Source organism: Peribacillus sp. S4 (genome assembly GCF_046715815.1).
GTDB classification, from domain to species: domain Bacteria; phylum Bacillota; class Bacilli; order Bacillales; family DSM-1321; genus Peribacillus; species Peribacillus frigoritolerans.
Window position 1 is genome coordinate 415344 of record NZ_CP175708.1, and the last position, 115343, is coordinate 530686.

The window sequence follows — 115343 nt, forward strand, 5'->3', positions numbered from 1 at the left end:
TGGAATATTTGAAGAACGTGAGCGAAGTTATCTTGCGGCATTGGAATTGAAACCGATGAAGCAACTGGAATTCCCACCGGTCATATTTGTCATAGATAGCATTTCAAGGATCCAGCAAACGATAGACGGCAGGATTCAGGATAGGATCAGCAGTTTGATGAAACAATACAGCCATCTCGGGTTTAGTCTGATTGTCGCTGGAAATGCCAACGACTTCACGAAGGGGTATGATTCGTTGACAACCGAACTGAAACAAGTCAGACAGGCTGTTTTGCTTCTTAAAAAATCGGACCAAAGCTTGTACACCCTCTCCTATTCCAGAAAAGAAGAAGAAATACAGCCGGGTTACGGATACTTTGTGCTGAATGGCCAGGAAAGCAAAATCCAAATTCCGCTAAGTGAAGAAAGAAGGAGAGTGCAAGAAAGTGTCTGAAAAAATAAAACCGATGCTGTTAATCGGTAAAATACTGGTGATCTTAGCGCTGCCAATCTTGTTTTTTTCTTATATTGGCCAAAATCCAATGAAAAAGACAGAAACGGCTTCTCGTGAAATCGCCATTGTAAATGAAGATAATGGGACAGAATTTAACAATAACCCCATTTACATGGGCTCAGAGCTTGTTACTACACTGGACAAGGATTCTGAATATGAGTGGTTTGTGGTAAATAGAAGTACGGCGGAAAGTGGACTTGCAAATGAAAAGTACGATGCAGTCATATATTTCCCATCCGATTTTTCAGAGAATATTTATACGTTCGATGATGAACAGCCTGTCAAGGCGGGGATAAAGTACAAGGTACAACCTAGTTTGAATGCAGAAAACATGGAAAAGGTACAAAAGGAATTAGAGAAAACAAAGAGCAAAATGAATAAGCATATTTCAACACAGTATTGGAGCTATGTTTCCCAATCGGTCGAGGACATCCGTAAGAAGTTCGATAATGTCCTTGCTAAAGAAATCGCTTTTCAAAACACGATGTATGAGTTCTATACTCCAAGCTCGGAAAGTCTTGCAGGCGAAATCAAGCAGCATAAGGACATGCTTGAAGGAGTTTTTGCCGAGACGAAAGATGCTGGCAAAACAAGTACTGAAACAATGGATGAAATAGGGAACACGAAGACTCAAATGGCTTCATTTGTGAAAGATGTTGTTTCTTTTGAGGAATATCAAAAAGCTCAAAGTATCCTTTTTGAGAAGGCCTCTGCGCAAAATCAGCAGCTTGTCATGGAGAGTGTGCAGTCATACGACAAGGTGCTGAATGAGGGGAATCAATCTATACCAGAGATTCAGCAAGGGATGAATACGAAATTCAGCCTAAATGATCAAGGCATTAGAGAAAATGTTGGAATCATGCAGCAGAAACTTGATTCCAGCAGTAATGAATTGGAACAATTTTCAACAAGCATGAAAGACAAACAAGTAGAACAAATTACGAAAATCACCCAAGATCAACAAAGCTCGATTGAACAATTGAAACAATCGGAAGAGGCGGGTCTTGATAACCTTCAATCAACCTTGCTTATGCAAAGAGGAAATCTTGCAAGCAGCTCTGGTAATGGGGAGGATATAGGTGAAGGAACGACGCCTATAGAGGATATTGAAACGGAAACGGGAAAAGGTGAATCAGCTGCTGCACCTGACAAGAAGGACCCGATTGATGAACTGTCTCTCCAGGTACTGCTGGATCAAATCAATGGGATCAACACGGCACTTGAAAGTTTGGTGCCGGCAGAAGGAAGTGAAGGAGCTGCTGAACAAGTCAACATCCTTACAGCGGAACTCCAAACGGAAATCAATAATCTCAGCGGAACGGTAAGCGGCAGAACGGGGAATTATAACCAAGTGATAACGGAGTTTAATACACTGGTAGATTCCTATAATGACCTGCTGGCGCAGTTTACGGAATTACAAGCTGATTATAATGAACTCGGCACGAATTATAAGGATTTAGGTGACCAATGGAAAAAGTCACAGGAAGATATTCAAAAATTACAGGACATCCAGAGTATGACAATCGAAGAGGCTATCGCAGAAATCAAGACTCTCGAACAGTCACTTCTGGAAAAAGTGGGGGGTGAAAGGCGAGCGGTGCTTGTGAAGGCCTTCGAGAATCCTATCACCAATCGGGATTCAACTACCCTCCTTGCCTATTACGGTTCACTCTCATCTTATGGTGAATTGGCTGAAAGAGTCACCGAAGCAAATGTAGATAAGATATTTGCAGCCAATATAAAAGAATTGGAAAACTTGAAAAATGGGGTTTCCGGAAATGTAGATGAAGAAGCGAAACTCGTTAAAGCCAGTTTAGCAGGAGTCAATGAGAACTTCGGGATGTTCTCGGATTCCATTATGGGGTATATGAAAGAATATGATGCTAACGTCGAAACGGGGCAGAAAGCCACTTTAGCTGAATTGGCGGCAATTACCGGCAAGGCTCAAGAAGTGTCTGCCAATTTGTCGGATGATATGGAAGTTCCTGAGATGGAGGCAGAACCGCCCGTTAACCTTGATGGAGAAATGTTTGTATCACTTCAAGACAATACGGCAACAACGGTCGGCTTCATTTCCGAGCTTGTCAATTCTGTAGCGGAAAGACAGGAAACGGTCACGAAGGATACAGCAGACCTGCAAGCGAAAGTGGGGTCCGTACAGGAAAGGGCCGATCAGCTTAATGATAATTGGTCCCAAAATGTAGATTCAACCGAAAAAATCAAGACGGACGTATATAGCGTCTTGAACAACACTTTAGTCGATGATCAGGAGAACGGGTATGTGTACGAATATTTAGCGAATCCCGTACAAATCAGCGGGGAAGTCCTTCATCAGGAAAAGGTTAATATCCCACCGATCGTCATGTTGGTGATCATACTCATTTCTGGGATATTGATCGGTTTCTTCCTGCATCATTATGAAGGCATTCCAATGATGGTCCATGCGGCCTTGTTTACCTTATTGAATCTGATCGTAGGTTTAATCATCAGCATGTATGGCTTGAAGATCTATCCACTGGGAGATATGCAGGAGATTAAATGGACCGTCTTCACCGTCCTGCTTTTATTCTTCTGTTCAGCGTTCACCAGACTTGCCTTCTCGATTGGGCCGTTTGTCGGTGCTATCCTGGTGATTGGTTTGATCAGTTTCTTTACCATTCCATTATTGGATTTAATCATGCCTAATTTCAATGTAGACCACCCTGTTGCGGACGTATACATGTCCATTCAATTCGGTAATCAGTCGGCATTCATTCCGGCTAGTATCATCTTGATTGTACTGACGCTTATCGCAACGGTCATTCCATATATAGTGAAGCGTCTTGCAGAAAGAAGAGCAATGGCCCATGAAGTGGAATAAATACGTAATGCCTGTCTTGCTCATCCTGTTTTTTAGCCATGCACCTCATGGCGGGGCGGAAGAGGAACCGATGGTGGAGCCCAATGAATATCAAGAAAACGATATTGATATTCAAACGGAGTATTTCCATGAAGAAGGATTGTTGGAACAGAAGCGGAAACTGCCTGAAGAACAAAAGGACCTCACTTTTGAAAGAGGGAAATATGATGCCATTGACTCGGTGAAGGACTCACTGTTTCAGTCTCCTGTAATGGAGAATCAAAATAATACCATCGCTTCAAAATCAGAACAGCTTGGATTATTCTCGGAGGTCCGCATTCCAACGAGAAACGAAGAAGAAACAGAGCCTTCGCTTAATTTTGACCTGACGATATTGCTCGGCATCGTTTTGGCACTTTTGGTCGTTTGTTTGTTTTTTATCCTTATCCCGAAAATGGGGAAGCTGAATGGAGAGGTTAAACGAAAATGAAAACAGCCCGATTCCCCTCAGGAATCGGGCTGTTTTCACTACATATCCATAACGGTTTTAATAAGCCCTAAAAGAAGGGCGGCTGCGAAGATCAAAATGAAGAATTTTTTATACATGATCAGTACCTCTAATATCTTAGGAGTGGATTGCATTCATTTTAGCATAAACAAGACAGAAAAGAAGTTTACTAAGAATATACAGATCGGAAGGGCGTGGCTTCATTGCCCTGATGACAGGAGCGTGAAATTATGAAAAGGTGGACGATTTGTTGGAATTCGCCTGCCGTTTATTTATGGCTTGTACAATTAGGACGTTGATCTCAGGTCCAGGCACTCGCTTTCCACGGGCGGTCCGCCCTCGGCTTGCGCCTGCGGGGTCTTCCTAAACGCGCTTTTCCCGGCCCAATTCTCTTAACTGCCAAAATTGGAATTTCAAAAGGGTTTCGGAGTTTTTTAATTCCGAAACCCTTTTGTCTACAAACTGCGATGTGCCGATTTATTGACGCTTCCTATCAGTTATTTGAACAAGTCAGGATGAACAGTCTGCGAGTTCAACAGCTTCACCAATCCTTGGTCCATGGCGTGACAGGACATTTTCATTAAACAAATGGACGTCATCATTGGTATATTCACTTAGTAAACAGTTAACCCTGCCTTTTTCAGTAAGCCACTATAATATTTTTAGAACAAATTCGTTTATGGTTTTCCGGTTATCTAGTAAACTTACAATGTAAGGTTCAATTGGGTCTTAATGTAAAATGCGAGATATAGAGAAGTCATGAAATAATAGTGATAATGTGAATCCCGGGAGGTAGAGAATGATTTATAAGCAGGTCAATCAAAAACTGGAAATGGTTCTAGGGAATATCGAAAAGGTGATTATCGGAAAACGGGATATAGCAGAACTAAGCATCGTAGCACTCCTTTCCGGAGGACATGTCTTATTGGAGGATGTTCCGGGTGTGGGAAAGACAGTCATGGTAAGGGCATTGGCAAAATCAATAGGTGCAAGCTTCAAGCGAATTCAATTCACGCCAGATTTACTTCCTTCGGATGTTACTGGCGTTTCGATCTTCAATCCTAAGGAACAAGAATTCATCTTTAGGCCAGGTCCGATAATGGGCCATATTATTTTAGCCGATGAAATAAACCGGACCTCGCCGAAGACCCAGTCTGCATTGCTTGAAGCGATGGAAGAGGCAAGTGTGACGATTGATGGTGTCACAAGAGGATTGGAGAAGCCCTTTTTCGTAATGGCTACACAAAATCCAATCGAGTACGAGGGAACATATCCGCTGCCGGAGGCTCAATTGGATAGATTCCTATTAAAAATGAAAATGGGCTATCCAGGTATGGAAGAAGAGATAGAGGTTCTTCATAGGGCTCAATACACGGCACCGCTAGAGGAGTTGGAATCCGTCATCACCTTGGATGAATTGATAGAATTACAGGCTGAGGTAAAAGCGGTGATAGTGGATGACACAATAAAACGATACATTGTTGAATTGGCGAATCAAACACGTTCACATGAAGGGGTCTACTTAGGGGTGAGCCCTCGTGGATCGATAGCATTGATGAAGGCAGCCCAGGCTTACGCGCTGATCCAGGGCAGGGACTATGTCCTGCCTGACGATGTTCAATATTTAGTGCCATTCGTATTTTCCCATCGGCTTATTTTGAAGCCGGAAGCGAATTATGAGGGCTTCGATGCTGGAATGGTGATACATGAAATTGTCGCGACAACAAAAGTGCCTGTGAAGCGGGCTGTAACCTAATGCGAAGATTCATCAACATTCTAAGGGGAAATATGAGTGTGATCGGACTTGTATTACTCATGACCGTTTCCTTTTGCTATGCAATGTTTCAAGGCGGTTTTGTCAGTTGGTTCATTTTTTATTCATTTTTGCCGTTTTCTGTGTACGCTTTGATCCTGCTGTTTTATCCGCTGCATGATTTTACCGTTGAGAGAAAGGTCAATAAAAGGGAATGCCAGGCTGGTGAATCCGTTGAGATAGCATTGACGTTTACGCGTAAAAACCGGCTCCCCCTATTATTTATGGTGGTAGAGGAGGAATTGCCTCAGGAGATGGAAGATAGGGGACTACAAAGGAAAATAATTATCTTTCCGGGATTCAAGCGTACCTTCAGCATGTCATATACCTTGGAAAACTTGCAGCGGGGAGAGCATTCGTTTCAATCGATCCGCTTTTGGATTGGGGACTTTATCGGGCTGGTCGAAAAAGAAGCGATATATAGTTCACCTTTGAAAATAACCGTTTTTCCTCGTTATCACGAGCTTGCCTACAGTGATCTTGATCGAGTGTTCAATCAGGGGGCAGTGGTCTCAACAAAGAAAACACAACGGGAACATTCAGTGGTCTCCGGTGTAAGGGAATATCAGCCAGGCGATCAATTGTCTTGGATTAACTGGAAGGCGACTGCCAGGACGAGTGAAATCATGACGAAGGAATTCGAGGTGCAGAAAAACCGGGATGTATTCATCATGCTTGATGAAAAGCCGTCGGATTTATTCGAAGAATCCATTGAAATGGCGGCTTCCCTTGCCCATGCCATGTTAAAGAAGGGCATGGAAGTTGGGTATGTGAGTAGGGGCTCGAGGTTAATCATACCGGCAACAGCAGGCAATAAACAGAAACGAAAGATTTTTTACCGGCTTGCTAAAGAAAAGCCGGGTGTTGTAAACACATTGAACGAAAATTTCAGAAAGGGAATTCTTCCGGCAAACGCTGCTGTGATATTCATCGTTTCAGACTTAACCTTAGAAAAGGTGGACATATTGAGTGCTTTCCGGCCTAATCAGGGATTGATGTTATGCGTGAAGAAACAGGCAGATCTTACTGATGAAGAAAGGCTGTCAAGCTCTGCTGCTGTTTCGAGGGGGATAAAGGTTAGCTTTTTTGAACATCATCAACTAAAGTTTGGCAGATCGGAGGTGATGGCGAAATGAATGTCACTACCGAAAAATTGGAAAAGTTCATGCACGTCCTCATGTATGTATTTGGTCTGTTGTTGATTACTGAATGGTTGAGGCCTGTCGATAGACTCACCGATACAGGTAATCTCATCATTTTTATTTTATTTTTGCTCTACTCCCTGCTGCTGCATTATTTCCGCATGCATTGGTCAATCCGATTTATTCTCATTAGTGGATATATAATGATTTCATTACAGTTCCTCCATTCAAAAGAGGCTTTATACCAATTGTCATGGCTGAAAGGGTTTCTAGCTGATTTTAAGGGCAATCTTGGTTTTATATATGATGGGAATTGGGAGTTGATCACAAATCCATTTCGAACGTTTCTATTTTTTATCCTTCTTTGGCTTGTGACATATTTGATCCATTACTGGGTGATGGTGAGGCAAAGCATCTTTTTCTTTTTTATGTTAACGGTGATTTTTATATCTGTACTCGACACATTCACTCCTTATGCGGGGGATAGTGCAATGATAAGAATCATCATCATCGGGTTTTTGATGCTCGGCTTGCTTTCCCTGCTGCGGCTAACGATACAGGAGAGGATTAATTTTCCGATGGCTTCCATCAATAAGTGGATCTTGATGCTGACCGGCATGATATTGGTAAGTGTCCTTGTCGGTTTCGCCGCCCCAAAGCTTTCCCCGCAGTGGCCGGACCCGGTGCCTTATATTACTTCCTATTCTGATAAAGCTGTGAAAGAAGACGGTGATTCGAAGCGTAAAAGTGTCGGATATGATGAAGACGATTCGGATCTTGGCGGTTCGATAGAGCCGGATAGTTCCATCGTTTTTTATAATAATGCTCCTGCAGGACATTACTGGAAAGTCGAGAACAAGAATATTTATACCGGTAAAGGGTGGGTTTCCATACCGGAAACGGAATTTCACACTTTTTCCAACGGGCAGGATATGGCAACGTTAGATATTTACGACGTTCCTGAATTGGTGAGGACTGAAGAAATGACCGCAAAAGTATCCATGACGGAATCATATTCACATATCCTTCATCCGCAGTCCGGGTATGTAAAAAAGATCGAGGGCAAAAACGGGCAGGATTTCAAATATCATCAGGAGATGGACAAATTTATTTCCGAACAGGGTAATGGCGAACGACTTTCCATGAATGAGTATGAACTGGTTTATGATATGCCAAGTTTTGATATAGCTGAGTTAAGGAAGGTGACGGAACCCGACGATTCCATGGATTTATTAATGGAAAAAAACACTCAGCTTCCAGAGGGATTGCCAAACCGGATATTTGAATTGGCCTCCCGGCTTACAAGCAATGAAACGAATTGGTACGATAAAGCAAAAGCCATTGAGGATTATTTTGACGGAGCTGAATTCATTTATTCCAAGGACGATATTCCGTATCCAGAGAGCAATCAAGATTATGTCGATCAATTTTTATTCGAGACACAGATAGGGTATTGCGATAATTTTTCAACTGCCATGGTCGTATTACTAAGGGCCGCCAATATACCTGCAAGATGGGTAAAGGGCTATACCGAAGGGGAAAAATCAATCCTTGATGGCGAATCCGTTTATAAGGTGACCAATAATAATGCACATTCCTGGGTCGAGGTTTATTTTTCAGGGATAGGCTGGATTCCCTTCGAGCCGACAAAGGGTTTCAATGGGGAAGTTGAATTTTACGATTCGGAATTGAAACAGGAAGCAATCAAGAAACCTGAAGAAACCCCGACTAATGAAGAGCAAACAAAGAAAGAGGCCAGGGAACGCCAGGATACACCAGATAGGGAAACTCAATCCTCCGTGAAAACGGGTTTTGGGAACATGGTAGGGTTCTTAAAATGGTCTGCAATCACATTATCAGGTGGATTGATTTTTGCTTCTATCGGTTATTTCCTCAGAAGGAAGTGGATTCCTCTTCTGCAGATTCTTCGTTATAGAAAGAAAACCGATGCTCATTTCTCGACAGCTTATTTAATATTATTGAAACAATTAAAACGGGCTGGTATAGTTCGGCCGGAGGGGCAAACCTTAAGGGAGTACGCCGCCTATGTGGATGCAGTTTACGCTACAGATGAGATGAGTGAATTGACGGCTGGATACGAGTTAATGATATATCGTGGAGACGCGGAAGATGGGGAATGGAAACACTTTCAAAAGGGTTGGGAAAGCTTAATGAGAAAAACTAGCTCTTGACCAGGTTTTTATTATATTGATACAATAACAAAAACTAACTTAAACTAATATATCCTTCATATATCCTCGATAATATGGATCGAAAGTTTCTACCGAATCACCGTAAATGATTTGACTATGAAGGCGGATTTTAACAGGAAAGCTGAAAATCTGCCTTCGTCTGTACTTTTTCTGTATTTTTGAGGGTGGGTTTTTAGTTTTTCTTTTTTTATGATAATATTTTTTATAAGAATTATCACTCGATTTTATGAGTGAATTACATTGATAGAGGTGACGTTTGTGCCGGGGAAAACAGAATTGCAAAAAAACCAGGAAATGATCGTAGTACTTGATTTCGGAAGCCAATATAATCAATTGATCACTCGTCGTATCCGTGAATTTGGTGTGTACAGTGAGCTTCATCCTCATACAATTACTGTAGAAGAAATTGAGAAAATGAACCCGACGGGAATCATCTTCTCAGGGGGCCCGAACAGTGTTTATGATGCAAATGCATTTGGTTGTGATGAACGCATATTCGAAATGGGTCTTCCGATTTTCGGTATTTGTTATGGCATGCAGCTTATGACCAAACATTTTGGCGGTAAGGTGGAACCAGCGAAGAACCGTGAATACGGAAAAGCGACACTTGCCATCCAAAACGAGTCGAAGTTATTCAGCGACCTGCCAAAAGAACAAATCGTCTGGATGAGCCATGGTGATTTAGTGGTGGAAACGCCTGAAGGTTTCCAAATTGACGGGACGAACCCGTCTTGCCCAATTTCGGCTATGAGTGACGAGTCACGTAAATTGTATGCCGTGCAATTCCATCCAGAAGTCCGTCATTCCGTATACGGTAATGACATTCTGAAAAATTTCGTATTCGGCGTTTGTGGCTGTAAAGGTGACTGGTCAATGGAGAACTTCATTGAAATCGAGATGGAGAAAATCCGCCAAACGGTCGGAGATAAAAAAGTGTTATGCGCATTGAGCGGCGGGGTGGATTCATCCGTTGTTGCTGTATTGATCCATAAAGCGATTGGCGATCAGCTGACATGTATTTTCGTTGATCATGGATTACTTCGTAAAGGCGAAGCCGAAGGTGTAATGGAAACATTCAGGGAAGGTTTCAATATGAACGTAATCAAGGTCGATGCAAAAGAACGTTTCCTATCGAAGCTTGCTGGCGTTTCAGATCCGGAACAAAAACGGAAAATCATCGGTAACGAGTTCATCTACGTATTCGATGACGAAGCAACGAAGCTCGAAGGAATTGATTTCCTTGCACAGGGTACACTTTACACAGACATTATTGAAAGTGGTACGGCCACTGCACAAACAATTAAATCGCATCATAATGTTGGCGGTCTGCCGGAAGATATGCAATTTAAATTGATTGAGCCTTTGAACACTCTATTCAAGGATGAAGTGCGTGCACTTGGAAGTGAAATGGGCATTCCGGACGAAATCGTTTGGCGTCAACCATTCCCTGGTCCAGGTTTAGGTATTCGTGTATTAGGCGAAATTTCAGATGAAAAACTTGAGATCGTCCGTGAGTCTGACCATATTTTACGTGAAGAAATTAGAAAAAATGGTTTGGAACGCGAAATTTGGCAGTACTTTACGGTGCTTCCTAACATTCGTAGCGTAGGGGTAATGGGCGATGCACGTACGTATGACTATACAATTGGAATCCGTGCGGTTACGTCCATTGACGGAATGACATCCGATTGGGCAAGAATCCCATGGGATGTACTTGAAATCATCTCAACGAGAATCGTTAATGAAGTAAACCATGTAAACCGCGTCGTTTATGACATTACGTCTAAGCCGCCTGCAACGATCGAGTGGGAATAGTAGATTGAAACCATCCAATCAGTGAAGGAATTAACCTTCACTGATTTTTTTGTTGAAATAGTATTTGATTATGTAGATTACTTACATTTTACGTATGTTGGCGAAGATATAGCCATGATAATTAAGGAATAAATAGCGAAACGCGAACATTGCCTAAAATTACATAAAAAATATTCGTTTGGTATATTGACGATTATTTTAGTGACTGATACACTATACCTATAATAATAAAAAAACATAATTGTCGTATAATATTGGGGATATGGCCCAAAAGTTTCTACCAAGCTGCCGTGAACGGCTTGACTACGATGTGGAAGGATTGGCGTGTTTAAATAAACCGCCACTTCTTTACATGACCGCAGTCAAGCCCCGTTCATAAACGAATGGGGCATTTTCTGTTGGCACGATTTTATGATGGGGGAGACTCATAATGAAAAATTATTTTCGGTTTAACGAGCTGGGAACTAATTATCGCCGTGAAATACTTGGTGGACTAACTACTTTCCTTTCAATGGCATATATCCTGGTTGTAAACCCTGTAATGCTGACTTTACAAAGCATCGAGGACTATCCGGATGAATTAAGAATGGACTACGGAGCGGTTTTTGCCGCAACCGCATTGTCAGCCGCAATCGGCTCGATATTAATGGGACTCATAGCCAGATATCCAATCTCGCTCGCGCCGGGTATGGGATTGAATGCTTTCTTCGCTTTTACCGTTGTGCTTGGCTTTGGAATTCCTTGGCAGACGGCTTTAACAGGAGTATTGATTTCAGGTATTATCTTCGTTTTACTTTCCTTATCGGGAATACGTGAAAAAATCATTAATGCAATTCCAGTCGAATTGAAATACGCAGTTGGAGCCGGTATCGGTTTATTCATTACTTTTGTAGGGTTTCAGAATGCTGGTATCATCACGAATGATGACAGCGTTCTTGTCGGACTGGGCGATTTGACATCAGGAAATACTTTATTGGCTGTGTTTGGTATTGTCGTAACCGTCATTTTGATGACGAGAGGCGTCAAAAGCGGCGTGTTCATAGGAATGGTCATTACAGCCATTGCAGGAATGCTCTTTGGACAAGTTCCGGTGCCGGACAAAATAATCGGTGCCGTTCCTAGCATAGCGCCTACATTCGGGGTTGCGTTCGATGCCTTTGGAAATCCCGGTGATCTCTTCACTGGTCAAATGTTAATCGTGATACTGACCTTCTTGTTCGTAGCATTCTTTGATACTGCCGGTACGCTGGTGGCTGTCGCACAACAAGCTGGATTGATGAAGGATAATGTTCTTCCTAGAGTGGGTAAAGGGTTGCTTGCTGATTCATTATCCATCGTTTCAGGTGCAATTCTTGGTACATCCACCACGACATCTTATGTAGAGTCCACATCGGGTGTTGCTGCTGGTGCCCGAAGCGGATTTGCGGCTGTAGTGACAGGGTTGCTGTTTGTCCTATCCCTTTTCTTCTTCCCACTTCTATCAGTGGTGACATCTGCTGTGACTGCGCCGGCATTGGTTATAGTCGGAGTATTAATGGCATCATCACTTAAAAATATTGACTGGCAAAAGTTCGAAATTGCGGTTCCGGCCTTCTTTACGGTCATCATGATGCCTATGACATATTCAATTGCGACAGGTATCGCTTGCGGATTCATCTTCTATCCAATCACTATGTCGATGAAAGGAAGAGCAAAAGAGGTTCATCCGATCATGTGGGGGCTTGGAGTCGTCTTCCTGCTATATTTCATTTTCTTGAAGTAATAATGCAAGTAAGTAAGGAGAGTCCTGATTTCGGGGCTCTTCTTTCATGTTGTAAGAGAAAGCTCATATCGTGTATAGTAAAAGTACTAAGTATTAAGTACTTTATCCTGTATGGGGCATAGGGATGACTTTGAGAAAAAAAGAGGGAGAAAAATGAATGGTTTTATCGTTGAAAAGGTTTTGAACAATAATGTGGTGATTGCCACGCATCCGTCGTATGGAGAAGTCGTTACTATTGGAAAGGGCTTAGGCTTCAACCGAAAGAAAGGCGAAGAGTTGAGTCCGGAACTAGCGGAGAAAACGTTTGTCCTGAAAAATGTTAAGGAACAGGAAAGTTACAAAAAACTCTTGCCGCAAATCGATCAAAATCTTCAAGCAGCCATTATAGAATCCATTCATCTCATTAATGACCGGGTTACTGGAAAGTTAAATGAACATATACATGTCGGTTTAACAGATCATTTATTGTTCGCCCTTCAGCGTGTTTCACAAGGAATGACTATCAAAAACCCATTCTTGAAAGAAACGATAACCCTTTATCCTTTTGAACATGATATTGCTGTCGATGTAGTAGAATTAATTCAAGATAAGACAGGCATAGGCCTGCCCCAAGGGGAAATCGGTTTTATTACGCTTCATATTCATAGCGCAATATCAAATAAAGACTTATCGGAAGTCAATCAGCATTCGCAGTTAATCTATCACCTTATCCAAGTTGTTGAAGAACAGCTCAATGTGAAAATTAATAAGGATAGCATAGACTATTCACGTTTGGTCCGTCATTTAAGATTCATGATAGACAGGGTGCTTGCTGGGGAAAAAGTAGAGGAACCTGAAAAAATAGCAATGCTATTGAAAGAAGAATATCCTTTGTGTTACAATATCTCTTGGAAGCTAATAAAAATTATGCAGCAGAAATTAGGCAAACCGGTTTGTGATGCGGAAGCTGTCTATCTAACGATGCATATCCAACGATTACAAAAGAAAATTAAATAAACATACATTAACTTACGTGTTACTGATTCGATCAGGCATAAGTGAGGAGAATGATTGTTATGAAAGAGGGTATTATATACCTGAATTTTCATTTCAATCCTATCTTTGCTTATGCCTTTTTTGTATTTGAATTCTGATGCGTGGGAAGATGAATACCATCGTAAATGTAACCGTTTTATTAGCATGGAAAAACAGTAAAGAGGAGGAAAACCTATGTTTAAGAAGTTGTTTGGCGTTTTGCAAAAAATCGGTAAAGCTTTGATGCTTCCTGTAGCCATTTTACCAGCGGCCGGAATTTTGCTTGCGTTTGGTAATGCATTGCAAAACGAAACTTTATTGGATATCGCCCCGTTTCTTGCGAGTGGCGGAGTGGAAATGGTCGCATCGGTAATGGAGAATGCCGGAAATATTATTTTTGGGAATCTTCCCTTGTTGTTTGCTGTGGGGGTCGCAATTGGGTTAGCTGGTGGAGATGGTGTTGCCGGCCTTGCGGCGATTATCGGTTTCTTGATTATGAATGTAACGATGGGAACTGTTCTTGGCATTGACGCTGCCGACATTGAGAACAATAGTGCGGTGTATACCAATGTTCTGGGAATCCCGACGTTGGGAACAGGTGTGTTCGGCGGTATTATCGTCGGTGTCATGGCTGCTGTTATGTATAATAAGTTTTATGAAATTGAACTGCCTTCTTATTTAGGATTCTTTGCAGGTAAACGTTTTGTACCCATTGTAACAGCTGCAAGCGCAGTTATTCTTGGGTTGTTAATGATTTTGATTTGGCCGACGATTCAATCGGGGTTAAATTCATTTTCCGAAAATATGTTGGGTGCTAACCTGACACTTGGAGCTTTCGTGTTTGGGGTTGTAGAACGTGCGCTAATTCCTTTTGGATTGCACCATATCTTCTATTCTCCATTCTGGTTCGAATTTGGCAGCTATATCCCTCAAGGAGGGGGAACGCCAGTCAGAGGAGACCAGGCCATCTTCATGGCACAAATTAAAGATGGCGTACAGAATTTAACGGCCGGTACCTTCATGACTGGTAAATATCCATTCATGATGTTCGGGTTACCAGCTGCAGCTTTGGCCATTTATCATGAAGCAAGACCGGAAAGAAAGAAAATAGTCGGGGGATTGATGGCTTCTGCAGCACTTACATCATTCTTGACTGGGATTACTGAGCCACTTGAATTTGCATTCTTATTTGTTGCACCGATACTATTCGGGATTCACTGTCTGTTTGCCGGTCTATCATTCATGACCATGCATTTACTGGACGTGAAAATCGGGATGACGTTCTCGGGTGGTTTGATCGATTACGTACTGTTTGGTTTAATCAATCCGCAAACCAATGCATGGATTGTTATTCCGGTTGGTTTAGTCCTTGCGGTTATCTATTACTTTGGATTCCGATTTGCGATAAGGAAGTTTAACCTTAAAACTCCTGGTCGTGAAGTGGAAGAGGATGAGGAAGCCGAAGGATCTGCAAGTACAGCTGGAAGTCTTCCTGGGGATATTTTGGATGCCATGGGCGGAAAAGAAAATATTTCTCACTTGGATGCTTGCATTACCCGTCTTCGTGTATCGGTCAATGACATCGGTAACGTTGATAAAAATAGGCTGAAGAAACTTGGTGCCGCTGGAGTTCTGGAAGTGGGCAATAACATCCAGGCTATCTTCGGACCTCGTTCAGAAACGATCAAGGGGCAAATGAAAGATATCATTGATGGAAAACGGCCTCGTAAAGTAGAAACGTCTCCTGAAGTAGGTGTGGAAAAGCAAATCGAGGATGTCGTCCCGAAACCTTTACGGACGGATGAAGTTTCCGAGCGCTTTGTTTCTCCTATTAAAGGGGAATTAAAACCGATCACGGAAGTGCCTGATGCAGTTTTTGCTGAAAAAATGATGGGCGATGGATTTGCAATTGTACCTGAGGAAGGGTTGGTTGTTTCTCCTGTGGACGGTACGATCGTTAATTTATTCCCGACTAAACATGCAATAGGTATCGTTTCCGAAGCTGGACGTGAAATCTTGATTCATGTCGGGATCGATACAGTTAAGTTGGAAGGCAAAGGTTTCGAAGCGCTTGTCGCTCAAGGAGATAAAGTGACAAGCGGGCAGCCATTGCTTAAAGTTGATATAGAGTATGTCAAAAACAATGCTAGCTCTATCATTACGCCAATCGTCTTTACTAACCTTTCCGAAGGTGAAAGCGTCAAGATTGAAAAGGCCGGAAATGTAGATAGGGAAGAAGAGGACGTAATCTCCATCAATAAATAATCATTAATAAATAACGGGAGGGTGGCTATAATCAGCTGCCCTCCTGTTTTTTTTGATGATTTTTTGGCATGGACCGACTTCTATAGAAAGAAAGTGGTTCAGTGAAAAAAAGAAGTTAATTTTAAAAGATTAAATTGACTTATCTATATGCAAGTGCTAATATATTAAATACACCGCTTGAGACAAACAAGACAAACAAGTGAATGATAACTTGTTGTTGACTTTGTGTTTGGAGGGTGTTATACTAATAAAGTCGCTAAACGAAGCGATGGAAAATATTGCTCTTTGAAAACTGAACAAAACAAAGCGCCAACGTTAAATTTTAAGTGAGCACACACTATCAAAAAAGCAAATGAGCAAGTCAAACATTTCTTCGGAGAGTTTGATCCTGGCTCAGGACGAACGCTGGCGGCGTGCCTAATACATGCAAGTCGAGCGAATCGACGGGAGCTTGCTCCCTGAGATTAGCGGCGGACGGGTGAGTAACACGTGGGCAACCTGCCTATAAGACTGGGATAACTTCGGGAAACCGGAGCTAATACCGGATACGTTCTTTTCTCGCATGAGAGAAGATGGAAAGACGGTTTACGCTGTCACTTATAGATGGGCCCGCGGCGCATTAGCTAGTTGGTGAGGTAATGGCTCACCAAGGCGACGATGCGTAGCCGACCTGAGAGGGTGATCGGCCACACTGGGACTGAGACACGGCCCAGACTCCTACGGGAGGCAGCAGTAGGGAATCTTCCGCAATGGACGAAAGTCTGACGGAGCAACGCCGCGTGAACGAAGAAGGCCTTCGGGTCGTAAAGTTCTGTTGTTAGGGAAGAACAAGTACCAGAGTAACTGCTGGTACCTTGACGGTACCTAACCAGAAAGCCACGGCTAACTACGTGCCAGCAGCCGCGGTAATACGTAGGTGGCAAGCGTTGTCCGGAATTATTGGGCGTAAAGCGCGCGCAGGTGGTTCCTTAAGTCTGATGTGAAAGCCCACGGCTCAACCGTGGAGGGTCATTGGAAACTGGGGAACTTGAGTGCAGAAGAGGAAAGTGGAATTCCAAGTGTAGCGGTGAAATGCGTAGAGATTTGGAGGAACACCAGTGGCGAAGGCGACTTTCTGGTCTGTAACTGACACTGAGGCGCGAAAGCGTGGGGAGCAAACAGGATTAGATACCCTGGTAGTCCACGCCGTAAACGATGAGTGCTAAGTGTTAGAGGGTTTCCGCCCTTTAGTGCTGCAGCTAACGCATTAAGCACTCCGCCTGGGGAGTACGGCCGCAAGGCTGAAACTCAAAGGAATTGACGGGGGCCCGCACAAGCGGTGGAGCATGTGGTTTAATTCGAAGCAACGCGAAGAACCTTACCAGGTCTTGACATCCTCTGACAACCCTAGAGATAGGGCTTTCCCCTTCGGGGGACAGAGTGACAGGTGGTGCATGGTTGTCGTCAGCTCGTGTCGTGAGATGTTGGGTTAAGTCCCGCAACGAGCGCAACCCTTGATCTTAGTTGCCAGCATTCAGTTGGGCACTCTAAGGTGACTGCCGGTGACAAACCGGAGGAAGGTGGGGATGACGTCAAATCATCATGCCCCTTATGACCTGGGCTACACACGTGCTACAATGGATGGTACAAAGGGCTGCAAACCTGCGAAGGTAAGCGAATCCCATAAAGCCATTCTCAGTTCGGATTGCAGGCTGCAACTCGCCTGCATGAAGCCGGAATCGCTAGTAATCGCGGATCAGCATGCCGCGGTGAATACGTTCCCGGGCCTTGTACACACCGCCCGTCACACCACGAGAGTTTGTAACACCCGAAGTCGGTGAGGTAACCTTCATGGAGCCAGCCGCCTAAGGTGGGACAGATGATTGGGGTGAAGTCGTAACAAGGTAGCCGTATCGGAAGGTGCGGCTGGATCACCTCCTTTCTAAGGATAATTACGAGAGCGCTTTTGTTTTGTTCAGTTTTGAATGAGTAATTCATTCAAATAGGAAAGACAAACATCACGATGTGATGGATTCTTTCTGCTTTGTTCCTTGAAAACTAGATAATAGATAGAAGGCAATTAATTTTTTTCAAAGCATCTGTAAGATCTTTTTTAACGGTTAAGTTAGAAAGGGCGCACGGTGGATGCCTTGGCACTAGGAGCCGATGAAGGACGGGACTAACACCGATATGCTTCGGGGAGCTGTAAGTAAGCTTTGATCCGGAGATTTCCGAATGGGGAAACCCACTGTTCGTAATGGAACAGTATCTTTACCTGAATACATAGGGTACTGAAGGCAGACCCGGGGAACTGAAACATCTAAGTACCCGGAGGAAGAGAAAGCAAACGCGATTTCCTGAGTAGCGGCGAGCGAAACGGAATTAGCCCAAACCAAGAGGCTTGCCTCTTGGGGTTGTAGGACACTCAACATGGAGTTACAAAGGAACGGGGTAAATGAAGCGACCTGGAAAGGTCCGTCGAAGAAGGTAAAAACCCTGTAGTTGAAACTTCGTTCCCTCCTGAGTGGATCCTGAGTACGGCGGGACACGAGAAATCCCGTCGGAAGCAGGGAGGACCATCTCCCAAGGCTAAATACTCCCTAGTGACCGATAGTGAACCAGTACCGTGAGGGAAAGGTGAAAAGCACCCCGGAAGGGGAGTGAAATAGATCCTGAAACCGTGTGCCTACAAGTAGTCAAAGCCCGTTAATGGGTAATGGCGTGCCTTTTGTAGAATGAACCGGCGAGTTACGATTTCATGCGAGGTTAAGTTGATGAGACGGAGCCGCAGCGAAAGCGAGTCTGAATAGGGCGAATGAGTATGAGGTCGTAGACCCGAAACCAGGTGATCTACCCATGTCCAGGGTGAAGTTCAGGTAACACTGAATGGAGGCCCGAACCCACGCACGTTGAAAAGTGCGGGGATGAGGTGTGGGTAGCGGAGAAATTCCAATCGAACCTGGAGATAGCTGGTTCTCTCCGAAATAGCTTTAGGGCTAGCCTCAAGATGAGAGTATTGGAGGTAGAGCACTGATTGGACTAGGGGCCCCCAACGGGTTACCGAATTCAGTCAAACTCCGAATGCCAAATACTTATTCTTGGGAGTCAGACTGCGAGTGATAAGATCCGTAGTCGAAAGGGAAACAGCCCAGACCACCAGCTAAGGTCCCAAAGTATACGTTAAGTGGAAAAGGATGTGGAGTTGCTTAGACAACCAGGATGTTGGCTTAGAAGCAGCCACCATTTAAAGAGTGCGTAATAGCTCACTGGTCGAGTGACTCCGCGCCGAAAATGTACCGGGGCTAAACGTATCACCGAAGCTGTGGATTGACACCGTATGGTGTCGATGGTAGGAGAGCGTTCTAAGGGCGTTGAAGTCAGACCGGAAGGACTGGTGGAGCGCTTAGAAGTGAGAATGCCGGTATGAGTAGCGAAAGAAGGGTGAGAATCCCTTCCACCGAATGCCTAAGGTTTCCTGAGGAAGGCTCGTCCGCTCAGGGTTAGTCGGGACCTAAGCCGAGGCCGAAAGGCGTAGGCGATGGACAACAGGTTGATATTCCTGTACCACCTATACATCGTTTGAACGATGGGGGGACGCAGAAGGATAGGGTAAGCGCGCTGTTGGATATGCGCGTCCAAGCAGTTAGGCCGGAAACGAGGCAAATCCCGTTTCCATTAAGGCGGAGCTGTGATGGCGAGGGAAATATAGTACCGAAGTTCCTGATTCCACGCTGCCAAGAAAAGCCTCTAGTGAGATGTAAGGTGCCCGTACCGCAAACCGACACAGGTAGGCGAGGAGAGAATCCTAAGGTGTGCGAGAGAACTCTCGTTAAGGAACTCGGCAAAATGACCCCGTAACTTCGGGAGAAGGGGTGCTTTTTAGGGTGAATAGCCCAGAAAAGCCGCAGTGAATAGGCCCAGGCGACTGTTTAGCAAAAACACAGGTCTCTGCGAAGCCGCAAGGCGAAGTATAGGGGCTGACACCTGCCCGGTGCTGGAAGGTTAAGGGGAGAGGTTAGCGCAAGCGAAGCTTTGAACCGAAGCCCCAGTAAACGGCGGCCGTAACTATAACGGTCCTAAGGTAGCGAAATTCCTTGTCGGGTAAGTTCCGACCCGCACGAAAGGTGTAACGATCTGGGCACTGTCTCAACGAGAGACTCGGTGAAATTATAGTACCTGTGAAGATGCAGGTTACCCGCGACAGGACGGAAAGACCCCGTGGAGCTTTACTGCAGCCTGATATTGAATTTTGGTACAGCTTGTACAGGATAGGTAGGAGCCTGAGAAGCCGGAGCGCCAGCTTCGGTGGAGGCGTTGGTGGGATACTACCCTGGCTGTATTGAAATTCTAACCCGCGCCCCTTATCGGGGTGGGAGACAGTGTCAGGTGGGCAGTTTGACTGGGGCGGTCGCCTCCTAAAGAGTAACGGAGGCGCCCAAAGGTTCCCTCAGAATGGTTGGAAATCATTCGTAGAGTGTAAAGGCACAAGGGAGCTTGACTGCGAGACCTACAAGTCGAGCAGGGACGAAAGTCGGGCTTAGTGATCCGGTGGTTCCGCATGGAAGGGCCATCGCTCAACGGATAAAAGCTACCCCGGGGATAACAGGCTTATCTCCCCCAAGAGTCCACATCGACGGGGAGGTTTGGCACCTCGATGTCGGCTCATCGCATCCTGGGGCTGTAGTCGGTCCCAAGGGTTGGGCTGTTCGCCCATTAAAGCGGTACGCGAGCTGGGTTCAGAACGTCGTGAGACAGTTCGGTCCCTATCCGTCGCGGGCGCAGGAAATTTGAGAGGAGCTGTCCTTAGTACGAGAGGACCGGGATGGACGCACCGCTGGTGTACCAGTTGTCTTGCCAAAGGCATAGCTGGGTAGCTACGTGCGGACGGGATAAGTGCTGAAAGCATCTAAGCATGAAGCCCCCCTCAAGATGAGATTTCCCATGGCGCAAGCTAGTAAGATCCCTGAAAGATGATCAGGTTGATAGGTCAGAGGTGGAAGCATGGTGACATGTGGAGCTGACTGATACTAATAGATCGAGGACTTAACCAACGCTTTTTAAAAAATGAAATACCTTCTTATTATCTAGTTTTGAAGGAACAACGTTCCTTTTATGTTTGGTGGCGATAGCGAAGAGGTCACACCCGTTCCCATTCCGAACACGGCAGTTAAGCTCTTCAGCGCCAATGGTAGTTGGGGGTTTCCCCCTGTGAGAGTAGGACGCCGCCAAGCCATTTAAAAAGATCAGCCATCGGCTGGTCTTTTTTTGTGTTCATAAGGTCATGGAAACAGCCATCTTTTTTCGCATACAGTGTCGCTTTCTTGCACACATAATTAAAGGCTGTTTAAATGGTCTTGTCGTTATTTGATTTCTCTTCATATTGTATATGATGATTTGTAGTATCCTGTAACGGTTTTATATGTCATCTTTATTTTCCTTTGTGATGTCATCATAAGGTGTGTATCTATTTGAAGGTGCTGATTTCTTTTTAATCAGCCGATAACAAACAAAGCATATTACAGTAATAACAAATGGACTATAAGCATATGCCATTTAATCACTCCTTAAAAAGATTGCTTACTATTTCATCTCACTATATCCCTACTATCCCTTTGTTCAAAACAACGCGAAAACAGCGCAAAAAAATACAGGGGTAGCTTCAGATCTGTCCAACTAGTAAAAAGGATCTTGAAGCATTCTTCACCTAACTTTAAGAAAAAGAATTATTTATTGTGAAATGTGTTGACTTAATGGTGGGAAAGGATTAATATAAATAAGCACCAACTAAGACAAACGCAAAAACATCATCGCTTTTGGCTGATTGCTGAAAGAAATAATAACTATTGACTTCTTACTGTGAAAATGATAAGATGAAATGGTCGCTGAAAAACACAGCGATTTAAAATAAGTTAAAAACTTCGTAGAAGTTGACAACTAATCAATAAGATGTTATGATGAATAAACAGCCGTTCGAAAGAACGATTGTGGAAATTGCTCTTTGAAAACTGAACAAAACAAAGCGCCAACGTTAAATTTTAAGTGAGCACACACTATCAAAAAAGCAAATGAGCAAGTCAAACATTTCTTCGGAGAGTTTGATCCTGGCTCAGGACGAACGCTGGCGGCGTGCCTAATACATGCAAGTCGAGCGAATCGACGGGAGCTTGCTCCCTGAGATTAGCGGCGGACGGGTGAGTAACACGTGGGCAACCTGCCTATAAGACTGGGATAACTTCGGGAAACCGGAGCTAATACCGGATACGTTCTTTTCTCGCATGAGAGAAGATGGAAAGACGGTTTACGCTGTCACTTATAGATGGGCCCGCGGCGCATTAGCTAGTTGGTGAGGTAATGGCTCACCAAGGCGACGATGCGTAGCCGACCTGAGAGGGTGATCGGCCACACTGGGACTGAGACACGGCCCAGACTCCTACGGGAGGCAGCAGTAGGGAATCTTCCGCAATGGACGAAAGTCTGACGGAGCAACGCCGCGTGAACGAAGAAGGCCTTCGGGTCGTAAAGTTCTGTTGTTAGGGAAGAACAAGTACCAGAGTAACTGCTGGTACCTTGACGGTACCTAACCAGAAAGCCACGGCTAACTACGTGCCAGCAGCCGCGGTAATACGTAGGTGGCAAGCGTTGTCCGGAATTATTGGGCGTAAAGCGCGCGCAGGTGGTTCCTTAAGTCTGATGTGAAAGCCCACGGCTCAACCGTGGAGGGTCATTGGAAACTGGGGAACTTGAGTGCAGAAGAGGAAAGTGGAATTCCAAGTGTAGCGGTGAAATGCGTAGAGATTTGGAGGAACACCAGTGGCGAAGGCGACTTTCTGGTCTGTAACTGACACTGAGGCGCGAAAGCGTGGGGAGCAAACAGGATTAGATACCCTGGTAGTCCACGCCGTAAACGATGAGTGCTAAGTGTTAGAGGGTTTCCGCCCTTTAGTGCTGCAGCTAACGCATTAAGCACTCCGCCTGGGGAGTACGGCCGCAAGGCTGAAACTCAAAGGAATTGACGGGGGCCCGCACAAGCGGTGGAGCATGTGGTTTAATTCGAAGCAACGCGAAGAACCTTACCAGGTCTTGACATCCTCTGACAACCCTAGAGATAGGGCTTTCCCCTTCGGGGGACAGAGTGACAGGTGGTGCATGGTTGTCGTCAGCTCGTGTCGTGAGATGTTGGGTTAAGTCCCGCAACGAGCGCAACCCTTGATCTTAGTTGCCAGCATTCAGTTGGGCACTCTAAGGTGACTGCCGGTGACAAACCGGAGGAAGGTGGGGATGACGTCAAATCATCATGCCCCTTATGACCTGGGCTACACACGTGCTACAATGGATGGTACAAAGGGCTGCAAACCTGCGAAGGTAAGCGAATCCCATAAAGCCATTCTCAGTTCGGATTGCAGGCTGCAACTCGCCTGCATGAAGCCGGAATCGCTAGTAATCGCGGATCAGCATGCCGCGGTGAATACGTTCCCGGGCCTTGTACACACCGCCCGTCACACCACGAGAGTTTGTAACACCCGAAGTCGGTGAGGTAACCTTCATGGAGCCAGCCGCCTAAGGTGGGACAGATGATTGGGGTGAAGTCGTAACAAGGTAGCCGTATCGGAAGGTGCGGCTGGATCACCTCCTTTCTAAGGATAATTACGAGAGCGCTTTTGTTTTGTTCAGTTTTGAATGAGTAATTCATTCAAATAGGAAAGACGAACATCACGATGTGATGGATTCTTTCTGCTTTGTTCCTTGAAAACTAGATAATAGATAGAAGGCAATTAATTTTTTTCAAAGCATCTGTAAGATCTTTTTTAACGGTTAAGTTAGAAAGGGCGCACGGTGGATGCCTTGGCACTAGGAGCCGATGAAGGACGGGACTAACACCGATATGCTTCGGGGAGCTGTAAGTAAGCTTTGATCCGGAGATTTCCGAATGGGGAAACCCACTGTTCGTAATGGAACAGTATCTTTACCTGAATACATAGGGTACTGAAGGCAGACCCGGGGAACTGAAACATCTAAGTACCCGGAGGAAGAGAAAGCAAACGCGATTTCCTGAGTAGCGGCGAGCGAAACGGAATTAGCCCAAACCAAGAGGCTTGCCTCTTGGGGTTGTAGGACACTCAACATGGAGTTACAAAGGAACGGGGTAAATGAAGCGACCTGGAAAGGTCCGTCGAAGAAGGTAAAAACCCTGTAGTTGAAACTTCGTTCCCTCCTGAGTGGATCCTGAGTACGGCGGGACACGAGAAATCCCGTCGGAAGCAGGGAGGACCATCTCCCAAGGCTAAATACTCCCTAGTGACCGATAGTGAACCAGTACCGTGAGGGAAAGGTGAAAAGCACCCCGGAAGGGGAGTGAAATAGATCCTGAAACCGTGTGCCTACAAGTAGTCAAAGCCCGTTAATGGGTAATGGCGTGCCTTTTGTAGAATGAACCGGCGAGTTACGATTTCATGCGAGGTTAAGTTGATGAGACGGAGCCGCAGCGAAAGCGAGTCTGAATAGGGCGAATGAGTATGAGGTCGTAGACCCGAAACCAGGTGATCTACCCATGTCCAGGGTGAAGTTCAGGTAACACTGAATGGAGGCCCGAACCCACGCACGTTGAAAAGTGCGGGGATGAGGTGTGGGTAGCGGAGAAATTCCAATCGAACCTGGAGATAGCTGGTTCTCTCCGAAATAGCTTTAGGGCTAGCCTCAAGATGAGAGTATTGGAGGTAGAGCACTGATTGGACTAGGGGCCCCCAACGGGTTACCGAATTCAGTCAAACTCCGAATGCCAAATACTTATTCTTGGGAGTCAGACTGCGAGTGATAAGATCCGTAGTCGAAAGGGAAACAGCCCAGACCACCAGCTAAGGTCCCAAAGTATACGTTAAGTGGAAAAGGATGTGGAGTTGCTTAGACAACCAGGATGTTGGCTTAGAAGCAGCCACCATTTAAAGAGTGCGTAATAGCTCACTGGTCGAGTGACTCCGCGCCGAAAATGTACCGGGGCTAAACGTATCACCGAAGCTGTGGATTGACACCGTATGGTGTCGATGGTAGGAGAGCGTTCTAAGGGCGTTGAAGTCAGACCGGAAGGACTGGTGGAGCGCTTAGAAGTGAGAATGCCGGTATGAGTAGCGAAAGAAGGGTGAGAATCCCTTCCACCGAATGCCTAAGGTTTCCTGAGGAAGGCTCGTCCGCTCAGGGTTAGTCGGGACCTAAGCCGAGGCCGAAAGGCGTAGGCGATGGACAACAGGTTGATATTCCTGTACCACCTATACATCGTTTGAACGATGGGGGGACGCAGAAGGATAGGGTAAGCGCGCTGTTGGATATGCGCGTCCAAGCAGTTAGGCCGGAAACGAGGCAAATCCCGTTTCCATTAAGGCGGAGCTGTGATGGCGAGGGAAATATAGTACCGAAGTTCCTGATTCCACGCTGCCAAGAAAAGCCTCTAGTGAGATGTAAGGTGCCCGTACCGCAAACCGACACAGGTAGGCGAGGAGAGAATCCTAAGGTGTGCGAGAGAACTCTCGTTAAGGAACTCGGCAAAATGACCCCGTAACTTCGGGAGAAGGGGTGCTTTTTAGGGTGAATAGCCCAGAAAAGCCGCAGTGAATAGGCCCAGGCGACTGTTTAGCAAAAACACAGGTCTCTGCGAAGCCGCAAGGCGAAGTATAGGGGCTGACACCTGCCCGGTGCTGGAAGGTTAAGGGGAGAGGTTAGCGCAAGCGAAGCTTTGAACCGAAGCCCCAGTAAACGGCGGCCGTAACTATAACGGTCCTAAGGTAGCGAAATTCCTTGTCGGGTAAGTTCCGACCCGCACGAAAGGTGTAACGATCTGGGCACTGTCTCAACGAGAGACTCGGTGAAATTATAGTACCTGTGAAGATGCAGGTTACCCGCGACAGGACGGAAAGACCCCGTGGAGCTTTACTGCAGCCTGATATTGAATTTTGGTACAGCTTGTACAGGATAGGTAGGAGCCTGAGAAGCCGGAGCGCCAGCTTCGGTGGAGGCGTTGGTGGGATACTACCCTGGCTGTATTGAAATTCTAACCCGCGCCCCTTATCGGGGTGGGAGACAGTGTCAGGTGGGCAGTTTGACTGGGGCGGTCGCCTCCTAAAGAGTAACGGAGGCGCCCAAAGGTTCCCTCAGAATGGTTGGAAATCATTCGTAGAGTGTAAAGGCACAAGGGAGCTTGACTGCGAGACCTACAAGTCGAGCAGGGACGAAAGTCGGGCTTAGTGATCCGGTGGTTCCGCATGGAAGGGCCATCGCTCAACGGATAAAAGCTACCCCGGGGATAACAGGCTTATCTCCCCCAAGAGTCCACATCGACGGGGAGGTTTGGCACCTCGATGTCGGCTCATCGCATCCTGGGGCTGTAGTCGGTCCCAAGGGTTGGGCTGTTCGCCCATTAAAGCGGTACGCGAGCTGGGTTCAGAACGTCGTGAGACAGTTCGGTCCCTATCCGTCGCGGGCGCAGGAAATTTGAGAGGAGCTGTCCTTAGTACGAGAGGACCGGGATGGACGCACCGCTGGTGTACCAGTTGTCTTGCCAAAGGCATAGCTGGGTAGCTACGTGCGGACGGGATAAGTGCTGAAAGCATCTAAGCATGAAGCCCCCCTCAAGATGAGATTTCCCATGGCGCAAGCTAGTAAGATCCCTGAAAGATGATCAGGTTGATAGGTCAGAGGTGGAAGCATGGTGACATGTGGAGCTGACTGATACTAATAGATCGAGGACTTAACCAACGCTTTTTAAAAAATGAAATACCTTCTTATTATCTAGTTTTGAAGGAACAACGTTCCTTTTATGTTTGGTGGCGATAGCGAAGAGGTCACACCCGTTCCCATTCCGAACACGGCAGTTAAGCTCTTCAGCGCCAATGGTAGTTGGGGGTTTCCCCCTGTGAGAGTAGGACGCCGCCAAGCCATTTGAAAAGATCAGCCCATCGGGCCGGTCTTTTTTTGCGTTAAGAACAAATTATGGAGCCCTGTTATATATATAGAAGCTGTTACATCACCATTGAAAGGGGCTGAAATCGAAAATTGTTCATCCTTTTAAATTTAAACCGTTTCGACTATCGTAACTTAGGATATAAGCGAGATATTAGTACTGCCTGCTTAAACAATGGGTTATTAAAATGAATTGCAAATAACTGGATAATTGATATAAATAAGCAGCAGTACATATATTTTAGCTAAAAAGAAATTAATTCAGAAACTGGTAACTAAAAATGTGGGGAATATCAAAATAGAAGGAAGCCCTCATAAAGGATAAAATAATTGGTGCCTCTGCAAATAAAAGGTATTCTACCAACTTGTATGAACACTAACGAATACAAGGCAGGGCTGAACTTTAAGGTAAATGAGATCCAAAATGAGACCCTTCGGAATTTAAAAATAATGAGTATGGGGAATTGCTCTATGGTCATTAAGGACTGCTTCATGAGTTTGACACAATTAAATTAGCGCAGTATAATAATCCAGTAGAACGATATACTAAATAAATTTAACTAATTTACGGTAGCATAAATGTTTTTTCAATACTTTTCTAATCGCTTGCATTTAGTAGAACGATATACTAACAACAAGCACGATTAGTAGAACGATATACTAGTAATGCAAAGTTAGTAGAACGATGTACTAACTAGCCGGTTAGTCTATGATGTTTATTGTTTTATTTAGTACGTAATTATTTTTCTTGAATTTATGGTATGGGGCAAGGGGGCAACATCTGAAAGACTTAAGAATCAAATTGCATTTCGATAACTTTTTAAATAGGGGTGTGTTTCATGAAAAATCCATTTATAAAAATGGCCACAGGTTTATATATTAGCTATTTTATTTTAGGCATGATCAATATTATCATTGGATCAAATATGGAAAATTTGTCAAATCAATTAAATACAAGTGCCTCAGGGATAAGTTACTTGGTCTCTGCCATAGGAATCGGTAAGTTAGTTTCTTTATTTTTCGCCGGTAGACTGTCGGATAAATTAGGAAGGAAACCATTTGTTGTTTCAGCATCTTTTATCTACCTGATCTTCCTTATAGGCATACCTTTGGCTCCAAACTATACATTGGCATTTATATTTGCTGTATGTGCTGGTATTGCCAATTCATTTTTGGATGCAGGTACGTATCCAGCACTTATTGAGGCTTTTCAAAAGAAAGCTGGTTCCGCTACCGTATTAGTAAAAGCGTTCGTTTCAATCGGTGCCGCACTTCTTCCATTTATCATGGCATTCTTTATAGCTAGAGATATGTTTTACGGGTATACATTCTTTTTAATGGCTGCTGTATATCTTGTTAATGGGTTTTTCCTGCTTAAGGTTTCATTCCCGGATCATAAAGCCCAAAGCCAAACTCGGAATGATGAACAAGCTGTGCCGGTTCAACAGCAATTCCTCTCAAAACCGAAGTTTGCTCAGGAAGGTTTGGCCGTCATCCTATTAGGCTTCACATCAACCGCTTTATTCATGTTGGTTCAAGTCTGGCTTCCGAACTTCGGACAAGATGTATTGGGGCTAACCCAAGCTAAGGCTGTTCAATTGCTTAGTTACTATAGTATTGGCTCCCTTATTTCTGTCATTTTACTAGCTGTTCTATTGAATAAAGTAATTAAGCCCATTACCGTCATGATTATCTATCCGGTCATTGCAGCATTATCTTTATTGTCACTCATCTACATCCAGCAACCATTTATAACCGTTTTGAGCGCTTTCTTCATAGGGCTTTCAACTGCAGGGGTATTCCAATTAGCCATGACAATAATCACAGAATTCTTTCCTGCCAATAAAGGTACAATCACTTCATATGTAAACATTGCAGGTAGTTCAGCCTTCATCATCATACCTTTCATTACAGGTATCATTTCCAAGAATGCTGGGTTAACTGCGGTCTTCTTGTTTGATGTGGCAATTGCGGCAATTAGTATTTTGTTGGCAGTTTTCGTTGCCTATCGATACAAGAGGGTAATTAAAGTTTCCAATTAAACGGTCTAACCGAACATCAGTGGGGCATGAACCCTAATGATGATATTGATAAAAGGGGGAAACATCATGCAAACAATCACGATCAAAGACGTAACGATCGGAGAAGGGGTTCCAAAAATCATCGTTCCACTAATGGGGACAACGGAAGAAGAACTGCTTAAAGAGGTTGAAACGGTAAATGCGCTACGGCCGGATATCATTGAATGGCGAGTAGATGTCTTTGAACAAGTCGAAAGCTTAGAAGCCGTTTCGGATATGATTTCAAAACTTAGAAGTGCTGTTCCTAGTACTTTGCTGCTTTTCACTTTTAGAAGCCATAAAGAAGGCGGAAACAAGCAAATCAGCGATGATTATTATTTCGAACTTCTTCATACAGCAATTAAAACGAAGAATATTGATCTTGTCGATGTGGAGTTGTTTTTTGAGGAATCACCAGTGAAGGAGACTGTGAAGGTAGCTGAGGAAAATGGCGTATACGTAGTGATGTGTAACCATGATTTCGATAAGACACCAGCAAAAGAAGAAATCATTTACCGATTGCGTAAGATGCAGGAATTTGGCGCCCATATTCCCAAAATCGCTGTAATGCCCCAAACAATTGGTGACTTACTCGTATTATTAGATGCAACTTACACAATGAAAACAGAGTATGCCGATCGCCCATTCATTACGATGTCAATGTCGGGTACAGGCCTGGTCAGTCGATTATCAGGTGCGGTGTTTGGATCTGCTTGTACATTCGGTGCCGGAAAAGAAGCATCTGCACCAGGGCAAATTCCTGTTGCTCAATTAAGAAATGTATTGGAAATCATTGATCAAAATATTTAACTCATAAATCCTTCCAAGAAGGAATTTATATAAAGTTTAAAAAATCAGGGGGAATAGAACATGGAAAATCTAGGACGAATTAATGGGAAAACAGAATTAGTAGGATTGCTTGCAACACCTATCGGACATTCATTATCACCTGCCATGCATAATTTAGCTTTCGATAAATTAGGCTTGAATTGCGCCTATTTAGCATTTGAGGTTGGAAATGAAGAGCTTGAAGATGCAGTCAAAGGGATGCGTGCATTAAATGTAAAAGGATTTAACGTATCCATGCCTAATAAAATGAAGATCCTTCCATATCTTGATGAATTGGCGGACAGTGCTAAATTTTCAGGAGCCGTTAATACTGTTGTCAATGTCGATGGAAAGTTCGTAGGGCACAGCACTGATGGAATGGGATATACCCGGAACCTAAAAGAAAATGGTATTGATATTAAAGGCAAGAAAATGACTCTTATCGGTTCTGGTGGGGCTGCTACTCCAATTGCCATTCAATCTGCGCTGGAAGGTGTGGCGGAAATCAGCATTTTTGCTCGTGATGATGCATTCTTCCCGCAAGCAGAAGAGAATGCACGAATCATCAATGAGGATATGAAGCATTTAAATGTGAAAGCCAATGTATACCCTCTTGAAAATGTTGAACAATTAAAGGCTGAAATCGCAACTAGTGATATTTTGGCAAATGGAACCGGCGTTGGCATGAAACCACTTGAAGGCTTAAGTGTCATTCAAGACGAATCAATGCTGCGTCCAGATTTAATCGTAACCGATGTTGTTTACATCCCACGAAAATCTAAACTAATGGAACAAGCTGAAGCTGTAGGTGCTACAGCTATTAATGGTCTTGGGATGATGCTTTGGCAAGGTGCACTAGCCTTTGAATTATGGACAGGCCAACAAATGCCTGTTGATTTCATCAAAGAGCAATTGTTTGCAGAATAAAATGATTCCACTCTGGAGATTGCTCTCCAAATAGAGGTTTTTTCATACTCGATGTGCATCTTGTTAAATGATTAAAAAAACCTCGGAGCTAAGAAATGCAGGGCGTGAGATCCCTTGTTTTTCTTAGCGTTTTTTTTTGAAAAGTGGTTTTCATGTAAATGGATAACATAAAGGGGAGACTTCAATGTAATTACATTATGCATGAAGGCGTTATATGGGAGAAACACAACGTGATTTATTATAGGGGTGTAATAATGAAAAATCAGTATTTTAAAGCGGCATCTGGCATGTATATTAACTATTTTCTGCTGGGGATGGTTAATATAATTCTCGCCTCCAACATGCCCTCTTTAACAGAACAATGGGATACGGACTCTACTGGCATTAGTTATCTTATTGCAGCAATAGGAATAGGCAGATTACTCACGTATGGTCTCTCGGGAGTATTATCAGATAAATTTGGAAGAAAACCATTAATCATGGTCTCTTCGGTTATAATGGGCGTTTTTTTAATTGGGATTCCATTTTCTCCCTCATATGAAATGGCCTTTGTATTTGCCTTACTTGCGGGAATTTCCAACTCAGCCATGGATGCTGGTACATATCCGGCGCTAACTGAAATGTTTCCTGAATCTGCTGGTTCCGCGAGTGTTATGGTTAAGGCTTTTGGTTCGCTTGGTGCTACAATCCTGCCATTCATCATCTTGTTTCTTACTACGAACCAATTATTTTACGGGTTTGCATTTTTCGTACCGGCTGTCATCTATTTCATGAATATGTTTTTGGTGATGTCCGCTTCATTTCCAAGCAAATCCGAAGCTTTCAGTAAAGAAGAGGATTTGCATAGTAACAGGTTCATAACGGAACCTAAATTTTGGAGCGAAGGAGTCGCACTAATCATAATTGGGTTTACATCAACTGCGTTATTTACAGTTTCGCAAATCTGGTTACCGAGTTTCGGGCAGGAAGTCGCAGGGATGCAATCTTCAAGTGCAATTAAATTATTGAGCTATTATAGTGTGGGGTCACTTATTTCCGTCCTGCTATTATCCATCTTATTAAACAAATGGATTAAGCCCGTGACGGTGATATTGCTTTATCCAATGATTACTTTACTTACGGTAATCATTATATTAACGATTCATTCACCTATTGTCTTAAGTATTAGCTCCTTTTTCCTTGGAGCATCGACAGCTGGGATCTTTCAATTAACCATTGCAATAATGACTGAACTTTTCTGGAGAAAAAAAGGAACTGTAACAGGGATCGTTGCGACGGCATCCAGTTTGGCGAGCGTCATTTTACCAATTGCAACGGGCTTGATCGCTAAGAGTGGGGATATATCGCATATATTTCTTTTTGATTGCTTTATTGCTACTATAGGAATCCTGGCTGCAGCTTTTGTATATTACCGGTATAAGAAATTGACACAGCAGCAGACCATATTTAACCATGGCTAAAAATATTGAAGGATTTACTTAAAACTCCATCTTCCGGAACTAGGATGGCGTTTTTTTTTGGACTAATGAATAGTGGATATAGATGTTTTGGCGTGATTAATGATCGTTGAGATTCCCATGTTCCAAAAGCAAGGGTGTAATAATGACAGTAACTATATTATTATTATAGTAAGAACATGATAATAATAAGTACATCAAAAATACATTCAAGATGGTGATTGAACTATGAAACAATCCAAAAAAGGGCGGGTCACGCTGCAACAGGTAGCAAAACATGCTGGGGTATCAACATCCACTGCTTCCCTTATCGTTCGCAATAACCCTCGAATATCGGAAGCGACGCGAAAAAAGGTGCTAAAATCCATGCATGAATTGGGTTATGTTTACGATAGAATTGCAGCAAACCTAAGGTCGCAGAGTTCTGATACTGTAGGAATCATTATTACCGACATATCAAATACCTTTTTTTCTGAATTCCTAATAGGTGTTCACGATGCATTGGATGAGGTCGGGTATACAGTGTTGCTGGGGACTACATTTGACTCGGTTGCCAAGCAAGATCATCTCCTTTCAACCATGATGGAACACAGGGTGGGTGGCCTGATTCTTTGTCCTGTCTCTGAAAGCTCACAAGATACAATTGAACGGTTAAATGAAATTGACACGCCGATGGTGCTTGCTGTCAGGGAACTGCCTGGAGTGAATAGCGACTATGTAGGCATAGACTATCCAGAAGGAGCCAGGATCGCCGTTGATCATCTCCTTGGAAAGGGGCATAAAAGAATTGCGCTTCTTGGTGGCATTAAGGAGTCGTCTACTTGGATCGAGAGAATGGAGGGATACCGTGAAGCCCTTACAAGAGCGGGATTGGAAGTGGATGAATCGTTGGTGATAGATAGTGCCCCTACACGGGAGGGAGGGCTTGAGGCTGTTTTGAAAGTACTTGAGAATCCTAATCCGCCTACCGCAATTTTTTGCTTTAGCGACTTAATTGCCTTTGGTGTTATGCAAGGGTTAATGATGAAAGGAATTACTCCTGGAAAAGATATAGATATCGTTGGGTTCGATAACGTTCCAGTCGCAGAAATCTATCATCCTCCGCTAACGACCATTTCCTCATTCCCTAGACGTATTGGGAAAGAGGCAGCGAATCTCTTGTATCAGCAAATGGAAAAAATAGAACGGGAACAACAGCGAATCATATTGAATCCAGAACTGATTATTAGAGAGTCTTCCTAAAAAAGAAAAATAAAAAGGTGATTAGTTTACAGAGGTTAGGTACCGCTGTGCCCTTTTCATCTTTTCTATTATTCTTTTATTGGGAACATTGATTTACATATCAAAAAGGTTTGCCTTACTTAAGCGGTTCATAAATATCCCAGGCCACTTTCAATGAATCGACTATAAAGTCTGCCACTTCATCAACATCTAGATCATTGGTATTCACTTTTGAATGATGATAGGAGTATATTTCCTGTCTCGTGTAAAAGAGTTCTTCGATTTCTTCAAGGGATCGACTTTGTAAAACAGGTCTACTATCAATAAGCAAGCCTATTCTCTCTTTCCAGTATTCCCAAGATAAGTCCAGGTAAAAGACAATGCAATTGGTTAAACAGATATTCCGTATATCCTCTTGTAAAAAGGCCCCGCCTCCAACTGAAATGATTTTCAATTGTTGTTGACTTAGGCTTTCAATCACACTTTTTTCTTTTTCGCGAAAAGCTTTTTCCCCAAACTTCTTGAAGATTTCCGTAGTGGGCATATTGAATTCCTTTTCAATTTCTTGATCTATATCAATAAAGTCCCTATATAATTTCCTGGCTACCTTCTGTCCGATCGTCGTCTTCCCTACCCCCATAAAGCCAATAAAAACGATACTTTGCATCCTCAAAGATGTGTTTTTATTAATCATTTATAAATCCCTCTCCCAACTATTTTTTATAATGATTAAAAGTCTTTCCTGAAATTTTTAAAATATATTTATTATAGTATAAGTAAGTAAAATTGTAAAAAAGTTTTTTAATATTTGGACAATGGAACCCTGTGTTTTAGCGGTTTAATGTTTAATAACTTTACCCGGAAGGAGCAATCCGTTTTCAGTATTCGATTGTTGCAACTAATTATTCGTTTCCTCATATATTTAAGTTGTTATTGCCATAACCTATCACTTGCATGGTTTATGGATTTTGCCAAAGGCATTACTTAGTTGAAGGGGAAGCGGTAGTTCAAATGGTTGGGATAAATGATTTTCCTGGATTATATGTTTTAAGAGGAAGACAAGGTGTGACAGGCACATTTATTCCTTATATAAGTGATTAATTCATTTGAAAAGAAAATGTATGAAATGGGTTGACTTAATGGTGGGAAAGGATTAATATAAATAAGCACCAACTAAGACAAACGCAAAACTTCATCGCTTTTGGCAGGTTGCTGAAAGAAATAATAACTATTGACTTCTTACTGTGAAAATGATAAGATGAAATGGTCGCTGAAAAACACAGCGATTTAAAATGAGTTAAAAACTTCGTAGAAGTTGACAACTAATCAATAAGATGTTATGATGAATAAACAGCCGTTCGAAAGAACGATTGTGGAGATTGCTCTTTGAAAACTGAACAAAACAAAGCGCCAACGTTAAATTTTAAGTGAGCACACACTATCGAAAAAGCAAATGAGCAAGTCAAACATTTCTTCGGAGAGTTTGATCCTGGCTCAGGACGAACGCTGGCGGCGTGCCTAATACATGCAAGTCGAGCGAATCGACGGGAGCTTGCTCCCTGAGATTAGCGGCGGACGGGTGAGTAACACGTGGGCAACCTGCCTATAAGACTGGGATAACTTCGGGAAACCGGAGCTAATACCGGATACGTTCTTTTCTCGCATGAGAGAAGATGGAAAGACGGTTTACGCTGTCACTTATAGATGGGCCCGCGGCGCATTAGCTAGTTGGTGAGGTAATGGCTCACCAAGGCGACGATGCGTAGCCGACCTGAGAGGGTGATCGGCCACACTGGGACTGAGACACGGCCCAGACTCCTACGGGAGGCAGCAGTAGGGAATCTTCCGCAATGGACGAAAGTCTGACGGAGCAACGCCGCGTGAACGAAGAAGGCCTTCGGGTCGTAAAGTTCTGTTGTTAGGGAAGAACAAGTACCAGAGTAACTGCTGGTACCTTGACGGTACCTAACCAGAAAGCCACGGCTAACTACGTGCCAGCAGCCGCGGTAATACGTAGGTGGCAAGCGTTGTCCGGAATTATTGGGCGTAAAGCGCGCGCAGGTGGTTCCTTAAGTCTGATGTGAAAGCCCACGGCTCAACCGTGGAGGGTCATTGGAAACTGGGGAACTTGAGTGCAGAAGAGGAAAGTGGAATTCCAAGTGTAGCGGTGAAATGCGTAGAGATTTGGAGGAACACCAGTGGCGAAGGCGACTTTCTGGTCTGTAACTGACACTGAGGCGCGAAAGCGTGGGGAGCAAACAGGATTAGATACCCTGGTAGTCCACGCCGTAAACGATGAGTGCTAAGTGTTAGAGGGTTTCCGCCCTTTAGTGCTGCAGCTAACGCATTAAGCACTCCGCCTGGGGAGTACGGCCGCAAGGCTGAAACTCAAAGGAATTGACGGGGGCCCGCACAAGCGGTGGAGCATGTGGTTTAATTCGAAGCAACGCGAAGAACCTTACCAGGTCTTGACATCCTCTGACAACCCTAGAGATAGGGCTTTCCCCTTCGGGGGACAGAGTGACAGGTGGTGCATGGTTGTCGTCAGCTCGTGTCGTGAGATGTTGGGTTAAGTCCCGCAACGAGCGCAACCCTTGATCTTAGTTGCCAGCATTCAGTTGGGCACTCTAAGGTGACTGCCGGTGACAAACCGGAGGAAGGTGGGGATGACGTCAAATCATCATGCCCCTTATGACCTGGGCTACACACGTGCTACAATGGATGGTACAAAGGGCTGCAAACCTGCGAAGGTAAGCGAATCCCATAAAGCCATTCTCAGTTCGGATTGCAGGCTGCAACTCGCCTGCATGAAGCCGGAATCGCTAGTAATCGCGGATCAGCATGCCGCGGTGAATACGTTCCCGGGCCTTGTACACACCGCCCGTCACACCACGAGAGTTTGTAACACCCGAAGTCGGTGAGGTAACCTTCATGGAGCCAGCCGCCTAAGGTGGGACAGATGATTGGGGTGAAGTCGTAACAAGGTAGCCGTATCGGAAGGTGCGGCTGGATCACCTCCTTTCTAAGGATAATTACGAGAGCGCTTTTGTTTTGTTCAGTTTTGAATGAGTAATTCATTCAAATAGGAAAGACAAACATCACGATGTGATGGATTCTTTCTGCTTTGTTCCTTGAAAACTAGATAATAGATAGAAGGCAATTAATTTTTTTCAAAGCATCTGTAAGATCTTTTTTAACGGTTAAGTTAGAAAGGGCGCACGGTGGATGCCTTGGCACTAGGAGCCGATGAAGGACGGGACTAACACCGATATGCTTCGGGGAGCTGTAAGTAAGCTTTGATCCGGAGATTTCCGAATGGGGAAACCCACTGTTCGTAATGGAACAGTATCTTTACCTGAATACATAGGGTACTGAAGGCAGACCCGGGGAACTGAAACATCTAAGTACCCGGAGGAAGAGAAAGCAAACGCGATTTCCTGAGTAGCGGCGAGCGAAACGGAATTAGCCCAAACCAAGAGGCTTGCCTCTTGGGGTTGTAGGACACTCAACATGGAGTTACAAAGGAACGGGGTAAATGAAGCGACCTGGAAAGGTCCGTCGAAGAAGGTAAAAACCCTGTAGTTGAAACTTCGTTCCCTCCTGAGTGGATCCTGAGTACGGCGGGACACGAGAAATCCCGTCGGAAGCAGGGAGGACCATCTCCCAAGGCTAAATACTCCCTAGTGACCGATAGTGAACCAGTACCGTGAGGGAAAGGTGAAAAGCACCCCGGAAGGGGAGTGAAATAGATCCTGAAACCGTGTGCCTACAAGTAGTCAAAGCCCGTTAATGGGTAATGGCGTGCCTTTTGTAGAATGAACCGGCGAGTTACGATTTCATGCGAGGTTAAGTTGATGAGACGGAGCCGCAGCGAAAGCGAGTCTGAATAGGGCGAATGAGTATGAGGTCGTAGACCCGAAACCAGGTGATCTACCCATGTCCAGGGTGAAGTTCAGGTAACACTGAATGGAGGCCCGAACCCACGCACGTTGAAAAGTGCGGGGATGAGGTGTGGGTAGCGGAGAAATTCCAATCGAACCTGGAGATAGCTGGTTCTCTCCGAAATAGCTTTAGGGCTAGCCTCAAGATGAGAGTATTGGAGGTAGAGCACTGATTGGACTAGGGGCCCCCAACGGGTTACCGAATTCAGTCAAACTCCGAATGCCAAATACTTATTCTTGGGAGTCAGACTGCGAGTGATAAGATCCGTAGTCGAAAGGGAAACAGCCCAGACCACCAGCTAAGGTCCCAAAGTATACGTTAAGTGGAAAAGGATGTGGAGTTGCTTAGACAACCAGGATGTTGGCTTAGAAGCAGCCACCATTTAAAGAGTGCGTAATAGCTCACTGGTCGAGTGACTCCGCGCCGAAAATGTACCGGGGCTAAACGTATCACCGAAGCTGTGGATTGACACCGTATGGTGTCGATGGTAGGAGAGCGTTCTAAGGGCGTTGAAGTCAGACCGGAAGGACTGGTGGAGCGCTTAGAAGTGAGAATGCCGGTATGAGTAGCGAAAGAAGGGTGAGAATCCCTTCCACCGAATGCCTAAGGTTTCCTGAGGAAGGCTCGTCCGCTCAGGGTTAGTCGGGACCTAAGCCGAGGCCGAAAGGCGTAGGCGATGGACAACAGGTTGATATTCCTGTACCACCTATACATCGTTTGAACGATGGGGGGACGCAGAAGGATAGGGTAAGCGCGCTGTTGGATATGCGCGTCCAAGCAGTTAGGCCGGAAACGAGGCAAATCCCGTTTCCATTAAGGCGGAGCTGTGATGGCGAGGGAAATATAGTACCGAAGTTCCTGATTCCACGCTGCCAAGAAAAGCCTCTAGTGAGATGTAAGGTGCCCGTACCGCAAACCGACACAGGTAGGCGAGGAGAGAATCCTAAGGTGTGCGAGAGAACTCTCGTTAAGGAACTCGGCAAAATGACCCCGTAACTTCGGGAGAAGGGGTGCTTTTTAGGGTGAATAGCCCAGAAAAGCCGCAGTGAATAGGCCCAGGCGACTGTTTAGCAAAAACACAGGTCTCTGCGAAGCCGCAAGGCGAAGTATAGGGGCTGACACCTGCCCGGTGCTGGAAGGTTAAGGGGAGAGGTTAGCGCAAGCGAAGCTTTGAACCGAAGCCCCAGTAAACGGCGGCCGTAACTATAACGGTCCTAAGGTAGCGAAATTCCTTGTCGGGTAAGTTCCGACCCGCACGAAAGGTGTAACGATCTGGGCACTGTCTCAACGAGAGACTCGGTGAAATTATAGTACCTGTGAAGATGCAGGTTACCCGCGACAGGACGGAAAGACCCCGTGGAGCTTTACTGCAGCCTGATATTGAATTTTGGTACAGCTTGTACAGGATAGGTAGGAGCCTGAGAAGCCGGAGCGCCAGCTTCGGTGGAGGCGTTGGTGGGATACTACCCTGGCTGTATTGAAATTCTAACCCGCGCCCCTTATCGGGGTGGGAGACAGTGTCAGGTGGGCAGTTTGACTGGGGCGGTCGCCTCCTAAAGAGTAACGGAGGCGCCCAAAGGTTCCCTCAGAATGGTTGGAAATCATTCGTAGAGTGTAAAGGCACAAGGGAGCTTGACTGCGAGACCTACAAGTCGAGCAGGGACGAAAGTCGGGCTTAGTGATCCGGTGGTTCCGCATGGAAGGGCCATCGCTCAACGGATAAAAGCTACCCCGGGGATAACAGGCTTATCTCCCCCAAGAGTCCACATCGACGGGGAGGTTTGGCACCTCGATGTCGGCTCATCGCATCCTGGGGCTGTAGTCGGTCCCAAGGGTTGGGCTGTTCGCCCATTAAAGCGGTACGCGAGCTGGGTTCAGAACGTCGTGAGACAGTTCGGTCCCTATCCGTCGCGGGCGCAGGAAATTTGAGAGGAGCTGTCCTTAGTACGAGAGGACCGGGATGGACGCACCGCTGGTGTACCAGTTGTCTTGCCAAAGGCATAGCTGGGTAGCTACGTGCGGACGGGATAAGTGCTGAAAGCATCTAAGCATGAAGCCCCCCTCAAGATGAGATTTCCCATGGCGCAAGCTAGTAAGATCCCTGAAAGATGATCAGGTTGATAGGTCAGAGGTGGAAGCATGGTGACATGTGGAGCTGACTGATACTAATAGATCGAGGACTTAACCAACGCTTTTTAAAAAATGAAATACCTTCTTATTATCTAGTTTTGAAGGAACAACGTTCCTTTTATGTTTGGTGGCGATAGCGAAGAGGTCACACCCGTTCCCATTCCGAACACGGCAGTTAAGCTCTTCAGCGCCGATGGTAGTTGGGGGTCTCCCCCTGTGAGAGTAGGACGCCGCCAAGCCATTTAAAAAGATCAGCCATCCGGCTGGTCTTTTTTGTATTGTGATATTTTTCAGTTTCAGGGAGGAGTGACGTGAATTAACAGATAAATCAACCTGCAGGCTAATTAATTCCAACAGCTGGCTTATTTATTCGTCCTAAACTTGAATTGAAATAATTCATGGGAGCAGAGAGAATTTCATGAATCAAGCGATTGTAATTCAGGGGGGAGAAGGGCAGGATATTGAAGGAGATGTACAGTATATGAGTGTTGATGTTTTTACGGAAGACAGGGGCATCATATTCTGAGGTATTATGGAATTACCATTATAAAGTAATCGATTTTATTTACATGCATTCTTGTCTTTACTTATTCTTTTCATTATACTAGGAAGAATTTAATTGATAATATGCAAGTTGGATGGGCAAGGAAGAAGGCTGACAAATATAGAACCATGAAGGGATCGGTATTGTGAGTAAGAAGAGTAAGGAAAAGTTTGAAGTTATCGAGGGCGAGACGATCGATGCATGTTTAGATCGAATTAAAGCGGCAGGTTACTTTCCCGTAAGGCGAACGGAAGAGCCTATCTTTGCCGAGAGAATTGAGAATGGCAAAGTCCATTATGTGCCAGTTAATCGAAAAATTGTATTCGAAGCAAAGCTAATTGAGTAAAACACGAACGATTAATTAATATCATGTAAAAATATTCGATTTTAACTTGACATTAAAATGGCCGGAAGGTAAGATGAAGTTACATTAATACATCTCATATAATCATGGGGATATGGCCCAAAAGTTTCTACCTGATGACCGTAAATCATCGGACTATGAGAAAAGCATCTGACTATTTCGGAAACTAGCCAAGTCTTTTTGTATTTCCAAAAGGGCTTTCTTTTCCGGACAGGTTGCTTTCTCTATGAGGAAGCAACCTGTCCGGTTTTTTAATTTACAATGAATTATAGATAAATGATAAGCGTCTGTCTGCATACTCGGGACGCCATAATATGAGTGTTGGAGGGAAAGATGATATGAAACCGCAAGTTGGGGTTATTATGGGTAGTGTCTCGGATTGGGAAACGATGAAGTACGCTTGTGAATCATTGGAACAGCTTGAGATCCCCTATGAAAAAAGAGTCGTTTCCGCCCACCGGACGCCGGATTTATTATTTGAATATGCAGAGAGTGCAAAAGATAGAGATATTAAAGTGATTATTGCCGGAGCAGGCGGGGCTGCACATCTACCAGGTATGACCGCCGCTAAAACGATTGTCCCTGTGATTGGCGTGCCAATACAGTCGAAGGCATTAAATGGGATGGATTCGTTATTATCGATTGTTCAAATGCCTGGTGGTGTACCGGTTGCAACGGTTGCAATCGGAAAAGCCGGCGCAGTCAATGCCGGTTTGTTAGCGGCTCAAATGTTAGCGGCTTTTAATTCTGACATTGCTGATAGGCTAGAGGCTTTACGAGACGAAACCAGAGAAAAGGTGTTACAGAGCAGTGAACAACTTAAATAATACAATCATATTACCGGGACAGACCATTGGAATTATCGGCGGTGGGCAATTGGGCAGGATGATGGCCTTGTCAGCTAAGGCATCGGGCTTTAAGATAGCGGTCCTTGAGCCGACTGCAGAAGGCCCATGTGCTCAAGTGGCGGATATTGAAATCATTGGTGCTTATGATGATATCGAAGCATTGAAAAGGTTAGCTGAAGTCAGTGATGTCATAACATACGAGTTTGAAAATATCAGTTCGGAAGCCTTGGATTGGTTAAAGCAACATGCATTTCTTCCACAGGGCTCAGAATTATTAAAGTTGACACAGGATAGATTGACAGAAAAAAAAGCCATATCCGATGCAGGAGCTTCCGTTGCTCCATATCACGAAATACAGGATATTTCAGAAATTTACCTTCATATAGAGAAATTAGGGTACCCTAGTGTGTTAAAAACGACGCGGGGCGGTTATGATGGAAAAGGGCAGTTGGTCATTAAGGAAGAAGCCGATATCAAAAAGGCTGAATCCCTGCTCAAAACAGGTATATGTGTGCTGGAAGCCTGGATTCCTTTCGTGAAAGAAATATCCATCATCGTGACGCGTAAGGCTGATGGCGAGACAAGTCATTTTCCGATTGCGGAAAACATTCATATTGAAAACATTCTTCATAAAAGCATTGTTCCGGCCCGTATCAGTATCCAAGCTGAACGGAAAGCTATTGATGAAGCTTTGCAGCTTGCAGAGAAACTTGATTTGGTGGGGACATTGGCAGTCGAGATGTTTTTAACCGCTCAGGATGATATCATCATTAATGAATTAGCGCCAAGACCACATAACTCAGGCCATTATACAATGGAGGCATGTGAGACTTCACAGTTTGAACAGCATATAAGGGCTGTCTGCAATTGGCCTCTCGGAAATACGGCGTTATTGAAGCCCGTGGTAATGATAAACATCCTTGGTGAGCATATCGAACCCTTGTTGGATGAAATTCCGACGCTTTCAGATTGGAAGGTTCACCTTTACGGTAAGAAAGAAGCCAAGCTTAAGCGGAAAATGGGTCATGTGAATATTTTACGTCCAACGATTGAGGAAGCTCTTTTGGAAAGTGATCGAAGCAAAATATGGAATCAACAGGTTGAAACGGAGGAAGTAAAATGATTGAACGTTATACCCGCCCAGAGATGGGAAACATTTGGACAGAAAAGAACCGCTTTAATGCGTGGTTGGAAGTTGAAATCTTAGCTTGTGAAGCATGGTCAGAGCTAGGTGTCATTCCAAAAGAAGATGTGAAGCTTCTTCGCGAAAATGCTACATTCGATGTCGACCGTATCAATGAAATCGAAAAAGATACACGCCATGATGTTGTTGCTTTTACACGTGCGGTTTCCGAAACGTTGGGTGAAGAACGGAAATGGGTCCATTACGGACTGACTTCCACTGATGTGGTGGATACAGCTCTTTCATATGTGATAAAGCAGGCGAATGAGATCCTTGCCAAGGATTTAAATAACTTCGTGGAGATCCTGAAAAACAAAGCGAAAGAACATAAATACACGGTTCAAATGGGACGTACACATGGAGTTCATGCGGAACCGACCACATTTGGGTTGAAACTGGCACTTTGGTATCAAGAAATGAAACGCAATGTCGAACGTTTTGAAGAAGCAAGAAAGAACATAGAGGTTGGGAAAATCTCTGGGGCTGTCGGAACTTACGCAAACATCGACCCGTTCGTTGAAAAATTCGTTTGTGAAAAGCTTGGCCTTGAAGCAGCGCCAATCTCAACACAAACATTGCAACGCGATCGCCATGCACATTATATGAGTACATTGGCTTTAATTGCGACATCTATTGAAAAGTTTGCAGTGGAAATTCGCGGCTTGCAAAAAAGTGAAACACGCGAAGTGGAAGAATTCTTTGCAAAAGGACAAAAAGGATCTTCTGCAATGCCTCATAAACGGAATCCAATCGGTTCTGAAAATATGACGGGTATGGCTCGTGTAATCCGCGGTTACATGATGACAGCATATGAGAATGTGCCATTATGGCATGAGCGCGACATTTCGCATTCTTCTGCTGAGCGCATCATCTTGCCGGATGCAACGATCGCATTAAACTATATGCTGAACCGTTTCAGCAACATAGTGAAGAACTTGACCGTTTATCCAGAAAATATGAAACGCAATATGGACCGTACGCTGGGATTGATTTTCTCACAACGTGTGCTGCTATCCCTTATCGATAAAGGACTTGTCCGTGAAGAAGCTTATGATACGGTTCAGCCGAAAGCGATGGAAGCATGGGAGCTTCAGGTTCCATTCAGAAGCCTGATCGAAAAGGATGATAAAATCACAAGCTTGCTTACGAAAGAAGAACTTGATGATTGTTTCGATCCTACACATCACCTGAAAAATGTTGATGTAATCTTTGATCGTTTAGGTTTATAAAAGTGAAGGCGGCAAACATGGCACCTTTAATGGTGATATGTTTGCCAAGCCTGATCAATGGCAGGAAGATTCATAATATTCACAATGTGGGGGTCTGGACAGATGGAAAAACGAGAATTGTTGTATGAAGGAAAAGCGAAACAGATTTTTGCAACGGACAACAGTGAAATAGTATGGGTGGAATACAAGGATTCGGCAACGGCATTCAATGGTGAGAAGAAGTCAGAGATTGCCGGAAAAGGCAAGTTGAATAATCAAATTACTAGCTTACTATTTTCAAAGCTTGCCCAAGAGAATATCCCGTCTCATTTTATTGAAATGCTTTCCGAACGGGAGCAGCTAGTCAAAAGGGTATCCATCATTCCGCTAGAAGTCGTTGTCAGAAATACGGCTGCCGGCAGTTTTTCTAAAAGGACTGGCATTGAAGAAGGCCAGCCGCTCAAGAAAACGCTGATTGAGTTTTACTATAAAGACGACGAGCTCGGCGATCCTCTGTTAACGGAAGACCATATTGAAGAATTGGAACTTGCAAGCAAGGAAGATGTAGCGATTTTAAAAGAAAAGGCACAAGAAATCAGTATCGTCTTAACGTCTTTCTTTAAAGAGTTGGACATTAAATTGATTGATTTTAAATTAGAGTTCGGCAAAACCCCGAATGGAGACATTCTGCTGGCAGATGAAATTTCACCTGATACCTGCCGATTATGGGATATTAACACGAACGAAAAATTAGACAAAGATGTATTCCGCCGTGATTTAGGAAGTTTAACAGATGCTTACGAAAAAATACTAGCAAAGTTGGAGGGCACTCAACATGTATAAGGTTAAGGTATATATCACACTACGCGAAAGTGTATTAGATCCACAGGGAGCAGCAGTGCAACAATCACTTCATAGCTTGACATATAACGAAGTTAGTGATGTTCGAGTGGGGAAATACATTGAACTTACAATTAAGGATACGGATCGTGATTTAGATCAACTTGTGAAGGAAATGTGTGAAAAACTATTGGCCAATACGGTAATTGAAGCTTACCGTTATGATGTTGAGGAGGTTATCACCCAATGAAATTTGCTGTCATAGTTTTCCCTGGCTCCAATTGTGATGTCGATATGTACCATGCGATAAAGGATGCACTGGGGGAAGAAGTGGAGTATGTTTGGCACTCTACAGACAATCTAGATCAGTATGATGGGATTCTCCTTCCTGGAGGTTTCTCTTATGGAGACTATTTACGCTCTGGAGCAATTGCACGCTTTTCGAATGTAATGGCTGAAGTCGTAAAAGCGGCACAAGCAGGAAAGCCTGTCTTGGGTGTCTGCAATGGTTTTCAGATTTTACTTGAAGCAGGACTTTTACCTGGAGCGATGCGCCGTAATGAAGGCTTGAAATTCATTTGCCGCAATGTAGGACTGAAGGTTGAAAATAACCAATCGATGTTCACGACAGGATATGAATTAAATGAAACGATTACGATCCCTGTGGCACATGGTGAAGGGAATTACTACTGCGATGATGAAACATTGGCTGAATTAAAACAAAATAACCGCATCTTGTTCACGTATGATGGTGAAAATCCAAACGGAAGCTTGGAGCAAATAGCGGGAATTACAAATGAACAAGGAAATGTCCTCGGAATGATGCCTCATCCCGAACGTGCTGTTGATTCGCTGCTTGGCAGTAAAGACGGCTTAAAGATTTTTCAATCCATCGTAAAAAACTGGAGGGAATCACATGTTATTACAGCTTGAACCAAGTCCGGAAAAAATTAAATCGGATCGATTGTACGCAACAATGGGACTATCCGATGATGAATTTGCAATGGTGGAGAAAATCTTAGGCAGACTGCCGAATTATACGGAAACTGGTTTGTTTTCGGTTATGTGGTCAGAGCATTGTTCCTACAAAAATTCAAAACCCATCTTAAGGAAATTCCCGATTACAGGGGAGAAAGTGCTGCAAGGTCCTGGTGAAGGAGCAGGTATCGTTGATATCGGTGACGATCAGGCTGTCGTTTTTAAAATTGAAAGTCATAACCACCCTTCGGCAATAGAGCCTTATCAAGGTGCTGCTACCGGTGTCGGCGGAATTATCCGTGATGTTTTCTCCATGGGAGCCCGTCCGATCGCGATGTTGAACTCACTTCGCTTCGGTGAGCTAGACAATGATCGCGTGAAATATTTATTTAAAGAAGTGGTTGCAGGGATTGCAGGATACGGGAATTGTATCGGAATTCCAACTGTCGGCGGAGAAATTCAATTTGATCCATCGTATGAAGGAAATCCTCTTGTCAATGCAATGTGTGTCGGTTTGATCGATCATAAGGACATAAAAAAAGGCCAAGCGCATGGAGTGGGCAACACAGTGATGTATGTGGGTGCCAAAACTGGACGTGATGGCATTCATGGAGCAACATTTGCATCTGAAGAGCTATCAGAGTCTTCGGAAGAGAAACGGCCTGCCGTACAAGTAGGCGATCCATTCATGGAGAAACTGCTTTTGGAAGCATGCCTTGAATTGATTCAAAATGATGCCCTTGTTGGCATTCAGGATATGGGAGCAGCAGGTCTTACAAGCTCATCTGCCGAGATGGCGAGTAAAGCTGGCTCAGGAATAAAAATGAACCTGGATTTGGTACCGCAGCGTGAAACGGGAATGACAGCATATGAAATGATGCTTTCTGAATCACAAGAGCGGATGCTGATCGTTGTCACTAAAGGACGCGAACAGGAAATCGTCGACTTGTTTACGAAATATGACCTAGAAGCGGTTGCTGTTGGTGAAGTAACGGATGATAAAAATCTAACACTTTCCCATCAAGGTGAAATCGTTGCCGAGGTTCCGGTTGATGCATTGGCTGAAGAAGCTCCTATTTATCACAAGCCATCTGCAGAGCCGCAATATTTCCGTGACTTCCAAAGCATGACGGCAGAAGTGCCAGTCATTGAAGATTATAAAGAAACATTGGTATCCCTATTGAAGCAACCGACAATTTCGAGTAAGGAATGGGTCTACGACCAGTATGATTACATGGTCCGCACGAATACAGTCGTCTCACCTGGATCGGATGCAGCGGTAGTGCGTGTACGTGGTACGAATAAAGCCCTTGCCATGACGACGGATTGTAACTCCCGCTTTATTTATTTAGATCCTGAAACAGGCGGCAAAATCGCTGTGGCTGAAGCAGCCCGTAACATCATTTGCTCGGGTGCGGAACCTTTAGCGATTACGGATTGCTTGAATTTTGGGAATCCAGAAAAACCAGAAATATTCTGGCAACTGGAAAAAGCGGCAGACGGTATGAGTGAAGCTTGCAGAAGCTTAAGTACTCCTGTAATCGGCGGAAATGTTTCCCTTTATAATGAAACGAATGGTGAAGCGATTTATCCGACGCCTGTAGTTGGAATGGTTGGTCTAGTCAATGACCTTAAGCACATAACAACACAAACATTTAAAAATGAATCCGATTTGATTTACGTGGTTGGCGAAGCGAAAGTGGAATTCGGAGGCAGTGAATTACAGAAAATGCTCGAGGGTAAAATCTTTGGACGCGCTCCAGAACTTGATTTGGACCTTGAACAAAAACGTCAGCAGCAAATTCTGACAGCAATCCAAAAAGGACTTGTTGCATCAGCCCATGACCTTTCGGAAGGCGGTTTGGCAGTGGCTTTAGCTGAATCTTTATTCGGGGCAAGCAAACTAGGGGCAAAAGTGAATATATCCGGGGAACCTGTATCTGAATTATTCAGTGAAACGCAATCACGATTCTTACTGTCCATCAATCCTGAAAATCAAGCGTCATTTGAAGCTCTTGTTGAAGATGCGATTTGCATAGGCTCAGTAACGGCTGATAATAAATTAGTCGTGGCAACAAGTGATAGCAAAGTATTGGAAGCGGACGTTGAAGATTTACAAACAGCTTGGAAGGGAGCCATACCATGCTTGCTGAAATAAGAAGCCTAAACGAAGAGTGTGGTGTTGTTGGAGTCTGGGGACATCCCGATGCAGCGCAGCTTGCTTACTACGGTTTGCATAGCTTGCAACATCGTGGTCAAGAGGGAGCGGGCATCGTCGTGACGGATGGTGAGCAGATGTCCATCTCTAAGGGCGAAGGACTTGTCACAGAGATATTCACTGCGGAAAAAATGCAGGCACTTTCCGGTAGCGGTAAAGCGGCAATAGGCCATGTCCGTTATACAACGGCAGGCGGCGGCGGGTATCAAAATGTTCAGCCTTTCCTGTTCAATTCTCATACAGGAGGGCTGGCCCTTGCTCATAATGGGAATATCGTCAATGCCCATCAATTAAAAGCACAGCTTGAAGGACAAGGAAGCATTTTTCAAACGACCTCTGATACGGAAGTTCTGGCCCATCTGATTAAACGCTCCGGCTACTCGGATGTAAGAGATTCTGTGAAGAACAGTTTAAGTATGCTGAAGGGAGCCTATGCCTTTGTCATCATGACCGAAACCCAAATGATCATGGCAAGAGATCCGCATGGCTTCCGTCCACTTTCCTTGGGGAAAATAGGCGATGCATATTTCGCTGCATCTGAAACATGTGCACTTGATATTGTAGGTGCAGAATTCATCCGGGATATTGAGCCGGGTGAACTCGTTGTCATAAATGATGAGGGAATCACATCCGAATACTTTTCGCTTTCCAGCCAACAGGCAATGTGCACGATGGAGTACGTGTATTTTTCCCGTCCGGATAGCAACATTGATGGTATCAATGTTCATACGGCACGGAAAAACCTTGGTAAGCAAATGGCACTCGAAACCAAAATTGAAGCAGACGTAGTTACAGGTGTACCTGATTCCAGCATCTCGGCAGCGATTGGCTATGCTGAAGCTGCGGGCATTCCTTATGAAATGGGCTTAATAAAGAATCGTTATGTTGGACGGACTTTCATTCAGCCATCACAAAGTCTGCGTGAACAAGGCGTAAAGATGAAACTATCACCTGTAAGAGGGGTAGTGGAAGGCAAGCGGGTCATAATGGTTGATGATTCAATCGTCCGCGGGACAACGAGCAGAAGGATTGTCCGCATGTTAAAAGATGCCGGAGCGAAAGAAGTGCATGTAGTAATCAGCTCACCACCGATCAAGAATCCATGTTTTTATGGCATAGACACGTCTAAAAAGGAAGAACTGATTGCAAGCTCAAAATCTGTGGAGGAAATAAGGGAAATCATTGAAGCTGATTCCTTAACTTTTCTAAGTGTCGAAGGTATGGTCGAAGCAATTGGACGACCGTTTCCTGGAGAAACGCGCGGTTCATGCCTAGCTTGTTTCACCGGAAATTATCCGACTGAAATTTTTGAATACGAACGAGAAAAAACAAAATGTTAATCAAGTCGGCAATGATGATTGATTTTCGGAGGAGGATTTCAAATGGCTAATGCATATAAACAGGCTGGTGTGGATATTGAGGCTGGTTATGAAGCGGTAAATCGAATGAAAAAACATGTAAAGCGCACATTTCGTCCAGAAGTAATGAATGGTCTGGGCGGTTTCGGCGGCATGTTTGATTTATCTTCCTTGAACCTTAAAGAACCTGTGCTCATTTCTGGTACGGATGGAGTGGGAACAAAACTTTTGTTAGCGTTCATGATGGATAAACACGATACAATTGGAGTGGATTGTGTAGCTATGTGCGTCAATGATGTTGTCGTTCAAGGTGCTGCACCTTTATACTTTTTAGATTATATTGCCTGCGGTAAAGCAGACCCTGAACGAATTGAAATGATCGTCAAAGGGATTGCAGATGGCTGTGAGCAGGCGGGCTGTGCTTTAATCGGCGGAGAAACGGCTGAAATGCCGGGCATGTATGAGACGGAAGAATACGATGTGGCAGGTTTTACTGTAGGTGCCGTTGAAAAATCACGTCTTATTACTGGTGAAGCGATTTCGGCTGGTGATGTCGTTATTGGACTCGCTTCAAGCGGCATCCACAGTAATGGGTATTCACTTGTTCGTAAAATCCTTCTTGAAGACTCAGGCATGGGGCTTCATGACTTCGTACCGGAACTGGATTGCAAGTTGGGTGAGGAATTATTAAAACCGACGAAAATCTATGTGAAGTCCGTTTTATCGACGTTGGAAAAATTTGAGGTTAATGGTCTTGCCCATATCACCGGTGGAGGATTCATCGAGAATATTCCGCGTATCCTTCCTGAAGGATGCGGTGTTGAAATCGAGCTTGGAAGCTGGGAAATTCCAACTATATTTTCATTCCTTGAAGAAAAAGGGAACCTTGTAAAAGAGGAAATGTTCAATATCTTCAATATGGGTATTGGGATGACGGCTGTCGTCAAAAAAGAAGTGGCATTGGATGTGCTAGCCCACCTAAAGTCTTGCGGTGAAGAAGCCTCAATTATTGGAACGATCGTGGATGGAAATGGAGTGTCGTTCAAATAATGAGACGCCTTGCTGTCTTTGCATCAGGTAACGGTAGTAATTTTCAATCAATTGCTGAAGCAATAAAAAGTGGAAAGTTGGAGGCGGAAATCTGTCTTGTCGTATGCGATCGTGAAGACGCATATGTGCTTGAGAGAGCAAAGCTTGAGAATATTGACTCTTTCTCCTTTTCAGCAAAGAATTACTCCAACAAGACTGAATATGAATCGGAAATCCTGGAAAAACTTCGCCAGTATGAGATAGAGTTCATCATTCTTGCTGGTTATATGCGTTTGATCGGTCCGACATTATTACAAAAGTATTCACAGAGTATTGTGAACATCCACCCTTCACTTCTGCCAAGTTTTCCAGGCAAGGATGCAATTGGCCAGGCTTTTGATGCCGGAGTGAAGGAAACGGGGGTAACCGTTCATTATGTTGATGATGGAATGGACACAGGACCGGTCATTGCCCAAAAAACAGTGCCGATTCTTGAAGGGGATACGAGAGACATCCTTCAAAAAAGGATACAGGAAATGGAGCATGACCTGTACCCATCAGTTTTGCAGGAGCTATGCCACAAGAAACTTACTTAATGGAGGGACCAACATAACATGAAGAAACGCGCATTAATTAGTGTATCGGATAAAACAGGTATCGTAGAATTTGCTCAAGGTTTAATTGAAGCAGGTTTTGAAATCATTTCTACAGGCGGTACCAAAAAAACGCTTCAGGAAAATGGTATTGAGGTAATTGGAATCAGTGACGTCACCGGTTTCCCGGAAATTTTGGATGGACGTGTTAAAACGCTTCACCCGAATGTCCATGGAGCAGTGTTGGCAAAACATGATGACAAAGGTCACGCAGCACAGCTTGCTGAGCATAACATTGAACCCATTCAACTTGTCTGTGTAAACCTATATCCATTCCAAGCGACTATTTCCAAACCAGAAGTCACTGTGGAAGATGCTATTGAAAACATCGATATCGGTGGACCGACAATGCTTCGTTCTTCTGCTAAAAACCACGAATATGTGACTGTTATCGTTGATTCCAATGATTATCCTACCGTGTTGGCTGAGCTGAAACAAAACGGCGGGGTAACAAAAACCACGAATCGCCGCCTGGCTGCAAAAGTTTTCCGTCATACAGCAGCATATGATGCAGTTATTTCAGAGTATATGACAGAGCTTGCCGATGAAGAAAATCCTGAATCATTGACTGTTACCTATGAATTGAAACAGTCGCTTCGTTATGGGGAAAATCCACATCAAAAAGCCGCATTCTATAAAAAACCGCTTGGTTCCGTTTTCTCGATTGCAGAAGCGAAGCAATTACATGGAAAAGAACTATCATACAACAACATCAATGATGCTGATGCAGCACTTCAAATAGTAAAAGAATTCAATGAGCCTGCTGCAGTTGCAGTCAAACATATGAATCCTTGCGGCGTCGGCGTCGGTGCGACTATTTTGGAAGCATATGAAAAAGCTTATGAGGCAGATGCCACCTCCATTTTCGGTGGGATCATCGCTTTGAACCGTGAAGTCGATAAAGCGACTGCGGAAAAGCTTCATGAAATTTTCCTTGAAATCATCATTGCCCCTGGGTTTACACAAGAGGCAGTGGAAGTATTGACAAGCAAGAAAAACCTACGTTTATTAACGATCGATTTTGACGCGGTTAAAAAGCCTGAACGTAAATTGACATCCATTGAAGGCGGATTGCTTATTCAAGATCGGGACGCACATAGCTTAAAGGATGCAGAGGTAAAAGTGGCAACGAAACGTGAGCCTACACCTGAAGAGTGGAAAGCCATGGAACTTGGCTGGAAAATCGTGAAACATGTCAAGTCGAATGCAATAGTGGTTTGTAACGATCAAATGACATTAGGTGTTGGCGCAGGTCAAATGAACCGTGTGGGAGCTGCAAAAATTGCTCTGGAACAAGCTGGGGAAAGAGCGACAGGAAGTGCATTGGCATCAGATGCATTCTTCCCAATGGATGATACTGTAGAAGCGGCAGCAAAAGCGGGCGTCACGGCAATCATTCAGCCTGGTGGATCTGTTAAAGATGAGGATTCAATCAAGAAAGCTGATGAATATGGGATTACAATGGTGTTTACAGGAATTCGTCACTTTAAACATTAATCAAAAACGAGGTGCGATAATGAATGTACTAGTAATTGGCCGGGGCGGCAGGGAGCATGCCATAGCCCGCAAACTATTTGAAAGTAAACGGGTTGGGACCGTTTTTGCAGCACCGGGAAATCCAGGGATGACAGATGTAGCGACTCTTGTTCCAATTGATGAAAACAATCACAGGGAATTGGTTGCCTTTGCCAAGAATAATGCAGTTGCATTAACGGTGATCGGGCCCGAAACACCATTGTTGAATGGACTTGCAGATGATTTTGCGGAGGCAGGATTACAGGTATTTGGCCCTAATGGCCGTGCTGCTGTCATCGAGGGAAGTAAATCCTTTGCTAAAGATTTAATGAAGAACTATAGCATTCCGACAGCGGAATATGAAACATTTTCTGATTATGATTCAGCAAAAGCATATATCGAAAAAATGGGTGCCCCCATTGTCATAAAAGCGGATGGATTGGCAGCAGGAAAAGGTGTCGTAGTTGCTATGACGATGGAAGAGGCGTTAGACGCCATCCATGATATGCTAGTCGGAGCAAAGTTCGGGGAAGCATCTGCCAAAGTCGTTATTGAGGAATTCCTTGATGGCGAGGAATTTTCATTGATGGCATTCGTTAATGGGGAAAAAGTGTATCCGATGGTCATTGCTCAAGATCATAAGCGGGTTTTTGATGGAGATCAGGGTCCGAACACAGGTGGAATGGGTGCATATTCACCGGTACCGCAAATATCCGATGAAATGATCCAGACTGCAGTCGAAACGATTCTTAAACCCACGGTAAATGCGATGATTTCTGAGAATCGGAGTTTTACAGGAATATTATATGCCGGGTTGATCGCCACTGAAAAGGGCACAAAAGTCATTGAGTTCAATGCCCGTTTTGGCGATCCGGAAACGCAAGTCGTTTTACCTCGTCTAAAGACAGACTTCGTAGATACGCTTGAAGCGGTTCTTTCTGGAGAGGATTTACAACTTGAATGGCATGAAGAGGCCGTGCTCGGAGTGGTCGTCGCAGCTGATGGATATCCAGGGGAATATAAAAAGGGATCTATCATTAAAGGCTTGGAAAAGATTGATCCGAAAGCCCATGTTTATCATGCTGGAACGGCTCTCAATAATGAAGGGAACTTCATCTCGAATGGCGGACGTGTACTTCTGGTTGCTGCAAAAGGGAAAGATTTGGCCTCTGCGCAAGCTGAAGTATATAAAGAGTTAGGGCATATTGAGAAAGACGGTTTATTTTGGCGAACGGATATTGGCTACCGAGCAATAAAATACAATTTTTCATCATAATATAAAGAAGCTGACTCTAAGCGGAGTCAGCTTCTTCTATAAGACTTAATATGAATCAGATTGATTCGATTCATTTTCCTGTTTTGGTTCTTTTGTCATCAAGTTTTGTCCGTTTTCCATCGCATCGACGACAGGACAATAACGGAGGATCCCTTCACCTATTTTCATGGCAGAAAGCATGGCCACGATTATATAAGATTGGTTTTTCCATGGTTTTTTCACCATTTTAGCCGTAGCCCATGTTAGAAATGTAAAACCACAAGTAATTCGCATTAAAGCATTTATTATACTGATATTTTGTTTAAACTTCATATAAAATCCATCCCTTCACAAAAATTTAACAATAATCTGGATAACATTACTGTTCTAATGGGGCAAGTATGTTACTATGAAATAAAATTGGATTGAAAATGGTTTTTTTCATACACTGTTTCTAATAACTTATGGGGGAATGTTTATGCTTGAACAGCGCTATAGATGGAAAAATAAACATCTAAGAGAACATATAGATGTGCTGGATGGCAATAGGGCACCACACATTCTGCTAAAAAATACGACTTATTTAAATCAGGCTTTACGAAAATGGGTAAAAGCGAATATATGGATATATGAAGATCGCATCATATATGTTGGTGATAAGCTTCCTGATAATATAGACCGCTGTGAAATGGTCGACTGTACAAACCAGTACTTGGTTCCGGGTTATATTGAGCCGCATTCACACCCTTCTCAATTATATAATCCCCTTTCTTTTTCACGTTATGCATCTCATTTTGGCACAACGACATTGATCAATGATAACTTGCCGTTTCTATTGCAGTTAGATAAAAAGAAAGCGTTTTCTCTTTTGAAAGAATTACGTAACATTCCTGTAACAATGTATTGGTGGAGCCGTTTTGACGGACAAACGGAATTGATCGATGAAGATATGGTCTTTTCCCATGGAGCCGTCAAATCATGGCTGGAGCATGACGCCGTATTACAGGGCGGGGAACTAACTGGATGGCCGAAGCTTCTCGATGGGGATGACATGATGTTGCACTGGATTCAGGAAGCCAAGCGAATGAGGAAGAAAATAGAAGGACACTTTCCAGGTGCTTCAGAGAAGACTTTAGCAAAAATGACCTTGTTTGGCGCCGATTGTGATCATGAGGCAATGACAGGTGATGAAGTCATGTCACGCTTGCTGCAGGGCTATTATGTATCGTTAAGACATTCTTCGATCCGTCCGGATTTCCCAAAGCTGATACAGGAAATCCATGAACTGGGCATTGATCATTATGACAAATTCTTTTATACGACAGATGGATCACCTCCGTCCTTTTATGAAGGTGGTTTCATAGACTGCTTGATCAAAATAGCGATAGAGCATGGCGTTCCGGTCATCGATGCCTACAATATGGCGACCATCAACATCGCACGGTATTATAACATTGAATACCTTCATGGCAATATTGCCACAGGGAGGGTGGCGAACATCAACTTCCTGACCGATGTAAAGGAACCCGCACCGGTTTCGGTAATGGCGAAAGGGAAATGGGTGAAAAGGGATGGTGAGATCATTCCGGATAAACAGGAAATCGAATGGAGTGATTTCGATTTTAAACCGCTCGATCTTGATTGGGATCTCAGTTTAAAGGAGGATTTTGAATTTTCCATGCCGTTCGGGATAGAACTGGTTAATAATGTAATTACGAAACCATACTCCCTTGCCAATGATGTTGGGCATGAAGAACTGAACTTTGAGGATGATGAATGCTTTTTCATGCTAATCGACCGGGAAGGGAAATGGCGCATCAATACGATATTAAAAGGGTTTGCGGACAAATTGTGTGGCTTTGCTGGCTCTTATACAAATACAGGTGATATCATACTGATCGGTAAAAGGAAAAAGGATATGCATTTGGCATTTAACCGGCTGAAGGAAATTGGCGGTGGAATCATTTTGACGGAACAAGGCAAGGTGATTCATGAACTTCCTCTGAAATTAAAGGGAGTCATGTCGACCAAGGAGGTTCCTGAATTGATAAAAGAAGAAAATGAATTGAAACATTTGCTGCGGGAAAGAGGTTATCGCTTCGCCGATCCTGTGTATACCCTTTCATTCTTTTCGACAACCCATCTGCCATATATAAGGCTGACCCAGCGAGGAGTATATGATGTAATGAATAAAACTATACTCTTTCCCACTATAATGCGTTAAAATATAAGAGAAGAAATGGCTAATAAATCAGAGGAGTGGAAAGATGAAATTTAAGAGAGTTCTTTTCATCGTTATTGCTATTTTACTGCTGGCAGGCTGTTCGACGAAAGAGGATCCTGCATCGGATGACGGTAAGCCGAAAGACCAAGCTGTCATCAAAAATACAGATGTGAAAAATGAACCTTCCAATGAGTTTCCACTTACAGGTATGGCCACCGAAGCAGGCAGTGAGCGAAGGGCTGCAGCAGTGATGATTAATAATCATCCGGAAGCACGCCCGCAATCGGGCCTCTCAGAAGCCGATATGGTTTACGAAATGCTCGCAGAAGGTGACATAACCAGATTTTTAGCTATCTTCCAAAGTGAAATGCCTAGTCAAATCGGTCCGATTCGGAGTGCAAGGGACTATTATATCGAATTGGCTAAAGGCCTTGATTGCATCTATGTCTGTCATGGGTATAGCCCCGAGGCAAAGACCATGCTGGACAGAGGGTATATTGATAACTTGAACGGATTATATTATGATGGTACTTTGTTTCAACGTTCGGCAGATCGAAAAGCACCGCATAATTCCTACACCTCCTTTGAGGATATCGAAAAAGGTGCAAAGGAAAAGGGTTATGAGTTGAATGGTGCACCGAAGCCTTATGCTTTCCTTACAAAAGAAGAGGCAGCTGGACTTCAAGGGGAATCGGCATTGAAAACCGAGGTTTCCTACGGATCAGACGAGTATGATGTACAGTATGAATACGAAGCCACGGAAGAGAAATATAAACGTTATTCGAATGGAGAGCAAACAGTCGAGCATAAATCGAATAAACCTATTTTACTGGATAATATATTGATCATTGAGGCTGCTCATCAAGTGATCGACGACAAAGGGCGTCGGAAAATCGACTTGAAAAGTGGCGGAAATGGTTATTTACTTCAAAAAGGAAAAGCGAATGAAGTAGAATGGGTGAATAAGGATGGTCGTATTACACCAGTGAAAAACGATAAAGAGGTAGGGTTGGTTCCAGGGAAAACTTGGATCAATATTATTCCGGATGAACCTGGTTTAGTAGGAGACGTCTCATTTTGATACCCATGAAATTGAGGGGGAGTAACATGCAAATTGATAAGTTAAGAGGAAAAGAAACGGATCAGCTGTTCAAGTCGATCCTTTCCTTGCGTGATTTGGACGAATGCTATCGATTTTTTGATGATCTATGCACAGTTAATGAAATTTCATCATTGGCACAGCGTCTTGAAGTAGCCCGCATGCTTGAAGAAGGAAAAACCTATCATAAAATCGAAACGGAAACAGGTGCAAGCACGGCTACGATTTCCAGGGTCAAACGCTGCTTGAACTACGGAAATGATGCTTATTCCATGGCTCTGAACCGTATTAAGGATAACGTAGAGGAAACAACTGAATCATAATTCTTTCGATTATAATAAAAAGCTGGGGAATTCATTTCCCGGCTTTTTATTTTGTGTCCAGCACGCTCATTGCCGGCTGTCTTTCAGCCGTATCCATGTTATATTGGATTTTAGATTAAAAGGTTCCATTTGGTAATAACATTTTATCGATACTTCTCTTTTTTAATGAAAAATCTTAATGCTATAATGGTGTAATGGGAAGTGTGAATGGAGGATTATAATGTACGATTTTCGCGAGTGGAAACATGTTTTCAAACTCGATCCAAATAAAGAAATAAGTGATGAGGCACTTGAGAAAGTCTGTGAATCCGGTACTGATGCAATCATGGTCGGGGGAACGGATGGTATCACGATTGAGAATGTGCTTCATTTAATGGCACGTGTCAGGCGATATACGGTCCCATGTGTGATGGAAATTTCTTCAGTTGAAACGGTGACGCCGGGGTTTGATTTATATTTCATTCCGAGTGTCCTGAATAGCACAAACCCGGATTGGATGATGAAATTGCATCAGCAAGCAGTCAAGGAATACGGATACCTTTTGAATTGGGATGAAATTTTCGTTGAAGGGTACTGTATCCTGAACCCTGGGTGCAAGGCGGCCAAATTGACGAAAGCCAATACTGATTTGGATATGGATGATGTGGGTGCATACGCGATGATGGCGGAAAAGATGTTCAACCTGCCGATCTTTTATTTGGAATACAGTGGTGATTATGGCGATGTCCAGATGGTGGAAGCGGCCAAAGAGAGTTTGGAAGATACCATACTATTCTATGGCGGTGGGATAAAATCGGTTGAACAGGCCAAAGAGATGTCCAAGATTGCGGATGTCATCGTTGTCGGCAATGTGATTTATGAAGACTTGAAAGTGGCCCTTGCAACAGTTACGGCAGTTAAATGAAAACATGTAAGAAATATAGTATACTAAAACAGAAACGAATGTTCGTATAGGTGGTGTGATAATGCAATATTTAGCGGAAAAATTATTAATTGGTTTGAATGAACAGCAACAAAAAGCAGTGAAAGCAACAGATGGTCCACTTTTAATCATGGCTGGGGCAGGAAGTGGAAAGACGCGTGTGCTGACTCACCGAATAGCATACTTGATGGTCGAGAAGGAAATAGCGCCTTGGAACATCCTTGCAATCACGTTCACCAACAAAGCGGCACGTGAGATGAAGGAGAGGATCCGTGCCATACTTGGCGGTGCATCCGAAGATATCTGGATTTCGACTTTCCACTCGATGTGTGTCCGTATTCTACGAAGAGATATCGACCGTATCGGATTTAATAGGAACTTCTCGATATTGGATACGACGGATCAGCAATCGGTCATAAAACAAATCATGAAAGACCGTAATATGGATACAAAGAAATATGATTATCGTGCCATTTTGGGCAGCATCAGTTCAGCGAAAAATGAATTGGTCGGGCCGGAAGAGTACATGAAGACGGCGTCTGATTACTTCACTAAAGTAACGGCCGATGTTTATACGGAATATCAAAAACGGCTGCGCAAAAATTCAGCGCTCGATTTCGATGATTTGATCATGATGACGATTCAATTGTTCCAGCTCGTACCTGAGGTGCTTGAATATTATCAGCGTAAATTTCAATACATTCATGTTGATGAGTACCAAGATACGAACAGGGCTCAATACATGCTTGTTAAATTATTGGCTTCACGCTTCCGTAATCTCTGTGTTGTCGGGGATTCCGATCAATCGATCTATCGTTGGCGCGGTGCGGATATTGCGAATATCCTTTCATTTGAAAAAGATTATCCGAATGCCAACATGATTTTCCTTGAACAGAATTACCGCTCGACGAAAAAGATCCTTGCAGCTGCGAATAAGGTCATCGATAACAATCAAAACCGTAAGCCGAAAAATCTTTGGACCGAGAATGCAGATGGCAATAAGATATTCTATTACCGTGCGGACAATGAACAAGGGGAAGCGCAATTCGTAGCCGGAAAGATAAATGAGTTAGTTCAGGACGGCAGCAGGAAGTATTCAGATATAGCAATACTTTACAGAACGAATGCACAATCACGTGTCATGGAGGAAGTTCTGCTTAAATCCAATATTAATTATGCAATAGTCGGGGGCACTAAGTTCTATGACCGTAAAGAGATTAAGGATTTACTTGCCTATCTTCGACTTATTGCGAACCCTGATGATGACATCAGCCTTCGGCGAGTAATCAATGTGCCAAAACGCGGAATTGGTGCAACTTCGATGGACAAAGTGGCAGATTATGCTGATCAATTTGATGTTTCCATATATAAAGCACTGGAGTCTGTGGAAATGGCAGGGATAAGCGGGAAGGCCACCAAAGCGGCAAGGGAATTCCATACGCTGATCACTAATTATACAAATCAGCAGGAGTACTTATCCGTGACGGAACTTGTGGAGGAAGTCATCGAGAAAACCGGTTACCGTGAGATGCTGCAGGCAGAAAAAACGATTGAATCACAAAGCCGGCTTGAAAATATAGATGAGTTTTTATCTGTTACGAAAGCATTCGAAGATAACAGCGAGGACAAATCATTGGTGGGCTTTTTGACTGACCTGGCGTTGGTTGCCGATATAGACCAACTTGACGAGAATACCGAAGAAGCTACAAATACGGTAACGTTGATGACATTGCATTCAGCGAAGGGACTTGAATATCCGGTAGTCTTTCTATTGGGCCTTGAAGAGGGGGTTTTCCCTCACAGCCGCTCTCTCATGGATGAAGAGGAGATGGAAGAAGAACGCCGCCTGGCTTATGTGGGAATTACAAGGGCCGAAAATGAACTATTCATAAGCAATGCCCAAATGCGGACATTGTATGGACGGACGAGCATGAATCCCGTTTCACGTTTCATCAGTGAAATACCAGAGGAACTTCTAGAAGACCTAAAACCGAAACCTGCTCCTAGGGCTAGGCAAACGCCTTTCAGCTCTTCGAGGACCGGGTCTCCTTCAACGGCTTCAACAAGAAAAGTGCCTGCCTTTGGAAAAGCTGTTTCTGCACCATCCGCAACGGGCGGTGAAGAAATTGGCTGGGCTGTCGGTGATCGTGCCTCCCATAAAAAATGGGGTATAGGAACCGTGGTGAGCGTAAAAGGGGAAGGCGAAGGAAAGGAATTGGATATTGCCTTTCCAAGTCCAATCGGCATCAAACGCCTATTGGCGAAATTTGCACCAGTTGAAAAAGCATAAGCTATTAATATGCTCCTGCTGGTAAAGAATAGGGATATCTGACTTTAGACACCGCTCTTCTATCAGAAGTGCGGTGGAGTCTTCTTTAGAAAGGATTGAACGTATGGACATACAAGCTGCAGAGAAGAAAGTTCTGGAACTGCAAACGTTATTGAACCAATACAGCTATGAATATTATGTGATGGACCAGCCATCAGTACCTGATGCTGAATATGATCGGCTGCTACGTGAACTTATTGGGTATGAGGAGAAATTTCCGGAACTGCAAACGGCGGACTCGCCGACACAACGGGTCGGTGGCGCCATTTTGGATATGTTTGAAAAGGTGGAGCATACCACACCGATGCTTAGTTTAGGCAATGCCTTCAACGAAAGTGACTTGCGGGATTTCGACAGAAAGGTCAGACAATCTGTAGGTGACGATTTTTCCTATGTATGTGAATTGAAAATTGACGGACTTGCCGTCACACTTCAATATGAGAATGGATATTTCGTAAGAGGGGCAACCCGTGGAGACGGAACGATCGGTGAAGATATTACCGCCAATTTGAAAACGATCAAGTCGATCCCATTGAAGCTGCGGGAGCCAGTTGCCATAGAAGTGCGCGGTGAGGCATTCATGCCAAAAAAATCATTCGAATCATTAAACAAGGCTAAGGAAGAACGCGGTGAGGAACCATTTGCCAACCCGCGAAATGCCGCTGCCGGCTCGTTAAGGCAGCTTGATCCGAAACTTGCTGCGAAACGGAACTTGGATATTTTCCTTTATGCGATTGCCGATTTGGGGGAAACGGGGGTCCGTTCCCATAGCGAGGGTCTGGATTTATTGGATAGACTCGGGTTTAAGACGAACCGGGAAAGAAAAACATGCTCGAATATAGAGGAAGTACTGGCCTATATAGTAGAATGGACGGAACAACGTCCAAACTTAGCCTATGATATTGATGGAATTGTCGTAAAGGTGGATTCCCTTGAACAGCAGGATGAATTAGGTTTTACTGCAAAAAGTCCGCGATGGGCCATTGCTTATAAATTCCCAGCTGAAGAAGTCATTACAACCCTAAGGGATATCGAGCTGAATGTGGGCCGTACGGGTGTATTGACCCCGACTGCCGTTTTGGATCCCGTCCGGGTAGCAGGTACGACTGTGCAGCGAGCTTCACTTCACAATGAAGACTTAATCCGTGAAAAGGACATCAGAATCGGAGATCAAGTGGTTGTGAAAAAAGCGGGTGATATCATTCCAGAGGTAGTCAATGTACTGGCAGAGCGCCGTACAGGGGAAGAAGTCGAGTTTCAGATGCCGACTGAGTGCCCTGAGTGCAGCAGTGAACTTGTCCGGCTGGACGGGGAGGTTGCTTTACGCTGCATCAACCCGAAGTGTCCTGCACAAATACGGGAAGGTTTGATTCACTTTGTTTCCCGTACAGCTATGAATATAGACAGTCTTGGTGAAAAAGTGATTAGCTTGTTATTTAAAGAAGAACTCATACAAGATGTGGCTGATATTTATAAGCTTACATACGATCAACTGATTGCTTTGGAAAGGATGGGGGATAAATCCGTCACTAAACTTCTTCAAGCAATCGAAGCTTCGAAGACCAACTCGTTGGAAAAATTACTATTCGGGCTGGGCATTCGCCATGTTGGTTCCAAAGCTGCCAAGACGCTTGCGAGGGAATTCGGGACGATGGAAGCCTTAAGCAAGGCGAGCCGTGAAGAACTAACGGCCATTAATGAAATAGGCGATAAGATGGCTGATTCCATCGTAGCTTATTTTGAATTGGAAGAAGTCCATGCATTATTGAATGAGCTGGATGCAGCCGGTGTGAATCTTACTTTCAAAGGGCAAAGAGCTGTTGCTTTAGAAGATATCGACTCTTTTTTTGCCGGTAAAACAGTCGTTTTAACGGGAAAACTGCATCAGTTAACACGTAACGAAGCTAAAGAGAAATTAGAGGCGCTAGGAGCTAACGTTGCTGGAAGTGTCAGCAAGAAAACCGATTTGGTCGTAGCTGGTGAAGATGCCGGTTCCAAACTGGAAAAAGCCGAAAGCCTAGGCGTCATGGTATGGGATGAAGAGAGACTGATTGAGGAACTAAATAAATAAGAGGTGTAGCTATGAGGAAACACTCCATTTTGGGGATGATTCTTATACTGCTTCTTGCTGGATGTGCGCCTAGTTTCGAGGATAAGCAAGAGGTAGTTCAAGACTCCAAAGACAAAAAAGAAACGGCAATTATTCCGAAGTATAAAATTTCGGAAGAATATTATCAAACAATCCTACCGTTTGAACCATCAAAAGCACGCGGTTTGGTCGTATCCAATCTAAATACCCGATATGACATTGAAGAATTCGAAAATGGATTGATGCGGTTGGCCCAAACCCAATTCGACCCGGAAGATTACCTGTTTCAAGAGGGGCAAATGCTAGATAGTTCCGAGATATCTTCCTGGCTGAACAGAAAATATACCGATAGTCAGTTAAAAGAAAAGAAGATGAAGGCCAAAGAGAACCTTGGCTTGAATCCGGTTGATCCGGGCAAAGGTGACATTGATAATCGAAATGAAGAAAATCCGATCTATCTCGCCCATATTTTAGAACATAATTACTTGGTCAAAACAAAAGATAATTCAGTAAGCCTTGGCGGAGTTGTAATCGGTCTAGCGTTGAATTCAGTGCATTACTATCAAAAAGAGGCATTCGGTGCCACCTATGAAAAAAAAATCGATAGTAAAAAGCTAAAGCAAGAAGGGGAAAAAATTGCTGCAGAAGTTTTAAAAAGGCTGCGTAAAATGGACAAGCTGAAAAATGTTCCGATTACGATTGCCTTATTCGAGCAAAATGAAAAATCTTCAGTAGTCCCTGGGAATTTCATTTCCTATACAAATATCGATAAAAACTCGAACAATATTGGGAAATGGACGAACTTGGACGAAGAGTATTTCCTATTTCCTTCTGCTGCTGCTGAAAAGAAATACCGTGATGACGTCAATACTTTCACGAACTTTAAAGAAGATGTCGAAGAATACTTCCCTAACTTTAACGGAGTCATCGGCAGGGCGTTCTATATGGATGATCAATTGCAAAGCCTGAACATCGATATCCCCATTCAATTTTATGGGAACTCGGAAGCGATAGGCTTTACCCAATATGTTGCCGGACTCATAATGGAACGTTTCCCGAACTATATTGCGGTACAGGTATCCATTACGTCTGTAAATGGACCTGAAGCGCTCATAGTCCGTGAAGCGAATCAGGACGAACCAACCGTTCATATATACGAATGAAAAAAGGATGAAGCTTAGCGGCTTCATCCTTTTTTCGACTGGAATCTATTTCTTGTGAATGTCAAAATAATCTTTAACAATGAACAAAGATATATAATGGAAAGTAAACCCTTCCATCTTAGGGAACAAGTGCTTTAAAAAGGCAACATTTGTCGAATTTTAAAAGCCTTATTGTCATTTCCCCGGAAATTCCGGCAACTTTCCCATATTTCCCGGAAAATATCTCTTTTTCCTTATGAAATAATTGAATTTCGACATTGTATCTCTTGTTGCTTTACTGTGCAATAGTTTGATATGATTTAAACGATGATTATATGGAGAAAAGCGACGAAATTCAGTCGATTTGGATATTTTTTCGGAGGTGAAGAGAATGTCACGTATTACTATGGAACAAGTTAAACACGTTGCCCATTTGGCCCGATTGGCCATTACGGAAGAAGAAGCAAAACAGTTTCAGCATCAGCTTGACCAAATGATTTCATTCGCGGAGCAGTTGAATGAGCTTGATACGGATCAAGTAAACCCGACTTCTCACGTTTTGGATATGAAGAATGTTATGCGCGAAGATGTCGCAAAACCAGGATTGCCAGTGGAAGAAGTAGTTAAAAATGCACCGGATAGCAAAGAAGGATATATCCGTGTACCATCAATAATTGAATAAGGAGGGACAATGATGTCGTTGTTCGAACAAAAGGTTTCTGAGCTTCATGAACGATTACATAAGAAAGAGATAAGTGTCACTGATCTTGTGGACGAATCGTATAAGCGAATCGGACAGGTAGAGGACAAGGTGAAGGCATTTTTGACACTTGATGAAGAAAACGCCCGCAATCAAGCAAAACGTTTGGATGATCAATTGGTAAAAGGCGAGAACGAAGGCGCTTTATTTGGTATGCCAATCGGAGTGAAGGATAATATTGTCACTAAAAATTTACGTACGACTTGCGCGAGCAAAATTTTGGAGAACTTTGATCCAATCTATGATGCAACCGTTGTTCAAAAGCTACAGAAGGCAGAAACGGTTACGATCGGTAAATTGAATATGGATGAGTTTGCGATGGGTTCTTCCAATGAGAACTCCGCATTTCAAGCAACACGCAACCCTTGGAATACGGAATATGTGCCAGGCGGTTCTTCGGGTGGTTCAGCTGCATCTGTCGCTTCCGGTGAAGTCCTATTCTCTTTAGGTTCCGATACGGGTGGATCGATCCGCCAACCAGCGGCATATTGTGGAGTCGTCGGCTTAAAACCTACATATGGACGGGTTTCCCGATTCGGCCTTGTAGCATTTGCGTCTTCATTGGACCAAATCGGACCTGTTACAAGAACTGTTGAAGATAACGCTTATTTGCTTGAAGCGATCTCAGGAGTAGACCCAATGGATTCGACCTCTGCTAATGTTGACGTGCCGAATTTTGTGAATTCATTAACAGGCGATGTTAGAGGATTGAAAATAGCTGTGCCTAAAGAATACCTTGGTGAAGGCGTTGGTGAAGAAGCGCGTAATTCCGTACTTGAAGCATTAAAAGTATTAGAGGGTCTTGGAGCTCAATGGGAAGAGGTTTCCTTGCCGCATTCCAAATATGCTTTAGCTGCCTATTATTTGCTATCTTCATCGGAAGCTTCGGCTAACCTTTCACGTTTTGACGGTGTACGTTACGGACACCGGACAGATAATGCGGAAACTCTTATAGAAATGTATAAGCAAACCCGTGCAGAAGGATTCGGTGACGAAGTGAAACGCCGTATCATGCTTGGAACGTTCTCCTTAAGTTCCGGTTATTATGATGCTTATTATAAAAAGGCTCAAAAAGTACGTACATTAATCAAAAAAGACTTTGAAGATGTCTTTGAAAAATATGATGTCATCGTTGGGCCGACTACACCTACGCCTGCATTTAAAATTGGTGAAAAAGTCGACGATCCATTAACGATGTATGCGAATGATATCCTGACGATTCCAGTCAATCTTGCTGGCGTACCGGGTATATCCGTGCCATGTGGATTCGCAGCGAATGGTCTTCCGCTTGGACTGCAAATGATTGGGAAGCATTTTGATGAAAGCACGATTTACCGCGCGGCTCACGCATTTGAGCAAGCAACAGATTTTCATAAACAATTTCCTAAGCTGTAAGGGGTGAAAATAATGGACTTTGAAACGGTGATTGGTCTAGAAGTACACGTAGAATTAAAAACGGATTCTAAAATTTTCTCAGCGAGCCCAAATCATTTTGGTGCCGCTCCAAATAGTAACACGACTGTAATTGACCTAGGCTACCCAGGTGTATTGCCTGTCGTCAATAAAAAGGCTGTTGATTTTGCAATGAAGGCTGCAATTGCCCTGAATTGCGAAGTGGCGGAAGTTACGAAATTCGACCGGAAAAACTATTTTTACCCGGACAATCCTAAAGCATACCAAATTTCACAGTTCGATCAACCGATCGGTGAACATGGTTGGATTGAAATCGAAGTGGGCGGCAAGAAAAAGAAAATTGGCATTACCCGCATTCATATGGAAGAGGATGCTGGAAAGCTGACACATAAAGGGAACTATTCGCTTTGCGATTATAACCGCCAAGGTACGCCTCTTGTTGAAATCGTATCCGAACCGGATATCACTTCCCCGGAAGAAGCGTATGCTTATTTGGAAAAGCTGAAATCCATCATTCAATACACGGGCGTTTCCGATTGTAAAATGGAAGAAGGCTCACTCCGTTGTGATGCTAACATTTCCTTGAAACCTGTTGGTCAAAAGGAGTTCGGTACGAAAACCGAATTGAAAAACTTGAATTCATTCAACTTCGTTCGCAAAGGGTTGGAGCATGAAGAAATCCGCCAAGCGGAAATCTTGAATGAAGGCGGCATAATCGAACAGGAAACTCGCCGGTTCGACGAAGCTACAGGCAGAACCGTACTAATGCGAATTAAGGAAGGCTCCGATGATTACCGTTATTTCCCGGAACCGGACTTATTGACGATCCATATTGATGAAGAATGGAAAGCTCGTATCGCTGCCGAAATTCCGGAACTTCCGGATGCCCGGAAAAAACGCTATGTCGAAGAATTTGGCTTACCTGAATATGATGCAGCCGTTTTAACGGTAACGAAAGAAAGTGCGGATTTCTTTGAAGCGACAGTTGCTTCAGGTGCCGATGCAAAACTAGCATCTAACTGGATCATGGGTGAGGTTTCCGCTTTCTTGAATGCAGAAGGCAAAGAGCTGCATGATGTCAAATTGACTGCTGAATCATTGGCTGGAATGATCAAGCTGATTGAAGATGGCACGATTTCGTCTAAAATCGCTAAAAAGGTTTTCAAAGAATTGATTGAAAACGGCGGGGATGCTGAAACGATCGTCAAGGAGAAGGGACTAGTCCAAATTTCCGACGAAGGCGCATTGCGTACAGCCGTTGAAGAAGCATTGAATAATAACCCGCAATCCATTGAAGATTTTAAAGCCGGTAAACAAAAGGCAATCGGCTTCCTTGTCGGGCAGATTATGAAAGCGACAAAAGGACAAGCCAATCCACAACTTGTTAATAAAATTTTGGTGGAAGAAATCAATAAACGTTAATGTTGACCGTATCACTTTTAAAGTGGTACGGTTTTCTCTTGACTAAGGCTGAGAAAAATAATAAGCGGAAAAATAATTTTGAGTTATCTGTAGGGGTAACTCCTTTTTGTGTCGTCTATTACATGAATGTTTATCAGGAAAGGGGGAAGAGAAGTGTCCGATGAGTTAGTTGAGAAGGTAAGGGCTGGGAATGATCATGCATTCCGAATGTTGATTGAAAATTATAAACAGACGATTTATAGAACCGTCTATTCCGTCTTGCGGAATCAAAAGGATGCAGAAGATGTTACCCAGGAAGTCTTTATCAAAATCTACACTTCTCTTCCTCAATATAAGAACCAAGGCTTCAAAACTTGGATTACCCGAATTGCCGTCAATCATGCAATCGATCTAAAGAGAAAGAGGGAACGCCAAAAGGAAGAATTACAGGACGAACATTCATCGGAAGTTAATTTGGGCTTAACGGATGATGTCGAGGCAGTATTTTTTCGGAATGAAAGGCGAAAGCAAGTATTACGGAAGCTGAATGACCTTCCAGAGGGATATCGAGACGTTGTATATGGCTATTACATAAAGGAAAAGACATTCAAGCAAATTGCAGAGGAACAGCAGATTCAAGTGAAATCTGTGGAAGTAAAGCTATACCGGGCAAGAAATTGGATGAGAAAACATTGGAAAGAGGAGGATTTTTCATGAATCATGTTTCAGAGGCACAATGGGTTGCATATTTGGCAGATGAAATACCAGAGGCTTTAAAAATTGAATATGAAAATCATCTATACTCCTGTGACAAGTGTTTGTCCGTCTATATGGAAGCGATGGAAAAAGAAGAAACAAGTCTTGACCTTGAAGGATTTGATATTGCAGGTCCAGTCATGGACTCTATTAGCCGATTGAAAGGCGGCTCTGTTGAAGAGTCTTGGCCACACCGAAAAGAGAAGTCACTTCGGACAATCACAAGACATTACCTGATTGCGGCCGGATTTACGATTTTATTAATGGCAGGCGGGGTATTTCAATCATTGACAGAATACGTGGATTCTGTGGAATCAAGCAGTGAAAAGAAAACGCAGTCCTTGACCGAGGACTTTATTGATAAAACATTTACTTGGATGGATACAATCGAAAAGAAAAATAAGGAGGGGTTTAGAAATGAATAAAAGTCCGGTATTAGCTTTTTTATTATCCTTTCTGCCAGGTTTCGGACATTTTTACCTAGGAAGGCAATATAAAGGGCTATTTTATTTTCTTGCCACAGCTGGATTGGGGCTTGGAGGTCTTTTTCTTTCGTTAATCAGTCAATCGGATGCGTTTCTGGCATTTTCCGTTATTGGAATGGTGTTTTATTTCATCAGTATATTTGATTTGGTGGTCATCTCACTGAGGAATCCTAAAAGTGAAGAGGATGTGGAGGGAATGGCAAATCCGCCGGAAGCGGAAAGGTTTTATGTAATCATCCTTTCATTCGTTCCTGGGTTAGGGCATTTTCAGCTAGGCCTCATGAACCGTGGGCTCATTTTTCTCATCAGCTTTTTAGGCTTTGGCATCATGGTGATATTCATCAGTGTGATGACACAAATGGAAGGCCTGTTAATATTCATGGCACTATTGCCTGTTATCTGGATTTACAGCTTTTTTGATTCTATTCAACAGCTGAATAAAAAGCAAAGAGGTGAGGAGCTTATCGATCGGACCGTTTTGGAAGATTTCGAGGAGAGACGGGAATCCGGGAAGAAGAGTAAAGCGGTCGCGACTTTATTCGCTATTTTCCCTGGTGCAGGTCACTTATATTTGGGGCTGCAAAAACGCGGGATACAATTGATGGCCGGCTTTTTATTCGCCATTTACATACTGGATTTACTCCGGTTGGGTTTCTTCTTCTTCCTTATTCCGATTATCTGGTTTTATAGTTTTTTTGATGGATTGCAAAAAGCTTCGAAAATGGAAGAGGGTCCAGTAGAAGATACGCCCATCATTTCGGGAATGGTCAATCATCAAAAATGGTTAGGATTGGGTCTGGTGGGAATTGGAATCTATTTCTTGGCCAGTAATATGATCGTCCCGGCCATCGCTCCCCATTTAGATGAATGGATTGGAAGCAACTTGGAATATTGGTTTAGGGATTATTTTCAAAAAGGCCTTGTATGCATCCTTCTAATAGGCGGAGGAATCAAATTGCTGTCGGGTAGTAAAAAAGGGAGCTTCAAGGAGGAGAGTAAATGAGAACATGGAGAGTCGGAACGATTTCAATGGGGATCTCCCTGGTTGGTTTGGGTTTAGTTTTACTCGTTTCCCAAATTTCGGATATGAATTTGACGACGATTCTGCTATCATGGTGGCCGTTGCTGTTCATGATCTTGGGTACAGAGATTCTCTTCTATATTTATTTTTCCAGAAAAGAAAGTTCTTTTGTAAAATATGATATTCTTAGCATTCTTTTCGTTGGATTGCTTGGAACGACGGGAATAGTTTTAATTCTGCTTACATCCAGCGGATTGTTGGATCAAGTTAGGGCTGCCGTTAATAGTGAAGAGAAAACGGTCAATTTGCCTGGTTTCAATCAAAAGGCAGGAAAGGGCATACAGAGAGTTGTTCTGGACACTGGTTCATACCCATTGACAATTGAAAGTGGTAAGGACGAAGAAGTTTCCGTTTTTGGAACATATGGTGAGCGGGTAATGGAAGATGATGATTCATTGTTGAACAATGCGGAAGATTATTTACTTGTTGAAAGAAATGGTGATACTCTTTATATTAGCTTCAAGGATTTACCGAGTCAAAATGGACTTTTGGACAGTGGTACAAGGAATCTTAAGGCAACCCTTATAATCCCTGCTGAGTTGGCAGTGGAGATAGACGGTCAAAGTACCGATCTTGTCTTGAAGCCTAGAAAGCTCTTGAATGACTGGAGTGTAAAGGACAGCGGAAATCTAAGTGTAGTCCTTCAGGATAATAGTGATATCAAGATAGATGCTAGAGGGGTAGAGGAACTTGAAGGCCCCGAGAGTGGCTGGAAGATGACTGAAGTGAAAAAAGGAACAAGTGATGAAGGCATTGTAAAAAAGAATGGGATATTCAATAATGGTGATGGGAAACATACTTTAACGGTTACCGATACATTTAACGTGAACGTTCAATATCCATGATTGAAATCATTTACTAGAATAAAATTGTAAAAAGCATTATAATTTTCCCTGATAAGATTTCTAGTAAAATGTAAAAGATATGGACCGAAATACGGTCCTCTTTTTTTTCGAATATTGCTTTTCATGTAATGAAGGATTAAGATGTAAATTATGGAATCAATATGTATAAGGATGATGGGAAATGAAAAGAGCAAGGTTGATTTACAACCCGACTTCGGGCCGGGAAGCCATTAAGAAGAGCCTGCCAGGTGTGCTAGCGAAGCTTGAAGAAGCTGGTTATGAAGCTTCTGCACATGCGACGACCGGTGCTGGGGATGCGACGAAAGCGGCAAAGATAGCGATTGAACGCGGCTATGAGGTAGTTATTGCAGCAGGGGGCGACGGTACGATTTATGAGGTTGTTAATGGACTGGCCACTGCAGAGAAACGTCCGAAACTAGGAATCATCCCGACGGGAACGACCAATGATTTCGCCCGGGCGCTGCATTTACCGAAGTCGATCGAAGGGGCAGCCGAAATTATTGCCGGCGGGCATACGATGCCGATCGATATCGGGAAAATGAACGATAAGTATTTTATCAATATTGCTGGCGGGGGCAGATTGACCGAATTGACCTACGACGTGCCGATCAAGCTGAAAACGATGCTCGGTCAGCTAGCGTACTATATTAAAGGAATTGAAATGCTTCCTTCAATTAAGCCGACGGAAGTTTCTATTGAATATGATGGAAAGCTTTTTGAAGGGGAGATCATGCTTTTCTTGGTGGCTAACACGAATTCGGTCGGGGGCTTCGAGAAACTGGCCCCTGACGCCTCTTTGAATGATGGTATGTTCACGTTGCTTATTTTAAAAAAGGCAAACCTGGCTGATATTGTCCGTGTCGCAACATTGGCAATGCGCGGTGAGCATATCCATGATAAAAATGTCATTTATGAAAAAGCCAATCGAATTAAAGTACAGGCCAAAAAGGATATGATGCTTAATTTGGATGGGGAATTTGGCGGGATGGCCCCAGCTGAATTCGTCAATCAGTACCGCCATTTTGATGTATTCATCCCGCAAGGACTACTGCCGGATGATCCGGCAAATAAATAAGGTGAAAAGGCCACTGAATCTGGTGGCCTTTTCAGTTTAATGAAGCAAGGAGAATTGCAACATGTATATCAGGAAAGCGACACCGGAGGATGCGGACAAGGCAGCCATATTGACCCGGTTAGCGATTAAGGAAATTGCAGAGGTTTTGACAGGTGAAACGGAAGAAGAAAGAATACTTTCCGTTCTTGCCGACTTGTTCAGGAAAAGTGGGAATCGGGTCAGCTATGAAAATACGCTTGTCAGTGAACATGATGGACAAGTATCTGGATTGATCATTGCTTACCATGGCAAGGATGCCGAAAGCTTGGATGAACCGATAGTGAAACAATTAAGGATGAAAATGAAAGACCCAAGCGTTACGCTCGATAAGGAAGCGGAAATGAGAGACTTTTATTTGGATACCGTGTCCGTCGACCCGAATTTTCAAGGAAGAGGAATTGGCAGTGCACTGATTCAATATGTGGAGGAATACGCTAAAAATAAGGGGTATCCAAGAATTTCTTTAGTCGTTGAAAATGAAAATGTAGCAGCGAATCGTCTCTATGGCAGATTAGGATATATAGAAATGAAAACCATTTCGATTAGCGGCCATGAATTTCGCTATATGGTAAAGGAAATAGAAGAACCTCCTGTTTAACAGGGGGTCCTTTTTAGTTCTTTGAAGTTTGGCATTGTATGCGATTACATTTGCTGCCCATTCATGGCTGCCCAATCAGCGTAAGCTCCGGTGCCATTACAGCCGGGACAGTCGTGTATATCGGAAAAATGATATTCCGTAGGTACGAAGGAGCTGTATCCACGTCCGTAACAATCCGGACAGAGGCCTTTTTCCTCCATACTCGCTCGATGTTTTTCTATCCTTGTAGCATTCCAGGCCGATATAGAGTTAAATAAACCCATTTCCTCACCTCTTTTGTTTTTCCTTATTTTTCTTTTTTTATTGAACTTTTATTCATGGAACTATGAAAAATTCGTAATTCCTTCCACTATATTTTTATGAAAACCAGGGTAAATTGGTGAGTGGTTTTGTGGCAAGGCCTCTATTGTGGTAAAATACAGGCTAGCATAAAAAAGAAAAGAGAAGATGATATGAAAAAAACAGCACCAGTTGCTAAAAATGATATAGTAGAGGTTTTATTTGAAGATTTAACACATGAAGGAGCTGGCGTCGCTAAAGTCGATGGCTACCCGATCTTTGTTCAGGGCGCCCTTCCAGGTGAAAAAGCAAAAATCAAAGTAATGAAGGCTAATAAGGGTTATGGCTTCGGACGCTTGATGGAGATTATCGAAAACAGTCCATACCGGGTTGAGGTCACGACTGAAGACTACCATAAGTACGGTGGTTGTCAGCTGCAGCATATGAGCTATGAAGGACAGTTGGAATTCAAGGAAAAGCAAGTACGTGAAGTGATGACACGCATTGGGAAACTTGAGGATGTGAAGGTTCACCCGATCATCGGGATGGAGAATCCAACCCATTATCGCAATAAAGCGCAAGTGCCTGTTGGTGAAAAGGATGGCAAGCTAATAGCAGGGTTCTTCAAACCGCGGACACATGAAATCGTTGAAACGAAAGAAAGCATTATCCAAAATGAAGTGATTAATGAAGCCGTTCAAGTCGTTAAAGAGATTTTCAGTAAACTTGGTATCCCCGCTTACAATGAAGAGGCACATAAAGGTGTATTGCGGCACATCATGGCCCGTTATGGCAAGCAAACAGGGGAATTAATGATTGTTCTTGTTACTAGAACGAAAAGTATCCCTTTCATCGAAACCATCGTGAAGGAAATCGTTGAACGTCTTCCACAAGTTAAATCCATCGTTCAAAACGTGAATTCCAAGAAAACGAATGTTATCTTAGGTGATAAAATGACTGTGCTATGGGGCGACGAAGTGATCCATGATATGATCGGTGATGTGAAATTTGCGATATCAGCAAAATCCTTCTACCAAATCAATCCAGATCAAACGAAAGTCCTTTATGATAAAGCTCTTGACTATGCAGGGCTGACTGGTGAAGAAACGGTGATAGATGCCTATTGCGGCATTGGGACCATCTCATTATTTTTAGCTAAAAAAGCGAAAAAAGTAATCGGTGTCGAAGTGGTCGAAGAAGCGATCGAAGACGCACGGCGCAACGCTGAATTGAATGAAATCTCAAATGCAGAATTCATGGTCGGCGATGCAGGTAACGTTATTGCTGAATGGTATCAAAAGGGCAATACTGCTGATGTCATCGTGGTGGATCCGCCACGCAAAGGTTGTGAAGAATCCCTTCTGAATACGATCATCGAGATGAAGCCTAATAAAGTCGTATACGTATCATGCAACCCAGGCACTCTAGCGCGTGATCTTCATATCTTGGAAGAAGGCGGATATAAAGCAGTTGATATCCAGCCTGTCGATATGTTCCCAATGACTACACATGTTGAAAATGTAGTGTTATTAGAGTTGAAATGATTGAATGCGGGCCCGGTCTAATTGACTGGGCCCGCATTTTTTATGTTTGTACAATATTGACTTCCGATCCACACACTCGCTCTCTGCGGGCGGTCGTCCCTCGGCATGCGCCTGAGGGAGGGGTTTCACTAGGCGCGCTTTTCCCGCAGGAGTCTCTCCAAATAACTTAGTTACAACAGTTAGAAAGGAGACCATGCCTAGGGCTGCTTTGGGTCAGGTTGTTTCGGGAGAATATTTGAAGAAAGATAGGTTCCCGAACCTCTTTGTCAACAAACTGTTGGTCCCGGTCTAAATGACCGGGACCTTTTTCACGTAGTTAAATTGAAGAAAAGGGAGGGGGATTTTTTTTTTGAATGATTATTCTTGACGCTCTGACTTGGACATATATTAAGAAATATATGGATTGGGAGGCAAGGTGATTTTATTAATTTTCAAAAAGCGGTGGCTGTCATTGTTGGTAGCTTTTTGGTGGGCATTGGAATAAATGGATTTTTGGTTCCTCATCATTTAATAGATGGCGGCGTAATTGGGATTGCACTCATCCTTCATTATTTCTTTAGTTTTCAAACGGGACTATCCATGTTGGTCCTTAGCATTCCTATATTTTTATATGCCTGGTATTATGAACGCCCTTTTTTCTATAGCAGCGTTCACGGATTGCTTTTGACATCCCTTTTTATGGATTGGCTTAATCCATTGAAAAAGGTTTTTTCCATTTCAATACTGGCAAGCTCCTTGATTGGCGGTGTCATCATAGGGATGGGCATAGGACTCATGCTTCGATATGAGACAAGCAGCGGGGGGACGGATATGCTAGCCAAAATCATCTCAAAATCCACCTCCATGGATATTGCTTTGGCGATTATCGTCATAGATACATTAATCATTTCAGCTGCAGCATTCACCTTAGGTATCGAAATTTTTCTTTTTTCATGTGTGACGATCGTGATCATTGGACTGGTCACATCGCTTATGAAAGTGAGGGAATGAATATATAATCAGTTCCTTAAGATATGGATTACGTTATCTATCGCCTTTTGCAGCTTCTCGCTATTTTTGCCAAACATCTCTTTAGCTTCTTTTGATTCAGTTCCAAGTGCAAATAACTCCAAGTCCGCTTGGCATTTCTTCAAGGTCGCGAGCAAAAGAGGTTTTTCTTGAGGAGAAGGAACTTTAAGTTTATCATCAAAAAGGTCCACAGTTAATTCTCCATTAGAATTGGCCTGACCAAGAAATACATTATCGAGGATTACCCCCACCTTTTCCAGTTCAGTAAGAAGCCAATTTCGGTTCAGACCAATCGTGGAAAGTGGTTCATCAAGTATACGGCCATCCATGATGATGGTTTGTGGCTCCTTTACTGCAGCCACTGGCATGTTAAGGTCCTTAGGTGTTACAGGTTGATTTTGCTTCTTTAACATTACGGAAAAATCCCCATTGGCTTCCAATAAGGCAAACTCAACTTCAGAAATATCAAAGACATCCTTTTTTCGGAGCAATCCCAGCAATTCATCGATGGTATATTTCTCTTTTTTTAAATTATCTTCCATGACTTTCCCATCTTTGATGAAAACCGATGCTTTTCCTTCCACAAGATCACGGAATGTTTTACTTTTTAAGGATATTAATCCTGCAATGAAAGGTGCTATGGCAAAAACAAGAATGGACAGGACGCCATGTATAATATTGCCCTCCACTTTTGTAGCTAATTCTGCCCCAACATTACCGATGGTTATGCCCGTTACATATTCAAAAAAGGAGAGCTGGGACAATTGTTTTTTTCCTAACACTTTAGTGATTAAAAAAAGAACAATTAAAAAGAAAAATGAACGCAAAACAATTTCTAACCAACCCGGCATTACCAAACACCTCCTGCTTGATCATTAAAAACCTTTATATTGTGGTTCTTCCCGTTCTAACTCGCCCACGCGCTTCTGTACATCCTTCCTAACTTCATTAACCACCAGCATCGTTTCATGCAAAATCCGTTTAGATTCATCATCTTGAGTCCTGAGTGCTAAGCTGGATAAGCCTGCTTCAATTCCTTTTAGGCTGGAGACACATTGTTTGACATTGGAAGCTATCGTCATGCAGCAACCTCCTTATCTTTTTAGGTCTATAATAATGACTCGGAACCATGAGCAGCTGTTATCCAGGCACTGGTTGCTTCCAGCATGCCAGCGGCAACAACCGATCAATCGATTCTTTTTCACATCTGCTAACGCTACAGGTGTCTGTTCAAACATCAACCCTTAGTTTTGTGCTTCTCCGTCATATTCAATCGATACGGCATGGGCGATGCATGGAATCGTCTCACTTTGTTGAAAGGATAGGGGAGATAGCAAGGCACCGGTAGCCACGACGAGCAATCGTTTAATTTCCCCTTTTTTCATGCGATTTAATAAATGACCATAAACGACGGTTGCGGAACATCCAGGGCCACTTGCCCCGGCCAGGACCGGTTGACCATCCCTGTATATCATTAAACCGCAATCTTTATATTGCTCTTCTTTAATCGGCGTGCCATGTTTTTTAAATATTGCCAAAGAAACTTCATGTCCAATCTTTCCTAAATCCCCAGTCACTATCAAATCATAATAGGATGGGTCGAGGTTTCTTTCTCTGAGATGTGCTTCAATCGTATCTACAGCGGCCGGAGCCATGGCACCTCCCATATTGAAAGGATCGGTCAATCCCATGTCGATGACACGGCCTATCGTAGCTGAAGTGACCCTTGGGCCTTCCCCGGCACTGCTTAATAAAGCCACTCCTGCCCCCGTAACGGTCCATTGGGCTGTCGGAGGTTTTTGCCCTCCGTATTCAGTTGGATAGCGAAATTGCTTTTCCACTGCAGCGTTATGGCTTGATGCTCCTGTCAATAAGTACTCTGCCCCTTTTGTGTTGACAAGGTATGCACCAAGAGCCAGTCCCTCCATGGAGGTGGAGCAGGCGCCAAATAAGCCGAGATAAGGTGTTCCTAGTGTTCGACAGGCAAAACTGGTAGGGGTTATTTGATTGATTAGGTCGCCTCCTAGGAAAAATTGTATCTGTTCCTTTTGAAGACCCGCCTTCTCGATTGCTTTTGTACTCGCTTCCTCCAATAAGACTTTATGTGCTTTTTCATAGGTATCTTGATTGATCCATAAATCGGAATGGAGAAGATCGAAATCATCCGCAAGCAAACCGTCTGCTTCAAATGGACCGCCAACGGTTCCAGTGGAGACGATGACAGGCTTTTGATCAAACACCCATGTGCGATGCCCCGTAAGCATTATTAAACCACCCCATTGTATGAGTATTGTCAGTAAGATTAAACAAAGGAATAACATAAAAATCCTTCAGCCAATTTGAATATAGTACAGCCACGAAACCTTTGGCCCGGAGTTCAATGGCTGCAGTATCACTGCAACCTGAAAGTAACAAAGCGGCCAATTCGGTCAAACAAAATCCGGAGATAAAGCAGTCAGCTTTTACTTTTTATCATTTAACATCCTTGTATCACATCATTCGGCGTTAAAAGTCTTTCTGAAGTCCAGGACAATCGTAATTCTCAAAACGATCTTCTACGATGATTCTGAAGTAAAGAATTACAGCTCTTTCATCCGCAGTTCAAGTCAGGTATGTAACCCTTTGGTAGTTTGTGATTGGCTTAAAGATTTTGTTCTTGGTTATGGAAAGATATAAAAAAGGCTGGTTGCTTTAACCAACCTTTTTTATATGGATGATCATTGTTTATATTGAGGTTCCTCGTTTTGAATCTCTTCTATGCGAGGAGTGATGCTGTCGACAATCGTTTGTGTTTGTTGGGCAGCTTGTTGGTACAATTGTTTGGCTTGCTCATTATCTGTTGAAAGGGCGAAAGTTTCAAAGCTCGCTTGAGCGCTTTTTAACCCTGCTATAGTTGTTTTGACATCGTTTATAACTGTCATATATGAACCCCCTAGTTTTTAACTGCCTTATTAGAGTGAGGAAAAATTGAATATACATACCTTCTAAATATATCCATGATTGAAATCACTTAGCTTCTTCCATTAATCAAACGTTTGATTAATGGAAAGGAAACAGGCAGAATTCATTGTTTTAATCCTCCTTTTTCGTTGTGCGACTCGTTTTTATTGTTTAATCATTGACCGAATTCAGAATTTTAAATATAATTGTAGAAAACATAACGTTGTTACGTGAGGTGATATGACATTTATATTATGGACGATTTATATAGTAGGGTTGTTATTGAAATTTCATCTGAAGAAGTGATGAAAGGACTGCTATTCCACAAAAGCAAACAGGAGTCGGAAATTGAATCGATCAAAGGTAAAATTCATAAATATGAGCAAAAACGACGAGCTGAGGAAGCTTGGTATCAATCACTGTCACCATTTAAACGTTTTTTTACAGGGCGTGCCCCAAGTCATCACCAGGCGGTTGAACATTTGGTGAATGTGAAAGATAGATATAAACAAATCGAGAGAATAAAACAGCGGGTCGCTTTTTTAGATGAGGTGATCGGTTTACTTGAGGCTGAACCAGAAAAAAGGGAAATGAATTTGCCATCAGACATCATTAAAGAAATAATGGCCTGGCAGAAAGCGGAGGGAACGACGAGATGACTCTAGAAACGTTAAACGCAGGCTTGGATACGATTTGGGTGGTTCTTACAGCAGCCATGATACTATTGATGGAGGGCGGGTTTGCCTTATTGGAGGCAGGGTTCGTCCGTACGAAAAATAATGTGAACATCATCATGAAGGTTTTTACCGATATTACGATCGGAACGCTTTGCTATTTCGTCGTTGGTTTTGGCTTAATGTATGGAAAGGATGTATTTGGAATCATCGGGGCAAGTGGCTTTCTGCTGAAAGGTGATTTGTCGCACATCGACCTTACGATTTCCATGGATGCATATTGGTTATTTCAAGGGGCATTCGTCATCGCCGTCATTTCCATCGTTTCGGGAGCAGTTGCGGAAAGGATCAATTTTCGGGCGTATCTTATTTTTGTCGTAATGATGACAGCATTCATCTATCCGATTGCCGGTCACTGGGTATGGGGTGGCGGATGGTTAAGTAGGATGGGCATGCAGGACTTCGCAGGGTCTGCTGTCATTCATGCACTAGGCGGTTTTTCAGCACTTGCGGCTGCCATTGTTATCGGGCCGAGAGCAGGTAAATTCACTTCAAGGGGGACCAGCTCCATTTCGCTGCCGAGTAATCTCCCCTTGGCATCTGTCGGAGCATTCCTTTTATGGTTTGGCTGGTTTGGATTTAATGCAGGAAGCACCTTGCAAGCTACAGATGTCCGAATTGGACATATTGCCATTGTCACGATGCTCTCAGCTGCATCAGGGGGAGCGGTTACCCTGCTTTATACACTGTTTAGATATGGACGCTCGGATGCACCTTCCGTCATCAATGGCTCACTTGCTGGTCTTGTCGGGATTACGGCTGGATGTGCATTCGTTAGTGATCTGGCGGCGTTGCTGATTGGAGCAGTTTCTGGAATGTTGATGTTAGCTGCGACAAATTGGTTGGAAGTCCGGAAAATCGATGATCCGGTCGGTGCCTTTCCTGTTCATGCGGCATCAGGAATGTGGGGGACGCTAGCGGTAGGGCTTTTCTCCACTGAAAACGGATTGTTTGCCGGCGGAGGATGGCATTTGCTCGGAGTTCAAATATTAGGATTAGTGGTGTTATGCATCTGGGGCTTTTCAGTGACTTGGCTTGTTTTTAAAGTTATAAAGGTTTGGCTGCCGATAAGATCGACTGAAGAAGAAGAAGAACTTGGGTTGGATATCAGTTATCATGGCATCATGGCCACACATACCTCGCCGGAATTCATCAAGGTAGAGGAATACTATAAGCAGGATGAAGAATTGACAAGATAATGTCTATAATACAATGGTAAAATCAAGTAAGAGGTGAATTTTTAAATGGGTGTATGCAATCTTAATCATTCGCAGCAAGATGTCAGGCTAAAATTTGAGAGCCAAAAGGCATTTTTACCAACACAATTGAGTCAAACATTAGATCGATATCTTGAAAAAGGGAATTCGCAGGAAACATTGAATGAACTTTTTCATCTATTGAAGAAGTATGACTTGTCTACCCAGGAGGAACAGGAATCTAGAAACGAAAAGTTGAAACGGTTCATGTTGTAAATTAGAAAGAGCAGGAGTGTAAATAAGACTCCTGCTCTTTTATTTTCTTGGCTCTTTTCGTAAAGGTTGTTGTTTTTAAAACGAAACTATCTAAGGTTGATTGGAGCGGAAAGCGAGCATCTGGAGGGGAAATCAACCACACCTCACTACTTGGTAAATAGCAACAAAGTATGTGAAAACAGCCATTTTCTTATAAATAACTTGATGAATTCCGCGGGAATATGGCAGATTCCTATTTTTTATTCTGCAGATCAGTATTGTGTAACTACTTTTTTAAAGCAAGTAGCAGGATTCATATTTAAGGCGGCGAAAACAATTGTGTATATGACAAATAGTGAAAATCGTAAAGCTATGTAACCCTGGACAAGGGTTTGTTGAACCTTTAAAGATTAATCAATCGTTTGATTAAATCTCAAAGCAAAAAGCGGGAGCTCACAATGAGCTCCTGCTATTTCCTTCATTAAAAACCATCATCTGTTGCGGTGAAGGGGATGTTAAGGTTTCTTTCCACGGCCCGAAGTCTTTGATTCAGTCTGTTTAACCTATTCGTATGTCGCTGGTCCGCTTGACTTAGCCTGGTGATTTCCTGGTTAATGCGGTTCACTTCACGATTTATCCGCGTGATTTCTTGGTTCTGCCGATTGAGTTCCCTCGTTTGACGCTCGTTTTGACGCTCAAGTTCCCGGATTCTTCTTTCAAGTTGTTGAGGCTGCCTTTCAATATCGAATTGGTCTGGCACCTGGCTATATGGATTTTCTTGTACCTGCTGAAAGTTCCAATCTTGCTGTGGCATATAATCAAATCGTTCAGGCTGTTGGAAGTATGGGTTAAAATTTGGTTCAAAGTACTGATGATTTCCGTTTTGTTGTGGATAAGGATAAAATCCGTATGAATTCATGGTCAACTCTCCTTTTTAAAATCAGGATGGATACCCTATAACTTATGTCAGTTCCGGTGAAGTGACTAGGCGTTAGCCCATATGAATGGGAAGAAGAGGGAACTCACAGAAAAAATTTCAATAAATTTGCAGAAACGATCCGGTTCATATATCGTTTAGGGTAGGAGAAATTCTTTTTTTCATCTTGAAACCAATTCCAAGGATAATCCGTATATAAAGAAAAGAGTGTAAGTCAGGAGTGTAATGATAATGAATCGATTTGTTGCTGATTTTGTTCCAATATTGATTGCATTTCCAATGGTTTTGCCGGTTTGGATAATTAGCTATTTCGTATTGAATCAACCGTTTGCCCTGTCCGTTGTCATATCTTTAGCAGGAGGGGTACTTGCATACTGGCTGAGTTCCGTATATTTTTCATCAAGATACCTCAAAAAACATGAATTGACGAGAAAAGAATATCAATATATAAAGAAAAATTTAATTGAAGCAAAACCAAAGATATGGAGGGTGCAAAAAGCACTAATCTCGGTCAGGCATATCTCTTCTTTTAAACAGAGGAAAGAGATGATTAAAATGATCAGGAAAATATACAGTCTGACAAAAAAAGAACCGAAGCGGTTTTATCAAGCGGAACAGTTTTATTACTCGCATCTGGATTCTGCCATGGAGCTTGCGGAGAAATATGTTTTTCTAGCACAGCAGCCAAAAAAGAATAGGGAACTTGAACTTTCCTTAACGGAGACTCGTAAAACTTTAAAGGAACTTACTAATACGATAGAAAAGGATTTATATAAAGTGATTGCCGATGATATCGATGACCTTAACTTCGAATTGGATGTTGCTAAGCAATCCATTAAAACTAGAAAAGAGTCACAAGTAATTGATGAAAGCAGGAGGTTAAAATGAATAACAATGATCCAAACCTGTTGAATAAAACGAATAACGCCAGTTTGATCGATGACCTTTTAGCCAATCCATTTGATGGGGTGCAGGAGCTTGAGAAAGTATCTTCCCAGGAAGCGAAACCGCTTAAACTGATTGATGTCATTCCTGAAGAGAACAGGGCCAAAGCTTATCAGCTTGCCGAACAAATCGACCCAACGAATCATCAGGCAATGATATCCTATGGTACACCCGCCCAATCAAAGCTCCTGACCTTTTCTAATTCCATGCTTGAGCATGTCCAGAAAAAAGATGTGGGTGAAGTGGGGAGCATTATCAATGATTTAATGAAAAAGTTAAACGAACTCAGCCCGGATGAGTTAAAACCGGATAAGCCCTCATTTTTTGCGCGTATGTTCGGGAAGCTCTCGGGATCTGTACAGGAGGTGCTATCCAAGTATCAAAAAACCGGTGCCCAAATCGACCGTATCAGCGTAAAACTCGATCGGAGCAAGAATATCCTGTTATCGGATATCGTAATTCTCGAAAAGCTATATGAAACGAATAAGGAATATTTCCAGGCATTGAATGTCTATATTGCAGCTGGGGAAATCAAGCTCGAAGAAATCCATGAGAAAACGATTCCGGAGCTAAGGAAGTCCGCTGAATCAAGTAATGATCAAATGAAGTTTCAAGAAGTAAATGATATGCTGCAATTTGCTGAACGGTTGGATAAAAGGCTTCATGATTTGAAGTTGAGCCGTGAAATCACGATTCAAAGCGCACCGCAGATCAGGCTGATCCAAAACACAAATCAGGCACTAGTCGAAAAAATCCAATCTTCGATCATGACAGCCATCCCACTTTGGAAAAACCAGGTTGCGATTGCACTGACCCTAATCAGGCAAAGGCATGCTGTAGAAGCCCAAAAACAGGTTTCCAAGACTACAAATGACTTATTATTGAAGAACTCCGAGATGCTGAAAACGAATACCATTGAAACCGCAAAAGAAAATGAGCGCGGACTTGTCGATATCGAAACATTAAAGAAAACTCAAGCTAACTTGATATCCACGCTTGAGGAGACCATGCGGATCCAAGAAGAAGGCAGGCATAAACGCCGTCAAGCTGAACAGGAATTGGCGTCAATGGAAAATGAACTGAAGCAGAAACTATTAGAGATAAAGGGATAAGGGGAGATAACATGGAGACTATCGAGGCTATAAAAACGAGAAGAAGCATTGGAATCGTTAAGCAAGATCCGGTTCCTAAAGAAATGATCGAGCAAATCATTGAAGCCGGAACATATGCACCTAATCATCATCGGACGGAGCCTTGGCGTTTTTTTGTTTTGACAGGGGAAGGAAGAAATAAACTTGGGCAGGTATTCGAAGAAATAACAAGAATCGAAAATGCTGATGATACCCCTGAAAGTTTAATCAGCAAGCTCGAAAGGCAAAAAAAGAATCCATTAAGGGCTCCAGTCATCATCGCGGTGGGCATAGAGCCTAGTGATAAGAATAATGTCCTCGTCGCAGAAGAATATGCGGCTGTGAACAGTGCCATCCAAAATATGCTTCTTGCAGCACATTCTCTAGGTTTGGGAGCAGTATGGAGAACGGGGAAAATAACTTATCATGACAAAGTCCGTGAATTTTTCAATTTATCCTCTAAGGGAGAGGTATTGGCTTTCATATACTTGGGTTATCCTGACATGGAGCCGAAACCTGCTAAGAAAACACCGATTGACGAATTGACCACATGGATCGGATGAGGATTAGGATTAGGGGCTGCATCAGTTTATAGACACTGATGCAGCTTTTTTTATTGGCTTCTTTAATTATACTTTTACTGAAAGGGATTTGACTTTGTCAGGCTTCGTTTCAAGTGACGATTGGTGAATTAGGTTGTACAATACAAAGGAAGAATAAATTTTGATGAATTAGGATGTGTCTATAGATGAGAACGATTGATCCATTTGAGATACTCGATGGAAAAGCGATAAAATATTTGGATGTATTTGGCGTTGAGGATGGCATTGCTTTAAAAAGTAAATACGAAGATAAATCGTATTGGATATATGATTATTATTGCATGCATCAGACTTGTGATTGCCAGGAAGTATACCTTGAATTCGTTGAGGAGCTTAAAGGCAATAAACAGGCGGGACAGCATTTTGGAGTGAGGGTTTCTTTCGGGGATAATCAATTCGTCCTGGAGGATTATAATATTTCGAAGCAAAAGGCGATGGATATCGCGGAAGATACGCTGAAGTACAGTAAAGATGTAATGGAGTTATTTAAACAGCGGTATCAGCAAATGAAGGAAAAAGGCACGCAAATTATCACGGAAAGTGCAAAGGCAGCTAAAATGCCGCATGTTCATGCAGAACCGGTCATTGGCAGAAATGAGCCTTGTCCATGCGGAAGCGGGAAAAAATACAAAAAATGCTGCGGTGCAGCTTAACATCTTGGAAGCTGACTCGATTCGGAGTCGCTTCTTTTTTATTGGAAAAGAGCGTGCTTGGGAAAAAAATGAGAAAAAAGTGTAGCATAAAACGAACATTTGTTCTATAATAAGAGTACCAGATAATAACACAAAAAGAAATAAAAACTAGTTATTTAGACGGAATTTTCCGAAAACTTCTTTTTTATTTTCATAAATCTGGTATATATAAGAGAGAAGAGTTTTTTGATCTCATCTCTTTCAACGGTAGACGGCAACCAGACGGGATGAAAATCCCTACACTGATGGCAGTTTAACTTATTGAACGAAGGAAGGGGTAATCAAATGACAAGAGAAAAAAGATTAATACCTTACAAAGTTCTTGAAGTAATGGAAACGGTGAAAGAGAAGATTCCTGAGGGTGTCGAGCTTGTGAAAGCACCGGCAATTTGGGAAAAAAGCAGTTATGGTGAGGGCGTGGTAGTTGCCGTCATCGATACAGGCATAGACAAGGGACATCCAGACCTCAAGGAAAGAATCATTGGCGGGAAGGATTTTACCAATACCGGGGATTATCAAGATGATAACGGACATGGGACACATGTTAGCGGTACGGTTGTTGCTGCCATTAATAATGCTGGTGTAGTGGGAGTGGCTCCGAAGGCAAGTATATTAGCGTTAAAGGCCCTGAATGGTCAAGGACAAGGCGACATTGATTGGATTAATGGTGCTCTAGAGTATGCCATCAATTGGCGGGGGCCAAATGAAGAAAAGGTTTCGGTTATTTCACTTTCGCTTGGCGGACCTCCCGATGAGACTGAACACAAACTCATTCAAAAGGCCCTTCAGAACGATATCCTTGTTGTTTGTGCAGCTGGAAATAGCGGTGATGGGCGTCATGAAACGGATGAATTGGATTATCCAGGAGCATATCCCGAGGTAGTGGAAGTGGGGGCTGTGGATTTAAGCAGAAATTTAGCGGATTTTTCAAATACAAATGATGAAATTGACTTGGTGGCGCCAGGGGTTGATATTCTCTCTACGTATCCAGGAAATAAATATGCCAGGTTGAGCGGAACTTCAATGGCTACGCCTCATGTAAGCGGTGCGGCAGCTCTCTTGAAAGTGATTGCTGAAAAAGAATTTGAGCGCAATTTAACTGAAGCGGAATTATATGCACAGCTGGTGAAAAGTACGGAAGATCTGGGAATAAGCAAAAAAGCGCAGGGAAATGGACTGCTTAACTTAACGATTACGGAACAAAGAGCTGAAAAATCGATTAAGATTACGATAGAATCAGAAAATCTAAAGTTACCGAGTAAATCGGTGGTCATGGAATAGTAGAGAAAAAAGGTGCCCCAGGAAATTTTTGGGGCACCTTCCATAATGATTATTTTTTATTTTTCCTTAGAGCTGCAAAAAGGGCTACAATGGAAAGAATTAATGATATGACAGCCAGGGTAATGACCAGCGTTTGGTTGCCATCACCTTCTGTTGTTGCTGCATCCTTTGAATTGTCAGGTGTCGTGGAATCATTAATGTCAGCTTCATCTTCGTGACCATGGTCCGCAGGTTCAGCATCAGCCTTGGGTGCAACCGTGATTTCCGTTACAGAATGCGGTAGGTCTGAGCCTTCTTCACCGCTCCATTCAACGATTTCACCATCTTCGTAATATTGAAATGCATCCCAGGCAACTTTCGTTTCTTCTTTAGGATTTTGTGCTACGAAAGAGAATTGCTGGAATTGTCCAGCAGCTATTCCTTTGTCAGTTGCTGCCCAAGTTACCGTTTTTACATGCCCATCTTTGTCACCTTCTGTCGTTACTTTCCATCCCGGTACAGGCTGATAGCTTTCAAAAGTAACCCCTTCAGGTACTTTTAAAGTCACCTTTGTAGTGGCAGTTTCTTTTTCTACGGGTACTTTAATTGTATAAGTTTCCCACGCCTCAGGTGCAGATGAACTTGGCTTGACCGAAACGTGAGCATATGCTGAACCGGAAAAAATGAATAATGCAGCAAATGTAAAAATAAGTAGCTTTGAAATGTTTTTCATTTTTATAAATCCCTCCTATTATGAATTCCCTATGAAAATTATAAAATCAGCATTGATTGAATCCAGGCTTTCAGTCAATCCATGAACATGGATATTCCACTTTCCTGGCATGGTTAATATAGACTTTGATGTAAATGTCCCTGTGTTTTTCTCCTTCATTTGCAGCTTTATTTCACCGCGTGGCGTATCCAATGGCTGCATCGTGATCGTAAGCTGCTCTATTTCAGCAATTGGCTTGCCTTCATTGGATAGATTTACTTGAATCATGTTATCCCCGACTTCATTGGGCGTCACCATTAATGTAACCTCGTTATTTTCATCAGTCCGTAACGTTTTTTCAATGGGGCCCGGAGAAGACATGGCAGTTTGGACATTTGTTAATAAAGCTGCAACGAGAAGGATGACGATTCCTAAACCAAACTCCATTCCCACACTATAACCAAGTTTTTTCGTTTGCTTTTTCCCTCTGAGAAAATGAAAGCCGCCTAAAACGATCATGATTAACATGAGACCGATTTTCGCTAGTAACAATTGGCCATATGTTGTGTTAAACATTGAATGGATAGTTGGCACATGCTGTAAACTGCTATATATTCCGCTAATAATCAGGATGATTACAAACAGAAATGCCCATTTGGAAAACCTTTGAATGATCGACCAGTAAAAGGTTTTCTTATCTTGTTGGACTGCCTGCCGATCTGCAAGCCCAGGCAAAATCACCAATATGGCCATAAGGCCGCCGAGCCATAAAGCCATGGAAAATAAATGAAGGAAATCCATCAAAACGGCCAGAGCCTGATTAGGAACGGCTGCTGTATGTCCGGTGAATGCCTTACAAATCATCAAGCTGGCAATTATGATGAATGAAATGAAAGGTAGTGATTTATTCATTGAGTTCTCGAGCATGAAATAAATTACTAAAAATAGAAGGAGCAATATTAGAATTTCCAAGATCCAGATCGTCCCAAAGTTTGTAGCATTCAATACTTCCTTTATATAACTAACATTAAATGCATCGGTCCAACCTACGCCAGCATCGATCGTAACTCTTAAAGGCAGGCTGCAGAAGATGGAAAATGCTAAACCAGCATATGAAAGCCAAAGGTATAGACGGGTTCTTCTGCTGGCTTCAAAAAGTCGGGAATCCTTCATTAGCGATAATCTGAAAAAAAGGATTCCGGTAAGGGCAGCGAAGCATATGTATTGTAGACTTTGCAGAATAACGTTGATGGAATTCGGAAAACTTTCATTCACTTCGGATTTATTTTGATCTGATAGGCCTGCCGAATCTCCGAATTGAAAGGGGATAGTTCCTTCAATAGGATGGCCATCACTCGAAACCACTCTCCATTTAATATAGTAAATCCCTTCATCGATCGTGCCCTTCCACTTAGCTTCCAGTATTTTTTCACTCTGTTCAGAGATTGTACTGTCTTGAGTTTGAATTTTGTCTCCATCTTGGCTGAATACCTCAAGCGAATGAAAAGCTGGTTGTATATTCTCGCTGAATTGAATGGTGATCTTTTCAGGAAGAGTATCCATCGCTTCATTCGGGCTAGGATTAGAGCTGATTACTGTAGCATGCCCAGAAGCCATTGCCGGGTATAAAAGCAAACTGAATAGGCTGACTATCAGCCATAAATATTTTTTCATCTTGGTGTGCCATCATCCTTTCATCCGATTATGTAAGCCCATTATAAAAGGAAAATGTGAAAAAACAGTGAAAATAATTTAGTTATCTAAAGGCAGTTTAAGAGGTTCGCTAGAAAATGAGAACAATAAGTTTTAGTTTTGCCTTCCATTCCAGTATAGCCATAAATAAGTGGTGGGAATTCCACTTTGAGTTTATACCAAATAGGCATCCTCCTTTTGATATAAACTCCATTAAGAAATAATTAAGGTTCCTTTAGTAATCTGAGCCTATCATGTTTAAGGAATTTGGAGGGATAGGTTTTGATGAAGAAGGGATTAAAAGAAACAAGTGTGAAGGTGATCTTGGTTGGTTCCCTTGTAGGGATGGGAACATCCACTTATATGCCAGCGACAGAAGCTGCGGAAGGCACTTCTGTCATTTTGGAAGAGGCACAAACGGTAAATAGTCTTTTAAAGCTAGAGATAGAGGGTATAGAACTGGATCAAAAGTTTACAGAAGACGTACACAACTATAGTTCAACAGTGGGGAATGATGTGGAAAAGATCACCTTGCTTGCAGCAAGCCCTAACGAGAATGCAGCCATATATGTGAATGGTGTCAAAATGACGGATGGTAAATTGAAGGATTTAACTCTTCAAACTGGCATGAATACGTTTGTAATCACCGTCAGCGATGGGGAAAATGAAACCGTTACCTATACTCTCAAGGTCGAAAAACATGAAAGTGATGATAACCTTTTAACATCGATTGGATTATCAAAAGGCTCATTAACATTCGATTCTAAGGTGACAGCTTATCATGCTTCAGTTGAAAATGAAGTCCAGTCGGTTACGGTAACTCCGACATTGAGTGACAGTAAGGCAATTGTAAAGGTAAATGGAAAGGATGCAACCAGTGCAGGTGTAAAGGTTACCCTTCCAGTCGGTAAGACAACGGTGAAGATAACCGTTACAGCGGAAAATCGTGATGAAAAAACATATACACTCACGATTACACGGGCTGCAGCCGTAGCAAAGGAAAAGGAATCGAAAGCTGCTCCAAAAGAGGATGAAGTTCAAAAGGCCCCCTCAACAGGAACGAGTAAAGCCCAACCTTCCACGGGTAAGGGGAATAAATCTTCTTTATCATCAGCAGAATCCTCGGATAAGGGGAGTAAAACATCTTTAACATCAGCGGAATCCTCCAATAATCAAAAGCCAAGCAGTGGTGTCAGTGAAGTAACGAATGCACAGCAAATTGAAAGTATTTCAGCACAAAAAGTGAAAACGGATTCTATTGAGAAAGTAACGTCCGCAGATTCTTTAGGCGAAGAAGGCAATAATAGACCAGTGTTGAACAGCCTGACGGTATCATCCGGCGTATGGAACAAATCTTTTGAATCTAATGAGCATACCTATCATATAGAGGTCGATAATGATATTTCTTCAGTCGAATTGAATGCAACGACAAATGCCAGCGGAGCAACGATTGAATATGACGGTGCGAGCAGTGCAAAAGTGAAGATCAAGGATAAAGCGAAAACGGCCATTTCCGTTACCGTTTCAAAGGATGGGGAGCGTCGTACTTACGTCCTTGTTTTCGAAAAGGACATGGATGTTGAAATGGATGAGGAAGGAACCGTGGATGATGTCAAAACAAAAGAGGTGGAAGTTGAGGCAGCGCAAACGAGTACAGCTGGTATGACGGTGAGCGAAACATCCAATGATTCAGGAGGCCAGACTAATGGGAAACAACCTGTTGAGACGGTTTCATTCTTTGGGAATATAAAGGAATTCTTCACTCTCTGGTAAAATAGGATGGTTTTGAATCCTGCAAAAAAAGGACAAGGTTCAGGCTTGTCCTCGAAGTTCATATTTATATGGGCAAAATGATTTGGACCTCGGTTCCTTGGTTCAGTTCACTGTTAAACCGGACCTTTCCCCGATGCGCCTCAATGATTCGGCAACTGACTGTCAGTCCTAATCCGGTTCCTTTTTCTTTTGAAGAATAGAAAGGCTCTCCAAGATGTTTTATGCGGTTTTTTTCTATTCCGCTACCGTTATCTTTGATGGTGATGGAAAGGTTATTGTTCATTCGTTCAAAATCAATCCAAATGTGGTCGGCGGATGCCTCCATGGAATTCTTGAGCATGTTTATGAAAACTTGTTTTAATTGATTTCCCTCACATAATAGAAGCGGTATTTCATTTTTGACAGATATTGATATTTTGGTGGGGTACGAGTCCGCCTCTGGTTTCAACAAGGTTTTGACATCATTCATCAGGTCGATGATTTGATGTTTGCTGAATGGAAGTTCCTGTGGTTTTGCCAGAACGAGTAACTCGCTTACAATAAGATTGATCCGGTCCAATTCACTTAACATGATCGTGTAGTATTGTTCAAAGGGATGGTCGCTCTTTTTAAGCAGTTGGACGAAACCTTTTAAAGAAGTCAGCGGATTTCGTACCTCGTGGGCTACACTTGCGGCAAGTTCGCCGACTATCGATAATTTTTCGGTTCTTCTTAAGCGTGCTTCGGTTTCTCGAATTTGAGTGACTTCTTTAGCATAAGTAATGATTCCGACTAAATCCTCGCCAACCATCATCGGGACAAACGTACAAGAAAGTAAGATGGACTTCCCGTACTTCGTCAGGAATTCTATATCTTTCCCTTTTTTGATCCCCTTTTGGTTTTCCATGACATATTGGCATGATGTACGGATCAATTCCGCGTCTTCTGCTGAAAAATTCAAATTAATGAATGAAGCGCCATGTATTTCTTCCTGTTGAAAGCCTGTTACCGTTTCAAACCTTGGATTCACGGTCGTGATCATTCCATTTAAATCAAGCATCAGCATCGGATAAGGGTTGTGCTCAAACAATGATTTATAGCGTTGTTCGCTATCAAATAATTGATTCTCCGCGACAACTCTTTCAGATATATCCCTGCCAATGACGACTAAGCCTTTACGTGAACCATCTTCATTGAACAGGGGAACTTTAATCGTATCAAAGGTCTTGTGATTGCCATCGGGAAGAGGGATGATTTCCTCGCACCTAGTAATTTCCCCCTTTACCCACGTTTCTTCATCGGAAATTTCACAGTAGATCAACGATTCTTTATAAAATTCGGTGTATTCTGCGAGCTCACTGTCTCTTTTTCCCTTATAATCTACATGCTCCAATTGAAATAATTGCAGCCCGAAGGTATTGGATTCAAGCCATCGGCCATCCCCATCCTTGAAATTAACGAAATCCACCATTGAATTGATGAGTGTGCGCCGACGTTGTTCCGCCTCTTTTAATCGTTTGAATTCTTCCTTTTTAGCTAAATAAAGATATAGAATTAAGCCTATTGATAAAAGGAAAACAATGCCTTCCGCCCTTTGGAGTTGAATGAAGACCTCTTTATTATGGATATTTGTAGTTAAAAAATAGTCGAATACGACTAATGTAAGAATCCCGGATAGGATATATATTGCTAAGATGGAGCGTTTGGACATGGAGATTCTCCCTGTTTTTAAGACATTTCAAAGGTAAAAATACATACACATTTTAACAAACTATCGGAAAAAAATATATGCAGAATCTCTAAATAAAAAAACAGGGGCCAATGTGGTCACCTGTTTTTTCTGAAGAGGGTTAGTTTCTTCTTCTTTTTTGCACGCTTATAGATCATGAAGAATAGTAAGAAGAGGAGTGCAAGAGCAGCTAGCGTATATTGGTTCATTTCAACAGATAGCAGTCCATAGGGAATCAGTGATAGGAAGAAAAAGTATATAAGGTTGCCAAGTGCCGTCGCCAATAAAAAGTCTTTGAAAGTGACGGTGCTGACTCCGGCTGCCAAGTTAATTAAGCTTGTGGGGATAAGCGGGAAAATCCTGCCTGTAAACACGTACATGAAGCCATGCTCCACTACAGATTCTTGCCACTTTTCACCAATCTTCTTTAAAAGAAGCTCCTGAAACCAGTTTCTTGCTGCATAAAAAATGAATCCTGAGGCAACAACACTTGTAAACCAACTCCATAGATAGCCATATATGAATCCGAATATCGTGACATTGATGGTTAGGAGCAAAATTAAGGGGATGATTGTAAAAGAATTTTGTACAAACATCAATACGAATGTCACAATAAATGTAAGCAAAAGATTTTCCTTCAATATGCCAATAACAGAATCCAAATCACTTTTCCAAACCAAAGTGAACAGTTCTGCATTAGAGTATATAAAATTTGCGATTACAAGTAGACCGATTATGGTCAGGACTTTTTTCAAAGGGCCACCACCATTCTTACTAATAGTTTATCATTTTCGAGTTCAATGGTGAAAAAAAAGAGCTGCCGCATCATGCAGACAGCTCTTTTCCATTATAGTGGCTTAACGGCCCGGAGATTCCTTTTAAAGCCACTTTTCAAACTGAATTCTTTTGTTCATTCCATAAATGATTGGCGCTCCAATCAAAAGGACAACGAACTCACCGACAGCTGTAGTCATCCAGCTTAGCCAGAATGGCAAGCCAAAGGCAAGGTTCAGTTCAATTGCAATTAAAAACATTGTGAACGTGAAAAAGATAATCGTAGCGACCATACGTCCTTTAATGCCTTTTATGAAACGAGACACATAAATGACAAGCAATAAGGCGAGCAGGGATTGGCCCACCCCAAAAATCAAATCATATGGCACCATCGGCGAAAAGAGCAGATTCGATATGAAGACTCCTCCAACGATACCGTAGATATACTTTTTATTGAATACAATCAGATGATTCAACATTTCCGGTACACGGAATTGGAACATCTCAAAAGCTATTGGTTTAAACACCAATGAGACCGCCACATACAAGGCAGCCAATAACCCGTTTATCACGAGTGTACGAACATTCATTTTACTCTCTCCCTAGTTTTTTATCGTGGGATGGTTACGAACCACGTGCAGGCGTTTACCCGATGTTTAATAGTAGCCCATGTAAGCTTGTTTCGTCAATTTGTAAAGAATGGTTTTAATTTATAGGTTTCCAATCAGATGAAGCAGCACAATTGGATTTTGAATTATTGCAATGAAGGATGATATTATTTCAATATGTACATAAAAAGGAGTGAATATTAATATGTCGATCGAAAGTGTCAAAAGCCATTTTAAACAATGGAATCGGGAAGGCGACGTAAAGGAGTTCGAAACATCTAGTGCCACGGTGATTGAGGCAGCGGAAACCATCGGTGTTATCCCAGCGCGGATTGCCAAGACCCTTTCCTTTAAAGGGGAAGGTGAACACGCGATTTTGGTCGTTGCCGCAGGGGACGCGAAAGTGGATAATAAGAAATTTCGTCAGACGTTCGGTTTCAAGGCACGAATGCTTTCACCTGATGAAGTGCTTGCACAGACCGGCCATGCAATCGGAGGCGTTTGCCCGTTTGGCCTGGCAAACGATTTAGCTGTTTTTCTTGATGTATCGATGAAGCGCTTCGAGTCATTGTTTCCGGCTTGCGGCAGTTCCAACTCTGCAATAGAACTTACACTCGCTGAATTATTTGAATATTCAGGTGCCAAGGATTGGGTGGATGTTTGTAAGGGGTGGGAAGAAAAGGGGAATGTGGAAACGGCAGCAGGAAATGCAGTTGATGGCATTTGATGAATGGGATGGAGTCCACTAAAGTGAACTTTATTTGGGGCCGCATTCATTTCTATTATTAAAGCGGAAAACGGGCAGAAAGTGTTCCTGATCGGAGGTTGAAAGATGTTAAATGGAAGCGAAAGAAAAAGCAATAGCAGCTATCTGAGTCTTAAAACTCTTTATGAAGAAAATATAACGGTTAAGAGCATTGCCCAGGAACTTGAGTTTTGCCATAAAAACGATCTGGCGCTGGATATCCAGAAAGCAATGAAAAAAAAGAATTTTGATATATTGGCAGTCCAAGATCAAGGGGAAATCATCGGATATATAGAAAGGCAAGAACTAGGTGAGGGAAGTATTTCTGAATATATGAGAAACTTCTCACCAAGGGAAATGGTTTCGAATTCAACCCCTTTGATCCAGCTTCTCCATATTTTTAAGAATAAGACAAGGGTGTTCGTATTAGAGAATAATTCAATTAAAATGTTGATTACCCATGCCGACCTCCAAAAGCCTCCGATCAGGATGCTGATATTTGGATATATTACCTTATTGGAAATGAGGATGAGCGATATCATCCTTGATAGATTCGGCGATGGCAGCTGGTATCCAATGATCAGCGAAGACCGTTTAGAAAAGGCAACCGAATTATATAAAAGGAGAATCGATAAAAATGAGGATATCAATATAATAGAGTGCCTGCAAATCAGTGATAAATTCGATATTATACATAAAGATAAAGAATTGAGGCACTTCTTCCAAATCCCTTCGAAAAGTAAAGGGAAGAAGGATGCGAATGCCATCCGAAAATTACGGGATAAGATTTCCCATGCTAATGAACTGGGTCTGGACATGTCATGGATGGAAATCATCGAGGTTGTCGAGTCCTGCGGCCGACTGCTCGAAATCTCTGAATCCTATCCTTATGAAAAATAAGATCCGGCTAATCATGCTGGTTCTTTTTTTTGCGCATCCAGATAGAAAAAAACTGCCCGTATCAGGCAGTCTCCCCGAAAAATTCAAAACTCCGGCAGTTGATCCAGGTTATTTTCTTTTATCCCATCGGGCTCACTCCGTAATATGTCACGTCCATATTTATGAAAGACGTCAACGTTGGCCAGGTTGCCAGCTTTGGCTTCCGCAAGGGCTGAGGGGTAGTCGTGTTCGCGGCCGGAGTTCGTTTTGATGGCGATAATATTGTCCTCTTCATTTTTCCTTACGGCGATGATTTCTTCTTTTCCTGCTGCTGAATCACTTTGGTTTGCTTGCGGTGTTCCCTGCTGTTTATATGACTCATAGGCTTCTTCAAATTTGTCCATGTTTTAGGCACCTCCTATTTATAGGGTGAACCATTTTTCCTGCAATATACAAACCGGATTTCGTCCAACTTGAGCCGTTAATTCGTCCAAATGGGCCGATCTTTCGGCACTTTTTTTTGTGAATGCTGTCGTCTTGGCCTTTTTGCAGTGGCATGGCACTTGCATCTTGTATAAGTAGTAGCAAGAAATAATATTCACTAGATTAAGGGAGGAATAGTAATCATGAATGTAAAACAAGGGGAAAGCACTGTAAATGCAAAACAACAGGTCAAGACAATGAAAGCGGCGGTCGTCAATGAATTTAACCAAAAACTTGAGATTAAGGAAGTACCGATTCCGGAATTGGAATATGGTGAGATATTAGTGAAAATTAAAGCCTGTGGCGTGTGTCATACCGATTTACATGCTGCACATGGTGATTGGCCGGTAAAACCCAAGCTTCCGCTTATCCCGGGACATGAGGGTGTGGGCATTATAGAAAAGGTGGCGGAAGGCGTAACTTCCTTGAAAGTGGGTGACCGTGTTGGGATCCCTTGGCTTTATTCGGCCTGCGGCGATTGTGAATATTGTCTGACCGGCAGGGAAACGCTTTGCCTGGATCAATTGAATGCAGGCTATTCCGTGGACGGCGGGTATGCGGAGTATTGTAAAGCACCAGCCAAGTATGTGGTGAAGGTTCCTGAAGGGCTTGACTTTGCGGAGGTATCACCGATTTTCTGTGCAGGTGTAACGACTTATAAGGCGCTTAAGGTATCAGAAGCAAAACCTGGCGATTGGGTAGCGATTTATGGAATTGGCGGATTGGGACATGTTGCCCTGCAATACGCAAAAGCGATGGGCTTTAATGTCATTGCTGTCGATATTCAAGATGATAAGCTTGATCTGGCAACGGAACTTGGGGCGGATTACACGGTTAATGGGCTTAAGACCGATCCTGTACAGGCCATTAAGGATAAGGTTGGCGGCGTGCAGGCATCCATTTCTGTGGCGGTTACGAAAAAAGCATTCGAACAGGCTTACAGTTCAGTCAAGAGAGGCGGCACACTTGTCGTAGTCGGATTGCCGAATGATGAACTTCCAATCCCGATTTTTGATACAGTGTTAAATGGGGTGACTGTAAAAGGGTCCATCGTCGGGACGAGAAAAGATTTACAGGAAGCTGTTCAATTTGCGGCTGAGGGTAAAGTCAGAACGAATATTGAAACAAGAAAGCTTGATGAAATCAATGACGTGTTTTCAATGATGGAAAACGGAGAAATCAACGGCCGCATCGTTTTGACGCTAGAATAGGAACAGAGGAGGAAGCCCTGGAACGGGGCATCCTCCTTTTTATTATGTCTGGCTCTTCTCATTTAATATATAGCGCAATTTCCTTATGGATATTTGCAAGCGTTTGGCAGCTTCATTCCGGTTGCCGTAGGTTTTTTGCAGTGCCTGCATGACGAGCTCCTTTCCAATTGTTGATTGAAGCTGTTTGATTTCCGTAAGGATTTCTTCAAGCATCAGTTCATCCTTCTCATTAAAATCAGCCACCAGCCTTTTTCGCCACTCTTCAAGAAGGTTTTCTGTTGACTGTATCTCAGGTGACACATTTTTGTCAGGTGTGATCTGGCTGTTGGATAGTGAGATATCATTGGCGGTTATTACTGACTTATTGTCTGCAAGAGTTAGCGTGCGCAAGACCACATTAGATAGTTCGCGTATGTTGCCTGGCCAGTTGTATTGCTGTAATTTTTCAATGGCTTCATTGGAAAATGAGATATCTCCATGACCATTTCTCTCAACCAAGTGTCGGACAAGCAACGGAATATCCTCTTTTCGGCTCCTTAATGGCGGGATATCCAGAGTCACGACGTTCAGTCGGTAAAATAGGTCTTCCCGAAATTTATTCTTGTCCACTGCCTTTTGCAGGTTTTCATTGGAGGCCGCCACTAACCGGGCGTTCGTCCGTAATGTCACGCTGCTGCCAACCCGCATGAATTCCCGCGTTTCCAAAACCCGAAGCAATTTGACTTGAATGGCCGGACTTGCATCCGCAACTTCATCAAGGAAAAGCGTCCCGTTCCCAGCAATTTCGAAAAAACCCTTTCGCAGCTGGGTCGCTCCGGTGAAAGCGCCCTTTTCATGACCGAATAATTCGCTTTCAAGCAGGGATTCAGAGATCGCTCCGCAATTGATGCCGATAAAAGGTTCATGGTTTCGGGGGCTGGCTATGTGGATGAAGCGTGAAAGCACTTCTTTCCCGCTTCCGGTTTCTCCTTCGATTAATACATTGACGGATTTTTGGGCAACCTTGAAGGCCGTTTCAATCAAATTCTTCATTAAAGGACTTTCACCGACAATGAGTCCTGAATCCTCGGCAAGCTTATGGATGAAATGCTGGTTCAAAGCTTCATTTTCATTCAATAGGTTGTCAATCTGCCTTTCCAGTACTTCAATATCCACGAAGGGTTTTTCCATGTAATCACTCGCGCCGAGTTTCATGGCATCAACAGCGGTCTTGACGGTGCTGTATCCGGTCATGATCAGTACCTTGCAACGCGGCTGAAGTCGTTTTAGATGCTGCAGGAGGGAAAGTCCATCGCAATCCGGAAGCTTCAAATCTATCATTGCGACATCAAAACGCTGCTGATTCCAGTCGATTTCATGAAACTCCTTCCCGCTATTCACAACTTGTACGAGGTAACCTTTCATCGTAAAAAGGCGGGATAGAAAAGTACCAACCTCTTTCTCATCGTCTACCACAAGTAAATGAATCACCTTATCATCCCCTTTCCTCTCCTTGTATAGGAAGCCTCAGAAAAAAAGTGCTTCCATGTCCTGGTGTGCTCAAAACGTCGATCTTTCCGCCATGGTCCTTGGCGATGCCAAGGCTTACAGACAGCCCCAAACCTGTTCCCTTTTCACGGTCTTTAGTCGTATGAAAGGGATGGAATATGAAGGGAAGGCGTTCTTGTTCAATCCCCGTTCCGTTATCAGTCACCTGAACCACCATGAACTTGTTTTCTGAATAGGTAGCGATCGAAATCGATTTTTCCGTTTGCGCAGACTCATCCAATGCGTCCTTGGCATTCAATAGCAAGTTGATGATGATCTGTTCGATCTGCGGCTGGCTGCCCTTTATGAAAGGAAGGTCTTCCTGAAGGCTAAGATGGAGGGAGATTTGCTTCTTCCCAAGTTGGAACTTCAATAGGTTCAGAACCTGGTGAATGGCTTCGTTAATAGAGTAATAGTGGAACCTATACTCATCCTGCCTAGAAAAGGTAAGCAGGCTTTTCACGATTTGCCTGCATCGGTCCCCGCAAATCTTAATGTCGTCCAATAGCATATAATCCGGATTGTCCTGTGGGGTTTTCCGTAATAAAATTTGCGAGTTACCAAGAATGGCCGTTAATGGGCTGTTCAACTCATGGGCAATCCCAGCTGCCATTTCACCAATCGCCCCAAGTTTACCGGCATGTAATAGCTGGACTTCCATCTGTCTTCTTTCGGTGACATTTTTATAATAAGCAATGACCCCATATACTTGATGCTCCTTATTCTGAATCGGGTAAGCATGCATTTCCAAGATGGTATCATGCTGAAGGAGTATTTCCTGAAACCCTGGCTTATTAAATGAAAAGGTATCTTGAATCAGATTTTGTGATTTTTCAATTAAAGGAACCAAGTTGGAAAAGCCCCTGGCTGAATCATTGGATTGATAGACCGTTCCTTTGTGATCGAAGACGATGATCATATCTTCAACTGCCTTGAATGTATCCTCCCACTCCTGTTTGGAATGAAGAACTTCCTTATAAAGCTGGGCATTCTCCAAAGTTAACGCAAGCTGATTGGATAGTTGCTCAAGAAATTCGAGTTCATCTTCCTGCCATGTTTTCTTTTTCTTCCTGCCGAAAGTCCAAATTCCGATTTTTTTACTTTTTCCGTATAAAGGGACTAATAGAAGTGATTCGATCTCAAGGGATAATAGACGATCCTTTTCTGGGAAGTCCGGTAACTGGTTAACTTCCACCTGAATCGGCTGCTTTTCTTTCAAGGCCGATGAGAATTCCTGAAAAGGGTGTAACAGGTTTTTGGGATCCATTTCAAGATCGCAGTGACCATTAGGGCAGATGTGAAGCAGGGCAGGTTCTTCCTCATACAATATGACAAAATGACTGTCATCGAAGGTAATGAGCTGCTTAAGTTTTTCAATAACATTTCGGAGAATCTCTTGGATGTCGATTTCCATATTCATATTTTTTGTGATGTCATTCATGATTTCAAGCTGCATATTCTTCTTCTTCAGCTGATCCACGGTTTTCTTAAGTTCCGTGTAATACGTTTTTTTTGAAGATTTAACGCCTGTCATTAAATCTATCAATTCATGTTTGTTCATGCTTTTCACCTCTTATAGGGCTGTAAGAAGCAGCTGATTAATCTGTTCTAATGACATATCACGGGGGTTTGTGATCATGCAGGCATCCTCAAGAGCGGTCATCCCTATGGGATCTATCATTTCTTTCGTAATGCCGACATCACTTAAACTCTTGGGAGCCCCTATATCCCGGGATAATTCCCTTACGAAGTGAATGGCAGCCATTCCTGCTTGCTGCTCCGTCAATGCCCGTGTATCGATGCCCATGATGTTTGCAATCTCGCTGAATCGCCTTGGTGAGGCAATTCGATTGAAATCCATGACATGGGGAAGGAGTATCGCATTGATTTCACCATGCGGAAGGAGGTACTTGCCGCCTATGGCATGTGAAATGGCATGAGCAGCTCCCAAAATGGCATTCGAAAAAGCCAGTCCAGCCTGCAGGCTCGCCATCGCCATCGCTTTTTTTGCTTCCTCATTATGCCTGGATGCAACAGAGGGGCGTAAGTGGCGGGAAACGATCGAAAGCGCGTTTTTAGCTTGTACATCGGTCAAAGGTGTCGCAGCGATTGAAACATAGGCTTCAATGGCGTGGGTTAACACATCCATTCCGGTAGCTGCGGTCAAATCCGGTCCCAAGGTGGTTAAGGTAGCAGGATCGACTATTGCAATATCGGGGACGAGTGATTTTGAAATGATCGTCATTTTTTTCTCGCGGAATGAATCGACGATCACCGAAAACTGGGATACTTCCGAACCCGATCCTGCAGTGGTCATGATCATCACCATGGGAGGGAGGGGAGAGTGGACTTTATCAACACCTTCATAATCACTGATGATGCCGCCATTCGTTACTAAAAGGGCTACCCCTTTGGCAACATCCAAAGCACTGCCTCCGCCCAAACCGATGATGGCATCACATTCTTGTTCTTTAAATGTCAAACAGCCGGCTTCGATCTCCCTGTCCTTCGGATTGGTTGTCATTTCAATGAAGGTAGCAAAAGCAAGGCCTGCATCTTGGCAGGATTCAATGACTTTATCCAACCAGCCAGCATTGGCCACCCCGGAGTCGCTTACGATCAGCGCCTTTTTGGCACCCAGCCGCAAGCAGGCCTCGCCAGCTTGTTCAATCGAGCCTTTACCGAAAATCACTTCCGGCATCACGAATTTAGTTATCGACATCTTTGCGCCTTCTCCCTGTAAAAATTCAATATCTTCTGTATTATTTTCCCGAAAAAGTGCGAAAATCCTGTTTGGATTACAGGTATTTTTATATAATATGACAAAATATTGAATGGATAAGGTCTTTTGATGCAGGTCAAATAGCTTGGTAATTTCTTGTATTTGTAATTTCGGTACTTTAGACATGCATGAATAGGGATAAACCTACCTAGTTAGTAATTTCTATATATTGTAAAATCGTGGGTGAAACTATTAAACTGGGAGGCATTCTATGAAAAAACAATTTCTGTCGTTAACATTAATCACAGTATTGACACTCGGGACAGCCGGGACAACCACCGCATTATCAGCGCCACTTTCATCGCCGGTGCTATCAGCGCCATCCATGGACAAGCAAGTCATTAAAAGAATCGATGCCGATAAAATCTACAAGAATATTGAATACCTCTCACAAACACCTCGGGTGGCCGGTACGGAAACTGAGTATAAAGCCGTCCAATTCATCAAAAAGCAATTCCGATCTTATGGCTATAAAGCCGATATCGAAGAGTTCAGTTTTTTATCTTATACAGACCCAAATCTGGTCGAGCTGTCCGTTGCCGGATTTGATGGGGAAATCCAAGCGAATCATTTAACCTATTCAGTTAATGGGGACCTGTCCGGTGAAGTGGTATATGCCGGTTTAGGAACAAAAGAAGAGCTTGAGCAAACCGATGTTGCAGGGAAGATTGCCCTTATACAAAGAGGGAACCTCACTTTTGCAGAGAAAGTATTGAATGCAGCGGAAAAAGGGGCAGCGGGAGTCATCCTATTCAATAATGCAGATGGGGAATTAAACGGGACACTCGGAGAGGATAATGACAAGTTTATACCATCCGTCACGATCACCAAAAAGGATGGAGAAGCCCTTTTGGAAAAATTGAATGATGGAGTCAAATTGACAGCATCATTAAAAATAGAAGGTGCCTATTCCGGAGAAAAAACCTCTTATAATGTAGTGGCAACGAAAAAAGCAACAAAGAACAATAAAGCAAAAAAGAGCGATATCATTTATATTACCGGACATCATGATTCCGTCGCGGGGGCACCCGGAGCGAATGATGATGCATCTGGAACATCCGTCACCCTTGAACTTGCCCGTGTTCTGAAGAATCTTCCTACAGATACGGAAATTCGCTTCGTCACCTTTGGGGCAGAGGAAAATGGATTGTTGGGTTCGCAGCATTATGTGGACAATCTCCCTGATGATGATATCAAGCGGACCATTGCCAACTTCAATCTGGATATGGTGGGAAGCAGGGATGCCGGAGATTTGGTCATTTTGACTAATGATGGAGAAATGAACCTTGTAACCGAGCTGGCCCAGGCATCAAGTACAAGACTGAATGGTGAGCCGACTCCATATGGACAAGGCGGGAGAAGTGACCATGTGTCATTTGCTGAGGCTGGAATACCCGCTGCTTTATTCATCCACAGTCCATCAGAACCTTGGTATCATACTCCTGATGATACCATTGATAAAATCTCAAAAGAAAAGCTTCAAGATGTTGCTGAAATTGTCGGCACAGCTGTCTATGACCAAGCAAAAATCGAAGCTAAAAAACCTGATTTCAATCATAAAAAAGGGAAAAAAGTGAAAGTTCCGCATTTATTTGGCGAAAAGGAATTCAAATAATGCAGTAAATATTCAGAGGGTGCAGCCTGCACCCTTTCTTTATGTTTAAAAATGGAAATGAGAGGGTAAAAAGTCTAATTTGGAATTGGAGCGTGCGGGCTGAATCTCCTAATTCCGTAGCATAAATAGCTTATTTATCCCTATTTAACTCTAAGACTATAATCCTTATAATAAAAATTATGAAAAATATGACAGTCTACATAATGAGAATAGTATGTTTGAGGTGATTTTTTAGGTGTATGCAAATTCATTGAGTGAAATTCACTCTGCCCTCTCCAGTAAAACTTCCGATGTGAATGAAAAAATCAATCGTTTGGAGCAGGCAAAAAGACAAATCAAAGAAGAACAGAATGCTTGTCTTGGGGAAATAGCTAAAATTAAAAACCCGGACTTGGCAAAAAGCTGGACGGGAAACCGGGCAGAAGACTTTCAAGATGCCCGCAGTGATGCATACAAGGCAATGTCAACGATCATTCATGATGATTATGATGACTATCAAGAGAAAATCGACGGTAAAATCATGATGCTTAATATAGAGAAAAAGGCTCTGAGTGCAGCAGGTACGATAGCACATGAAGCGGATGTTCTTTTAGGCAAAGGAGAAGCCGTCATAGATCAATTGGAAAGCAAAATATCATATTTAAAAGGGTGGTTGTTTTAATGACGACAATCAAACTGAATCATCCTGCCGTAACGAAGCAAGTCGATCAAGTGAAGACGGCACTTGGTACAGTCACGCTTGGAAATTTACCGGCAGGCGAGCTTGGCAACAATAAATTGGAATTCACCTCGAAATGGATCGATCGCGAAACGAACCTGGAGAAGGTCTTTGAGCAATATATCAAAATCGTCCAGAAAAATGTGGAAGATACCCGTGCTAACATTGACTTATTAAAAGAACAGGATGAAGCCATCGCCCATACGTCTTCACATGGGTACCAGCGATGAAGATATTTGAAGCCGAGACATTGACGGCCGCAACCAAGTCGCGCGCCAAGCAATATGAAGAACTAAAGAAGGAAGTCGCAGCCCTGAAAAAGGAATTTCAGGGCATTGTCGGCCTGGATGACGAGTTCCAGGGAGCCGGTGCTACCGCCATCAAAAGCTTCTATGAAGCACAAATCGAGGTGGCGGACGCCTGGATGGAATTATTCACAACCCAGATCAGTTTTTTGGAAGGCATACCGGCCAATCTGGAAGAAGCGGACCTCTCCGGAAATACGGTGGTCGAGGTCCCCTTTTTAGATGGCGAAGTCTCAAACGGCATCAACCAAGCGAAGTCGCTTGTTGATCAACAAGCGAACGACCTTCAAAGGATCCTGAATAGCATTGACGATATCCTGCCTCTTGATATGTTCAACCAAAAGGACTTTAATGAAAAAATCACGCTGGCCGGACACAGGCTGGATGACACCGTGACAAAGGTCGAGAATGTCGACCGGCAATTGGTCGAGGAATATGATGTGTCCATCGGGCAGGAAAACGTGGCCGTTGGCCTCTTCCGTGCCTTGCTTGATGCCACCAAACAGGACGGCAACATTTCGCCGATGACATTCAACCAATCGGCATTCAAGAGCAGTGACGTCTATCAAGTGAAGGATGAAGTCGCCGGTCAGATGAAAGACTATCAAACCTTCAAAAAGGAACAAGCGGAAGCCCGGAAAATCGAACAGGAAATGGAAGAACTCGAAAATCGTCCATGGTACGAAAAGGCCTGGGATACGACAAAAACCTTTACAGGGGAATTCACGGGATATTATGATTCAATCAGGGCCTCGACCGGAGTCGATCCAGTAACGGGCCGCAAGCTGTCCGATGCCGAACGAATCGCCGCCGGCGCCATGGCCGCCGCTGGATTCATCCCCGTCGTCGGCTGGGCCGGACGGGCCATCAAAGGCGGCAGCGCCCTATACAAAACGGCCAAAGGACTCAACGCAGCGAACCACGCGCTCGATGCCTATAAAACGACAAAAGGCTTTAGCCTCCTCCAGAAAACCGAATACGGGATATACGGACTCCTCGCAGCCAACGGCCTCGGCGAAGCGGCCACAGGCAAAGACATGTTCGGCAACCAGCTAACCGAGGAACAGCGCCAGAACGGGCTTTTGATGGCACTTGGCATCGGCGGTGTGGCAGGTGCGGCGAAGTATGTGGATCATAAGTTTAAATTGAAGAATAGCTTATCTACCACAAAAGTAATTTCAAAAACAAGTGATGGTATAAAAAAGGTAGTAAATGAAAATGGTTATGAAGTCGATGATTTTATAAAGTTATTACATCCCGATAGAGTATTAAATTTAACAGAAAAAGATATTGTGGCTTCAATTAGGAATCAAATAGGCATTCCATCTATAGGGACAATAATGGCTAAAACTATTCCACAAAGGGATATTTATAAATACTTATATGATCCTGATTATAATGGTGTTAGAGGCTTTACTGCAGTTAAAGATGATTCTATAAAATTAAAGACTTTACATGATCATTATGAAGGAGCAAGATTGGATTATAACAATACTGCCTATAAAGTTACTAATGGTGTAGATGGAATTTCACAATCTATTGGAGGACCCGATAGATTTTATGGTGTGTTTGAATATCGGTTAAATGACCCAAGTAAAGTTTCAATCCCGAATTGGGATCCAACTCCTGAATCTTATCCATATACAGGTAGAGGGTTTACTGGCAGCAAAGAAGTTGTATTACCAGAATATTATCATACACCTAGACAATTTGAAGATGGTGACATACTTGATATTAAGGATGCAACTACTGGTGAAAAACAAATGAGTTTTATATTTGATGGAGATATTATGGAATGGATACCTAGAAAATGAGGTGAATAAAATTTGAAATATGCAACATATAATCAAAAGGATTATCACTTGAATATTCGAAATGACATGTTAAGGCTGAGAAGTAATACACCAGATCCAGGATTTCAAGAACTTATTGATTTAGGGGGAAATAAACATCCTAATCTATATATCAAGGTGGTAGCTATAGAAGAAGTGAATTTTGCTTATGAGCTAGATTTTTTAGTGACTTATAAGGGGAAAGAGTTTAGTCCTTATTCATTGGGCGGGCATATCTTGGATGAAAATGAGATTTCATTATTTAGTATGGATAGTAATGATGTAGCCTGCTATGGATTCGAAAAGCAAGAGCAATTTGTTTTTAAAAAGGACGTGCCTCTTGACGACATAGAGTCGATTATTGAGGTGAAAAAACCAATATTAATATTTGAAGATTTACCTGAAAGCAGGAAGGTTATACCAAGGGGAGAAGTTAGAGACTATATAATGAAGTTGGATAATTAATTATGCGCTTTGGGGCTGGAAATTATTTATTCATTGTAATAAACGAATATAAAGACTGAGCTACTTAAGAAGACCTTAACAAATTTTTGTTAAGGTCTTTTAATATTATAGGGGAATGGTATAGCTGATAATCTCAATTTGGAAAAGGCGGTTCTGTCGATGCAGGACTCATTCAAAAGATTGCTTTTATAAATAGATTATTACTGGGTTATAACAGATGCATATCATCGAAGATATCGATGAATTAATCAACCAATTCCATAGTTTTTGTGCAGATAAAGCCATTAAAGAAAAGTATGGGGCTTGATGTAAATCCCCATAAACAAAAAACTCCTATAAATCCCTTTATAGGGTTTTTTTATGTCCAAAGTTCAGTTTATGCTATGTTAAAGGGAAGCGAAGCAGTTTATTATTGGTGAGGAAAATTAAATAATGGAGTGGGAAAATGATAAGAAAAGGTGAGTATACAATCTATAATGGGAGAGAGTATAGATTCATAGAGTCTGATACAGTGGAAGCTATTGAATTAATTAGCAATGATAAAAAAGATATGGACAATGGCTTTACTTATTACAAAAATAATATTTACACGAAAATGGTAGGTGTAAGTGAAGTTAAAGAATTATATTCTATTAATCCCTATGCTGTTTATAAGGGAGAACTGTTTCCGGCATCAGAAGAAAGCAAAACCGGAAAAGTATTGTTGGTTACAACAAACACTGAACTTGCTAAAAAGATGGGGTTTAAACGAACAGATAAATATATGTACTCCAAATCTGTGGAATGGGATGAAGTGGAGATAATCGAAGAGAGGAAGCCCTATTCGTTAGATTAAATTTTCTCATTTCAAATGCGATTTATATTTATTGCACTATATAGGAGAATAAAATGGATAATAAGAAAAGGCAGTTAATCGATCAAATAAAAGTTGTAATAAATAATCTTGAAAAAGTTTATTGTAATGAAATTACTAGCGGCGCTTTACAGCTTATATATAAAAGATATAAGAATGCATTGGAAATATTGGAAAATAAAAAAGACATAAAAGAATTAAATATTATTGGTGGTGTACGTGCTTATATGGATAGTTATAGTGACTATCAAAATCCGTTATTAGTAGAATTACATAAAGCTGAAAAATTAAATAAAGAATTATTGAATACTTGATGAAGTTTGAAAATGGAGGAACCTATGATAAGAAAAGGAAAGTATGCAATACATAATGGTAGCGAGTATAGTTTTAGTCTACTGGAAGATAAGTCTATAAGGTTAATAAGTAATAAATATGCTGATCTATCTCAAGGTTTCAAGCATTTAGATGAAAATATCTATATAAAAAATGTTTCTGTAGAAGAGGTAGATTTATTTAAGATAAATTCGAAGGCAATATATAAGGGAGAACTGTTTCCGGCATCAGAAGAAAGCAAAACCGGAAAAGTAATGTTGGTTACAACAAACACTGAACTTGCTAAAAGGATGGGGTTTGAACGGACAGATAAATATATGTACTCCAAATCTGTGGAATGGGATGAAGTGGAGATAATCGAGGAGAGGAAACCCTATACATTAGATTAATTTCCTGATTTAAAGTGCCTACATACAGTAAAAGCGATTATTTCTTCAAAAGGTGGGTATTAAGAATTAAGCGGTCTTTCATTTAATATCTAGCACTAAGTTTTCTTTATGTTGAATAAGGAGAATTTGGTGGGAGGTGATTAAATGAGGAAAGCCTATGGTATAAAAAGTTTGATGATTTACCTTGAGTCGGTAAATTATCCAATTACCGAAGAGGAAATCAATGATCTAATATTGAATAAAAAGATCCCCCATCTCAGACCCATCGATAATTTGTTGATTTTTAATTTGGATCATATTGATGGCTGGCTTAGTGATCAGCAATCCAACCCTTAGTTAATTGAAGCCCTGCTTTAAGTGGAACTTTGATTTATATGTGTACCTGTAATCTAAGTTTATTGATAAAAAGGAAAAGCTAGCCGAGGTGTTTCATGAAAACCTTGGCTGGCTTTTTGTTTATCTCTTCATTTTCAGAAAAACGAATCAGTCCCAGTTGATTTGGTAGCGACAGTATTCTGCCGTTATGCCTGGATCATAATAGCTTAAGCAAAGCCTGTGCACCTGTTAGGATAAGCCCTATGATAAAACCACAGACCGCTCCATTCACGCGAATCCATTGCAAGTCTTTTCCTACACCATTTTCCATCATATCAATCAGCGTTTCGTTGTCTAGCTTATCTAAATTTTCTTGTACAAGATTGCCGATCTGAGTATGATTATTTTCAATGAGAACAGTAATTTGTTTCTGTATCCATTGATCGATGCGGGTGCTATTTTCCTTAATATTGTCCAGTATATGATGAATCATTGGAGTCAGGTAAGTATCCATGAAAAGTTCATCTTCTACGAAATCCAATGCTTCTTGTTGAATTTGTTTTAGGCTTCCCTCTATTGTCGCCTCAGGCTCCCATTTTGTCAGAAGTTGTTTTTTCCATTTTTCAACTCCTTCTAACAGTTCCCGGTTATGGTTAATGCCTTGTATCTCTTTCCTGATATATAAGATTAAAGCCTCTCTATTTGGTTCTTTCTCGTTTTGTAAATTATTTACGACACTTAATAGCAGGTTTTGGATTATATTCCCAAGTTTCTCTTCGTTAAGTAGACTTTGAATGGATTTAACGGCGAACTGAAGCATACCTTCCAGTTCAATCTTGCTGAGTACATCCATGGAAACAGTGCCAAGTCGGTGACTGGTTTCCTTTTTTCCTAACCAATCTTCAGCTTTTTTCAAAACATGATCCAAGGCCTTCTTATCAAACTCTTCGTTAAGTAACTCTGAACTTACTAAATGTAGAATCTTGCTCATGTCTATGCCAGAAAGTGATGCTTTAATTTTTTTTGCAACGAAAGGCGTAATCTTTTCTATATCTATATAACCAATCATTTGCTTGATCAGTTTAATCAGGACTTTTCTAAAAGTATCACTTTGAATCTCTTTTCCTAAAATAGGGATCAATTTTTCAGTAAAAGGAATATGTTTTACTTTGTCCTGAATGCTTTCCTTAGAAAGCCAGTCGTTTTTTAACATCGAAACAAGTGCATTTGTCATTCTTTTACGATTGTTGGGCAAAAGCGCTGTATGGGGGATTGGTAATCCAAGCGGATGGCGGAATAATGCAGTGACAGCAAACCAATCTGCCAATCCGCCGACTAAACCAGCTTCAAACCCTCCATGTAATAAATCTAAAGGCAATGTACCTTGAAATGGAGTGGTTGCAATATAACCCGCCCCCATGATAATTAGTGAATATCTAGCTATTTTTCTTGAAGATTTTATTTTTGGTGACATTATATTCCCTCATCCTTAAAATGATAGTCAATTACTATAACCCGAATCATTAGCAAAATTTATAACTTACTTTCATCTAGTAGTATAGCAGGTAGTACAAAAAAATAACCACAACAAGGCAGTAAGTTCATTATTTTTGGGCATTGAATATTGTCATTTCCCCTTGAATGTTCAATATTCTGATGATAAATGCAAAAAAAAAGCCGATTCACTCAATCGGCTCAGTTTGTAGATAAAAGGGGTTCGGAATTAAAAAATTCTGAACCCCTTTTGAAATTCCCTTTGAATTTTCTCCTAAGGTTAAGAGATTGCGGCTCTACGAGCCCACATGTTAGGCCATTTTTGGACCTCGCCATGCCCAATTGGCCATCTTCTTTAAATTAATGGCAGCCTCCATTTTACGAACCAAATGGTTCGGTGGCACCAGTTAATCTAAAGTAATCATTTCAAGTTGATCTTGCTGAATAGAATCATGTTTAGAAAGCCTCCTCATCACCTCAAGTTTTAATACTTCTACTTTAAAACAAAAATGACTCCAGGCAAAAGTGTTCTATCTAAAAGGTAAGACAAAGTTGATTGGATCGGAAGGTACGAGACTCCTGCGGGAAAAGCGCGTCTAAGGGAGACCCCGCAGGCGAAAGCCGAGGAGGCTCCCCGACCGCCCGCGGAAAGCGAGTGCCCTACGTTCCAACCAACGTCCAAATTGTACAAGCCATAAAAATAGACAAACTCGATTTTCATCGAGTTTGTCTACAGTCTGAGCCGATTCACTCAATCGGCTTTTTTTATTCATTTACTGAAAAGCATTTTTTTGTTCATCTCCAACATATTATGATGCGTCTGTTTTTATCGAATTATTTTTATCGGTGCCTACATTTTTTTTATCTTTCATGAGACTGAAGATATAGGCCAGAACGGAACCTGATATGTTATGCCAAACACTGAAAATGGCACTTGGAACAGCGGCCAAAGGCGAGAAGTGGGCTGTTGCTATGGCTACACCTAAACCAGAGTTCTGCATACCGACCTCCATTGCAACAGCTTTCTGTTTAGCTAAATCCATCCCGCATAAACGAGCAAAGAAGAAGCCGAGTAAAAAACCAAGAACATTATGAAGAACGACTACTGCAAAAATCAGCAAACCTGTTTTAGCCAGCTGATCTTGGCTGCCAGCTACTACGGCAGATACGATCAGAACGATGGAAATGACAGATACTAGAGGTAAAGCCTTTGCACCGGCCTCTGCCTGTTTGCCGAAAAACTTCTTAACAAGAAATCCCAGTATTAGTGGGATAATCACCACTTGAATGATCGAAATGAATAATGACCCAATACTGATGTTGACCCATTTACTTGCCAAGAGCAGAATAAGCAGGGGCGTTACGATAGGCGCTAGAATAGTGGAAACAGAAGCAATGGCAACTGCAAGCGCAACATTTCCTCTCGCAAGAAACACCATGACATTCGAAGCCGTTCCACTAGGGCAACATCCTACCAAAATAACACCAACAGCGACTTCTTTGGGCAAATCGAACCCTATTGCTAATCCGAATGCCAATAAGGGCATAATGATAAAATGACCTGCTACCCCTAGTGCGACCTCTTTCGGCCGTCGGAATACTTCTTTAAAATCCGCTGCTGATAATGTAAGTCCCATTCCAAACATGACAATTCCTAGTAATGGAACAATATAGTCTCCAATCCATATAAACTGATTAGGTAAGATATACGCAATAACTGCAAATAAAATGACCCATAAGGTAAACGTTTTACCAGCAAATCCGCTGATTTTCTCTACTACTCCCATAGTGACCTCCTAGATGTTTTGAAATAAAACAATTATAATTTATATTCAGAATATTTAAAACCCTTTTAGGCAATAAAAATATCAATAGGGCTGAACTAGTGTGAATATGACGGTTCACTATAGGAAAAAAGCGGACAGGGTTTTTAGAATCTGTTCGCTTTTGACTTTATTTTTTTAAAAAAATAAGAAGGTGCTGTATATTAGCGGCAAACTAGTTTATAAGGAACCGGAAATTGAATTAGTATTTGTTGTTTTACAGGTTTAATTATTGCTATTGTATGTTTAGCCAGGGCTATAAAAGAAGTGGAGATGTGGTTTCTTTGATACATATATTAATTGCGGATGATGATCGGCATATTCGGGAGTTGCTTAAATTTCACTTGGAAAAGGAAGGGTACATGGTATCGGAAGCGAAGGACGGTTATGAAGCTTCCTTGTTACTGGAGAAGGAACGGATCCATCTGGCTGTTGTCGATATAATGATGCCGTATAAAAACGGACTGGATCTTTGTAAGGAAATCCGGGATCAATATGATCTGCCCGTCATTTTATTGACAGCTAAAGATCAACTTATCGATAAGGAAAAGGGGTACTTTGCGGGTACGGATGATTACCTCGTGAAGCCGTTTGAGCCAAGGGAACTTCTATTTCGGATAAAAGCGCTATTGCGAAGATACCGTATGGTGAATTCTGAATCCATCTCATTGAATCAAACGGTGATTGACCGTAAAAGTTACGAAGTGCGAATAAAGGGGAATACGCTGCTCCTGCCGCTTAAGGAATTTGAGCTGCTGGCTCAGCTGGGAAGTTTTCCTGATCAGGTCTTTACGCGTGAGCAGCTTATTGAACTGGTTTGGGGTGCTGATTTTGCAGGGGATGATCGAACGGTTGATGTCCATATTAAACGGTTGAGGGAACGTTTTGCCGGCCGGACCGATGACTTTGTCATAACGACTGTCCGTGGCTTAGGTTATAAACTGGAGGTCAACAAGAAGTGAAAACACTTTATTTCAGGATAGTTATTCAAACCATTTTGATCATGGTGCTTGCCAGTGTCATCGCTTTTTTAATTTCCAATGTCTATTATCATCAGGTTCAAAAACCCAACAATGGTGAGAAGATAAGCAAAGTCGCAAGTGAGATCGTCTCCTTATATGAGGAGAATCCTGATCAGGATATTGATGCGTATTTAACCCATATTGCAGGATTGCACTATCAAATGTATCTATTTAATGAGCAGGGTGAAGGAACTTTATATGGTGAGCCGTTTCGGGAAACGAATTTGGACCGCGACACGATTTCCGGAGTTTTGAATGGGAATACCTATCAAGGGATCGCCAATTATAATAATGGGTTATTTATTACGGGTTTTTTTGAAGATGTATTAATTAATAGCATTGGGGTCCCGATGAACGTGAATGGTGAAAAGCATGCATTGTTTGTAAGGCCCAATATAGAGCTGCAGTTTGGCGAATTTCGCTTTTTCCTTGCAGTTTTACTCGTTCTGACGCTACTTCTTAGTTTTTTATTTGTGATCATTAATACGCGTTTCATCGTTAAGCCGATTACGAAATTAACGGAGGCTACAAAAAGAATCGCCGATGGGGATTATAGTAGTGAATTGAATGTCTCCCGAAGCGATGAAATAGGGGACTTGGCACAGCACTTCTCGAAAATGACTCAAAGCATACAGCGGTTGGATGATATGAGGCAGGAGTTCGTATCGAATGTATCTCATGAAATTCAATCTCCGCTTGCATCCATCCAAGGTTTTTCCCAAACCCTTCAATCGGAGGAATTAACAAAGGAACAAAGAAATCAGTACTTATCCATCATTGAAAAAGAAAGCAGGCGCATGTCGTCGTTAAGCAAACAGCTGCTCATGCTTGCTTCGTTGGATAAAGTAGATGATCCGCTGCAGCGGTCAAAGTTCGATTTAGCGCAGCAAATCCGGCAGGTGTTGTTCATGCTGGAATGGAATTGGCGGGAAAAGGATATGGTGATCGAAATGGATTTGCCGTCCACCGCCATTTCTGCAGATGAGAAACTTTTAAATCAAGTTTGGACGAATTTGATAACCAATAGCATTAAATACTCGGAAACCGGCAGTTCAATCCATATTCGGATTAAAAGTATAGGCAGTACTGTTGAAGTGATGATCGCGGATACGGGCATTGGAATTCCAGAAGAAGACCTCCCTTATATCCTTGATCGCTTTTATAAAGTCGACAAAGTGAGGAACAGAAGTGAAACAGGCAGCGGATTAGGACTTTCGATCACGAAGAAGACGGTTGAACTTCATGGAGGAACGATTGAAGTCCAAAGTGAACTTGGTAAAGGGACCACTTTTTATATACGGCTGCCCTTTATGTAATCAGTTGTTCATCTTCCATTCATATTGAGTGTTTACAATCGAGTCATACCGATTGAAGCAGGACTTGATTGGTAAACAAAAGAAAAGGGAGATGAAATGATGTTTTTGGCAATGCGTGAACTAAAGCATTCAAAGTTACGTTATCTGCTGATTGGACTGATCATGGTATTGGTCGCTTTGCTTGTTTTTATCATTTCAGGATTAGCTAATGGACTTTCATCAGATAATGCTTCATCCATACAAAACATGAAAGCCGACTATTTCGTCATGGAGCATGACTCTAAAAATAAATTGAATCGATCGATCATATCGATGGAAAAGCTTGATGAAATCCGGGATATATCGGATGTTAAAGCAGCCGAAGGGCTGGGGCAAATGATGATCACATTGAATAAAATCGGATCTTCGGAGAAAACGGATGCCACTATTTTTGCGACCGATGCCAGTGGGATTTTAGCACCAAAGGTCATAGAAGGAACGAGCTATGACAATAAGAAACAAGGTGAAGTCGTTGCAGATCGTTCTTTAAAAGAAGTCGGTTATAAATTGGGTGATTCACTTAAAGATGACCTATCAGGTAATGTTTTCACCATTGTTGGTTTTACTGAAAAGCAGTCTTACAGCCATACACCGGCAGTTTACATGAATGTTAAGGGGTGGCAGGAGATTAATCCTGGATTGAAAAATCAAGGTAAAGACTCAATCAGCGCAATAGCCGTGCAAATGGATTCGAAGTCAGAAGAGAATGTACGTGAATCATTGCCTGAAGGTGTAACGCTCATTTCGAAAGAAGAATCACTTCAGAGTATACCAGGGTTCAAAGAGGAACAGGGGACATTGACGATGATGATTGCCTTTTTGTTTGTCATTGCAGCTTTCGTTTTGGCCGTATTCTTTTATGTGATTACTTTGCAGAAGACGAATCAATTTGGAGTCCTTAAAGCACTGGGGGCCAATACGGGCTACCTGGCAAAAAGCATCGTTGGTCAAGTAATGCTGCTTGCCGTGACATGCATAGCCATCAGTGTTGCCCTGACATTCGGCGTCACTTTAATCATGCCAGAAGGAATGCCATTTGAATTGAGTGCCGATTTGGTCATTAAATATTCCGTATTACTTTTGGCTGTATCCGTATTGGGTTCGCTGCTATCCCTATACCGAGTAGCGAAGATAGACGCGATCGAAGCAATAGGGAGGGTATCATGATGGGGGATAAACTATTATTTGAAAACGTCAGTAAGGTTTATGGGGAAGGCGATAATAAGGTGAAAGCCCTTGATGATATTTCCCTGAATGTGAGAGCGGGGGAATTCGTCGCCATCGTCGGTCCTTCAGGTTCAGGAAAAAGTACTTTTCTTTCGATAGCAGGTGCGTTACTATCCCCGAGCAAAGGCCGCTTACTGCTGAATGGTGAGGATATTACAACACTATCCCCAAAAGAATTGACTCGGGTGCGCCTTGAAAAGATCGGGTTTGTATTCCAATCGTCGAATCTTGTGCCATATCTCTCCGTACGAGACCAGCTTCTGCTGCTTTCCGAATTGATCGGCAAGCGAGATAAAACAACTGTGAAAAAAGCGGACGAATTGCTTAGCCACCTTGGACTTGGACATCGGACAGATCACCTGCCAGAAGCACTGTCGGGCGGTGAGCGGCAGCGTGTAGCAATCGCCCGTTCGCTGATGAATGATCCAGAAATCATTTTAGCGGATGAACCAACCGCAAGTCTTGATTCCAAAAGAGGCAGGGATGTTGTTGAAATGCTTGCACATGAGGTGAAATCAAGAAATAAAGCGGCCATCATGGTAACGCATGATGAAAGAATGTTGGATTTATGTGATCGAGTGGTCAATATTACGGATGGCAAGGTATTTGGATGAAGTTATACGTAAAAAGTCCGCCGCCTCTCCAAAGGAATTAGGAGTGGCGGCGGACTGAATTGCTTGAAGGGGATGGTTAACCGACAGTAAGCGGATGGAATACTAGTCGTAACTTTATATAAACGATTTGCGATTATGTATAATACTTTGCTTGTATCCCAGCTGGTTATCTTCGGATCATTCATGTTTTTTTATTTTAAAGAACAAGCAGTGATAGGTTGCTTTCACACCTGAATCATTTCGGAATTCTGTGTCGTATATGTTGATTAACTCTCGAAAAAAGGAAGGGCGCTGGCAGTAGTTTTCTTTGTTGCTGTTAGCAGCGCCAATCTTTTTGATTGAAGTGAAAAATTCACGAACTGTCTGAAAGTACTCCAGTTCAAGCTTTTCTATTTTTGTAATCTCGATTGGAGCTGCTGCTGAATAGGGGATTGCTGCTTCGCAAACTTGGGATAATTCTTCCAGAGTGTAAAACGTTTGACCTGGTGAACTATCCATGGAAAGTTGAAGCTTTTCTTTCGCTTGTTCATATGAACTATGAAGCTCTTGAAAGGTATCTATTCCGAACGTTGAAAATATCAGGCTTCCTTCCGCCGTTAATCGTGTAAAAAGTTTTT

At 42.8% G+C, this 115343-nt stretch carries 91 protein-coding genes, 9 rRNA genes, 1 pseudogene and 4 riboswitches (2 of these 105 cut by a window edge); of the genes and pseudogenes, 80 read left to right on the forward strand and 21 right to left on the reverse strand.

Features of this window, described 5'->3' with window-relative positions; all coding sequences use genetic code 11:
- From essC to rrf (ACJ9PY_RS02125), 13 genes are all read left to right on the forward strand, one after another.
- Nucleotides 1-433: the final stretch of a type VII secretion protein EssC gene (essC, locus tag ACJ9PY_RS02065; RefSeq protein WP_411739409.1), read on the forward strand. 4049 nt of this gene lie to the left of the window's left edge; 433 of the gene's 4482 nt are visible here — the last part of the coding sequence; its start codon lies beyond the left edge, outside the window; its stop codon occupies nucleotides 431-433.
- Nucleotides 426-3353: a type VII secretion protein EsaA gene (gene esaA, locus ACJ9PY_RS02070; protein ID WP_369316637.1), complete on the forward strand. Its 2928-nt coding sequence runs from the start codon at nucleotides 426-428 to the stop codon at nucleotides 3351-3353. The genes essC and esaA overlap by 8 nt, the downstream gene beginning before the upstream one ends.
- Complete coding sequence (essA, locus tag ACJ9PY_RS02075) at nucleotides 3340-3822, forward strand: type VII secretion protein EssA (RefSeq protein WP_052137216.1); 483 nt, start codon at nucleotides 3340-3342, stop codon at nucleotides 3820-3822. Before esaA ends, essA begins: the two co-directional genes overlap by 14 nt.
- A gap of 817 nt (nucleotides 3823-4639) precedes the next feature.
- Nucleotides 4640-5596 (forward strand): AAA family ATPase, encoded by a 957-nt coding sequence (locus ACJ9PY_RS02080; RefSeq protein WP_057276062.1) that lies wholly within the window; start codon nucleotides 4640-4642, stop codon nucleotides 5594-5596.
- 32 nt (nucleotides 5597-5628) lie between these two features.
- Nucleotides 5629-6789, forward strand: a complete 1161-nt coding sequence (locus tag ACJ9PY_RS02085) for a DUF58 domain-containing protein (protein WP_411739410.1) — start codon at nucleotides 5629-5631, stop codon at nucleotides 6787-6789.
- On the forward strand, nucleotides 6786-8987 hold the full coding sequence (locus tag ACJ9PY_RS02090; RefSeq protein WP_411739411.1) for a DUF4129 domain-containing transglutaminase family protein: 2202 nt from the start codon (nucleotides 6786-6788) through the stop codon (nucleotides 8985-8987). The genes ACJ9PY_RS02085 and ACJ9PY_RS02090 overlap by 4 nt, the downstream gene beginning before the upstream one ends.
- Before the next feature lie 36 nt (nucleotides 8988-9023).
- Nucleotides 9024-9125, forward strand: a riboswitch (purine riboswitch).
- A 141-nt stretch (nucleotides 9126-9266) separates the two neighbouring features.
- Entirely contained in the window at nucleotides 9267-10823 is a 1557-nt protein-coding gene (gene guaA, locus ACJ9PY_RS02095; protein WP_034306157.1) for a glutamine-hydrolyzing GMP synthase, read from the forward strand.
- Between the two features lie 224 nt (nucleotides 10824-11047).
- Nucleotides 11048-11149: riboswitch (purine riboswitch) on the forward strand.
- A 104-nt stretch (nucleotides 11150-11253) separates the two neighbouring features.
- Nucleotides 11254-12585: an NCS2 family permease gene (locus ACJ9PY_RS02100; protein ID WP_063574411.1), complete on the forward strand. Its 1332-nt coding sequence runs from the start codon at nucleotides 11254-11256 to the stop codon at nucleotides 12583-12585.
- A 153-nt stretch (nucleotides 12586-12738) separates the two neighbouring features.
- Nucleotides 12739-13581, forward strand: coding sequence for a glucose PTS transporter transcription antiterminator GlcT (gene glcT / locus ACJ9PY_RS02105; RefSeq protein WP_034306152.1), 843 nt, complete (start codon nucleotides 12739-12741; stop codon nucleotides 13579-13581).
- A 213-nt stretch (nucleotides 13582-13794) separates the two neighbouring features.
- A complete protein-coding gene (gene ptsG, locus ACJ9PY_RS02110; RefSeq protein WP_063574410.1) occupies nucleotides 13795-15864 on the forward strand; it encodes a glucose-specific PTS transporter subunit IIBC in 2070 nt (689 codons plus the stop codon).
- A 370-nt stretch (nucleotides 15865-16234) separates the two neighbouring features.
- Nucleotides 16235-17785 (forward strand): 16S ribosomal RNA (locus ACJ9PY_RS02115).
- A 176-nt stretch (nucleotides 17786-17961) separates the two neighbouring features.
- Nucleotides 17962-20894 (forward strand): 23S ribosomal RNA (locus ACJ9PY_RS02120).
- A 64-nt stretch (nucleotides 20895-20958) separates the two neighbouring features.
- Nucleotides 20959-21074: ribosomal RNA gene (rrf, locus tag ACJ9PY_RS02125) — 5S ribosomal RNA — on the forward strand.
- Between the two features lie 184 nt (nucleotides 21075-21258).
- Here the strand turns inward: rrf (ACJ9PY_RS02125) and ACJ9PY_RS02130 are convergent.
- A complete protein-coding gene (locus ACJ9PY_RS02130) occupies nucleotides 21259-21396 on the reverse strand; it encodes a DUF3951 domain-containing protein (RefSeq protein WP_134402069.1) in 138 nt (45 codons plus the stop codon).
- A gap of 530 nt (nucleotides 21397-21926) precedes the next feature.
- On the opposite strand from ACJ9PY_RS02130, the gene ACJ9PY_RS02135 reads away from it, so the two are divergent.
- The 8 genes from ACJ9PY_RS02135 to ACJ9PY_RS02170 all read left to right on the forward strand — a co-directional run bounded on the left by ACJ9PY_RS02135 (nucleotide 21927) and on the right by ACJ9PY_RS02170 (nucleotide 33304).
- Nucleotides 21927-23477 (forward strand): 16S ribosomal RNA (locus ACJ9PY_RS02135).
- 176 nt (nucleotides 23478-23653) lie between these two features.
- Nucleotides 23654-26586: ribosomal RNA gene (locus ACJ9PY_RS02140) — 23S ribosomal RNA — on the forward strand.
- Nucleotides 26587-26650: 64 nt separating this feature from the next.
- Nucleotides 26651-26766 (forward strand): 5S ribosomal RNA (rrf, locus tag ACJ9PY_RS02145).
- The 16S, 23S and 5S rRNA genes sit together here, the layout of an rRNA operon.
- Before the next feature lie 863 nt (nucleotides 26767-27629).
- Nucleotides 27630-28832: an MFS transporter gene (locus ACJ9PY_RS02150; protein WP_411739412.1), complete on the forward strand. Its 1203-nt coding sequence runs from the start codon at nucleotides 27630-27632 to the stop codon at nucleotides 28830-28832.
- Nucleotides 28833-28898: 66 nt separating this feature from the next.
- Nucleotides 28899-29660, forward strand: a complete 762-nt coding sequence (gene aroD, locus ACJ9PY_RS02155) for a type I 3-dehydroquinate dehydratase (RefSeq protein ID WP_377333098.1) — start codon at nucleotides 28899-28901, stop codon at nucleotides 29658-29660.
- A gap of 60 nt (nucleotides 29661-29720) precedes the next feature.
- Nucleotides 29721-30605 (forward strand): shikimate dehydrogenase, encoded by an 885-nt coding sequence (locus tag ACJ9PY_RS02160; RefSeq protein WP_057277279.1) that lies wholly within the window; start codon nucleotides 29721-29723, stop codon nucleotides 30603-30605.
- Nucleotides 30606-30859: 254 nt separating this feature from the next.
- The gene (locus ACJ9PY_RS02165) at nucleotides 30860-32065 is read left to right on the forward strand and encodes an MFS transporter (RefSeq protein WP_098866439.1); all 1206 of its coding nucleotides are present in this window, start codon (nucleotides 30860-30862) and stop codon (nucleotides 32063-32065) included.
- Between the two features lie 225 nt (nucleotides 32066-32290).
- Nucleotides 32291-33304: a LacI family DNA-binding transcriptional regulator gene (locus ACJ9PY_RS02170; protein ID WP_411739413.1), complete on the forward strand. Its 1014-nt coding sequence runs from the start codon at nucleotides 32291-32293 to the stop codon at nucleotides 33302-33304.
- Between the two features lie 115 nt (nucleotides 33305-33419).
- Here the strand turns inward: ACJ9PY_RS02170 and ACJ9PY_RS02175 are convergent, their stop codons facing one another.
- Complete coding sequence (locus ACJ9PY_RS02175; RefSeq protein ID WP_057277282.1) at nucleotides 33420-33977, reverse strand: shikimate kinase; 558 nt, start codon at nucleotides 33975-33977, stop codon at nucleotides 33420-33422.
- 777 nt (nucleotides 33978-34754) lie between these two features.
- Here ACJ9PY_RS02175 and ACJ9PY_RS02180 point away from each other — a divergent pair.
- The 16 genes from ACJ9PY_RS02180 to purD all read left to right on the forward strand — a co-directional run bounded on the left by ACJ9PY_RS02180 (nucleotide 34755) and on the right by purD (nucleotide 53369).
- Nucleotides 34755-36305: ribosomal RNA gene (locus tag ACJ9PY_RS02180) — 16S ribosomal RNA — on the forward strand.
- Between the two features lie 176 nt (nucleotides 36306-36481).
- Nucleotides 36482-39414 (forward strand): 23S ribosomal RNA (locus ACJ9PY_RS02185).
- A gap of 64 nt (nucleotides 39415-39478) precedes the next feature.
- A 5S ribosomal RNA gene (gene rrf / locus ACJ9PY_RS02190) occupies nucleotides 39479-39594 on the forward strand.
- A 450-nt stretch (nucleotides 39595-40044) separates the two neighbouring features.
- Nucleotides 40045-40245, forward strand: coding sequence for an NETI motif-containing protein (locus ACJ9PY_RS02195; protein WP_034306130.1), 201 nt, complete (start codon nucleotides 40045-40047; stop codon nucleotides 40243-40245).
- A 74-nt stretch (nucleotides 40246-40319) separates the two neighbouring features.
- A riboswitch (purine riboswitch) is annotated at nucleotides 40320-40421 on the forward strand.
- Between the two features lie 180 nt (nucleotides 40422-40601).
- Nucleotides 40602-41090, forward strand: a complete 489-nt coding sequence (gene purE / locus ACJ9PY_RS02200) for a 5-(carboxyamino)imidazole ribonucleotide mutase (protein ID WP_283866995.1) — start codon at nucleotides 40602-40604, stop codon at nucleotides 41088-41090.
- On the forward strand, nucleotides 41074-42234 hold the full coding sequence (purK, locus tag ACJ9PY_RS02205; RefSeq protein ID WP_268563978.1) for a 5-(carboxyamino)imidazole ribonucleotide synthase: 1161 nt from the start codon (nucleotides 41074-41076) through the stop codon (nucleotides 42232-42234). The genes purE and purK overlap by 17 nt, the downstream gene beginning before the upstream one ends.
- Nucleotides 42231-43523, forward strand: a complete 1293-nt coding sequence (purB, locus tag ACJ9PY_RS02210; protein WP_034306123.1) for an adenylosuccinate lyase — start codon at nucleotides 42231-42233, stop codon at nucleotides 43521-43523. Before purK ends, purB begins: the two co-directional genes overlap by 4 nt.
- A gap of 102 nt (nucleotides 43524-43625) precedes the next feature.
- Nucleotides 43626-44345: a phosphoribosylaminoimidazolesuccinocarboxamide synthase gene (gene purC, locus ACJ9PY_RS02215; protein WP_048680630.1), complete on the forward strand. Its 720-nt coding sequence runs from the start codon at nucleotides 43626-43628 to the stop codon at nucleotides 44343-44345.
- Nucleotides 44338-44592: a phosphoribosylformylglycinamidine synthase subunit PurS gene (gene purS / locus ACJ9PY_RS02220; protein ID WP_034306118.1), complete on the forward strand. Its 255-nt coding sequence runs from the start codon at nucleotides 44338-44340 to the stop codon at nucleotides 44590-44592. Before purC ends, purS begins: the two co-directional genes overlap by 8 nt.
- Entirely contained in the window at nucleotides 44589-45275 is a 687-nt protein-coding gene (purQ, locus tag ACJ9PY_RS02225; protein ID WP_048680628.1) for a phosphoribosylformylglycinamidine synthase subunit PurQ, read from the forward strand. Before purS ends, purQ begins: the two co-directional genes overlap by 4 nt.
- Nucleotides 45259-47478 carry a phosphoribosylformylglycinamidine synthase subunit PurL gene (gene purL, locus ACJ9PY_RS02230; RefSeq protein WP_063577529.1) on the forward strand — a complete coding sequence of 740 codons (2220 nt, stop codon included), beginning with the start codon at nucleotides 45259-45261 and terminating at the stop codon, nucleotides 47476-47478. The genes purQ and purL overlap by 17 nt, the downstream gene beginning before the upstream one ends.
- Complete coding sequence (gene purF, locus ACJ9PY_RS02235) at nucleotides 47463-48878, forward strand: amidophosphoribosyltransferase (protein ID WP_048680621.1); 1416 nt, start codon at nucleotides 47463-47465, stop codon at nucleotides 48876-48878. The genes purL and purF overlap by 16 nt, the downstream gene beginning before the upstream one ends.
- Before the next feature lie 42 nt (nucleotides 48879-48920).
- Nucleotides 48921-49946, forward strand: coding sequence for a phosphoribosylformylglycinamidine cyclo-ligase (gene purM / locus ACJ9PY_RS02240; protein ID WP_063577528.1), 1026 nt, complete (start codon nucleotides 48921-48923; stop codon nucleotides 49944-49946).
- A complete protein-coding gene (gene purN / locus ACJ9PY_RS02245; RefSeq protein WP_411739414.1) occupies nucleotides 49946-50521 on the forward strand; it encodes a phosphoribosylglycinamide formyltransferase in 576 nt (191 codons plus the stop codon). The genes purM and purN overlap by 1 nt, the downstream gene beginning before the upstream one ends.
- Before the next feature lie 18 nt (nucleotides 50522-50539).
- Nucleotides 50540-52075: a bifunctional phosphoribosylaminoimidazolecarboxamide formyltransferase/IMP cyclohydrolase gene (gene purH, locus ACJ9PY_RS02250; RefSeq protein WP_057278488.1), complete on the forward strand. Its 1536-nt coding sequence runs from the start codon at nucleotides 50540-50542 to the stop codon at nucleotides 52073-52075.
- A gap of 19 nt (nucleotides 52076-52094) precedes the next feature.
- Nucleotides 52095-53369, forward strand: a complete 1275-nt coding sequence (gene purD / locus ACJ9PY_RS02255) for a phosphoribosylamine--glycine ligase (RefSeq protein ID WP_057278489.1) — start codon at nucleotides 52095-52097, stop codon at nucleotides 53367-53369.
- 45 nt (nucleotides 53370-53414) lie between these two features.
- Here purD and ACJ9PY_RS02260 read toward each other — a convergent pair whose 3' ends face one another.
- A complete protein-coding gene (locus ACJ9PY_RS02260) occupies nucleotides 53415-53681 on the reverse strand; it encodes a YgaP-like transmembrane domain (protein ID WP_034306101.1) in 267 nt (88 codons plus the stop codon).
- A 145-nt stretch (nucleotides 53682-53826) separates the two neighbouring features.
- On the opposite strand from ACJ9PY_RS02260, the gene ACJ9PY_RS02265 reads away from it, so the two are divergent.
- The 16 genes from ACJ9PY_RS02265 (at nucleotide 53827) to ACJ9PY_RS02340 (ending at nucleotide 71950) form a co-directional block, all read left to right on the forward strand.
- Nucleotides 53827-55572 carry an adenine deaminase C-terminal domain-containing protein gene (locus ACJ9PY_RS02265; protein WP_063577527.1) on the forward strand — a complete coding sequence of 582 codons (1746 nt, stop codon included), beginning with the start codon at nucleotides 53827-53829 and terminating at the stop codon, nucleotides 55570-55572.
- Nucleotides 55573-55615: 43 nt separating this feature from the next.
- Nucleotides 55616-56653, forward strand: coding sequence for a DUF3048 domain-containing protein (locus tag ACJ9PY_RS02270; RefSeq protein ID WP_411739415.1), 1038 nt, complete (start codon nucleotides 55616-55618; stop codon nucleotides 56651-56653).
- A gap of 26 nt (nucleotides 56654-56679) precedes the next feature.
- Entirely contained in the window at nucleotides 56680-56994 is a 315-nt protein-coding gene (locus ACJ9PY_RS02275; protein ID WP_034306094.1) for a YerC/YecD family TrpR-related protein, read from the forward strand.
- A 220-nt stretch (nucleotides 56995-57214) separates the two neighbouring features.
- Nucleotides 57215-57898 (forward strand): heptaprenylglyceryl phosphate synthase, encoded by a 684-nt coding sequence (locus tag ACJ9PY_RS02280; protein WP_411739416.1) that lies wholly within the window; start codon nucleotides 57215-57217, stop codon nucleotides 57896-57898.
- A gap of 61 nt (nucleotides 57899-57959) precedes the next feature.
- Nucleotides 57960-60206, forward strand: coding sequence for a DNA helicase PcrA (pcrA, locus tag ACJ9PY_RS02285; protein WP_400450342.1), 2247 nt, complete (start codon nucleotides 57960-57962; stop codon nucleotides 60204-60206).
- Between the two features lie 103 nt (nucleotides 60207-60309).
- Entirely contained in the window at nucleotides 60310-62316 is a 2007-nt protein-coding gene (gene ligA / locus ACJ9PY_RS02290) for an NAD-dependent DNA ligase LigA (protein WP_098865636.1), read from the forward strand.
- Between the two features lie 11 nt (nucleotides 62317-62327).
- On the forward strand, nucleotides 62328-63497 hold the full coding sequence (locus tag ACJ9PY_RS02295; RefSeq protein ID WP_411739417.1) for a CamS family sex pheromone protein: 1170 nt from the start codon (nucleotides 62328-62330) through the stop codon (nucleotides 63495-63497).
- A 370-nt stretch (nucleotides 63498-63867) separates the two neighbouring features.
- A complete protein-coding gene (gene gatC / locus ACJ9PY_RS02300; RefSeq protein ID WP_063577522.1) occupies nucleotides 63868-64158 on the forward strand; it encodes an Asp-tRNA(Asn)/Glu-tRNA(Gln) amidotransferase subunit GatC in 291 nt (96 codons plus the stop codon).
- Nucleotides 64159-64170: 12 nt separating this feature from the next.
- Nucleotides 64171-65631 carry an Asp-tRNA(Asn)/Glu-tRNA(Gln) amidotransferase subunit GatA gene (gene gatA, locus ACJ9PY_RS02305; RefSeq protein ID WP_034306080.1) on the forward strand — a complete coding sequence of 487 codons (1461 nt, stop codon included), beginning with the start codon at nucleotides 64171-64173 and terminating at the stop codon, nucleotides 65629-65631.
- Nucleotides 65632-65643: 12 nt separating this feature from the next.
- The gene (gatB, locus tag ACJ9PY_RS02310) at nucleotides 65644-67071 is read left to right on the forward strand and encodes an Asp-tRNA(Asn)/Glu-tRNA(Gln) amidotransferase subunit GatB (protein WP_034306078.1); all 1428 of its coding nucleotides are present in this window, start codon (nucleotides 65644-65646) and stop codon (nucleotides 67069-67071) included.
- A 153-nt stretch (nucleotides 67072-67224) separates the two neighbouring features.
- On the forward strand, nucleotides 67225-67767 hold the full coding sequence (locus ACJ9PY_RS02315) for an RNA polymerase sigma factor (RefSeq protein ID WP_235568396.1): 543 nt from the start codon (nucleotides 67225-67227) through the stop codon (nucleotides 67765-67767).
- Nucleotides 67764-68231, forward strand: coding sequence for a hypothetical protein (locus ACJ9PY_RS02320; protein ID WP_411739418.1), 468 nt, complete (start codon nucleotides 67764-67766; stop codon nucleotides 68229-68231). The genes ACJ9PY_RS02315 and ACJ9PY_RS02320 overlap by 4 nt, the downstream gene beginning before the upstream one ends.
- Nucleotides 68224-69294: a hypothetical protein gene (locus ACJ9PY_RS02325; protein WP_411739419.1), complete on the forward strand. Its 1071-nt coding sequence runs from the start codon at nucleotides 68224-68226 to the stop codon at nucleotides 69292-69294. The genes ACJ9PY_RS02320 and ACJ9PY_RS02325 overlap by 8 nt, the downstream gene beginning before the upstream one ends.
- On the forward strand, nucleotides 69291-70217 hold the full coding sequence (locus tag ACJ9PY_RS02330) for a hypothetical protein (protein WP_057278499.1): 927 nt from the start codon (nucleotides 69291-69293) through the stop codon (nucleotides 70215-70217). The genes ACJ9PY_RS02325 and ACJ9PY_RS02330 overlap by 4 nt, the downstream gene beginning before the upstream one ends.
- Before the next feature lie 181 nt (nucleotides 70218-70398).
- On the forward strand, nucleotides 70399-71313 hold the full coding sequence (locus ACJ9PY_RS02335) for a diacylglycerol kinase (RefSeq protein WP_034306067.1): 915 nt from the start codon (nucleotides 70399-70401) through the stop codon (nucleotides 71311-71313).
- 61 nt (nucleotides 71314-71374) lie between these two features.
- Nucleotides 71375-71950, forward strand: coding sequence for a GNAT family N-acetyltransferase (locus ACJ9PY_RS02340; RefSeq protein ID WP_063577517.1), 576 nt, complete (start codon nucleotides 71375-71377; stop codon nucleotides 71948-71950).
- A gap of 44 nt (nucleotides 71951-71994) precedes the next feature.
- Here the strand turns inward: ACJ9PY_RS02340 and ACJ9PY_RS02345 are convergent, their stop codons facing one another.
- On the reverse strand, nucleotides 71995-72213 hold the full coding sequence (locus ACJ9PY_RS02345) for a hypothetical protein (RefSeq protein ID WP_034306063.1): 219 nt from the start codon (nucleotides 72211-72213) through the stop codon (nucleotides 71995-71997).
- Nucleotides 72214-72402: 189 nt separating this feature from the next.
- On the opposite strand from ACJ9PY_RS02345, the gene rlmD reads away from it, so the two are divergent.
- Together rlmD and ACJ9PY_RS02355 are read left to right on the forward strand one after the other, a co-directional pair.
- Nucleotides 72403-73773, forward strand: a complete 1371-nt coding sequence (gene rlmD, locus ACJ9PY_RS02350) for a 23S rRNA (uracil(1939)-C(5))-methyltransferase RlmD (RefSeq protein WP_096338814.1) — start codon at nucleotides 72403-72405, stop codon at nucleotides 73771-73773.
- 441 nt (nucleotides 73774-74214) lie between these two features.
- A complete protein-coding gene (locus ACJ9PY_RS02355) occupies nucleotides 74215-74763 on the forward strand; it encodes a YitT family protein (protein ID WP_235568398.1) in 549 nt (182 codons plus the stop codon).
- A gap of 8 nt (nucleotides 74764-74771) precedes the next feature.
- On the opposite strand, the gene ACJ9PY_RS02360 is transcribed toward ACJ9PY_RS02355, so the two are convergent.
- From ACJ9PY_RS02360 to ACJ9PY_RS02375, 4 genes are all read right to left on the reverse strand, one after another.
- Entirely contained in the window at nucleotides 74772-75632 is an 861-nt protein-coding gene (locus ACJ9PY_RS02360) for a DUF421 domain-containing protein (RefSeq protein WP_411739420.1), read from the reverse strand.
- 24 nt (nucleotides 75633-75656) lie between these two features.
- On the reverse strand, nucleotides 75657-75863 hold the full coding sequence (locus ACJ9PY_RS02365; RefSeq protein WP_057278504.1) for a DUF1657 domain-containing protein: 207 nt from the start codon (nucleotides 75861-75863) through the stop codon (nucleotides 75657-75659).
- A gap of 162 nt (nucleotides 75864-76025) precedes the next feature.
- On the reverse strand, nucleotides 76026-77045 hold the full coding sequence (spoVAD, locus tag ACJ9PY_RS02370) for a stage V sporulation protein AD (protein WP_063577515.1): 1020 nt from the start codon (nucleotides 77043-77045) through the stop codon (nucleotides 76026-76028).
- A 453-nt stretch (nucleotides 77046-77498) separates the two neighbouring features.
- Entirely contained in the window at nucleotides 77499-77702 is a 204-nt protein-coding gene (locus tag ACJ9PY_RS02375) for a DUF1657 domain-containing protein (RefSeq protein ID WP_057278507.1), read from the reverse strand.
- A gap of 273 nt (nucleotides 77703-77975) precedes the next feature.
- Here ACJ9PY_RS02375 and ACJ9PY_RS02380 point away from each other — a divergent pair, with 273 nt between their 5' ends.
- Genes ACJ9PY_RS02380 through ACJ9PY_RS02390 form a run of 3 tightly spaced genes read left to right on the forward strand, consistent with a single transcriptional unit; the run spans nucleotide 77976 to nucleotide 79927 of the window.
- Nucleotides 77976-78380 (forward strand): hypothetical protein, encoded by a 405-nt coding sequence (locus ACJ9PY_RS02380; protein ID WP_411739421.1) that lies wholly within the window; start codon nucleotides 77976-77978, stop codon nucleotides 78378-78380.
- Nucleotides 78377-79654, forward strand: coding sequence for an ammonium transporter (locus ACJ9PY_RS02385; RefSeq protein ID WP_411739422.1), 1278 nt, complete (start codon nucleotides 78377-78379; stop codon nucleotides 79652-79654). The genes ACJ9PY_RS02380 and ACJ9PY_RS02385 overlap by 4 nt, the downstream gene beginning before the upstream one ends.
- Nucleotides 79655-79699: 45 nt before the next feature.
- Nucleotides 79700-79927: a hypothetical protein gene (locus ACJ9PY_RS02390; protein WP_411739423.1), complete on the forward strand. Its 228-nt coding sequence runs from the start codon at nucleotides 79700-79702 to the stop codon at nucleotides 79925-79927.
- Between the two features lie 460 nt (nucleotides 79928-80387).
- On the opposite strand, the gene ACJ9PY_RS02395 is transcribed toward ACJ9PY_RS02390, so the two are convergent.
- Nucleotides 80388-80720: a hypothetical protein gene (locus tag ACJ9PY_RS02395; RefSeq protein ID WP_034306570.1), complete on the reverse strand. Its 333-nt coding sequence runs from the start codon at nucleotides 80718-80720 to the stop codon at nucleotides 80388-80390.
- A gap of 354 nt (nucleotides 80721-81074) precedes the next feature.
- On the opposite strand from ACJ9PY_RS02395, the gene ACJ9PY_RS02400 reads away from it, so the two are divergent.
- The 5 genes and pseudogenes from ACJ9PY_RS02400 to ACJ9PY_RS02420 all read left to right on the forward strand — a co-directional run bounded on the left by ACJ9PY_RS02400 (nucleotide 81075) and on the right by ACJ9PY_RS02420 (nucleotide 85493).
- Nucleotides 81075-81731 (forward strand): 5-bromo-4-chloroindolyl phosphate hydrolysis family protein, encoded by a 657-nt coding sequence (locus ACJ9PY_RS02400; protein ID WP_411739424.1) that lies wholly within the window; start codon nucleotides 81075-81077, stop codon nucleotides 81729-81731.
- Entirely contained in the window at nucleotides 81728-82900 is a 1173-nt protein-coding gene (locus ACJ9PY_RS02405) for a toxic anion resistance protein (RefSeq protein WP_411739425.1), read from the forward strand. Before ACJ9PY_RS02400 ends, ACJ9PY_RS02405 begins: the two co-directional genes overlap by 4 nt.
- An 11-nt stretch (nucleotides 82901-82911) precedes the next feature.
- Complete coding sequence (locus ACJ9PY_RS02410) at nucleotides 82912-83481, forward strand: nitroreductase (protein ID WP_048686185.1); 570 nt, start codon at nucleotides 82912-82914, stop codon at nucleotides 83479-83481.
- A gap of 614 nt (nucleotides 83482-84095) precedes the next feature.
- Nucleotides 84096-84173: pseudogene (locus ACJ9PY_RS02415) on the forward strand (SEC-C metal-binding domain-containing protein); the annotation flags it as partial.
- A gap of 324 nt (nucleotides 84174-84497) precedes the next feature.
- Nucleotides 84498-85493, forward strand: coding sequence for a S8 family peptidase (locus ACJ9PY_RS02420; protein ID WP_057278511.1), 996 nt, complete (start codon nucleotides 84498-84500; stop codon nucleotides 85491-85493).
- Between the two features lie 49 nt (nucleotides 85494-85542).
- On the opposite strand, the gene ACJ9PY_RS02425 is transcribed toward ACJ9PY_RS02420, so the two are convergent.
- Nucleotides 85543-86205 (reverse strand): YcnI family protein, encoded by a 663-nt coding sequence (locus ACJ9PY_RS02425; RefSeq protein ID WP_411739426.1) that lies wholly within the window; start codon nucleotides 86203-86205, stop codon nucleotides 85543-85545.
- A gap of 18 nt (nucleotides 86206-86223) precedes the next feature.
- Entirely contained in the window at nucleotides 86224-87858 is a 1635-nt protein-coding gene (locus ACJ9PY_RS02430; protein ID WP_411739427.1) for a copper resistance CopC/CopD family protein, read from the reverse strand.
- Nucleotides 87859-88161: 303 nt separating this feature from the next.
- Between ACJ9PY_RS02430 and ACJ9PY_RS02435 the strand changes: the two genes are divergently transcribed.
- The gene (locus ACJ9PY_RS02435; protein WP_411740225.1) at nucleotides 88162-89649 is read left to right on the forward strand and encodes a cadherin-like beta sandwich domain-containing protein; all 1488 of its coding nucleotides are present in this window, start codon (nucleotides 88162-88164) and stop codon (nucleotides 89647-89649) included.
- Between the two features lie 64 nt (nucleotides 89650-89713).
- On the opposite strand, the gene ACJ9PY_RS02440 is transcribed toward ACJ9PY_RS02435, so the two are convergent.
- From ACJ9PY_RS02440 to ACJ9PY_RS02450, 3 genes are all read right to left on the reverse strand, one after another.
- Nucleotides 89714-91339 carry a PAS domain-containing sensor histidine kinase gene (locus tag ACJ9PY_RS02440; protein WP_057278515.1) on the reverse strand — a complete coding sequence of 542 codons (1626 nt, stop codon included), beginning with the start codon at nucleotides 91337-91339 and terminating at the stop codon, nucleotides 89714-89716.
- A 116-nt stretch (nucleotides 91340-91455) separates the two neighbouring features.
- Nucleotides 91456-92112, reverse strand: a complete 657-nt coding sequence (locus ACJ9PY_RS02445; protein ID WP_411739428.1) for a TVP38/TMEM64 family protein — start codon at nucleotides 92110-92112, stop codon at nucleotides 91456-91458.
- A 123-nt stretch (nucleotides 92113-92235) separates the two neighbouring features.
- A complete protein-coding gene (locus tag ACJ9PY_RS02450; protein ID WP_034306030.1) occupies nucleotides 92236-92721 on the reverse strand; it encodes a QueT transporter family protein in 486 nt (161 codons plus the stop codon).
- Between the two features lie 6 nt (nucleotides 92722-92727).
- Nucleotides 92728-92772, reverse strand: a riboswitch (PreQ1 riboswitch).
- Nucleotides 92773-92944: 172 nt separating this feature from the next.
- Between ACJ9PY_RS02450 and ACJ9PY_RS02455 the strand changes: the two genes are divergently transcribed.
- Nucleotides 92945-93466 carry a YbaK/EbsC family protein gene (locus ACJ9PY_RS02455; RefSeq protein ID WP_063595345.1) on the forward strand — a complete coding sequence of 174 codons (522 nt, stop codon included), beginning with the start codon at nucleotides 92945-92947 and terminating at the stop codon, nucleotides 93464-93466.
- Between the two features lie 105 nt (nucleotides 93467-93571).
- The gene (locus ACJ9PY_RS02460) at nucleotides 93572-94384 is read left to right on the forward strand and encodes a hypothetical protein (RefSeq protein WP_057278518.1); all 813 of its coding nucleotides are present in this window, start codon (nucleotides 93572-93574) and stop codon (nucleotides 94382-94384) included.
- 83 nt (nucleotides 94385-94467) lie between these two features.
- On the opposite strand, the gene ACJ9PY_RS02465 is transcribed toward ACJ9PY_RS02460, so the two are convergent.
- Nucleotides 94468-94767, reverse strand: a complete 300-nt coding sequence (locus ACJ9PY_RS02465) for a DUF3892 domain-containing protein (protein ID WP_411739429.1) — start codon at nucleotides 94765-94767, stop codon at nucleotides 94468-94470.
- A gap of 276 nt (nucleotides 94768-95043) precedes the next feature.
- Between ACJ9PY_RS02465 and adhP the strand changes: the two genes are divergently transcribed.
- Complete coding sequence (gene adhP / locus ACJ9PY_RS02470; RefSeq protein WP_034306567.1) at nucleotides 95044-96057, forward strand: alcohol dehydrogenase AdhP; 1014 nt, start codon at nucleotides 95044-95046, stop codon at nucleotides 96055-96057.
- Nucleotides 96058-96099: 42 nt separating this feature from the next.
- Here adhP and ACJ9PY_RS02475 read toward each other — a convergent pair whose 3' ends face one another.
- Genes ACJ9PY_RS02475 through ACJ9PY_RS02485 form a run of 3 tightly spaced genes read right to left on the reverse strand, consistent with a single transcriptional unit; the run spans nucleotide 96100 to nucleotide 100306 of the window.
- Entirely contained in the window at nucleotides 96100-97527 is a 1428-nt protein-coding gene (locus ACJ9PY_RS02475) for a sigma-54-dependent transcriptional regulator (protein WP_063577501.1), read from the reverse strand.
- 4 nt (nucleotides 97528-97531) lie between these two features.
- The gene (locus ACJ9PY_RS02480; protein WP_063577500.1) at nucleotides 97532-99145 is read right to left on the reverse strand and encodes a sensor histidine kinase; all 1614 of its coding nucleotides are present in this window, start codon (nucleotides 99143-99145) and stop codon (nucleotides 97532-97534) included.
- 12 nt (nucleotides 99146-99157) lie between these two features.
- Nucleotides 99158-100306, reverse strand: a complete 1149-nt coding sequence (locus ACJ9PY_RS02485) for an iron-containing alcohol dehydrogenase (RefSeq protein WP_098865703.1) — start codon at nucleotides 100304-100306, stop codon at nucleotides 99158-99160.
- Between the two features lie 271 nt (nucleotides 100307-100577).
- Here ACJ9PY_RS02485 and ACJ9PY_RS02490 point away from each other — a divergent pair, with 271 nt between their 5' ends.
- From ACJ9PY_RS02490 to ACJ9PY_RS02530, 9 genes are all read left to right on the forward strand, one after another.
- Nucleotides 100578-101981 (forward strand): M28 family peptidase, encoded by a 1404-nt coding sequence (locus tag ACJ9PY_RS02490; protein ID WP_411739430.1) that lies wholly within the window; start codon nucleotides 100578-100580, stop codon nucleotides 101979-101981.
- A gap of 235 nt (nucleotides 101982-102216) precedes the next feature.
- Nucleotides 102217-102642: a DUF5082 family protein gene (locus ACJ9PY_RS02495; RefSeq protein WP_063577498.1), complete on the forward strand. Its 426-nt coding sequence runs from the start codon at nucleotides 102217-102219 to the stop codon at nucleotides 102640-102642.
- Complete coding sequence (locus tag ACJ9PY_RS02500; RefSeq protein WP_034306007.1) at nucleotides 102642-102929, forward strand: YwqI/YxiC family protein; 288 nt, start codon at nucleotides 102642-102644, stop codon at nucleotides 102927-102929. Before ACJ9PY_RS02495 ends, ACJ9PY_RS02500 begins: the two co-directional genes overlap by 1 nt.
- Nucleotides 102926-104818 carry a ribonuclease YeeF family protein gene (locus tag ACJ9PY_RS02505; RefSeq protein ID WP_411739431.1) on the forward strand — a complete coding sequence of 631 codons (1893 nt, stop codon included), beginning with the start codon at nucleotides 102926-102928 and terminating at the stop codon, nucleotides 104816-104818. Before ACJ9PY_RS02500 ends, ACJ9PY_RS02505 begins: the two co-directional genes overlap by 4 nt.
- Nucleotides 104819-104830: 12 nt before the next feature.
- Nucleotides 104831-105301 carry a hypothetical protein gene (locus ACJ9PY_RS02510; RefSeq protein WP_098184956.1) on the forward strand — a complete coding sequence of 157 codons (471 nt, stop codon included), beginning with the start codon at nucleotides 104831-104833 and terminating at the stop codon, nucleotides 105299-105301.
- A 445-nt stretch (nucleotides 105302-105746) separates the two neighbouring features.
- Nucleotides 105747-106136 (forward strand): hypothetical protein, encoded by a 390-nt coding sequence (locus tag ACJ9PY_RS02515; RefSeq protein WP_328110124.1) that lies wholly within the window; start codon nucleotides 105747-105749, stop codon nucleotides 106134-106136.
- Between the two features lie 53 nt (nucleotides 106137-106189).
- Complete coding sequence (locus tag ACJ9PY_RS02520; RefSeq protein WP_145506838.1) at nucleotides 106190-106468, forward strand: hypothetical protein; 279 nt, start codon at nucleotides 106190-106192, stop codon at nucleotides 106466-106468.
- Between the two features lie 24 nt (nucleotides 106469-106492).
- Complete coding sequence (locus ACJ9PY_RS02525) at nucleotides 106493-106876, forward strand: hypothetical protein (RefSeq protein WP_411739432.1); 384 nt, start codon at nucleotides 106493-106495, stop codon at nucleotides 106874-106876.
- 144 nt (nucleotides 106877-107020) lie between these two features.
- On the forward strand, nucleotides 107021-107212 hold the full coding sequence (locus ACJ9PY_RS02530; protein ID WP_057278530.1) for a hypothetical protein: 192 nt from the start codon (nucleotides 107021-107023) through the stop codon (nucleotides 107210-107212).
- A 196-nt stretch (nucleotides 107213-107408) separates the two neighbouring features.
- Here ACJ9PY_RS02530 and ACJ9PY_RS02535 read toward each other — a convergent pair whose 3' ends face one another.
- Both ACJ9PY_RS02535 and ACJ9PY_RS02540 read right to left on the reverse strand, forming a co-directional pair.
- Complete coding sequence (locus ACJ9PY_RS02535) at nucleotides 107409-108665, reverse strand: DUF445 domain-containing protein (protein ID WP_063577492.1); 1257 nt, start codon at nucleotides 108663-108665, stop codon at nucleotides 107409-107411.
- A gap of 829 nt (nucleotides 108666-109494) precedes the next feature.
- The gene (locus tag ACJ9PY_RS02540) at nucleotides 109495-110472 is read right to left on the reverse strand and encodes a bile acid:sodium symporter family protein (RefSeq protein ID WP_034305980.1); all 978 of its coding nucleotides are present in this window, start codon (nucleotides 110470-110472) and stop codon (nucleotides 109495-109497) included.
- Nucleotides 110473-110792: 320 nt separating this feature from the next.
- On the opposite strand from ACJ9PY_RS02540, the gene ACJ9PY_RS02545 reads away from it, so the two are divergent.
- The 4 genes from ACJ9PY_RS02545 (at nucleotide 110793) to ACJ9PY_RS02560 (ending at nucleotide 114726) form a co-directional block, all read left to right on the forward strand.
- Nucleotides 110793-111470: a response regulator transcription factor gene (locus ACJ9PY_RS02545; protein ID WP_411739433.1), complete on the forward strand. Its 678-nt coding sequence runs from the start codon at nucleotides 110793-110795 to the stop codon at nucleotides 111468-111470.
- Nucleotides 111467-112846 carry a sensor histidine kinase gene (locus tag ACJ9PY_RS02550; protein ID WP_063577490.1) on the forward strand — a complete coding sequence of 460 codons (1380 nt, stop codon included), beginning with the start codon at nucleotides 111467-111469 and terminating at the stop codon, nucleotides 112844-112846. The genes ACJ9PY_RS02545 and ACJ9PY_RS02550 overlap by 4 nt, the downstream gene beginning before the upstream one ends.
- Before the next feature lie 99 nt (nucleotides 112847-112945).
- Nucleotides 112946-114052, forward strand: coding sequence for an ABC transporter permease (locus tag ACJ9PY_RS02555; RefSeq protein WP_411740226.1), 1107 nt, complete (start codon nucleotides 112946-112948; stop codon nucleotides 114050-114052).
- Nucleotides 114049-114726 carry an ABC transporter ATP-binding protein gene (locus ACJ9PY_RS02560; protein ID WP_057278537.1) on the forward strand — a complete coding sequence of 226 codons (678 nt, stop codon included), beginning with the start codon at nucleotides 114049-114051 and terminating at the stop codon, nucleotides 114724-114726. Before ACJ9PY_RS02555 ends, ACJ9PY_RS02560 begins: the two co-directional genes overlap by 4 nt.
- A 177-nt stretch (nucleotides 114727-114903) precedes the next feature.
- On the opposite strand, the gene bioC is transcribed toward ACJ9PY_RS02560, so the two are convergent.
- Nucleotides 114904-115343: the 3' portion of a malonyl-ACP O-methyltransferase BioC gene (gene bioC / locus ACJ9PY_RS02565; RefSeq protein ID WP_411739434.1), read on the reverse strand. The gene runs 382 nt beyond the window's last position; only the last 440 of its 822 coding nucleotides appear in the window; its start codon lies off the right edge, out of view — the gene reads right to left on this strand; its stop codon occupies nucleotides 114904-114906.

Coding starts and splice junctions, on each gene's coding strand:
- ACJ9PY_RS02295 (WP_411739417.1), top strand. CDS start 62,328: ATGAGGAAACACTCCATTTTGGGGATGATTCTTATACTGCTTCTTGCT.
- ACJ9PY_RS02085 (WP_411739410.1), top strand. CDS start 5,629: ATGAGTGTGATCGGACTTGTATTACTCATGACCGTTTCCTTTTGCTAT.
- ACJ9PY_RS02395 (WP_034306570.1), bottom strand. CDS start 80,720: ATGCCACAGCAAGATTGGAACTTTCAGCAGGTACAAGAAAATCCATAT.
- ACJ9PY_RS02405 (WP_411739425.1), top strand. CDS start 81,728: ATGAATAACAATGATCCAAACCTGTTGAATAAAACGAATAACGCCAGT.
- ACJ9PY_RS02420 (WP_057278511.1), top strand. CDS start 84,498: ATGACAAGAGAAAAAAGATTAATACCTTACAAAGTTCTTGAAGTAATG.
- ACJ9PY_RS02270 (WP_411739415.1), top strand. CDS start 55,616: ATGAAATTTAAGAGAGTTCTTTTCATCGTTATTGCTATTTTACTGCTG.
- ACJ9PY_RS02365 (WP_057278504.1), bottom strand. CDS start 75,863: ATGACGATAGCTTCCAATGTCAAACAATGTGTCTCCAGCCTAAAAGGA.
- ACJ9PY_RS02275 (WP_034306094.1), top strand. CDS start 56,680: ATGCAAATTGATAAGTTAAGAGGAAAAGAAACGGATCAGCTGTTCAAG.
- ACJ9PY_RS02130 (WP_134402069.1), bottom strand. CDS start 21,396: ATGGCATATGCTTATAGTCCATTTGTTATTACTGTAATATGCTTTGTT.
- aroD (WP_377333098.1), top strand. CDS start 28,899: ATGCAAACAATCACGATCAAAGACGTAACGATCGGAGAAGGGGTTCCA.
- ACJ9PY_RS02170 (WP_411739413.1), top strand. CDS start 32,291: ATGAAACAATCCAAAAAAGGGCGGGTCACGCTGCAACAGGTAGCAAAA.
- ACJ9PY_RS02540 (WP_034305980.1), bottom strand. CDS start 110,472: ATGGGAGTAGTAGAGAAAATCAGCGGATTTGCTGGTAAAACGTTTACC.
- ACJ9PY_RS02385 (WP_411739422.1), top strand. CDS start 78,377: ATGACTCTAGAAACGTTAAACGCAGGCTTGGATACGATTTGGGTGGTT.
- essA (WP_052137216.1), top strand. CDS start 3,340: ATGAAGTGGAATAAATACGTAATGCCTGTCTTGCTCATCCTGTTTTTT.
- pcrA (WP_400450342.1), top strand. CDS start 57,960: ATGCAATATTTAGCGGAAAAATTATTAATTGGTTTGAATGAACAGCAA.
- ACJ9PY_RS02400 (WP_411739424.1), top strand. CDS start 81,075: ATGAATCGATTTGTTGCTGATTTTGTTCCAATATTGATTGCATTTCCA.
- ACJ9PY_RS02325 (WP_411739419.1), top strand. CDS start 68,224: ATGAATAAAAGTCCGGTATTAGCTTTTTTATTATCCTTTCTGCCAGGT.
- ptsG (WP_063574410.1), top strand. CDS start 13,795: ATGTTTAAGAAGTTGTTTGGCGTTTTGCAAAAAATCGGTAAAGCTTTG.
- ACJ9PY_RS02340 (WP_063577517.1), top strand. CDS start 71,375: ATGTATATCAGGAAAGCGACACCGGAGGATGCGGACAAGGCAGCCATA.
- ACJ9PY_RS02265 (WP_063577527.1), top strand. CDS start 53,827: ATGCTTGAACAGCGCTATAGATGGAAAAATAAACATCTAAGAGAACAT.
- ACJ9PY_RS02380 (WP_411739421.1), top strand. CDS start 77,976: ATGGACGATTTATATAGTAGGGTTGTTATTGAAATTTCATCTGAAGAA.
- purB (WP_034306123.1), top strand. CDS start 42,231: ATGATTGAACGTTATACCCGCCCAGAGATGGGAAACATTTGGACAGAA.
- ACJ9PY_RS02375 (WP_057278507.1), bottom strand. CDS start 77,702: ATGACAGTTATAAACGATGTCAAAACAACTATAGCAGGGTTAAAAAGC.
- ACJ9PY_RS02520 (WP_145506838.1), top strand. CDS start 106,190: ATGGATAATAAGAAAAGGCAGTTAATCGATCAAATAAAAGTTGTAATA.
- purH (WP_057278488.1), top strand. CDS start 50,540: ATGAAGAAACGCGCATTAATTAGTGTATCGGATAAAACAGGTATCGTA.
- ACJ9PY_RS02280 (WP_411739416.1), top strand. CDS start 57,215: ATGTACGATTTTCGCGAGTGGAAACATGTTTTCAAACTCGATCCAAAT.
- ACJ9PY_RS02435 (WP_411740225.1), top strand. CDS start 88,162: ATGAAGAAGGGATTAAAAGAAACAAGTGTGAAGGTGATCTTGGTTGGT.
- ACJ9PY_RS02080 (WP_057276062.1), top strand. CDS start 4,640: ATGATTTATAAGCAGGTCAATCAAAAACTGGAAATGGTTCTAGGGAAT.
- ACJ9PY_RS02560 (WP_057278537.1), top strand. CDS start 114,049: ATGATGGGGGATAAACTATTATTTGAAAACGTCAGTAAGGTTTATGGG.
- ACJ9PY_RS02535 (WP_063577492.1), bottom strand. CDS start 108,665: ATGTCACCAAAAATAAAATCTTCAAGAAAAATAGCTAGATATTCACTA.
- ACJ9PY_RS02485 (WP_098865703.1), bottom strand. CDS start 100,306: ATGTCGATAACTAAATTCGTGATGCCGGAAGTGATTTTCGGTAAAGGC.
- purD (WP_057278489.1), top strand. CDS start 52,095: ATGAATGTACTAGTAATTGGCCGGGGCGGCAGGGAGCATGCCATAGCC.
- ACJ9PY_RS02335 (WP_034306067.1), top strand. CDS start 70,399: ATGAAAAGAGCAAGGTTGATTTACAACCCGACTTCGGGCCGGGAAGCC.
- ACJ9PY_RS02525 (WP_411739432.1), top strand. CDS start 106,493: ATGATAAGAAAAGGAAAGTATGCAATACATAATGGTAGCGAGTATAGT.
- purE (WP_283866995.1), top strand. CDS start 40,602: ATGAAACCGCAAGTTGGGGTTATTATGGGTAGTGTCTCGGATTGGGAA.
- ACJ9PY_RS02260 (WP_034306101.1), bottom strand. CDS start 53,681: ATGAAGTTTAAACAAAATATCAGTATAATAAATGCTTTAATGCGAATT.
- purN (WP_411739414.1), top strand. CDS start 49,946: ATGAGACGCCTTGCTGTCTTTGCATCAGGTAACGGTAGTAATTTTCAA.
- spoVAD (WP_063577515.1), bottom strand. CDS start 77,045: ATGCTTACGGGGCATCGCACATGGGTGTTTGATCAAAAGCCTGTCATC.
- ACJ9PY_RS02460 (WP_057278518.1), top strand. CDS start 93,572: ATGTTAAATGGAAGCGAAAGAAAAAGCAATAGCAGCTATCTGAGTCTT.
- ACJ9PY_RS02425 (WP_411739426.1), bottom strand. CDS start 86,205: ATGAAAAACATTTCAAAGCTACTTATTTTTACATTTGCTGCATTATTC.
- ACJ9PY_RS02160 (WP_057277279.1), top strand. CDS start 29,721: ATGGAAAATCTAGGACGAATTAATGGGAAAACAGAATTAGTAGGATTG.
- adhP (WP_034306567.1), top strand. CDS start 95,044: ATGAAAGCGGCGGTCGTCAATGAATTTAACCAAAAACTTGAGATTAAG.
- gatC (WP_063577522.1), top strand. CDS start 63,868: ATGTCACGTATTACTATGGAACAAGTTAAACACGTTGCCCATTTGGCC.
- ACJ9PY_RS02090 (WP_411739411.1), top strand. CDS start 6,786: ATGAATGTCACTACCGAAAAATTGGAAAAGTTCATGCACGTCCTCATG.
- ligA (WP_098865636.1), top strand. CDS start 60,310: ATGGACATACAAGCTGCAGAGAAGAAAGTTCTGGAACTGCAAACGTTA.
- ACJ9PY_RS02480 (WP_063577500.1), bottom strand. CDS start 99,145: ATGAACAAACATGAATTGATAGATTTAATGACAGGCGTTAAATCTTCA.
- purS (WP_034306118.1), top strand. CDS start 44,338: ATGTATAAGGTTAAGGTATATATCACACTACGCGAAAGTGTATTAGAT.
- purL (WP_063577529.1), top strand. CDS start 45,259: ATGTTATTACAGCTTGAACCAAGTCCGGAAAAAATTAAATCGGATCGA.
- ACJ9PY_RS02505 (WP_411739431.1), top strand. CDS start 102,926: ATGAAGATATTTGAAGCCGAGACATTGACGGCCGCAACCAAGTCGCGC.
- ACJ9PY_RS02410 (WP_048686185.1), top strand. CDS start 82,912: ATGGAGACTATCGAGGCTATAAAAACGAGAAGAAGCATTGGAATCGTT.
- ACJ9PY_RS02465 (WP_411739429.1), bottom strand. CDS start 94,767: ATGGACAAATTTGAAGAAGCCTATGAGTCATATAAACAGCAGGGAACA.
- ACJ9PY_RS02450 (WP_034306030.1), bottom strand. CDS start 92,721: ATGAATGTTCGTACACTCGTGATAAACGGGTTATTGGCTGCCTTGTAT.
- ACJ9PY_RS02150 (WP_411739412.1), top strand. CDS start 27,630: ATGAAAAATCCATTTATAAAAATGGCCACAGGTTTATATATTAGCTAT.
- ACJ9PY_RS02500 (WP_034306007.1), top strand. CDS start 102,642: ATGACGACAATCAAACTGAATCATCCTGCCGTAACGAAGCAAGTCGAT.
- ACJ9PY_RS02330 (WP_057278499.1), top strand. CDS start 69,291: ATGAGAACATGGAGAGTCGGAACGATTTCAATGGGGATCTCCCTGGTT.
- ACJ9PY_RS02530 (WP_057278530.1), top strand. CDS start 107,021: ATGAGGAAAGCCTATGGTATAAAAAGTTTGATGATTTACCTTGAGTCG.
- ACJ9PY_RS02100 (WP_063574411.1), top strand. CDS start 11,254: ATGAAAAATTATTTTCGGTTTAACGAGCTGGGAACTAATTATCGCCGT.
- rlmD (WP_096338814.1), top strand. CDS start 72,403: ATGAAAAAAACAGCACCAGTTGCTAAAAATGATATAGTAGAGGTTTTA.
- gatB (WP_034306078.1), top strand. CDS start 65,644: ATGGACTTTGAAACGGTGATTGGTCTAGAAGTACACGTAGAATTAAAA.
- ACJ9PY_RS02345 (WP_034306063.1), bottom strand. CDS start 72,213: ATGGGTTTATTTAACTCTATATCGGCCTGGAATGCTACAAGGATAGAA.
- ACJ9PY_RS02165 (WP_098866439.1), top strand. CDS start 30,860: ATGAAAAATCAGTATTTTAAAGCGGCATCTGGCATGTATATTAACTAT.
- purM (WP_063577528.1), top strand. CDS start 48,921: ATGGCTAATGCATATAAACAGGCTGGTGTGGATATTGAGGCTGGTTAT.
- gatA (WP_034306080.1), top strand. CDS start 64,171: ATGTCGTTGTTCGAACAAAAGGTTTCTGAGCTTCATGAACGATTACAT.
- ACJ9PY_RS02360 (WP_411739420.1), bottom strand. CDS start 75,632: ATGCCGGGTTGGTTAGAAATTGTTTTGCGTTCATTTTTCTTTTTAATT.
- ACJ9PY_RS02455 (WP_063595345.1), top strand. CDS start 92,945: ATGTCGATCGAAAGTGTCAAAAGCCATTTTAAACAATGGAATCGGGAA.
- ACJ9PY_RS02490 (WP_411739430.1), top strand. CDS start 100,578: ATGAAAAAACAATTTCTGTCGTTAACATTAATCACAGTATTGACACTC.
- ACJ9PY_RS02175 (WP_057277282.1), bottom strand. CDS start 33,977: ATGATTAATAAAAACACATCTTTGAGGATGCAAAGTATCGTTTTTATT.
- ACJ9PY_RS02515 (WP_328110124.1), top strand. CDS start 105,747: ATGATAAGAAAAGGTGAGTATACAATCTATAATGGGAGAGAGTATAGA.
- purQ (WP_048680628.1), top strand. CDS start 44,589: ATGAAATTTGCTGTCATAGTTTTCCCTGGCTCCAATTGTGATGTCGAT.
- ACJ9PY_RS02440 (WP_057278515.1), bottom strand. CDS start 91,339: ATGTCCAAACGCTCCATCTTAGCAATATATATCCTATCCGGGATTCTT.
- purF (WP_048680621.1), top strand. CDS start 47,463: ATGCTTGCTGAAATAAGAAGCCTAAACGAAGAGTGTGGTGTTGTTGGA.
- ACJ9PY_RS02430 (WP_411739427.1), bottom strand. CDS start 87,858: ATGAAAAAATATTTATGGCTGATAGTCAGCCTATTCAGTTTGCTTTTA.
- ACJ9PY_RS02555 (WP_411740226.1), top strand. CDS start 112,946: ATGTTTTTGGCAATGCGTGAACTAAAGCATTCAAAGTTACGTTATCTG.
- ACJ9PY_RS02390 (WP_411739423.1), top strand. CDS start 79,700: ATGGGTGTATGCAATCTTAATCATTCGCAGCAAGATGTCAGGCTAAAA.
- purC (WP_048680630.1), top strand. CDS start 43,626: ATGGAAAAACGAGAATTGTTGTATGAAGGAAAAGCGAAACAGATTTTT.
- ACJ9PY_RS02320 (WP_411739418.1), top strand. CDS start 67,764: ATGAATCATGTTTCAGAGGCACAATGGGTTGCATATTTGGCAGATGAA.
- glcT (WP_034306152.1), top strand. CDS start 12,739: ATGAATGGTTTTATCGTTGAAAAGGTTTTGAACAATAATGTGGTGATT.